General features: G+C 60.4%; 77 protein-coding genes and 1 pseudogene (1 of these 78 running past the window's edge). 37 read left to right on the top strand and 41 right to left on the bottom strand.

What is annotated here, in order from left to right:
• The 4 genes from AC3WMT_RS07405 to gloB all read right to left on the bottom strand — a co-directional run.
• On the bottom strand, positions 1-257 hold the start of the coding sequence (locus AC3WMT_RS07405) for an extracellular solute-binding protein (RefSeq protein ID WP_103303501.1). 1,585 nt of this gene lie to the left of the window's left edge; only the first 257 of its 1,842 coding nucleotides appear in the window; its start codon is at positions 255-257; its stop codon lies beyond the left edge, outside the window.
• Positions 254-2,086 carry an extracellular solute-binding protein gene (locus tag AC3WMT_RS07400; protein WP_103303502.1) on the bottom strand — a complete coding sequence of 611 codons (1,833 nt, stop codon included), beginning with the start codon at positions 2,084-2,086 and terminating at the stop codon, positions 254-256. Before AC3WMT_RS07400 ends, AC3WMT_RS07405 begins: the two co-directional genes overlap by 4 nt.
• A 288-nt stretch (positions 2,087-2,374) precedes the next feature.
• Positions 2,375-3,838, bottom strand: a complete 1,464-nt coding sequence (locus AC3WMT_RS07395) for a transglycosylase SLT domain-containing protein (RefSeq protein ID WP_103303503.1) — start codon at positions 3,836-3,838, stop codon at positions 2,375-2,377.
• Positions 3,839-3,937: 99 nt separating this feature from the next.
• Positions 3,938-4,705, bottom strand: coding sequence for a hydroxyacylglutathione hydrolase (gene gloB, locus AC3WMT_RS07390; RefSeq protein WP_103303576.1), 768 nt, complete (start codon positions 4,703-4,705; stop codon positions 3,938-3,940).
• Positions 4,706-4,771: 66 nt separating this feature from the next.
• Between gloB and AC3WMT_RS07385 the strand changes: the two genes are divergently transcribed.
• Together AC3WMT_RS07385 and rnhA are read left to right on the top strand one after the other, a co-directional pair.
• A complete protein-coding gene (locus AC3WMT_RS07385) occupies positions 4,772-5,530 on the top strand; it encodes a class I SAM-dependent methyltransferase (protein ID WP_103303504.1) in 759 nt (252 codons plus the stop codon).
• Between the two features lie 91 nt (positions 5,531-5,621).
• Positions 5,622-6,092, top strand: a complete 471-nt coding sequence (rnhA, locus tag AC3WMT_RS07380; RefSeq protein ID WP_064390484.1) for a ribonuclease HI — start codon at positions 5,622-5,624, stop codon at positions 6,090-6,092.
• Positions 6,093-6,212: 120 nt separating this feature from the next.
• On the opposite strand, the gene AC3WMT_RS07375 is transcribed toward rnhA, so the two are convergent.
• Positions 6,213-6,518 (bottom strand): DUF2388 domain-containing protein, encoded by a 306-nt coding sequence (locus tag AC3WMT_RS07375; RefSeq protein WP_103303505.1) that lies wholly within the window; start codon positions 6,516-6,518, stop codon positions 6,213-6,215.
• Positions 6,519-6,706: 188 nt separating this feature from the next.
• Between AC3WMT_RS07375 and dnaQ the strand changes: the two genes are divergently transcribed.
• The 3 genes from dnaQ (at position 6,707) to AC3WMT_RS07360 (ending at position 10,596) form a co-directional block, all read left to right on the top strand.
• Complete coding sequence (gene dnaQ / locus AC3WMT_RS07370) at positions 6,707-7,465, top strand: DNA polymerase III subunit epsilon (RefSeq protein ID WP_103303506.1); 759 nt, start codon at positions 6,707-6,709, stop codon at positions 7,463-7,465.
• 246 nt (positions 7,466-7,711) lie between these two features.
• Positions 7,712-9,967 carry an Orn/Lys/Arg family decarboxylase gene (locus tag AC3WMT_RS07365; RefSeq protein ID WP_103303507.1) on the top strand — a complete coding sequence of 752 codons (2,256 nt, stop codon included), beginning with the start codon at positions 7,712-7,714 and terminating at the stop codon, positions 9,965-9,967.
• 14 nt (positions 9,968-9,981) lie between these two features.
• A complete protein-coding gene (locus AC3WMT_RS07360; RefSeq protein WP_103303508.1) occupies positions 9,982-10,596 on the top strand; it encodes a GNAT family N-acetyltransferase in 615 nt (204 codons plus the stop codon).
• Here AC3WMT_RS07360 and AC3WMT_RS07355 read toward each other — a convergent pair.
• Together AC3WMT_RS07355 and AC3WMT_RS07350 are read right to left on the bottom strand one after the other, a co-directional pair.
• The gene (locus AC3WMT_RS07355; RefSeq protein WP_103303509.1) at positions 10,562-11,455 is read right to left on the bottom strand and encodes a LysR family transcriptional regulator; all 894 of its coding nucleotides are present in this window, start codon (positions 11,453-11,455) and stop codon (positions 10,562-10,564) included. The genes AC3WMT_RS07360 and AC3WMT_RS07355 overlap by 35 nt on opposite strands.
• Before the next feature lie 85 nt (positions 11,456-11,540).
• The gene (locus tag AC3WMT_RS07350; protein ID WP_103303510.1) at positions 11,541-11,771 is read right to left on the bottom strand and encodes a hypothetical protein; all 231 of its coding nucleotides are present in this window, start codon (positions 11,769-11,771) and stop codon (positions 11,541-11,543) included.
• Positions 11,772-11,954: 183 nt separating this feature from the next.
• On the opposite strand from AC3WMT_RS07350, the gene AC3WMT_RS07345 reads away from it, so the two are divergent.
• Positions 11,955-12,512: an NADPH-dependent FMN reductase gene (locus tag AC3WMT_RS07345; RefSeq protein ID WP_103303511.1), complete on the top strand. Its 558-nt coding sequence runs from the start codon at positions 11,955-11,957 to the stop codon at positions 12,510-12,512.
• A 156-nt stretch (positions 12,513-12,668) separates the two neighbouring features.
• Entirely contained in the window at positions 12,669-13,952 is a 1,284-nt protein-coding gene (locus tag AC3WMT_RS07340) for an arsenic transporter (protein WP_103303513.1), read from the top strand.
• 545 nt (positions 13,953-14,497) lie between these two features.
• Here AC3WMT_RS07340 and AC3WMT_RS07335 read toward each other — a convergent pair.
• Positions 14,498-15,448 carry a DUF1853 family protein gene (locus AC3WMT_RS07335; protein WP_103303514.1) on the bottom strand — a complete coding sequence of 317 codons (951 nt, stop codon included), beginning with the start codon at positions 15,446-15,448 and terminating at the stop codon, positions 14,498-14,500.
• 115 nt (positions 15,449-15,563) lie between these two features.
• On the opposite strand from AC3WMT_RS07335, the gene AC3WMT_RS07330 reads away from it, so the two are divergent.
• From AC3WMT_RS07330 to pepN, 8 genes are all read left to right on the top strand, one after another.
• Positions 15,564-16,454 carry an NAD(+) kinase gene (locus tag AC3WMT_RS07330; RefSeq protein WP_003224174.1) on the top strand — a complete coding sequence of 297 codons (891 nt, stop codon included), beginning with the start codon at positions 15,564-15,566 and terminating at the stop codon, positions 16,452-16,454.
• Complete coding sequence (locus AC3WMT_RS07325) at positions 16,451-17,425, top strand: metallophosphoesterase (RefSeq protein WP_371919307.1); 975 nt, start codon at positions 16,451-16,453, stop codon at positions 17,423-17,425. Before AC3WMT_RS07330 ends, AC3WMT_RS07325 begins: the two co-directional genes overlap by 4 nt.
• A 57-nt stretch (positions 17,426-17,482) precedes the next feature.
• Positions 17,483-18,832: an ATP-binding protein gene (locus AC3WMT_RS07320; protein ID WP_103303516.1), complete on the top strand. Its 1,350-nt coding sequence runs from the start codon at positions 17,483-17,485 to the stop codon at positions 18,830-18,832.
• Entirely contained in the window at positions 18,832-19,317 is a 486-nt protein-coding gene (locus AC3WMT_RS07315) for a hypothetical protein (protein WP_103303517.1), read from the top strand. The genes AC3WMT_RS07320 and AC3WMT_RS07315 overlap by 1 nt, the downstream gene beginning before the upstream one ends.
• The gene (locus AC3WMT_RS07310) at positions 19,317-20,240 is read left to right on the top strand and encodes a tetratricopeptide repeat protein (RefSeq protein ID WP_103303518.1); all 924 of its coding nucleotides are present in this window, start codon (positions 19,317-19,319) and stop codon (positions 20,238-20,240) included. The genes AC3WMT_RS07315 and AC3WMT_RS07310 overlap by 1 nt, the downstream gene beginning before the upstream one ends.
• 107 nt (positions 20,241-20,347) lie before the next feature.
• Positions 20,348-20,608 (top strand): YeaC family protein, encoded by a 261-nt coding sequence (locus AC3WMT_RS07305; RefSeq protein ID WP_103303519.1) that lies wholly within the window; start codon positions 20,348-20,350, stop codon positions 20,606-20,608.
• Positions 20,605-21,435: a DUF2797 domain-containing protein gene (locus AC3WMT_RS07300; RefSeq protein WP_103303520.1), complete on the top strand. Its 831-nt coding sequence runs from the start codon at positions 20,605-20,607 to the stop codon at positions 21,433-21,435. The genes AC3WMT_RS07305 and AC3WMT_RS07300 overlap by 4 nt, the downstream gene beginning before the upstream one ends.
• A 10-nt stretch (positions 21,436-21,445) precedes the next feature.
• Positions 21,446-24,103, top strand: coding sequence for an aminopeptidase N (gene pepN / locus AC3WMT_RS07295; protein WP_103303521.1), 2,658 nt, complete (start codon positions 21,446-21,448; stop codon positions 24,101-24,103).
• Between the two features lie 121 nt (positions 24,104-24,224).
• On the opposite strand, the gene katG is transcribed toward pepN, so the two are convergent.
• Entirely contained in the window at positions 24,225-26,495 is a 2,271-nt protein-coding gene (katG, locus tag AC3WMT_RS07290) for a catalase/peroxidase HPI (RefSeq protein ID WP_103303522.1), read from the bottom strand.
• A 337-nt stretch (positions 26,496-26,832) separates the two neighbouring features.
• Here katG and AC3WMT_RS07285 point away from each other — a divergent pair, with 337 nt between their 5' ends.
• Positions 26,833-28,869: a TonB-dependent receptor gene (locus tag AC3WMT_RS07285; protein ID WP_103303523.1), complete on the top strand. Its 2,037-nt coding sequence runs from the start codon at positions 26,833-26,835 to the stop codon at positions 28,867-28,869.
• A 71-nt stretch (positions 28,870-28,940) separates the two neighbouring features.
• On the opposite strand, the gene AC3WMT_RS07280 is transcribed toward AC3WMT_RS07285, so the two are convergent.
• Complete coding sequence (locus AC3WMT_RS07280; RefSeq protein ID WP_177431382.1) at positions 28,941-31,172, bottom strand: LTA synthase family protein; 2,232 nt, start codon at positions 31,170-31,172, stop codon at positions 28,941-28,943.
• Positions 31,173-31,552: 380 nt separating this feature from the next.
• Here AC3WMT_RS07280 and AC3WMT_RS07275 point away from each other — a divergent pair, with 380 nt between their 5' ends.
• On the top strand, positions 31,553-32,152 hold the full coding sequence (locus AC3WMT_RS07275; protein ID WP_103303525.1) for a hypothetical protein: 600 nt from the start codon (positions 31,553-31,555) through the stop codon (positions 32,150-32,152).
• 56 nt (positions 32,153-32,208) lie between these two features.
• Positions 32,209-32,718 (top strand): DUF2846 domain-containing protein, encoded by a 510-nt coding sequence (locus AC3WMT_RS07270; RefSeq protein ID WP_103303526.1) that lies wholly within the window; start codon positions 32,209-32,211, stop codon positions 32,716-32,718.
• 59 nt (positions 32,719-32,777) lie between these two features.
• Here the strand turns inward: AC3WMT_RS07270 and AC3WMT_RS07265 are convergent, their stop codons facing one another.
• From AC3WMT_RS07265 to AC3WMT_RS07230, 8 genes are all read right to left on the bottom strand, one after another.
• On the bottom strand, positions 32,778-32,975 hold the full coding sequence (locus AC3WMT_RS07265; RefSeq protein ID WP_103303527.1) for a helix-turn-helix transcriptional regulator: 198 nt from the start codon (positions 32,973-32,975) through the stop codon (positions 32,778-32,780).
• Entirely contained in the window at positions 32,972-33,346 is a 375-nt protein-coding gene (locus AC3WMT_RS07260; protein WP_103303528.1) for a hypothetical protein, read from the bottom strand. The genes AC3WMT_RS07265 and AC3WMT_RS07260 overlap by 4 nt, the downstream gene beginning before the upstream one ends.
• Before the next feature lie 88 nt (positions 33,347-33,434).
• Positions 33,435-33,890: a MarR family winged helix-turn-helix transcriptional regulator gene (locus tag AC3WMT_RS07255; RefSeq protein WP_103303529.1), complete on the bottom strand. Its 456-nt coding sequence runs from the start codon at positions 33,888-33,890 to the stop codon at positions 33,435-33,437.
• 184 nt (positions 33,891-34,074) lie between these two features.
• Complete coding sequence (locus tag AC3WMT_RS07250; RefSeq protein WP_103303530.1) at positions 34,075-34,527, bottom strand: Ohr family peroxiredoxin; 453 nt, start codon at positions 34,525-34,527, stop codon at positions 34,075-34,077.
• Between the two features lie 208 nt (positions 34,528-34,735).
• Positions 34,736-35,215, bottom strand: a complete 480-nt coding sequence (locus AC3WMT_RS07245) for a copper chaperone PCu(A)C (protein ID WP_103303531.1) — start codon at positions 35,213-35,215, stop codon at positions 34,736-34,738.
• Complete coding sequence (locus AC3WMT_RS07240; RefSeq protein WP_090284058.1) at positions 35,215-35,820, bottom strand: SCO family protein; 606 nt, start codon at positions 35,818-35,820, stop codon at positions 35,215-35,217. The genes AC3WMT_RS07245 and AC3WMT_RS07240 overlap by 1 nt, the downstream gene beginning before the upstream one ends.
• A gap of 157 nt (positions 35,821-35,977) precedes the next feature.
• Positions 35,978-37,372 (bottom strand): efflux transporter outer membrane subunit, encoded by a 1,395-nt coding sequence (locus AC3WMT_RS07235; RefSeq protein ID WP_103303532.1) that lies wholly within the window; start codon positions 37,370-37,372, stop codon positions 35,978-35,980.
• Positions 37,373-37,690: 318 nt separating this feature from the next.
• Positions 37,691-38,485 carry a helix-turn-helix transcriptional regulator gene (locus AC3WMT_RS07230; RefSeq protein ID WP_103303533.1) on the bottom strand — a complete coding sequence of 265 codons (795 nt, stop codon included), beginning with the start codon at positions 38,483-38,485 and terminating at the stop codon, positions 37,691-37,693.
• Between the two features lie 487 nt (positions 38,486-38,972).
• On the opposite strand from AC3WMT_RS07230, the gene AC3WMT_RS07225 reads away from it, so the two are divergent.
• From AC3WMT_RS07225 to AC3WMT_RS07205, 5 genes are all read left to right on the top strand, one after another.
• Positions 38,973-45,377: a non-ribosomal peptide synthetase gene (locus tag AC3WMT_RS07225; protein ID WP_103303534.1), complete on the top strand. Its 6,405-nt coding sequence runs from the start codon at positions 38,973-38,975 to the stop codon at positions 45,375-45,377.
• A gap of 204 nt (positions 45,378-45,581) precedes the next feature.
• Positions 45,582-58,637: a non-ribosomal peptide synthetase gene (locus tag AC3WMT_RS07220; protein ID WP_103303535.1), complete on the top strand. Its 13,056-nt coding sequence runs from the start codon at positions 45,582-45,584 to the stop codon at positions 58,635-58,637.
• Positions 58,634-76,483 (top strand): non-ribosomal peptide synthase/polyketide synthase, encoded by a 17,850-nt coding sequence (locus AC3WMT_RS07215; protein ID WP_103303536.1) that lies wholly within the window; start codon positions 58,634-58,636, stop codon positions 76,481-76,483. The genes AC3WMT_RS07220 and AC3WMT_RS07215 overlap by 4 nt, the downstream gene beginning before the upstream one ends.
• Positions 76,484-76,549: 66 nt before the next feature.
• A complete protein-coding gene (gene macA / locus AC3WMT_RS07210; protein WP_103303537.1) occupies positions 76,550-77,698 on the top strand; it encodes a macrolide transporter subunit MacA in 1,149 nt (382 codons plus the stop codon).
• Positions 77,699-77,700: 2 nt separating this feature from the next.
• Positions 77,701-79,659, top strand: a complete 1,959-nt coding sequence (locus AC3WMT_RS07205) for a MacB family efflux pump subunit (RefSeq protein WP_103303538.1) — start codon at positions 77,701-77,703, stop codon at positions 79,657-79,659.
• A gap of 312 nt (positions 79,660-79,971) precedes the next feature.
• Here the strand turns inward: AC3WMT_RS07205 and AC3WMT_RS07200 are convergent, their stop codons facing one another.
• A complete protein-coding gene (locus AC3WMT_RS07200) occupies positions 79,972-80,721 on the bottom strand; it encodes a helix-turn-helix transcriptional regulator (protein ID WP_103303539.1) in 750 nt (249 codons plus the stop codon).
• 326 nt (positions 80,722-81,047) lie between these two features.
• Between AC3WMT_RS07200 and ycaC the strand changes: the two genes are divergently transcribed.
• The gene (ycaC, locus tag AC3WMT_RS07195) at positions 81,048-81,680 is read left to right on the top strand and encodes an isochorismate family cysteine hydrolase YcaC (RefSeq protein WP_103303540.1); all 633 of its coding nucleotides are present in this window, start codon (positions 81,048-81,050) and stop codon (positions 81,678-81,680) included.
• A gap of 92 nt (positions 81,681-81,772) precedes the next feature.
• Here the strand turns inward: ycaC and AC3WMT_RS07190 are convergent, their stop codons facing one another.
• From AC3WMT_RS07190 to AC3WMT_RS07160, 7 genes are all read right to left on the bottom strand, one after another.
• Positions 81,773-82,510: a Fic family protein gene (locus AC3WMT_RS07190; RefSeq protein WP_103303541.1), complete on the bottom strand. Its 738-nt coding sequence runs from the start codon at positions 82,508-82,510 to the stop codon at positions 81,773-81,775.
• On the bottom strand, positions 82,507-82,770 hold the full coding sequence (locus AC3WMT_RS07185; RefSeq protein ID WP_103303542.1) for a hypothetical protein: 264 nt from the start codon (positions 82,768-82,770) through the stop codon (positions 82,507-82,509). The genes AC3WMT_RS07190 and AC3WMT_RS07185 overlap by 4 nt, the downstream gene beginning before the upstream one ends.
• A gap of 72 nt (positions 82,771-82,842) precedes the next feature.
• A complete protein-coding gene (locus tag AC3WMT_RS07180) occupies positions 82,843-84,078 on the bottom strand; it encodes an MFS transporter (protein WP_103303543.1) in 1,236 nt (411 codons plus the stop codon).
• A gap of 7 nt (positions 84,079-84,085) precedes the next feature.
• Positions 84,086-86,998, bottom strand: a complete 2,913-nt coding sequence (locus tag AC3WMT_RS07175; RefSeq protein ID WP_103303577.1) for a PAS domain-containing hybrid sensor histidine kinase/response regulator — start codon at positions 86,996-86,998, stop codon at positions 84,086-84,088.
• Positions 86,999-87,151: 153 nt separating this feature from the next.
• Entirely contained in the window at positions 87,152-88,690 is a 1,539-nt protein-coding gene (locus tag AC3WMT_RS07170) for a cryptochrome/photolyase family protein (protein ID WP_103303544.1), read from the bottom strand.
• A 103-nt stretch (positions 88,691-88,793) separates the two neighbouring features.
• Positions 88,794-89,918 carry an alkene reductase gene (locus AC3WMT_RS07165; protein ID WP_103303545.1) on the bottom strand — a complete coding sequence of 375 codons (1,125 nt, stop codon included), beginning with the start codon at positions 89,916-89,918 and terminating at the stop codon, positions 88,794-88,796.
• Between the two features lie 109 nt (positions 89,919-90,027).
• The gene (locus AC3WMT_RS07160; protein ID WP_103303546.1) at positions 90,028-90,705 is read right to left on the bottom strand and encodes a type 1 glutamine amidotransferase domain-containing protein; all 678 of its coding nucleotides are present in this window, start codon (positions 90,703-90,705) and stop codon (positions 90,028-90,030) included.
• Positions 90,706-90,915: 210 nt separating this feature from the next.
• Here AC3WMT_RS07160 and curR point away from each other — a divergent pair, with 210 nt between their 5' ends.
• Entirely contained in the window at positions 90,916-91,500 is a 585-nt protein-coding gene (curR, locus tag AC3WMT_RS07155; RefSeq protein ID WP_103303547.1) for a TetR family transcriptional repressor CurR, read from the top strand.
• A 55-nt stretch (positions 91,501-91,555) separates the two neighbouring features.
• Here the strand turns inward: curR and AC3WMT_RS07150 are convergent, their stop codons facing one another.
• The 7 genes from AC3WMT_RS07150 to AC3WMT_RS07120 all read right to left on the bottom strand — a co-directional run bounded on the left by AC3WMT_RS07150 (position 91,556) and on the right by AC3WMT_RS07120 (position 98,334).
• A complete protein-coding gene (locus AC3WMT_RS07150; RefSeq protein WP_103303548.1) occupies positions 91,556-94,000 on the bottom strand; it encodes a TonB-dependent siderophore receptor in 2,445 nt (814 codons plus the stop codon).
• 100 nt (positions 94,001-94,100) lie between these two features.
• Positions 94,101-95,069 (bottom strand): FecR family protein, encoded by a 969-nt coding sequence (locus tag AC3WMT_RS07145; RefSeq protein ID WP_103303549.1) that lies wholly within the window; start codon positions 95,067-95,069, stop codon positions 94,101-94,103.
• A complete protein-coding gene (locus tag AC3WMT_RS07140; RefSeq protein WP_103303550.1) occupies positions 95,066-95,572 on the bottom strand; it encodes a sigma-70 family RNA polymerase sigma factor in 507 nt (168 codons plus the stop codon). Before AC3WMT_RS07140 ends, AC3WMT_RS07145 begins: the two co-directional genes overlap by 4 nt.
• Before the next feature lie 96 nt (positions 95,573-95,668).
• Positions 95,669-96,592 carry a LysR family transcriptional regulator gene (locus AC3WMT_RS07135; RefSeq protein WP_103303551.1) on the bottom strand — a complete coding sequence of 308 codons (924 nt, stop codon included), beginning with the start codon at positions 96,590-96,592 and terminating at the stop codon, positions 95,669-95,671.
• A 112-nt stretch (positions 96,593-96,704) separates the two neighbouring features.
• Positions 96,705-97,415 carry an SDR family NAD(P)-dependent oxidoreductase gene (locus tag AC3WMT_RS07130; protein ID WP_103303552.1) on the bottom strand — a complete coding sequence of 237 codons (711 nt, stop codon included), beginning with the start codon at positions 97,413-97,415 and terminating at the stop codon, positions 96,705-96,707.
• A gap of 50 nt (positions 97,416-97,465) precedes the next feature.
• The gene (locus AC3WMT_RS07125; protein ID WP_103303553.1) at positions 97,466-98,122 is read right to left on the bottom strand and encodes a DsbA family oxidoreductase; all 657 of its coding nucleotides are present in this window, start codon (positions 98,120-98,122) and stop codon (positions 97,466-97,468) included.
• On the bottom strand, positions 98,119-98,334 hold the full coding sequence (locus AC3WMT_RS07120) for a tautomerase family protein (RefSeq protein ID WP_103303554.1): 216 nt from the start codon (positions 98,332-98,334) through the stop codon (positions 98,119-98,121). The genes AC3WMT_RS07125 and AC3WMT_RS07120 overlap by 4 nt, the downstream gene beginning before the upstream one ends.
• 240 nt (positions 98,335-98,574) lie before the next feature.
• Between AC3WMT_RS07120 and AC3WMT_RS07115 the strand changes: the two genes are divergently transcribed.
• The 10 genes and pseudogenes from AC3WMT_RS07115 (at position 98,575) to AC3WMT_RS07070 (ending at position 103,792) form a co-directional block, all read left to right on the top strand.
• On the top strand, positions 98,575-99,186 hold the full coding sequence (locus AC3WMT_RS07115) for an ankyrin repeat domain-containing protein (RefSeq protein ID WP_103303555.1): 612 nt from the start codon (positions 98,575-98,577) through the stop codon (positions 99,184-99,186).
• Between the two features lie 139 nt (positions 99,187-99,325).
• A pseudogene (locus tag AC3WMT_RS07110) lies at positions 99,326-99,799 on the top strand (DUF4265 domain-containing protein); the annotation flags it as partial.
• A gap of 426 nt (positions 99,800-100,225) precedes the next feature.
• A complete protein-coding gene (locus AC3WMT_RS07105) occupies positions 100,226-100,612 on the top strand; it encodes an Imm10 family immunity protein (RefSeq protein WP_103303556.1) in 387 nt (128 codons plus the stop codon).
• Between the two features lie 40 nt (positions 100,613-100,652).
• Positions 100,653-101,270 carry a hypothetical protein gene (locus AC3WMT_RS07100; RefSeq protein ID WP_146041231.1) on the top strand — a complete coding sequence of 206 codons (618 nt, stop codon included), beginning with the start codon at positions 100,653-100,655 and terminating at the stop codon, positions 101,268-101,270.
• 55 nt (positions 101,271-101,325) lie between these two features.
• Positions 101,326-101,940, top strand: a complete 615-nt coding sequence (locus tag AC3WMT_RS07095) for an Imm43 family immunity protein (protein WP_103303558.1) — start codon at positions 101,326-101,328, stop codon at positions 101,938-101,940.
• 15 nt (positions 101,941-101,955) lie between these two features.
• Positions 101,956-102,315: an immunity protein Imm33 domain-containing protein gene (locus tag AC3WMT_RS07090; RefSeq protein ID WP_103303559.1), complete on the top strand. Its 360-nt coding sequence runs from the start codon at positions 101,956-101,958 to the stop codon at positions 102,313-102,315.
• Positions 102,316-102,363: 48 nt separating this feature from the next.
• On the top strand, positions 102,364-102,870 hold the full coding sequence (locus tag AC3WMT_RS07085; protein WP_103303560.1) for a DUF4265 domain-containing protein: 507 nt from the start codon (positions 102,364-102,366) through the stop codon (positions 102,868-102,870).
• A 14-nt stretch (positions 102,871-102,884) separates the two neighbouring features.
• On the top strand, positions 102,885-103,316 hold the full coding sequence (locus AC3WMT_RS07080) for a DUF4265 domain-containing protein (protein WP_103303561.1): 432 nt from the start codon (positions 102,885-102,887) through the stop codon (positions 103,314-103,316).
• A gap of 25 nt (positions 103,317-103,341) precedes the next feature.
• The gene (locus AC3WMT_RS07075) at positions 103,342-103,596 is read left to right on the top strand and encodes an Imm32 family immunity protein (protein WP_103303562.1); all 255 of its coding nucleotides are present in this window, start codon (positions 103,342-103,344) and stop codon (positions 103,594-103,596) included.
• A 25-nt stretch (positions 103,597-103,621) separates the two neighbouring features.
• The gene (locus AC3WMT_RS07070; protein WP_158249169.1) at positions 103,622-103,792 is read left to right on the top strand and encodes a hypothetical protein; all 171 of its coding nucleotides are present in this window, start codon (positions 103,622-103,624) and stop codon (positions 103,790-103,792) included.
• A gap of 39 nt (positions 103,793-103,831) precedes the next feature.
• Here the strand turns inward: AC3WMT_RS07070 and AC3WMT_RS07065 are convergent, their stop codons facing one another.
• A complete protein-coding gene (locus AC3WMT_RS07065; RefSeq protein WP_305888150.1) occupies positions 103,832-104,536 on the bottom strand; it encodes a tRNA (adenine(22)-N(1))-methyltransferase in 705 nt (234 codons plus the stop codon).
• Between the two features lie 115 nt (positions 104,537-104,651).
• Positions 104,652-105,701, bottom strand: coding sequence for an NAD(P)-dependent alcohol dehydrogenase (locus AC3WMT_RS07060; protein WP_103303563.1), 1,050 nt, complete (start codon positions 105,699-105,701; stop codon positions 104,652-104,654).
• A 184-nt stretch (positions 105,702-105,885) separates the two neighbouring features.
• Here AC3WMT_RS07060 and AC3WMT_RS07055 point away from each other — a divergent pair, with 184 nt between their 5' ends.
• Positions 105,886-106,818 (top strand): Gfo/Idh/MocA family protein, encoded by a 933-nt coding sequence (locus AC3WMT_RS07055; protein WP_103303564.1) that lies wholly within the window; start codon positions 105,886-105,888, stop codon positions 106,816-106,818.
• Between the two features lie 415 nt (positions 106,819-107,233).
• Here AC3WMT_RS07055 and AC3WMT_RS07050 read toward each other — a convergent pair whose 3' ends face one another.
• From AC3WMT_RS07050 to AC3WMT_RS07030, 5 genes are all read right to left on the bottom strand, one after another.
• Positions 107,234-108,505 carry an NAD(P)/FAD-dependent oxidoreductase gene (locus AC3WMT_RS07050; RefSeq protein WP_103303565.1) on the bottom strand — a complete coding sequence of 424 codons (1,272 nt, stop codon included), beginning with the start codon at positions 108,503-108,505 and terminating at the stop codon, positions 107,234-107,236.
• Positions 108,489-110,081: an aldehyde dehydrogenase (NADP(+)) gene (locus tag AC3WMT_RS07045; RefSeq protein WP_103303566.1), complete on the bottom strand. Its 1,593-nt coding sequence runs from the start codon at positions 110,079-110,081 to the stop codon at positions 108,489-108,491. Before AC3WMT_RS07045 ends, AC3WMT_RS07050 begins: the two co-directional genes overlap by 17 nt.
• A gap of 67 nt (positions 110,082-110,148) precedes the next feature.
• Positions 110,149-111,096 (bottom strand): dihydrodipicolinate synthase family protein, encoded by a 948-nt coding sequence (locus AC3WMT_RS07040; RefSeq protein WP_103303567.1) that lies wholly within the window; start codon positions 111,094-111,096, stop codon positions 110,149-110,151.
• Positions 111,097-111,151: 55 nt separating this feature from the next.
• Positions 111,152-112,078 carry a 4-hydroxyproline epimerase gene (locus AC3WMT_RS07035; protein WP_103303568.1) on the bottom strand — a complete coding sequence of 309 codons (927 nt, stop codon included), beginning with the start codon at positions 112,076-112,078 and terminating at the stop codon, positions 111,152-111,154.
• A 22-nt stretch (positions 112,079-112,100) separates the two neighbouring features.
• Positions 112,101-113,726, bottom strand: a complete 1,626-nt coding sequence (locus AC3WMT_RS07030; protein WP_103303569.1) for an APC family permease — start codon at positions 113,724-113,726, stop codon at positions 112,101-112,103.
• Positions 113,727-113,948: 222 nt separating this feature from the next.
• Between AC3WMT_RS07030 and AC3WMT_RS07025 the strand changes: the two genes are divergently transcribed.
• Positions 113,949-114,719: an AraC family transcriptional regulator gene (locus AC3WMT_RS07025; RefSeq protein WP_103303570.1), complete on the top strand. Its 771-nt coding sequence runs from the start codon at positions 113,949-113,951 to the stop codon at positions 114,717-114,719.
• A gap of 273 nt (positions 114,720-114,992) precedes the next feature.
• Here AC3WMT_RS07025 and AC3WMT_RS07020 read toward each other — a convergent pair.
• Positions 114,993-115,343: DUF6124 family protein (locus AC3WMT_RS07020; RefSeq protein WP_103303579.1), on the bottom strand; the 351-nt coding region annotated here is incomplete at its 5' end.

Raw genomic sequence — 115,343 nt, 5'->3', positions numbered from 1 at the left:
TCGTAGATCTGCCCGATGTCATCGGCCGGCACGCCTTTGCTGATGAACGGGTTGAGGCTATCGAACCCGCCGAAACCGGCCTGACGGAAGACTCCGCCCTTGGGCGCATCGGCGTTCACGTAATCGAATTGCTTGAAATCGGCCGGGTATTTCGGCGGCTCGTTGTACAGGGTCACGGCGTGCTGCGGGGCGGCGAAGGCCAGCCCTGCGAACAACAGACCGCTGGCCTGCACGAGCAGGGCGCGGATGGGGCTCATTGATCTTTCTCCGAAGATTTCAGCCACCACGCGCTCAAGCCCAGGGTATAGGGCGGCGTGGTGACGAAGGCCAACCGGTTGCGGTAGGCCAGACGGTGATAATTGAGGTACCAGTTGGGAATGCTGTAGTGCTGCCAGAGCAGCACGCGATCGAGCGCCTTGCCGGCGGCGACCTGTTCATCGCGGGTTTGCGCGGCGAGCAATTGTTCAAGCAGGTGATCGACCACAGGATTGGCGATGCCCGCGTAATTCTTGCTGCCCTTGACCCCGACCTGGCTGGAGTGGAAGTACTGCCATTGCTCCAGGCCCGGGCTGAGGGTCTGGTTGAGCGTCATCAGGATCATGTCGAAGTCGAACTGATCGAGGCGCTGTTTGTACTGGGCGCGATCCACCGTGCGCAGGCGTGCATCGATGCCGATGCTATTGAGGTTTTCAATGTACGGCTGGAGGATCCGCTCAAGGTTCGGATTGACCAGCAGCAGCTCGAAACTCAACGGCTGGCCGTTGGCGTTTTGCAGGCGCTGACCGTTGAGCTTCCAGCCGGCCTCGGCGAGCAGGGCCAGGGCTTTGCGCATGGTTTCCCGAGGAATGCCGCGACCGTCGGTTTGCGGCAGGGTGAACGGCTCGGTGAACAACTTGGCCGGCAATTGCTCCTTGTACGGCTTGAGCATCAGCCATTCATGCCCGACCGGCAGGCCCGTCGCGGAAAACTCGCTGTTGGGGTAATAGCTGGTGGTGCGCTTGTAGGCGTCGCTGAACAGTGCGCGGTTGGTCCATTCGAAGTCGAACATCAGGCCCAGCGCTTCGCGGGTCTTCACGTCGGAAAACGTTGCGCGGCGGGTGTTCATGAACAGGCCCTGGCTCTGGGTCGGGATCTGATGCGGGATCTGCGCCTTGATCACGTCGCCACGGCGTATCGCCGGGAAGTTGTAGCCGTTGGCCCAGTTCTTGGCCTGATGCTCGATGTAGATATCGAACTCGCCGGCCTTGAAGGCTTCGAAGGCGACGTCGCTGTCACGGTAGAACTCGACCTCCATGCGATCGAAGTTGTACTTGCCGCGATTGACCGGCAAGTCCTTGCCCCAGTAATCCTTGACCCGTTCGAAGATCAACTGCCGACCCGGTGTCACCGAAGTAATGCGATACGGCCCGCTGCCCAGTGGCGGCTCAAAAGTGGTCGCTTTGAAATCGCGGTCTTTCCAGTAATGCTGCGGCAGCACCGGCAACTCACCGAGACGCAGGATCAACAGCGGATTGCCCGAGCGTTTCATCACGAAGCGAATGCGCTGCTTGTTGAGGATGTCCACCCGCAGCACTTCCTGCAGGGCCGTGCGGTACAGCGGATGACCGTCCTTGAGCAGCGTTCGGTAGGAGAAGGCGACGTCGTAGGCGGTGATGGGTGTGCTGTCGTGAAAGCGGGCTTCGGGGCGCAGATTGAAGACGACCCAGCTGCGGTCCTCGCTGTACTCCACCGATTGCGCGATCAAGCCATAACTGGACGCCGGTTCATCACCGGACGGCGAGTATTGGCCGGTGCCGACCATCAGCGGCTCGTTCAGCTCGTTGATGCCGTACTGGAGGAAATTTGGCGTGGTGACCGGGCTGGTGCCCTTGAAAGTGTAAGGGTTTACCGTATCGAAGGTGCCGAACGCCATCACCCGCAACGTACCGCCCTTGGGCGCTTGCGGGTTGACCCAGTCGAAGTGGGTAAATCTGGCCGGGTACTTGAGCGTGCCGAACTGCGCATAACCGTGACTTTCGGTAATCGTCGCGCTTGCGGTTGAGCTCAAGGCCAGGCTGATCAGGAGCAGGAGGAGGGGACGCTTCAAGTCAGATCCGATCCAGGCGGCTTGGGCTTAGTGGGCCGTACAGTAACAGCTTGTCTGGACAGGAAAAAGATCGGGGGTTAATGGCAGGTTAATCGCTGCGCGATGTTGAGCCTATTTACTTGTGGTGAGGGGATTTATCCCCGATGGGGTGCGGAGCAGCCCTTCTTTGCTCTTCAAGAAGCGGGCTGCTGCACAGTCCATCGGGGATAAATCCCCTCGCCACAGGGTTCCGCCTGGCACAAAACAATCGGCAATAAAAAAGCCCCTGAAATTTCAGGGGCTCTTTTATCAACGCGACTGATAAACCGTAAGCATCTGCCCCGGTTTCAACGCCTTGCCCGCACCCGGATTCCAGCGCTTGAGATGTTGCATCTCAACGTTGAAACGCTTGGCGACCACGTACAGCGTGTCGCCGCGTTTGACCTTGTATTGGGTCTGCTGCTGGCTGTCGTCATTGCCTTTGCTTTTGCTGTTGGCCGCAATTACCGTGTTGACCCGGCCGGACTTGCGCGCCGGAGCGCGCTTGGTGGTGTCCTGCATGACGAGGGTCTGGCCGACCTTGAGGTTCTTGCCGGTCAGCTTGTTCCAGCGCTGCAGATCCTTGACTTCAACCTTGTTGGCCTTGGCGATGGAACCGAGGTTGTCGCCACGCTTCACGCGATAGGCGCGCTTGAGCTGCGCCACTTCCGAAGGATCGGCGCCTTCGAACACCGGTTTCAGTGAACGCGGGCTGATCAGCTCTTCCGGACGCATGGTTTGCAGACTGGCCGTCAGCAATTGCGCCTTCGACGTTGGTACCAGCAGATGCTGAGGGCCGTCGATGGTGGTGCGCTGCTTGAACGCCGGATTGAGCTGGAACAGTTCGTCTTCGTCGATGTTGGCAACGGCAGCAACCTTGGACAGGTCCATGCGCTGGTTGATCTCGACGACCTGGAAGTACGGTTCATTGGCGATCGGGTTGAGGTTGACCCCGTAGGCTTCCGGTGCCAGTACCACTTGCGACAGGGCCAGCAGCTTCGGCACGTACGCCTGGGTTTCCGCCGGCAGCGGCAGGTTCCAGTAATCGGTTGGCAGGCCAAGCTTCTCGTTACGTTCGATGGCGCGGCTGACCGTGCCTTCGCCGGCGTTGTACGCCGCCAGGGCCAGCAGCCAGTCGCCGTTGAACATGTCGTGCAGACGGGTCAGGTAATCCATCGCCGCGGTGGTCGAGGCGGTGATATCGCGACGGCCATCATAGAAACGGGTCTGGCGCAGGTTGAAGTAACGCCCGGTGGAAGGAATGAATTGCCACAGGCCCACCGCATCGGCGCGGGAATAGGCCATCGGGTTGTAGGCGCTTTCAATCACTGGCAGCAGGGCCAGTTCCAGCGGCATGTTGCGTTCTTCGAGGCGTTCGACGATGTAGTGGATGTAGAGACTGCCGCGTTCGCCGGCATTCTCGAGGAAAGAGGGATTACTGGCGAACCACAGGCGCTGTTGCTCGATGCGCGGGTTTACGCCCAGGCCTTCCTGCAACTGGAAGCCTTGGCGCATGCGCTCCCAGATGTCCTGGGGAACCTGTGGGCTGGGCTTCTCGCTCAGCCAGATCGGCTTCTGCTTGGCTCGCGCAGCGATATTCGGCGTATGCGTCGCTTCAGTCTGCGGAGCATGGCTGGAACAGCCCGCCAGCGTGGCGGACACAGCCACCGCAATGGCTTGCGCCAGGCGGGTCAATGCGTCTGAATTGACGGACTTACGTATGGATGACGACATTGGCTGGAAGTAAGTTCCGGGCAAAAATGTCGGGCGATTCTAGAAAGCGCACCCCTTGCGGTCAACCATTCAGAATTTTTGTACCAAGCCGTGAGTCACTTAGAACTTATCTTTCCATGCCCGCAGGGCCGCAAAAACCTCACTCGGCGCCCGGTTTTGAGCGCCTGTCCGTTCGTCCACTTTTTGTGTAACTAATGTTTCAGAGGTGCGCAAAAACGGATTTGTGAGCTTTTCCAGGGCAAGGGTCGAGGGCAGGGTCATGACGCCGTTCTGCCGTTGCTGGATGACTTTTTCCAGACGGGCGGCAATGTCCGGGTTACTCGGCTCGACGGCAGCGGCAAACTTGAGATTGCTCAGGGTGTATTCGTGGGTGCAGTAGACCAGCGTATCTTCAGGCAACGCGGCGAGGCGGCTCAGCGAATGATGCATTTGCTCTGGAGTACCCTCGAACAAGCGGCCGCAACCGGCTGCAAACAGAGTGTCACCGCAGAACAGCAGGCCGTGGTGATAATAGGCAATGTGTCCCAAGGTGTGACCGGGCACCGCATAGACATCGAAGTCCCAGCCGAGCACGCTGACGTTGTCGTTATCCTTGAGGGCCACGTCCCGTGCCGGGATGTTTTCGCTGGCCGGGCCGTAAACTTTCGCACCGGTCGCCGCTTTCAAGCGTTCGACGCCACCGACGTGGTCATGGTGATGGTGGGTGATCAGAATGTCGCTCAGTACCCAGCCCGGATGGGCGGCGAGCCAGGCCTGGACGGGCGCGGCATCGCCCGGATCGACCACCGCGCAGCGTTGGCTGCGGTGATCCTGTAACAACCAGATGTAGTTGTCGGTGAACGCGGGCAGGGCACTGATCTGTATCATCGTCGGAATTCGCCAAGCGGAAAACATTGGCGCATCTTAGTAGTTCCTGGCGCGTTGGAGAATGACATGACCGATAAAGCGTTCGCTCAGGCCGATCCCGACTGGCTGGCGTTGATCAGCGCCGCCCGCGAATGGCTGTCGGGCCCGCTCGGGCAGTTTCTGCTCGATGAAGAGCGGCGCATGCTCGAAGACGAGCTGGGCCGGTTCTTTGGTGGTTATCTGGTGCATTACGGGCCATCCGCCGAAACCCCGCCGGCAGCGCCGCAAGTGCAGCGTAATGTGCGCCTCGGTGCGCCGTTGCCCGGTGTCGAAATCGTCTGCGAAGAGCAAGCCTGGCCGCTCAGCGAACATGCTGCCGATGTCGTAGTAATGCAGCACGGTCTGGATTTCTGTCTGTCGCCCCACGGTTTGCTGCGTGAAGCGGCGAGCAGCGTGCGCCCCGGCGGGCATCTGCTGATCATCGGCATCAACCCCTGGAGCACTTGGGGCCTGCGTCACGTATTCGCCCACGATGCCTTGCGTCAGGCCCGTTGCATCTCGCCATCACGGGTCGCCGACTGGCTCAATCTGCTGGGCTTTGCGCTGGAGAAACGCCGCTTCGGGTGCTATCGTCCGCCGCTCGCGTCGCCCAAGTGGCAGGCCCGTCTGGCCGGCTGGGAGCGCAAGGCCGGTGACTGGCAATTGTCGGGTGGCGGCTTCTATTTATTGGTCGCGCGCAAGATCGTGGTCGGGCTGCGGCCGCTGCGTCAGGAACGTCGCGAGCCGATGGGCAAGCTGATTCCGCTGCCAATGGCCAAGGTCAACCGTCGCCGTATCGAACCGTAAACCTTCTTTTATTTGTGGTCGGGTGTGTCCCGGCCCGGGCTATCGTCGATCCGTGATCGGTGAGGCAAACATTTATTCTGGATAGAGTGGCATGAGCGAAAGCGTTGAAAGCGTCGACACCGTAGAACTGTTCACCGATGGCGCCTGCAAGGGCAACCCCGGCCCGGGCGGCTGGGGCGCGTTGCTGGTGTGCAAGGGCGTCGAAAAGGAACTGTGGGGCGGCGAGGCCAACACCACCAACAACCGTATGGAGTTGCTCGGCGCCATCCGTGGCCTCGAAGCGCTCAAGCGCCCGTGCGAAGTGCTGCTGGTGACCGACTCACAGTACGTGATGAAGGGCATCAACGAGTGGATGGCCAACTGGAAAAAGCGCGGCTGGAAAACTGCTGCGAAAGAACCGGTAAAAAATGCTGACCTGTGGAAGGAGCTGGATGAGCAGGTCAATCGCCACAAGGTCACGTGGAAGTGGGTGCGCGGGCACATTGGGCATCACGGTAACGAGCGGGCTGACCAACTCGCCAATCGTGGCGTAGATGAGGTTCGCGGTTACAAGCAGACCTGAGTCGTTCCTGACGTACTGCGGTGCGGCCATTCTCGAGCAAGCCCGCTGCCACAGGGGCTTTGTGCACGACACAGATCCAATGTGGGAGCGAGCCTGATCGCGAAGAACGATAACGCGGACTCACAGAATCAAAATAGCCTCGGCCAGTTGCTGGTCGGTGTACACCGAATCCTTCAGCACCTCGCGAATCCGCAAAAACGCCGCCTCCATCCGCGCCCCGCGAATCTCCCCGCCACTCCCCACAAACGCCGCCGCATCATCTTTCGCCGCCAGCACAATCTTGTCGTCCTTGAACGATCCGCTGGTGCCTTTGCTGGAGCTGAGAATCAGGCTCATGGTGATGTCGGTGCTGATGACGAAACTGGTGGCATGCGCTTGCGCAATCAGCAAACAGCCGCCCAGCAATAAAACCTGTGCAGTCTTCATGACGCGTTCAAATCCGTGGGAAACAAGCCGCGCACGCTAACAAGTCGATTCCCGGCAGACTTTATGAACATTGCTAATGATTGTTAAAAACTGCATGAGCGCCGATCACCTGGCGGTGCGCGACTCACCCTGCCGGCGTGTTAACATCCGCGTTTTTGCACGATTGACCCGTTGAGAGCTGAGCACTGATGGCCACCAGATCCGTTGTACTCGATACCGAAACCACCGGCATGCCGGTGACCGATGGTCACCGGATTATCGAAATCGGCTGTGTCGAACTGATCGGTCGGCGCCTGACGGGCCGGCATTTTCACGTTTATCTGCAACCGGATCGCGAGAGTGATGAAGGCGCCATCGGCGTCCACGGCATCACCAACGAATTCCTGGTCGGCAAGCCACGTTTTGCCGAAGTCGCCGATGAGTTCTTCGAGTTCATCAAGGGCGCACAGCTGATCATCCATAACGCGGCGTTCGACGTTGGCTTCATCAACAACGAATTCGCCTTGATGGGTCAGCACGATCGCGCCGACATCACGCAGCATTGCTCGATCCTCGACACCCTGATGATGGCTCGGGAGCGTCACCCGGGGCAGCGCAACAGCCTCGATGCGTTGTGCAAACGTTATGGCGTCGACAACTCCGGCCGTGAACTGCACGGCGCTTTGCTCGACTCGGAGATTCTCGCCGACGTTTACCTGACCATGACCGGTGGCCAGACCAGCCTGTCGCTGGCCGGCAACGCGTCGGACGGTAATGGTTCGGGCGAGGGCGCGGACAACTCCGCTACCGAGATCCGTCGTTTGCCTGCTGATCGTCGGCCAAGCCGGATCATTCGTGCCACGGAAGAAGAGCTGGCGGCGCATCAGGTGCGCCTGGAAATCATCGCCAAGTCTGCCGGTGGCCCGGCGCTGTGGACTCAGATTGCCGAGGCTGACGCCCAAGCCTGAGAGATCTTCTGTGGCGAGGGAGCTTGCTCCCGCTCGGCTGCGAAGCAGTCGCAAAACCTGTACACCCGTTTTGTCTGAAAGAGTGCGAAGGGGATGCTTCGCGCCCAAGCGGGAGCAAGCGCCCTCGCAACAAAAGCAGTACGCCGGCGCATGAAGCCAAGTGGCCACCCTCGCGCCTTTCGCTGCAACCCTCTACCCTGAGTGCATTGGCGGATCCGAAACCGCCGCCTCAGGACACTGAGCCCCATGTACAAAGATTTGAAGTTTCCGGTGTTGATCGTCCATCGCGATATCAAGGCCGACACGGTCGCCGGTGACCGTATCCGTGGCATCGCCCGGGAGTTGGAGCAGGAAGGTTTCAGTATCGTTTCGGCCACCGATTACGCCGAAGGGCGTCTGGTGGCTTCGACCCATCATGGCCTCGCGTGCATGCTGATTGCCGCCGAGGACGCCAGCACGAATTCTCATCTGTTGCAGAACATGGCCGAACTGATTGGCCTGGCGCGGGTGCGCGCACCGGATCTGCCGATCTTTGCCTTGGGCGAACAGGTCACTCTGGAGAACGCCCCGGCCGATGCCATGGCCGAACTCAATCAACTGCGCGGCATTCTTTATCTGTTCGAAGACACCGTACCGTTCCTCGCCCGGCAAGTGGCGCGGGCGGCGCGCAAGTACCTGGACGGCCTGCTGCCACCGTTTTTCAAAGCGCTGGTGCAGCACACCGCCGATTCCAATTATTCCTGGCACACCCCCGGTCATGGCGGCGGCGTGGCGTATCACAAGAGTCCGGTGGGGCAGGCGTTCCATCAGTTCTTTGGTGAAAACACGCTGCGTTCGGACTTGTCGGTCTCGGTGCCGGAACTGGGTTCGCTGCTCGATCACACCGGCCCGCTTGCTGAAGCTGAGGCAAGGGCGGCGCGCAATTTCGGCGCCGATCACACCTTTTTCGTGATCAATGGCACCTCGACCGCCAACAAGATCGTCTGGCACTCGATGGTTGCGCGCGACGATCTGGTGCTGGTCGATCGCAACTGCCACAAATCGGTGTTGCACGCGATCATCATGACTGGCGCGATCCCGTTGTACCTGTGCCCGGAGCGTAATGAGCTGGGGATCATCGGCCCGATTCCGCTCAGTGAGTTCAGCCGCGAATCAATCCAGGCCAAGATCGATGCCAGCCCGTTGACCAAGGGCCGCGCACCGAAAGTGAAGCTTGCGGTAGTGACCAATTCGACCTACGACGGGCTCTGCTATAACGCCGAGCTGATCAAGCAGCACCTCGGCAACAGTGTCGAGGTGCTGCACTTCGACGAAGCCTGGTACGCCTACGCGGCGTTTCACGAGTTTTTCGCCGGGCGCTACGGCATGGCCACCTCGCGCAGCGAAGACAGTCCGCTGGTGTTCACCACCCATTCCACGCACAAACTGCTCGCCGCGTTCAGTCAGGCGTCGATGATCCATGTGCAGGACGGCGGCGCGCGGCAACTGGATCGGGATCGTTTCAACGAAGCGTTCATGATGCATATCTCGACGTCGCCGCAGTACAGCATCATCGCCTCGCTGGATGTCGCTTCGGCGATGATGGAAGGCCCGGCCGGGCGCTCTCTGTTGCAGGAAACCTTTGACGAAGCCCTGAGTTTTCGCCGTGCGCTGGCCAATCTGCGCCAGCACATCGCGGCCGATGACTGGTGGTTTTCGATCTGGCAGCCGCCGGGAGTCGAAGGCATCGACCGCGTGCAAACCGCAGACTGGCTGCTGCAGCCGGACGCCGAATGGCACGGTTTCGGCGAAGTCAGTGACGATTACGTCTTGCTCGATCCGATCAAGGTCACGTTGGTGATGCCGGGCCTTAATGCCGGCGGCGCGTTAAGCGAGAAGGGCATCCCCGCCGCCGTGGTCAGCAAGTTCCTCTGGGAGCGCGGGCTGGTGGTGGAGAAGACCGGGCTGTATTCGTTTCTGGTGCTGTTCTCCATGGGCATTACCAAAGGTAAATGGAGCACGCTGCTTACCGAGTTGCTGGAATTCAAACGCAGTTACGACGCCAACGTCAGTCTGGCCACATGCCTGCCGTGTGTCGCCCAGGAAGACACCGCGCGCTATCGCGGCACGGGCCTGCGTGATCTGTGCGATCAATTGCACGCCTGCTATCGCAGCAATGCCACCGCCAAACATCTCAAGCGCATGTACACGGTGCTGCCGGAAATCGCCATGAAACCGGCTTACGCCTACGATCATCTGGTGCGCGGTGAAGTCGAGGCGGTGCCGATCGATGAGCTGGAAGGCCGGGTTGCTGCGGTAATGCTGGTGCCGTACCCGCCGGGCATCCCGTTGATCATGCCCGGCGAGCGCTTTACCGAATCGACCCGCTCGATCATTGATTACCTGAAATTTGCCCGCACGTTCGATAGCAGCTTTCCCGGTTTTGTCGCCGATGTGCATGGACTGCAACATGAAGATGAAGGCAATGGACGGCACTACACCGTCGATTGCGTAAAGGAATGAGGACTTTTCCCAGTATGCAACCGGTCATGAATCCGAAATACCCAGGGCTGTCGGTGCGGGTCGCCGATGAAGGTTTTGCGCCTTATATCTGGGGCAGCGACTTCAGTTTTGAAGTCAGCGCTTATGGTGCCGCGGTGATCGGCAAGCCAGTCGAGCAATGGCTGGTGACGCCGATCGTGCCGTACCGCAAGTGCTACGGCATCGATCCCGAGGAATTCAGCAGTTTCCATAAAGCCGCCGACAGCGCGATTTTCATGGCTTACCTCGATGACGAGCCGGTCGGCCATCTGGTGATCAGCACCAACTGGAACGGCTTTGCCCATATCGATGAACTGGCCGTGCACGCGCCGGCACGTCGTCACGGTGTGGCCAAGGCGTTGCTCGATGTCGCACAGTTCTGGAGCCGCAAGAAGAAGTTGCCGGGGATCATGCTGGAAACCCAGAACAATAACCTCGGAGCCTGCCGGTTGTATGAACGGTGTGGCTACGTGATCGGCGGTATTGACCAGTTACGTTATCGCGGCATCGACCCGAATACCGCCGAAGTGGCGCTGTTCTGGTATCGATTGTTCGATAATCCGCTGGAACACGCCGTCAACTCGACAGCATCGCCTCGGCTTGTTCCGTGAGGATCGCCAACAGGGTGTGAATGGCTGCGGGGGTGGGTGCGTGTTTGAAGGTCAGCGCGTAGACACTGATCGGCACGGCCGGTGACAACGGGCACACATCGAGGCCTGCGCTGCGGGCGCCAAGGGCCGTGAATGGGTCGACGATGGCCAGGCCTTCGCCGGCCTCGACCATGCTGCGCATCATCTGGTGGGTTTGCACCCGGGTCTGGATGCTCGGTGCCGGGCGCAGGGCCTGGAGTTTGTTTTCCAGCGCCGGGCTCAGTGGGTCCTGGCCTTCGAGGCCGACCATCGCTTGCCCGGCCAGGTCCTGCAGGGAAATGTATTTCTGCTTCGGTTGCAGCCAGCCGTGGGGCGCGAGCAATTGCAGCTTGCCCTGGGCCAGTGGCTGGCAATTGATGTCGGGATGTTCAGGATCGTGCAGGCTCAGCCCCAGATCGCTCTCGCGCAACAACAGGCTGCGGACGATGTCGCGAGTCGCTGCGCTGATCAGGCTGCAAGGTGCGTCGGGCAAGCGTCGGCGCAGGGCAGCCAGACTTTGCGGGAGCAATTGCTGAGCCAGCGGCGGGGTGCCGATGATGCGGACGGGCGGGGCGAGGTATTGCTTGAGGCTGCCGGCCAGCCGTTGCACCGGCTCCAGCGCCTCATAGACATGAGCGATTTCGATCTGTAGCGCCCGTGCCTCGGGGGTCGCCTGCAAGCGTCCGCGAACGCTGGCGAACAGCATGAACCCCAACTGACTTTCGGCTTCGCGCAAACGCTCTTCGACTTCGGCCACTGGCAATTGCAGCCATTCGGCGGCGGTGCCCAGGTGACCGGTCTGCAAGAGCGCCTGAATCACTTCGATATGACGTAAACGCATGCGTGAAGTCCATGTTCAGCAGGTGGGGTCAGTGGCTGAATCCTACCCCAAGTCTGCGTATATGACTTCAGCTCATAACGCCGGGTTATGAAGCGATGGTTGGCTCAGGTTCGCGAACCAGAGTAATGCCTGACTGAACCAGCAAAAACTCGTTGTCGCTGACCTTGTTGACGCGATCGCCAATGGCCAGTTTGTAAATAGGCTCCGAGCCAGTGGAACCGTCTGCCGACGGGTTGGATTCCTGGAATTCATGCACGGAATAAACGCGGCCTTCCGCATCTCTTGCATGGAACTGACCGACGAGTACTGCTGCCATCTGCTTAGAACCTCTGGAGATAAAACGCTTGATTTGCGGCTTGGTAGACCGTCATCAAGGCCTGTAAGTTTTCCTACAGGAAAAAAATAATCAGCACGCGGGAATTTCCCTTGCCTGCTGGTGGAATCGTCACCGAATCATCTATAACTAGTGGCTCCTCCCACGGACCATCGAGAGTCTTCCATGAGCAATGTCTACAACGTCGCTGTAGTGGTCGGTAGCCTGCGCAAAGCTTCGATCAATCGCAAGGTCGCTCTGGCACTGGCCGAGCTGGCTCCCTCGAACCTCAAGCTTGAGATTGTCGAAATTGGCGATCTGCCACTCTATAACGAAGACATCGACGGCGATTCACCGCCGGCAGCCTACAGCACTTTTCGGCAAAAAGTGGGTTCATCCGACGCGGTGCTGTTTGTAACCCCCGAGTACAATCGTTCCGTGCCTGCACCGTTGAAGAATGCCATCGACGTCGGTTCGCGGCCCTATGGCAAGAGTGTCTGGAGCGGCAAGCCGGGCGCGGTGATCAGTGTTTCGCCGGGTGCCATCGGCGGTTTTGGCGCCAACCAGCATTTGCGCCAGTCGTTTGTGTTTCTCGATGTGCCATGCATGCAGCAGCCTGAAGCGTATCTGGGCGGCGCGGGGTCGGCGTTTGATGAGGCGGGCAAATTGAGCGAGACAGTGAAACCTTTCCTGCAAAAATTCATCGATGCTTATGGGCAATTCGTAGAACACCACAAAAAATAAGCCAAACACGGAACACGATGTAGGAGTGAGCCTGCTCGCGATAGCGGTGTATCAGTCGACTGATTGGTAACTGACAGTCCGCTATCGCGAGCAGGCTCACTCCTACAGTTTTTTGTGTTGGCTTCACTACTCCATTTCAATTTAAGGCTGTTGCGGATGCTTGCTGCGTCACTGATTTTCCTCCTGACCATTACCCTGGTGATCTGGCAACCCAAAGGCCTCGGCGTCGGCTGGAGTGCGACGTTGGGCGCCGTGCTGGCGCTGATTTTCGGCGTGGTGCACCTGAGCGATATTCCGCTGGTGTGGCAAATCATCTGGAATGCCACTGGTACCTTCGTCGCGTTGATCATCATCAGCCTGCTGCTTGACGAGGCCGGTTTTTTTGCCTGGGCCGCGCTGCATGTAGCGCGATGGGGGCGCGGCAGCGGGCGCAAGTTGTTTGCCTTTATGGTGCTGCTCGGGGCATTGGTCTCGGCGCTGTTCGCCAATGACGGCGCGGCGCTGATTCTCACGCCGATTGTTATTTCCATGTTGCTGGCGCTGCGGTTCTCGCCGGCGGCGACGCTGGCGTTTGTCATGGGCGCAGGGTTTATCGCTGATACGGCGAGTCTGCCGCTGGTGGTGTCGAACCTGGTCAACATCGTCTCGGCGGATTTCTTTCATATCGGCTTCAACCGCTACGCGGCAGTGATGGTGCCGGTCAACTTCGTCAGTGTTGCGGCGACGCTGGGCATGCTGCTGTGGTTTTTTCGCCGTGACATTCCGGCTGCTTACGACCCTGAACAGCTCGAACATCCGGAAACCGCCATCCACGACAAAGCCACGTTTTATGCCGGTTGGGCGGTGTTGGCGATTTTGTTGATTGGTTGTTTTGCGCTGGAGCCGCTGGGTATTCCGATCAGTGCGATTTCCGCCGTGTGCGCGGCGTTGCTGCTGGGTATCGCCGCCCGTGGCCACAAGATTTCCACGCGCAAGGTAATGAAAGAGGCGCCGTGGCAGATCGTGATTTTCTCGCTGGGCATGTATCTGGTGGTCTATGGCCTGCGCAATGCCGGGCTGACCGGGTATCTGGCGGGGTGGCTGGATGTTTTTGCCGGGCATGGGGTGTGGGGCGCGGCGCTCGGGACCGGGGTGCTGACGGCGTTGTTGTCGTCGATCATGAACAATTTGCCGACGGTGCTGATCGGGTTGCTGTCGATTGATGCCAGTCAGGCGAGCGGGGTGATCAAGGAGGCGATGATCTATGCCAACGTGATTGGCAGCGATCTGGGGCCGAAGATCACGCCGATTGGCAGTCTGGCGACTCTGCTTTGGCTGCATGTGCTGGAGCGTAAGGGGATCCGGATTGGCTGGGGATATTACTTCAGGGTCGGGATTGTCTTGACGGTGCCGGTGTTGTTGGTGACGTTGGCGGCTTTGGCTTTGCGGTTGTCTTTTTAACGCTTTCGCCTGGCGGCGACTTACTTTGGCAAAAGCCCCAAAGTAAGCAAAGGTCTTTACCCTGACGTCCGGCCCTCGCTGTGGCTCGGGTTCCTTCGCTCCGGGGTTCATCCGGGGCATCGCCTCCGGTTTGCTTCGCTGCACCTCCTCTCGATGTCCTCCCCGGATGAACCCCTCCGCTCAGCCTGCCGACGGGCCTTTTAAGATCAAAAGCGGTACTCGAGCTAACGCTCATTGTGTTGAGTGGTGAAGGTCAAAGGCGGTACTCGAGCTAACGCTCATTGTGTTGAGTGGTGAAGATCAAAGGCAGTACTCGAGCTAACGCTCATTGTGTTGAGTGGTGAAGGTCAAAAGCGGTACTCGAGCTAACGCTCATTGTGTTGAGTGGGGCGGCATGCGCCGCGTTTTGGGTGTGATCATTTCTTTGTGGGAGCTGGCTTGCCAGCGATGGCGGCCTGTTAGCCGACCAATTTCCACCGGATGTACTCGATACCCTAGAGGAGCGAGCCTGCTCGCGAAGAGGCCGGTATTGGCAAAATATTCTTTCAGGCCTGGCCCGGTACGTTCGGCCAGAGATCGGAAACGAGGAATAGCCGCTCTGCCTCTTCCCATTCCCCCTGCGCATTCTCGGTCAGGCGCACCATCAATTGCGCCGGGGCCAGCGGCTCCAGTGCATCCAGCCACATCTGCAAGTGCTCTTGCTCCCAGGCCTGATCCGCCGGGTAGTGCGCCGGCGCGAGCCAGGCGTGGCGGGGCAGGGGTTGCCAGCGGCCGGCCGGGCGCTGGGTCACGAAGGCTGGCCAGTCTTTCTGATGCAGCCAGCTGCCGCGCAGATGCTGTGGATGCGCGCCGCTCGGTGATTCAGCCGTGCCCGGCCATGGATAGAGCAAATACCCGCCCAGCCACAGTTGCGCACTGAATACTTCGATATCCAGCGCCGCCAAGACTTCGCGGCTTTCCAGGCGCGCCGAAATCGGCAGTTGATGCTCGGCCAGATGCGCCAGTTTGCGGTCCAGTCGATCATGGCAGCCCGGGCCCAGCCATTGCGCCGGGTCGCGGCCATCGCCGTTCTGCGGGCCGAGGTAGAGCTTGATCGCCAGTTCCAGGTGATGCACGCCGTCGCGATCACGCAGCAGCATGTCCAGTTCACCGAGTGTGTGGCCCTCGCGGCGGATCGGCAGGTTGGCGGCTATCAGTTCGATCCCCGGCGCGTGCTCTACGGCAAACTGCCACAGCCGCTCGTAATACAGGCCCAGGCGCCGGGTGCGTGCCTGGGACAACCAGTGCAGCAGGCCGTAGCTGTCGCGATCGAGTTGGCGTAGCCATTGTTCCAGTCGCTCGGGATCGCCCACCCAGTCGCTGCCCGCCAGCGGATGACGTTGCGGCCACGGGGTGGTGGCGAGCATCGGCGGGGCGAGGATGGCCCACGCCAGATCGCGCACTTCGGGATGGCGTAATTGGTGGGGTAACGAGAGCAGCTCGGGAAATAGGATCATCTTGCGAGCATAGCCTTAAACACGAGGTCATCCTTGAGGCTGAAAGGATTTTGTCTAACGGCGGCTTTCGCCCATAATCGGGTTTTTCGCGTTTTCGATTGTCCGCAGAGGTCCCATGGAGCAATTTCGTAATATCGGCATCATCGGTCGCCTGGGCAGTTCCCAGGTGCTGGATACCGTCCGCCGACTGAAACGCTTTCTGCTCGATCGTCACCTGCATGTGATCCTCGAAGACACCATCGCCGAAGTCTTGCCGGGCCATGGCCTGCAAACCTCGTCGCGCAAGATGCTCGGTGAAGTCTGCGACATGGTCATCGTCGTCGGCGGTGACGGCAGCCTGCTCGGCGCCGCCCGGGCGCTGGCCAAGCACAATATCCCGGTGCTCGGCATCAACCGTGGCAGCCTCGGCTTTCTCACCGACATTCGCCCGGATGAGCTGGAAGTCGAAGTGGCCAAAGTGCTCGACGGCCACTATCTGGTGGAAAACCGCTTCCTGCTGCAAGCCGAAGTCCGCCGCCATGCCGAGGCCATCGGCCAGGGCGATGCGCTTAACGACGTAGTGCTGCACCCCGGCAAGTCGACCCGAATGATCGAGTTCGAGCTGTACATCGACGGCCAGTTCGTCTGCAGCCAGAAGGCCGACGGCCTGATCGTCGCCACGCCGACCGGTTCCACTGCGTACGCACTGTCTGCCGGCGGGCCGATCATGCATCCCAAGCTCGATGCCATTGTGATCGTGCCGATGTATCCCCATATGTTGTCGAGCAGGCCAATTGTGGTCGATGGCAACAGTGAGCTGAAAATCGTCGTGTCGAAAAACATGCAGATTTACCCGCAGGTCTCCTGCGACGGGCAGAACCACTTCACCTGCGCGCCGGGCGACACCATCACCGTCAGCAAGAAAGCCCAGAAGCTGCGGTTGATTCACCCGCTCGACCACAACTACTACGAAGTCTGCCGGACCAAGCTTGGCTGGGGCAGCAAGCTGGGCGGTGGAGGCGACTGATGCTCGATCCCGCGCGCAGTTATGACTTGATCGGTGACGTGCACGGATGCGCCCTGACCCTCGAACACTTGCTTGACCGACTCGGTTATCACAAGCAGGGCGGGGTCTGGCGACATCCTTCACGCATGGCCGTGTTCGTCGGCGACATCATCGACCGTGGCCCGCGAATTCGCGAGGCGTTGCACATCGTCCACGACATGGTCGAGGCCGGTCAGGCGTTGTGCATCATGGGCAACCACGAATTCAACGCGCTCGGCTGGAGCACTCCGGCGCCACCGGGTAGCGGCAAGCAATTCGTGCGTGAACATACGCCGCGTCATGCGCGTCTGCTCAACGAAACCCTGACCCAGTTCGAAGGCCATCCCGGCGATTGGCATGATTTTCAGCGCTGGTTCTATCAGTTGCCGCTGTTTGTCGATGCCGGGCGTTTTCGTGTGGTGCACGCCTGCTGGGATGCCGGGCTGATCGAGCCGTTGCGCGCGCTGTTCCCGAATGGCTGCATCGACGAGCATTTCCTGCAGTCTTCGGCAGTGCCCGGCAGTTTTGCCTGCACCGTGTTCGATCGTTTGTTGCGCGGCACCGATATGCGCCTGCCCGATGGCCAGACCATGATCAGTGGTGACGGTCTGGTGCGGTCGTTCTTCCGCACCAAGTTCTGGGAAGACGATCCGAAAACCTACGGCGACATCGTGTTCCAGCCCGATGCATTGCCGGAGCCGGTGGCGCAAACCCCGCTGACTTCCACTGAAAAGAATTCGCTGCTGCGCTACGGCGTCGACGAGCCGTTGCTGTTTGTCGGGCACTACTGGCGCAGCGGCAAACCGGCGCCGATCCGCCCGAACCTCGCCTGTCTGGATTACAGCGCCGTGCTCTACGGCAAACTGGTTGCTTATCGCCTGGATCAGGAAACCCGCCTCGATCCGCATAAATTCGTCTGGGTCGATGTCGAGCGGCCGGAGGTGCTGCAATGATCGCGGTCTGCTCATTCTGCTATTTCAATCTGCAACTGGCTGTCACAAGGATTCACCATGGATGACACGACGCTGGATCAACTCGAGGCCGCGCTGCTGGCCTCGCCGGGAAACGTCGCGTTGCTGACGCTGGTGCTCAAGGCCTGCCTTGAGCGCAATGACAGCCAGCGCGGCCTCAAACTGCTTCCCGCCGACCTGCACCAATTGCCGGACGCCGAGGCTTTGAAGCCGATCGCCGCGCAGCTGTACCTGGGCGCCGGGCAGGCTGAAAAAGCCTTGAACCTGGCGAGCGGTGAGGGCGCCCATCTGCAACTGTTGCGCGCACGGGCACTGGCCGACCTTGATCGCCTCAAGGAAGCGTTGGTCGAGTACCGCGCCGCCATCGCTGCCAACCCGGCGTTGGAAGACATGGCGCTGTGGCGCCGCTTGAACGTGTCGGTGGTGGATTTTGCCGCTGGCGAAGGGCGGCCGAAACTGCGGGTGATCTCCAACGACGACACCGATCAGACGGAAGTGCGCCGACTGTTGGTGCCAGACACCGAAACCGTGACGTTCAACGACATCGGTGGCCTGGACGATCTGAAAAAGACCATCCATAAAAAGATCATCCTGCCGTACCAGAAGCCGGGGTTGTTCGAGCGCTTTCGCAAGCGCGTCGGCGGCGGTGTGCTGCTGTACGGGCCGCCTGGCTGCGGCAAAACCTTACTGGCCCGAGCCACCGCCGGCGAGTGTAAGGCGAAGTTTTTCAACGTGGCGATTTCCGACGTGCTGGACATGTACATCGGCGAGTCCGAACGCAAGTTGCACGCCTTGTTCGAGCAGGCGCGGGCGCAGGCACCGGCGGTGATGTTCTTCGATGAAGTCGAGGCGCTGGGCGGCAAACGCTCCAATACCCGCGAGTCGACGTCGTCGAAACTGGTCAGCCAGTTTCTCTCGGAAATGGATGGCTTCACCCATGACAATCATGGCGTGCTGATCCTCGCGGCAACCAACGTGCCGTGGTCGGTGGACTCGGCGTTCCGCCGTCCCGGTCGCTTCGACCGCGTGTTGTTTGTGCCGCCACCGGATCGTGCCGCCCGCGAAAACATGCTGCAACTGATGGTCAAGGGCCGTCCGCTGGCGGCTGATATCGATTTCGCTTTCCTTGCCAAACACACCTCGGGCTTCTCCGGCGCGGACCTCAGCGAGCTGGTGGAAACCGCCGCCGATGAAGCCATCGAGGAGTCGATCAGTGAAGGCGCCGAGCAGCCGATTTGCGACCGCCACTTCAAGCAAGCCTTGAAAGAAGTCCGCGCGACGACGCTGGAATGGCTGACCACCGCCCGCAACTACGCGCGTTATGCCAACGAAGGCAATCAGTACGACGAAGTGCTGGCGTTTCTCGACAAACATGGCAAGGGACGCTGATGGGAACCCAGAATATTTACCGCATTGAAGACGAACCGCGTCCGGGCGGCCTGGCGCGGTTTGCCGTGTCGCCGTTCTGGCCATTGCTGGCGCTGATGATGGGCGGGCTATGGCTGGGTTTGCCGTGGTTCGTGCTCAACTCGGTGGCCGTGGGCAGCCCGACGCGCAAGCGTGAGTGGATCTGGGTTGGCGTCGGTGCCGTGGGCAGCGTGATCCTCGGCCTGGCCTTGATCAGCTTGTTGAACAACGGCTACCTGAGCACTCAGGCACAGATCCAGTACGCCTTGCTGGTCCTGGTGGTGTGGAAACTGAGCATCGGTTACGTGCTGTACACCCTGCAGAACTCGACCATCGAGCTGTATCAATATTATGGCGGCGTGCTCAATCGCTTCGCGCCGCTGGTCGCGCTCGCAGGCGCCTTCCTGCTCAAAGGAATCGTGGTCACTCTGGTGCCGGCGACCCTTTGGTATCTGGTGGTGAGCTGATGAATACCTCTTATCTGCTGCAAGTGGCTTATCAGCGGTTGCAGTCCGGCCACAACGACGGCGCCATCGACAGCCTGCGACAGTTGCTGGCCGATGACCCGGAATGTGCCGAAGCCCACGCCTTGCTGGCGCTGTGTCTGCTCAACATGCGTCGTCTGCATGCCGGGCGCCACGAAGCCTCGATGGCGTTGGCGATGGACCCGGCGTTGCCGTTGGCGCATTACGCCGCCGCGCATATCGACATGGCTGCGCGGCAATTCAAGAGTGCCGAACAGCACCTGTTGCAGTTGCTCGACATGGAGCCGACGGAGCCGCGTTACTACCGCAGTCTCGCGGATCTGTTCCAACTGACCGGGCGCCTTGCGCAGAGTCAGGCGCTGCTGGAAAAGGCGCTGGAGCTGGGCCCCGACGATCCGGCCAATCTGGTGGCGATGGCCGAATATCATCAGGCCTGTGGCCATTGGCAGCAGGCCGAAAGTTTTGCCCGACAGGCACTCCAGGCCGATCCCGGGCATGCCGGGGCCGTGGTGGTACTGGGTCGTTTGCTGCTGCGTCAGGGCGATATCAACGGTGCACGCGAACACGCGATCTGGGCCCTGCAGGAAAACGCCAGCAATGTCTCGGCGCTGAGCCTGCTGACCGCCGTGAAGGCGCGCAGCAATGTGTTCATGGGGCTCTGGTGGCGGTTCAACAGCTGGATGAACGACCGCAGTACGACCGGCGCCATCATTCTGTTGCTGGCGATGTTTGTGGTGTATCGCGTTACCGTGATCACCCTCACCGCACAGGGCTACCCCGGTGCCGCCGAGGTGATCGACTGGGTTTGGCTGGCGTTTGCTCTTTATACCTTCACGGCTCCGCAGATTTTCCGGCGTGCGCTGGAGAAAGAACTGACCCAGGTAAAACTTTCAAGGGAGTTCTAGGACGCCGGGCATTGCGCCCGGCGATCCGCTCGCTGACCTGATGCCCGGCAGTGTCTTGCCGCTTCAGCGCCGTTAAACTAGCGACATTCATTGGAGAGTGTTCAAACATGTCGTCTTTTGCCCAAATGATCAAAAACATCACCCCGGACATCTACGAGAGCCTGAAACTGGCCGTGGAAATCGGCAAGTGGTCGGACGGTGGCAAGCTCACCGCCGAGCAGCGTGAACTGTCGTTGCAGGCGATGATCGCCTGGGAAATCCAGAACCTGCCTGAAGATCAGCGCACCGGTTACATGGGCCCGCAAGAATGTGCGTCGAAGTCGATCGAAGTGCCGAACATCCTGTTCAAATCGGATGCCATCCATTGATCGAGATTGGCCGCGGTGCAATCAGCAAAATGTCGGCGCGCCTGGACGGGCCGAATGTGCAATACGCGTTTCGTCTGGATGACGTCGAGGTGCCGGTCAACCCATTGATCGGCACCACGGTGCGTCTGGAGTACCTGGGGGCGATTCACTGCACCCATTGCGGGCGCAAGACCAAAACCAGTTTCAGCCAGGGTTACTGCTACCCGTGCATGACCAAACTGGCCCAGTGCGACCTGTGCATCATGAGCCCGGAGCGCTGCCACTACGACGCCGGCACCTGCCGCGATCCGCTGTGGGGCGAGCAGTTCTGCATGACCGATCACGTTGTGTACCTGGCCAATTCGTCAGGGATCAAGGTCGGCATCACGCGTGCTACCCAGTTGCCGACCCGTTGGCTCGATCAGGGTGCGAGTCAGGCCTTGCCGATCATGCGTGTATCGACGCGTCAGCAGTCGGGCTTCGTTGAAGACTTGTTCCGCAGTCAGGTGGCCGACAAGACCAACTGGCGTGCACTGCTCAAGGGCGATGCGGTGGCGGTGGATCTGGCACAGGTGCGCGATCAGTTGTTCGAAAGCTGCGCCGAAGGCCTGCAAGGCTTGCAAGAGCGATTCGGCCTACAAGCGATTCAGACGATTGCCGATGTAGAACCTCTCGAAATCCGCTATCCGGTCGAGCAATACCCGGCCAAAATCGTCAGCTTCAACCTGGACAAGAACCCGATTGCCGAAGGCACGCTGCTGGGGATCAAGGGTCAGTACCTGATCTTCGACACCGGCGTGATCAATATTCGTAAGTACACGGCTTATCAGCTCGCCGTGCATCAATAAGGACTCCAGCATGCGCACCGAACAACCGAAGATGATTTACCTGAAGGACTATCAGGCGCCCGAGTACCTGATCGATGAAACACACCTGACCTTCGAGTTGTTCGAGGACCACAGCCTGGTCCACGCGCAACTGGTGATGCGCCGCAACCCGGCACGTGGCGCCGGCCTGCCGCCGCTGGTGCTCGACGGCCAGCAAGTGGAACTGCTCTCGGTGACCCTCGCCGATAAGGAACTGGCTGACGGCGACTATCAGTTGTCCGAGAACCATCTGACCCTGCAACCGACCAGCGAAACCTTTACGGTCGACACCAGCGTCAGGATCCACCCGGAAACCAACACCGCGCTGGAAGGCCTGTACAAGTCCGGCACGATGTTCTGCACCCAGTGCGAGGCCGAAGGCTTCCGCAAGATCACCTATTACCTCGACCGCCCGGACGTGATGAGCAAGTTCACCACCACCGTGGTCGCCGAACAGCACAGCTATCCGGTGCTGCTCTCCAACGGCAACCCGATTGCTTCAGGCCCGGGTGAAGACGGCCGGCACTGGGCAACGTGGGAAGACCCGTTCATGAAACCGGCGTACCTGTTCGCGCTGGTGGCCGGTGATTTGTGGTGCGTTGAAGACACCTTCACCACCATGACCGAGCGCACGGTCGCGCTACGCATCTACGTCGAGCCGGAAAACATCGACAAGTGCCAGCACGCGATGAACAGCCTGAAGAAGTCGATGCGCTGGGACGAAGAGGTCTACGGTCGCGAGTACGATCTGGACATCTTCATGATCGTCGCCGTCAACGACTTCAACATGGGCGCGATGGAGAACAAGGGCCTCAATATCTTCAACTCCAGCGCCGTGCTGGCCCGCGCCGAAACCGCCACCGACGCCGCGCATCAGCGGGTCGAGGCGATCGTCGCCCACGAATATTTCCACAACTGGTCGGGCAACCGCGTGACCTGCCGCGACTGGTTCCAGCTGTCGCTCAAGGAAGGCTTCACCGTGTTCCGCGATTCCGGCTTCTCTGCCGACATGAACTCGGCCACGGTCAAGCGCATTCAGGACGTCGCCTACCTGCGTACCCACCAGTTCGCCGAAGATGCAGGTCCCATGGCCCACGCCGTGCGCCCGGACAGCTTCATCGAAATTTCCAACTTCTACACCCTGACCGTGTACGAAAAGGGTTCGGAAGTGGTCGGCATGATCCACACCTTGCTCGGCGCCGAAGGCTTCCGTAAAGGCAGCGATCTGTACTTCGAACGCCATGACGGTCAAGCCGTGACCTGCGACGACTTCATCAAGGCCATGGAAGATGCCAACGGTGTCGACCTGACCCAGTTCAAGCGCTGGTACAGCCAGGCCGGCACACCGCGTCTGGCAGTGAGCGAGTCTTACGACGCTGCGGCGAAAACCTACAGCCTGACCTTCCGCCAGAGCTGCCCGGAGACCCCGGACAAGGTTGAAAAACTGCCGTTCGTGATCCCGGTCGAACTGGGCCTGCTCGACAGTAAAGGCAACGAAATTGCCCTGCGTCTGACTGGCGAAGCCGCTGCCCAAGGCACCACGCGCGTGATATCGGTGACTGAAGCCGAGCAGACCTTCACCTTCGTCGACATCGCCGAACAGCCGCTGCCATCGTTGCTGCGCGGTTTCTCGGCGCCGGTGAAACTGAGCTTCCCGTACAACCGCGATCAGTTGATGTTCCTGATGCAGCACGACAGCGACGGTTTCAACCGCTGGGATGCCGGTCAGCAACTGTCGGTGCAGGTGCTGCAAGAGCTGATCGCCCAGCAGCAGAAGGGCGAGAGCCTGGTGCTCGATCCACGGCTGGTGTCGGCGCTGCGTACGGTTCTGTCGGACGAGTCGCTGGATCAGGCGATGGTTGCCGAGATGCTTTCGCTGCCGGGCGAGGCGTACCTCACCGAAATCAGCGAAGTGGCGGACGTCGACGCCATCCATATCGCTCGCGAGTTCGCCCGCAAGCAACTGGCGGACAATCTGTTCGAAGCGCTGTGGCTGCGTTATCAGGCCAACCGCGACCTGTCGAAGCAGACGCCGTACGTAGCCGAGGCCGAGCACTTCGCCCGTCGCGCGTTGCAGAACATTGCGCTGTCGTACCTGATGCTCAGCGGCAAGCCGCAAGTGCTGGCAGCGGCGCTGGAGCAATTCGAAACGGCCGACAACATGACCGAGCGCCTGACGGCGCTGGCGGTGTTGGTCAACTCGCCGTTCGAAGAGCAGAAAGCATTGGCGCTGGCGAGTTTCGCCGAGCACTTCAAGGACAACCCGCTGGTCATGGATCAATGGTTCAGCGTGCAGGCCGGCAGCACCTTGCCCGGCGGTCTGGAGCGCGTGAAAGCGTTGATGCAGCACCCGGCGTTCAACATCAAGAACCCGAACAAGGTGCGTGCGCTGGTCGGTGCATTTGCCGGGCAGAACCTGATCAACTTCCACGCGGCGGATGGTTCCGGTTATCGCTTCCTCGCGGATCTGGTGATCGAGCTGAACGGCTTCAACCCGCAGATCGCTTCGCGCCAATTGGCGCCGCTGACTCGCTGGCGCAAATATGATGGTGCGCGGCAGGCGTTGATGAAGGGTGAGCTGGAGCGGATTCTGGCTTCGGGGCAGCTGTCGAGTGATGTGTATGAGGTCGTCAGCAAGAGCCTGGCCTAAGGTGTTTTAACACCAAGCCCTGTGGGAGCTGGCTTGCCAGCGATAGCGGTCTATCAGTCAACAGTGATGTTGAATCTGCTGCCGTCATCGCGGGCAAGCCCGCTCCCACAGTTATTTTGCGTTACTTCAAATCAAATCGATCCAGGTTGGTCACTTTCGTCCAGGCCGCCACGAAGTCCTTGACGAACTGCTCCTTGGCATCCGAACTGGCATACACCTCGGCCAGCGCCCTTAATTGCGCATTGGAACCGAACACCAGATCAACCCGCGTCGCCGTCCACTTCACGCTACCGGTTTTACGGTCGCGGCCTTCAAACTCATCGGCATCCCTTGAAGTCGGCTTCCACTCCACGCCCATATCCAGCAGGTTGGTGAAGAAGTCGTTGGTCAACGCTTCGGTTTGCGAGGTGAACACACCATGACGGGTTCCCCCGACATTGGTATTCAACACGCGCAAGCCACCCAGCAGCACGGTCATCTCCGGCGCGGAGAGGGTCAGTAGTTGCGCCTTGTCGATCAACAGCGCCTCCGCTGAAACCCGGTATTTGCCCTTGCTGTAATTGCGGAAACCATCGGCAATCGGTTCCAGAAAACCAAACGAATCAACATCGGTTTGCTCCTGCGAGGCATCCGCACGCCCCGGCGTAAACGGCACCGTCACCGAGTGACCGGCGTTTTGCGCCGCTTTCTCTATCCCGGCATTGCCCGCCAGCACAATCAGATCCGCCAGCGAGACTTTCTTGCCGGAGGCGCCGCTATTGAACTCGCCCTGAATGCCTTCAAGGGTTTGCAGCACTTTGGCCAGTTGTTCGGGCTGGTTGGCTTGCCAGAATTTCTGCGGTGCCAGACGTAACCGGCCACCGTTGGCGCCGCCACGTTTGTCCGACCCACGGAAAGTTGAAACGGCGGCCCAAGTGGTTGAAACCAATTGCGACACCGAAAGCCCCGAGGCAAGGATTTTGCTTTTCAGCGCGGCAGCGTCGCTCTCGTCGATCAGTGGATGAGTGACCTCTGGAATCGGGTCCTGCCACAGCAGTTCTTCGTTAGGCAGTTCCGGGCCGAGGTAGCGGGACAGCGGGCCCATGTCGCGGTGGATCAGTTTGTACCAGGCGCGGGCGAAGGCGTCGGCCAGTTGATCGGGATTGGCCAGAAAGCGCCGGGAGATCTGCTCGTAGGCCGGGTCAAAACGCAGCGCCAGGTCAGACGTGAGCATGGTCGGGTCAATGCGTTTGTTCGGATCGTGAGCGTGAGGAATCGTCCCTGCACCGGCGCCGTTCTTCGGTTTCCACTGATGCGCCCCCGCCGGGCTTTTGGTCAGTTCCCACTCGAAGCCGAACAGGTTTTCCAGATAGTTGTTGCTCCATTGGGTTGGTGTGGTGGTCCAGGTCACTTCGAGGCCGCTGGTGATGGTGTCTGCGCCCTTGCCGGTGCCGAAGGCGTTTCTCCAGCCCAGGCCTTGCTCTTCAAGCCCGGCGGCTTCCGGCTCTGCGCCGACGTTATCGGCAGGGCCCGCGCCGTGAGTCTTGCCGAAGGCGTGACCGCCGGCAATCAGCGCTACGGTTTCCTCATCATTCATGGCCATGCGGCCGAAGGTTTCGCGGATATCGCGGGCCGAGGCTACCGGGTCCGGGTTGCCTTCGGGACCTTCCGGGTTCACGTAAATCAGGCCCATCTGCACAGCGGCGAGCGGGTTTTCCAGATTGCGCTCGCCCTGATCGGTGCGGCTTTCTTCTTTGCCATGCAAATCCGGTTCAGCCACCAGCGTACCGTCGCCGGGCTCCTGCATGGCGGACTTGTCTTTGCCGTAACGGCTGTCGCCGCCCAGCCATTCGTGTTCCGAACCCCAGTACACGTCTTCGTCCGGTTCCCAGACGTCGGGACGACCGCCAGAGAAACCGAAAGTCTTGAAGCCCATCGATTCCAGCGCGACGTTACCGGTGAGCACAATCAGGTCAGCCCAGGAAATATTGCGGCCATATTTCTGCTTGATCGGCCACAGCAGACGGCGGGCCTTGTCGAGGCTGACGTTGTCCGGCCAACTGTTGAGCGGGGCGAAACGTTGCTGTCCGGACCCCGCGCCACCACGGCCATCGGCCGTGCGATAGGTGCCGGCACTGTGCCAGGCCATGCGGATGAAGAGCGGGCCGTAGTGCCCGAAGTCGGCCGGCCACCAGTCCTGGGAGTCGGTCATCAGCGCGCGCAGGTCTTGTTTCAGCGCCTGAAAATCCAGGCTCTTGAAAGCTTTGGCGTAGTCGAAGTCCTTGCCCAACGGATCGGACTTGGGCGAGTGCTGACTCAGGATTTTCAGGTTGAGTTGATTCGGCCACCAGTCACGGTTCGTCGTACCACCACCGGCGGCGTGGTTGAACGGGCATTTCGATTCGTTAGCCATGTTCGGGTCCTTATCAGGTCTGCTACGGCCGGCTCGTGCCGACTTCGGACTAGTAAGGCTAGACCCGACTGGATGAGTCAGCTAATAGCCCGACTATTGGGGGCTGATAGGCGCAGTCTTTCAGGATTTTTTCGCGACTGGCGCCTATGCCTTAGGCGTTTCCTCAGAAGTTGAAATCCGCGTCCTTGAGCGTTTGGTGACACGCAAAAAGTCAAAATCGTAATGACAGGATGAAATGTTATTGTATAACATGAAATTCGTTTCATTCTGTTTCTGCCAGTGTCGTGTGCAAGACGCTGGCAGCGATGCTCACTTTTCTGCTCACGGAAGTTCTGAAATGCCTGCCCGTTCCCAGCCCCTGCAACGACGACTGACTCCCTTGGCCGCCGCGCTGCTGCTCGCTTCACCGGTATTCGCTGCTGACGCCCTCGAATTGCAACCGCAAGTGATTACCGGCAATCCCTTGGGCAGCCAGATGCTGGCCTCACCGGCGACAGTGCTCAGTGGCGATGACCTCACGCTGGCACAGAAGGGCAGCCTCGGTGAAACCCTGAACAAACAGCCCGGCGTGTCATCGTCGTATTTCGGCCCGGGGGCCAGTCGTCCGATCATTCGTGGTCAGGACGGTGACCGGATTCGCATCCTGCGCAACGGTGTCGGCGCGCTGGATGCTTCGTCGTTGTCTTACGATCACGCTGTGCCGCTGGACCCGGTCAACGTTGAACGCATTGAAATCATCCGTGGCCCGGCGGCGTTGCTTTACGGAGGCAGCGCCATCGGCGGGGTGGTCAACACCTTCGATAATCGCATTCCCACCGAAGCCATCGACGGTATCCATGGCGCTGGCGAGCTGCGTTATGGCGGCGCCGATACCACCCGCAGCAGCGCCGGCAAACTCGAGGCGGGTAACGGTGAGTTCGCCCTGCACCTGGACGCCAGTGCTCGGGAGTTCAATGATCTGAAAATTCCCGGTTACGCGAAAACCGGCGCTGAGCGCGCCAACGATGATGGTGATTCACGCAAGCATCGTCTGGCCAATAGTGACGGTCGTCAGGACGGCGGTGCAGTCGGCGGTTCGTACACCTGGGATGACGGCTATGCTGGCCTTTCGTACAGCAATTACGACTCCAATTACGGCTCGCCCGCCGAAGACGACGTGCGCATCCGCATGGAGCAGGAGCATTACGCCTTTGCCTCGCAGATACGCAATCTCGACGGGCCGTTCAGTTCAATCAAATTCGATGCCGGCTACACCGATTATCAACATCGGGAAATTGAGGGCGGTGAGGTCGGCACGACGTTCAAGAACAAGGGTTACGAGGCGCGGGTCGAGGCCCGGCATCAGCCGCTGGGGCCAGTCGAAGGGGTGATCGGCGCACAGGTCAGCCGCAACGAGTTTTCGGCTTTGGGTGAAGAAGCGTTTGTGCCGCAGACCGATACGAATGCCGGTGCACTGTTCATTCTTGAGGAGCTGCAAGCCACCGAGCGACTGTTGTTCACGCTCGGTGGACGGCTTGAGCACACTACGGTTGACCCGGATGCCAAGGGCAACGAGCGTTTCGCCAATGCCGACCGTTCGAGCAGTTTCACCGCCGGCAGCCTGTCGTCCGGTGCGGTGTACACGCTGACGCCGGTTTGGTCGGTTGCCGCCACCGTCGGTTATACCGAGCGTGCGCCGACGTTTTACGAGTTGTACGCCAACGGTGCGCATGTCGCGACCGGCACTTATGAAGTCGGCGACGCCGGGCTGTCGAAAGAGAAAGCCGTCTCCAGCGACCTCGCTCTGCGTTTCGACAACGGCACGCACAAGGGCAGTGTCGGTGTGTTCTACAGCCACTTTTCCAACTACATCGGCTTGCTCGGTACGGGCCGAACGCTGAATGAAGAAAGCGAGGAGGATAGCGGCGGCATTCCTGAATACGCTTACTCGGGTGTGCGTGCGCGCTTCAGTGGCATCGAAGCTCAGGATCGCTGGAGTCTTGGCGAGACTGCCTACGGCAAGTTTGCCCTGGAGTTGTCCGGTGATTACACCCGCGCGAAGAACCTGAATAACGGCGAGGATTTGCCGCGCATCGCGCCGCTACGCTTGAACAGTGGTTTGCTATGGGAGCTGGATCGTTGGCAGGCGCGGATCGACCTTGAACACGCCAGTTCGCAGCATCGTGTGCCGGCCAATGACAGCAGCACGGATGGCTACACCACGCTGGGTGCCAATGTCGGTTATCACTTTGACGTCGGTCAGAGCAAATGGCTGGCTTTCGTCGATGCCGATAACCTGACCAACCAAACCGTGCGCTACGCCAGTTCGATCCTTCGCGACGTTGCGCCGGCACAAGGACGGAGCATTCAGGTGGGATTGCGCACCACGTTCTAAATCACTCCCCCCCATGCAGGAATTTGGTCGTTCCCGCGCCGAGCGTGGGAACAATCAAGAGGGGCGGGTAATCAGGTGGACTGTGCGGCTTCGTCTTCCGGCACGTCGTCGAGCGTGTCTTCCTGGCCTGGCAATTCCGTGATCACGCTGAAATCCGTGACCTCGACGGCTCCGAGGCCATAACCCAGCAGATGGAACGAAAAGGCTTTGCGCGGTAGCGGGTTTTCGAAGCTGAAATCCATCTCCAGCGGCTGATCGGCGGTGGCGATCATTTCCGCCGGCAAGCCCAGTTGCACGTCCTGTTCGAATTCCTTGGCCTTGAGTTGAATGAACGCCGCTTGCTGCGGATCCACCGAGCGCACGGTCAGGCGTACGCGGGTGTGCGAGCCCTTGGGCATTTCCAGGTATTGCGCGCCGATCAGGTTGTCGGCCCAATCGTCGATGATCTGCGCTTGCAACGGGATGATGTTGTTGCTGCCGAACTGATAACGATGATTGAGCGGGGTGCGCAGCAGCGACAGGTCGAGTGCCGTGGCGCGGGCTGCGATCTGGCGAGCGCGCTGACCGCTGTAGGTGCCTTTGAACGTGGCGCTCTCGGCGATAAAACCGGTGCTTTCGTAATAGCGGCAGCGGCGCGGCATGTCACATTCGGAAAAAATTCCCTTGCCGTCGTGATAGCGCAGTTTGCCGTTGGTGAAGGACATGATCTCGCGCCCGGAATCGTAGTCGCGAAACAGTGAGCGACCGCTCAGCGCGGTAGGCACCGGCAGGTCGAAGTAGTCGAGGATCGACGTGCTCAGATCGACATGGCCATACACCCCGGCATTGAGTCGCGGCAGTTGCTCATGTTCAGGTGCCAATGTCAGGTTGAAACCCCAGGAAGAGGCCAGACGCACGCCGTCGATGCCGTGGGATTCATCCGAGGTGATCACCACGAGGGTGTCTTTCAATACACCCTGGCGCTCAAGTCCGCTGAGGAATTGATCCAGTGCATCGTCCAGATAACCCACAGCCGCCTGCTTCGGCGTGTCATAGCGCTGCAGATAATCTTCCGGCGCGGAGTAGGGCTGATGGGTGCCCACCGTCAACAATGTCAGCATCCACGGTTGCTTTTGCTTTTTCAGTTGACCGACATAATCCAGGGCACCTTCAAAGAAGGCCTTGTCGTCCTTGCCCCACGGGAATTCCAGATAGTTGCTGTTGGTGAACCACTCCAGGCCATGAGTCGCATCGAAACCGATGTGCGGCATGATTTTGTCTTTGGCCATGAAGCGCAGGCCGGCGCCCTGCAGATAGTGGGTGCTGAAGCCGTGTTCGCGCAATTGCGCCGGCAGACAGGCCTGATTGCGCTCCTTCTGGGTGAGCATTTCCACGCCTTTGGGCGTGCCGTTGTTCAGTTTGTCGTAATCACCGCAGAGCATGGCGTACAGACCGCGAATGGTCTGGTGTGTATGCAGGACGTAGTCCGGGGTGTTCATGCCGCGCTCGGCCCAACGGCTGAGTCTGGGCATCAGGTCTTCCTGATAATGGCTGCCGATGGCCTCGCGATTGGCGCGGATGTAGGCACCGGGAATGCCTTCCAGGGCGATGACCAAAACGTTGCGCGCCTGACCTGGCGCAGTCAGCAGCTTGTGACCATCGAGATCGACGTCGGTAAGGCCGGCCATGGATGGCGCGACTTCTTCGACATCACCGTCCAGCCATTCCTCGGCCTGAATCTGCACATCGGCGACCTGAGTGGCCAGCAATTGATGGGGCAGGTTGTACGCTCGCCACGGATCTTCCTCGCTCGGCCACAAATTCTGTGCGCCCCAGTGCGCGGCGAACAGCGCCAGCGGCGCCGCCCACAATGCGCGAGGCAGGGCCGGGCGGGCGATGCCGCGTCCGGCAAACTGGGTTAGCAACCAGACCAGCAGCGCCAGCAACAACGTGACGCCCACACCTGGATGCGCCAGCCCACCGCCGGTGGAGTTTTCGACAAATTGCGGATCGAACAGGTAATGCAGATCGGCCGGGCTCGGCAGTCGGCCGACGGCGCTGACCAGTTCCGCCGTCGCCACTGCCAACAGGCCCCAGAACAACAGCACCGGCAATGCCAGCCACCACGCACGGCGATGCAGCAGAATGACCAGCGAGCTGCCGATGGCCAGATCCGACAGATAACCCAACGGTGTCGACCAACCGAGTGCTGCACGCAGGCACACCGGCACGATCAACAGCAGAAAAATCAGGGAATAGAGGCGGGCACGCGGATGTCGCAAGCCGTTCAAGAAAGCACTCACAAAAAAAGACCTTCCAGTCATTAAACCGTCAAAAAAGTGTGCGCGATGATACCAAGGGAGAGCTGTCTGATCGCCTTTTTAAACACACGGGTGATCTGTTGTCAGACGGCCCTGGAACCGGGGAAAAGGTGCTGGAGCCTTGACAGGCGTTCGTGTCAGACGATCAGGCCATAGGCGGCAGGCGAATCGGTGCAGGCGCTTTATTGTTTCAGACTGTTTATCTGGCCGTTGAAGCCGGGTAATCCCGCCAACAAAGGTTGGAACGGGTGTACGGCCGAGGCAATGGCACGCGCGCCGCTCAAGAATGCCGCTCACCGGGCGATACCAGTGATCTACACGTGCGCCGCAAACCATCGATACGGCGCACGGCATGAATCAGTTGTCAGACTCGGAAATCAAAAATGCTACGGAAAGTTTTCACCTCATTCGCTCATTGGGGCGCTATCACTCTGTGTCTCACCGTATTGAATGGATGCTCGACTGCGCGCTATGACGGTACCCGGCCACCGGATCCGGCCAAGGCGCTGATTGTGGGTTCGATTACCGAAGGTTATCTGACGCAACCGCATGGGCTGACGGTCGAAATCAGACAATTGAACGAGCCGAACGCGTCGATCACGTTGCAGACGCTGTATAGCGAAGACGATCAGCCTTCCGCCAATCTGCTCGGGCACTTGTTCATGTACGAAGTGCCACCAGGGCGTTATCAGTTCACCGACTGGCGCTACCAGTATTACCTGGGTAATGCGCTCGCACGCCCGACTCCGGTGGTATTTGAGGTGAAGGCCGGTCAGACACTGTACATCGGCGACCTTTACGCCAATGCCCTGACGTTCTGCCTGTCCAACGTCGATAACGCTGAGAAAACGGTTGAAGGCCTCAAACGCAAGTATGCAGTTCTGCAAAACCGCACGATTTACAACCTGACCGCTGAAAGCGCTTTCAAACCCTGGCCAACTTCTGACGCCAAAGACTCGGGCAAAGGACTTTGCATGTTCTGATGCATGCGTTCGCTCTTGCTGTCCTGCCACCGCTTTTCGCTCAAGGAAAAACATTGATGAGCCGCACCATACTGCTCTGGGCCAGCCTGATCCTGCTCGGCGGATGTAACACCGGACCCGACTTGAAGGGCCAGCCATTCTTCAGTGCCGTGGAACAAGCGCAGCCGGATCAGGCAACGCTGTATTTCTATCGCACGGCCGCGTCGGTCGGGTACTTTGTGACGCCCACGATCAAGGTCAATGGAAAAGACGTCGGGGTTTTACCGTCGGGCGGGTATTTCAAAACGAGCCTGCCGGCCGGGCGCTACAGCATTGAGTCGACGTCGCCGCCTTTTGTCAGCAGCAGCGTCAACAAGCGTTTCGACCTGAACGTCGAGAACGGCAAAACCTACTTCATTGCCGATCAGACCAGCTCGCAAGCCTTCAGTGATGAACAGACGCTGGGTGAGTTGAACGACGCCTACTACTCGGGGGCGCATTTCTTTTTCCGTTATGCGCTAGTGCCGGAGGAGGAAGCGTTGCGTTCGATCAAATGGTGTCAGCAGGTGCCGGTGGCCGTCAGGTAACCTTTTCAGCCGTGGTACCGAGTGGCGATGATTGGTCAAATCTCGCCACGCGGTTCACGTCAGTTCAGCCCATCATCAAAGATGCTTTCAATCGGCATCTCGAACGCCCGGGCGATCTGAAACGCCAGCGGCAGGCTCGGATCGTAGCGTTCGTTTTCAATCGCATTGATTGTCTGGCGTGACACGTTAAGCCGTTCAGCCAGGTCGACCTGTGACCATTTGCGTTCGGCGCGCAGTTCCTTCAGGCGATTTTTCATTGGTAGCGGCGTCGGGCGATTTGCAGGCCGAGGATCCACATCAAGCCCATCACTGGCCAGACGCATGTCCACGGAATATGCGGGGCACCGACGTTTTCCAGGAAACCGTAGCTGAAGGTCAGCAGGGCCGAGGCGGCGAAGGCGAAACCCAGCGCTTCGAACTGGATGCGCAGGTGCATTTCGTCCATGCGCCGCATGTTGCGCACGATCGCCCAGCACATCAATCCGGCCGGAATCATCGGCGTCACCGCGACGGCTGAGCGCAGAACAATGTTGGCCTCCATCAGATACTGCGAGGCGATCAGCGATGCAGTCAGCACCAGCATGTAAAGGATCAGGGCTGCGCCCAATTCGAGGTAATAGCGGTTCATGCTGCACTTCCTTTGTAAAAGACCCTTTACATAGTCGCTGATGATTTTTCTGATGTAAAGCCTGCTTTCCATAAATTCTGCAGACTGTTTAATCGTCGGCATTCATCGACTTGATCAGGTTGTTGCGCAATTTGACGATCGATTGCTGCATCTGGGTGAACTCGTCCACGGTCAGTCCGGTCGCTTCAAACAGACTGCTGCCTGAGGAGACGTTGCGCAGATCCTTGCCGCTCTGGGTCAGGCTGATGCGCACCTGACGCTCGTCTGCCGGATCGCGCTGACGTTGCAGGTAGCCCATGGCTTCGAGTTTTTTCAGGATCGGCGTGAGCGTGTTGGATTCCAGGAACAGCTTCTCGCCAAGGCTGCCGACGGTCTGGTCGTCTTGCTCCCAGAGTGCGACAACGGTGATGTACTGGGTATAGGTGAGGCCGAGTTTTTCGAGGATCGGTTTGTAGGCTTTGCCAAACGCCAGGTTGGTCGAGTAAACGGCAAAGCACAGGAAGTCGCTGAGTTTGAGATCGGTGGGGGCCTGGGTGTTTTTCATGTTCATCCTCGTGGTCTGTTGAACCGTTGAAACGTATGCGGCGAACTATACGTCGGATGCGATTGTATCGGGAGTGTTGGGTGTCACCATCGACCCAATCGGTTCGCCCTGTACAACAGAGCGAACCGATTGCTTATTTATCCTATGCGCTTATATCGCATGCGATATATATATTTGGATAAAATCACGCGGTGATGACAGTCAACGCCACATCAATGTTGCCGCGCGTGGCTTTTGAGTAGGGGCAGATCTGGTCGGCGGTGTGCGCGAGGTTTTTCGCGATGTCTTCGGCAATGCCCGGTACGCGCAGGGTCAGGCGAGCCTGAAGGAAGTAGGCCGGGCCGGTCTGGCCAAGGTCGACCTCGATGTCCACCGACATGTCGGCAGGCAACACCACATTGAGGTCGTTGGCGACCAGCCCGACCGCAGCGGTGTAGCAGGCGGACCAGGCACCGGCAAACAGTTGCTCGGCGGTGGGATGAGGCAGGGCGTTGGCAAACACATGAGCCGGTTTTGCGCTGCCCGGCGAGGACAATTGAATGTCGAGGTTGCCGTTGTGACCACGGGAGGTGAGGCCGGCGCTGGCAGCTGTGGTGTGGGTTTTTCCGGTGGCGAGTACTTTTTCGATCTTGCTCATGGGATTAATCCTCAAAGACATAATAGTTGGTTTATTATCGTATGCGGTTAAATCGCATGCGATTGAATAATAATCCTCCTGACGCGGATTTCTGTCAACCCGCCCTGGCGGCCTTATGCGACGGGCGGTAAATGATGTCTCGCGCAAAAAAAAACGGGGCGGCCTGATCAGTGATCAGGCCGCCCCGTGGGTACTGCAGTCAGTCAGATCAATGCATTTTGCTGTGATCGTGACCTTCCATGTTGGTCAGTGAACGCACGGCGGCCTTCACTTCAACGGTTTCTTTCTCGCCCTTGGCGTTTTCCACGGTCAGGGTCAGCGGCACGCTTTCGCCTTCTTTCAGTTGACCGGTCAGGCCCATCAGCATCACGTGGTAACCGTTCGGGTCAAGCTTGACGGCTTTGCCGGCCGGCAGTTCGACGAACTTCACCGGGCCCATGCTCATGACGTCGTTCTTCATGGTCATTTCGTGGATCTGCACGTCTTTGGCCACCGGGGTCGCGACGCTGAGCAGCTTGCTGTCGCTGTCGGCGGTGAGGGTCATGAACGCGCCGCTGGCGGACTGGGTTGGTACGGTGGCACGAACCCAGGCATCGTCGACCTTGGTTTGCGCGGACGCCTGGAACGCCAGGCCCAGCAGCGAGAGACCCAATACCGCGTGTTTGATCGAGTTCAGAACAGGTTGCATCAGCAAACCTCCATAACAGTAAGCAAATCTTCCGTGCATTGTTCTGCCGAAAGCGAGGTGGACAGACCCAGGCGCAAGCCGCCGTTGGAGTCGTAAACGTAACTGGTGGCGGTGTGCGAGATGGTGTACGTGTCGCCGGCGGGGACTTTCTCGTAGAACACGTCGAATTCCTTGGCCGTGGCCTGGGTTTCCTCAAGCGTGCCGTACAGCGCAACGAAGGTCGGATCGAAGGCTTTCATGTAGGCGTCGAGGATTTCAGGCGTGTCGCGTTCGGGATCGAGGGTGATGAAAATCACCTGCAAGCGATCGCCATCGGCGCCCATCAGCTTCTTGATTTTCGCCGCGCGGGCCAGAGTGGTCGGGCAGACGGCCGGGCACTGGGTGAAGCCGAAGAACACCATCGGCATCATGCCGCGAAAGCTCGACAGCGTCATGGTTTCGCCATCGGTGTTCTTCAGTTTGAAGGTGCGCCCCATTATCTTGTTACTCAGATCCTTGCCGTACTTGTACGACAGTTGGCCACGGGTGTCGCAACCGGCGAGCAGGCCGAGCCCGAGTACGCCCATTCCCGCAAGCACCTTGCGGCGAGTCAACAAAGCCGTCATCTAATACCGCCTTTTGCAGCCCGTCAGTCGACAGGACTGGCGGGGGGGTTAACCGTAAAAGCGGCGCATGATACCAAACTGAACCGGCGAGTCGGTTTTTGATCGGCTGACAGGGTGTCGCAGGGCGACAAAAGGTGTAAGAAAAAGTGACGGGTGCTTACTGAACTTTCGCCTCCGTTGCCCGCCAACCGCCGCCCAGCGCGGTGTACAGATTCACTTCGGCGACCAGTTGCGCGAGGCGGTCGGTGATCAGCCCTTGCTGCGAACTGAACAGTGAACGCTGGGCATCGAGAAACACCAGACTGCTGTCGACGCCATTCTGATAACGGTGTTGCGCCAGGTTGTAATAGTCCTGAGTGGCTTGCACCAGATCGCGCTGCGCCTGTAATTGCTGCTGATACGTGCTGCGTGCCGCCAGCCCGTCAGCGACTTCCTGAAACGCCGTTTGAATCGATTTCTCGTATTCGGCCACGGCCACGTCTTTCTGCAATTTCGAATAATCAAGGCTGGCGCGCAGGCTGCCGGCATTGAAAATCGGCAGGCTGATCTGCGGCTGAAACGTCCATGCCCCGGAGCCGGCGCCGAACAAACCCGAGAGGTCGCGGCTGGACGTACCGGCGTTGGCGGTCAGACTGACGCTGGGGAAAAACGCCGCTCGCGCCGCGCCGATGTTGGCGTTGGCCGCTTTGAGTTTGTATTCGGCCTGGAGAATGTCCGGGCGCCGTTGCAGCAGATCCGATGGCAGACCGGCCGGCAGTTGCTGCACCAGATCGCTGGCCAGCGGACGTGCAGGCAAGGACTCCGGCACTGGCGCGCCGACCAGCAGCGTCAGGCTGTTCAAATCCTGCGCGACCTGACGTTGATAACGCGCCAGATTCGCCCGAGAGGTATCAACGCTGGTTTTCGCTTGCGCCTGCTCCAGCGCCGACGACTTGCCGGCCTCACGGTTGCGCGTGGTCAGGTGCAGGCTCTGCTCATCGGCGGCGAGGGTCTCGCGGGTCAGGGCCAGCAGTTCCTGATCGGCGCGCCAGGTCAGGTAGGCATTGGCGACGTTGGCCACCAGGCTCAGTTGTGCACTGCGCCGCGCCTCTTCGGTGGACAGCCAGGTTTGCAAGGCCTGTTCACTGAGGCTGCGCACGCGGCCAAAAAAATCCAGCTCATAGGCGCTGATACCGAGGTTGACCGAGTAGGTCGAGTTGATCATGGCTTTGCTGCGGGTCACGCTCGGCGGCATGCGTTGCCGCGATTCGCTGGCGTTGGCCGACACCGCCGGCAGTAGGTCGGCGCGCTGAATGCGGTACTGCGCCTGGAAGGCTTCGACGTTCAACGCCGCTACACGCAGGTCGCGGTTATTGATCAGGGCGCTTTCGATCAACTGTTGCAGGGCCGGGTCGTTGAACAGCGTGCGCCAGTCTTCGTCAGTGGTTGCCGCCTGCGGACCTTGCGGGTATTGCGCGGCACTTGGTGAGGCGGGGCGTTGATAGTCGGGAATCAGTGAGCAACCAGCCATCAGCAAGGCCATGGACAGCAAGGAAATTCGCAGGGTGGACATCGAACAGCCTCATGCGCGGAAAATGAAGGATTGAAAGCAGACGAGCATTTTGTGGTGAGGGGATTTATCTGTGGTGAGGGGATTTATCCCCGATGGCCTGCGCAGCAGGCCGCTTCTTTGAGATCAAAAGGGGGGCGCTTCGCGCCCCATCGGGGATAAATCCCCTCGCCACAGGTAAATTCCCAGATCACAGGTAAATCCCCAGATCACAGGTAAATCCCCAGATCACAGGTAAATCCCCAGATCACAGATAACTCCCGAAACACAGAAAGATCTCTCTCCACGGTGTTAACAGGTCAGGAAACTCAACGGTTCAGATCACGCCCCGGCCATCCATTTCGCCAGACCATGCCGGCCACTGACACCCAATTTGGCCGTAGCGCGTTTAAGGTAGGTCTCGATCGAACTGTTCTTGACCCGCAGCTTTTCCGCCATGTGCGGCACCGTGCCGCCGGTCAGCAAACCCAGGCAGACTTCTTTTTCGCGTGCCGACAGCACAACGCCGCTCAACATCAGGCGCTCATCGAACACCAGCGCAAGGGGGGCGTGATCCAGATCGATCGAGGGCAGGCGCGGTTGTCTGGCGATGGTTTGCCGACTGATCTGCGCATGTCGCTCGATCAGAGGCAGCAGGGTGTCGGACAGACTCTTGAGGAATGACAGCTCCGGCAGGGAAAACACCCGTTGAGTGTGCGGACGGTAAAACGAGATGACGCAACGGCGGTTGGACGTGCGTGACACCAGATTGCATTGGTGGACGCTGTGTTGCGGGTGGCAGGGCAGAAGCGAGGCTTTCAATTGGATCAACAGTGAATCATTCATCTCGATCATTTTCTGCAACAACGGGTGATCGTCCGGGCTCTCCAGGGGATCCGGCGGCGGGAAGGTTCGTGCCGGACCGGCACTGCCCAGCGGCTTGATCTCGACCACGCTGGCCTGACGCTCATCAAGCGTCCACTCGGTCAGATCGACCCGATTGACCGGCACCAGAGTGTCGACCAACTGGAGCATGTTCGTGGCGAAGTGATCATCGCCCGTGCTTGCAATCAGTTCCCCCAATTGCCAGTAGAAGTGCGGGTTTTCCACATTGCGAATACTGCCGGTCAGATTCATATCCTTGTCATCCCTGGTACAGAGCCATCACTGAATCGTCTGCCGTCTATGTAAAAGCCGCCCACGCAGTCATTTCTCCTTGAACATGATCTGGAGCGGGATTTAAGCCTATGGATTTGTCCTACGTCTGTAGGGGAATCCGGGGACACAAAGTGCCAGCATTTCTGATTGTTGGCGCCGGGGTTCTGACGGGGTTGATTGCTGGAAAGTCGTTCACCGTGACCATCCAGTCACTGCAAGGGCCCGGAAAATCGGCAGATCGTGTTCCTCGATTGCTGATGCTGGGGCAAATGGCAGCATTGGCATGTGGTTCTTTTCCTACAAACTTTTCAGTATTTTCTCTCCGAAAACTTAGACAGGACCTATGCGAAAAAGCCGATAAGCACTGTCGGGCGCGCCGGGGAGCGATGGTTGTCCGGGTTTCGGGTGTCATGTCGGCGCCGGGGCCGATGCTTGAATACGGGCAAAATCTCATGAGAAGGATCTTATGCCGCCCATTTCTGCCTCTGCGGCGGACACCTCGTCCGTTGCGCCCGCGACCTTTCCCCTGACCGCCGCACAGCTGGACATCTGGCTTGATCAATTGAGCCGGGGTGACTCGCCGCTGTACAACATCGGTGGCTACATGGAGTTGACCGGCCCGCTGGATCCTGCGCGGATGCAGGCGGCGCTCAGCCATCTGGTGAGCCTGCACGACGCGATGCGAATCGAGTTGTTGCCGGGTGCCGGCGCGGACGGACTGCCACGGCAACGTTTTGCGCCATCGATGCCGGGGCCGCTGATGACGTGGGATGTCTCTGGCCAGTCAGATCCAAAAGCGGCGGCGCGAGCGCTGATTCAGGAACGGATCGACCAGACGTTCTCGCTGGACGGCGGGCCGTTGTACCGTTTTTTGCTGATCCGGCTCGATGACGATCTGCACTGGTTCTCCATTCTGGCTCACCACCTGATCGTCGACGGCTGGGGCTTCGCCGAGATGATCAAATCGTTGGCCGCCATCTATAACGCACTGGCCGCCGATCAGAAGGTACCTGACACCGCGCTGTCCTACGTCGATTTCATCGAGGACGATGCGCGTTATTACCAGTCACCCCGATACGCGCAGGATCGCGCGTACTGGCTGGACAAATACCGCCTCCTGCCCGAACCCCTGCTGGTGCCGCGTTATCAGGAGCGCTTTGTCGGGCATGCGCCGTCCAGTCAGGTCGTGGCGCGGACGTTCCCCGCCGTGCTGCATGAGCGCATGAAACAGCTCGGTCAGGGACTTGGCGCTTCGGCGTTTCACGTGCTGCTGGCGGCGCTTCATGTGTATTTCAGCCGTACCGCACAGCGTGACGAATGGGTGTTGGGGATGCCGATTCTCAACCGGTCCGGCGCTCGATTCAAATCGACCGTCGGCTTGTTCACCCAGGTCAGTGCGGTGCGCATGGGGTTTGGTCGCGACCTCACATTCGCCGACTTGATCAGGGCGATTCGCGATGAGCTGAAAGAAAACTTTCGTCATCAGCGGTTTCCCCTGAGCGAGATGAACCGCGCCTTGGGCTTGCTGCGCGAGGATCGCGCGCAACTGTTTGAGCTGACGGTTTCTTACGAACTGGATGATCAAGAACATATTTACGGCCAGGCACGGGGTCACGTGGTCAAGGTTTCCAATCATCAGGAGGCTGCGCCGCTGGCTATTTATTTGCGCAGTAACCGCTTCGACGAACAGGCCTGGTTGCACATTGCCTACTCCCCGATGTATTTCGAGGAAGGTGAAGTCGAAGCGTTTGCCGAGCGGCTGTTGTCGGTACTGGAGCAAGGGCTGGAAAACCCGCAACTGCCCGTGACCGAATTCGGCCTGCTCTCGCCGACGGAAACCGCGCTGCTGCAGCAATGGAACGACACTCGCGTGGTTTATCCGCAAGGATTGACCATCGTCCAGCGTTTCGAGGCCCGAGCGGCGCAACAGCCTGAGGCAGTGGCGGCGGTTGGAGAAGGACAACCACTGACGTATGCCGAGTTGAATCGTCAGGCCAATGCATTGGCACATCGCCTGCTCGGGCTCGGCGTGCAGCCGGATGACCGCGTGGCGCTGGTGGCCCGCCGTGGACTCGACAGCCTGGTCGGATTGCTGGCGACTCTCAAGGCTGGAGCCGGTTATGTGCCGATCGATCCGGCGCACCCCGCCGAGCGTTTGAACTATCTGCTCAATGACAGCGCACCGGTTGTCGTCCTGACGCAAAGCGCTTTGCGCGCATGCCTGCCGAAACTGGATGTGCCAGTGATCGATCTGAATCTGCGCAACTGGCCGGCCGACAACCTTGCCAACCCGCGAGTGCCCGGCCTGACCCCGGCGAACCTCGCCTACGTAATCTATACCTCCGGTTCTACCGGCCTGCCCAAAGGGGTGATGGTCGAGCACGGGACACTGGGCAATCTGGTCGACTGGCATTGTGACGCCTTCGGGCTGCGCGCCGGTCAGCACACCTCAAGCCTCGCCGGTTTCGGTTTCGATGCCATGGCGTGGGAGGTCTGGCCGGCGTTGTGCGTGGGCGCGACCCTGCATCTGGCGCCCGCCACTGGCAGCAACGAAGACATCGCCGCGCTGCTCGACTGGTGGCGCGCGCAGCCGCTGGACGTCAGTTTTTTACCAACGCCGATCGCCGAGTATGCCTTTGGCAAACAACTCGACCACCCGACCCTGCGTACGCTGCTGATTGGCGGTGATCGCTTGCGCCAGTTCAACCGACAGCAGTCCTTCGAAGTGATCAACAACTATGGGCCGACCGAAGCCACAGTGGTTGCGACCTCGGGGCGGATCGACGCCGGCCAGGCGCTGCACATTGGCAAGCCCGTGAGTAACAGCACGGTGTACTTGCTCGATGATCAACAACGGCCAGTGCCGATGGGGATTACCGGCGAGTTGTATGTCGGCGGCGCCGGTGTTGCCCGGGGCTACCTGAATCAACCGGAACTGACCGCCGAGCGCTTTCTGCGCGACCCGTTCAGCAGCGAACCGCAGGCGCGTATGTATCGCACCGGCGACCTCGCACGCTGGCGTGCCGACGGTAACCTCGACTACCTGGGACGCAATGACGATCAGGTGAAGATTCGCGGTGTGCGCATCGAACTCGGCGAGATCGAAACTGCGCTCGGCAGCCATGCCGCCGTGCAGGAAGCGGTGGTGCAGGTGCGCGACGGGCAACTGTTGGCGTGGTTCATCGAGCATGAGCCGCTCGACATCAACGCCTTGCACGCCCACCTGAAAACCCGTCTGACCAGCGCCATGCTGCCGAGCGCTTATGTGCGCCTGACGGCGTGGCCGATGACTGCCAACGGCAAGCTTGATCGCAAGGGATTACCGGCGCCGTGTCAGGACGACCTGATCAGACGCGAATATGAAGCACCGACAGGCGAAGTCGAAGTGTTGTTGGCGCAGTTATGGGCCGAGGTGTTGCAGGTTGAACGGGTAGGGCGCCACGACCATTTCTTCGAACTGGGCGGGCATTCGCTGCTGGCGGTGGGTATGGCCGAACGTATGCGCCAACACGGTTTGAGCGTCGATGTGCGGCAACTGTTCGCTCAGCCCACACTAGCGGCATTGGCTGCCGCCGCAGGACGCAGCCAGGAGAGCTACGTGCCGCCCAGCCGTATCGTTGCGGATTGCGAACTCATCACGCCGGACATGCTGAGCCTGGTGCAACTGGATCAAGCCAGTATCGATCAAGTCACCCTGACGGTTCCGGGCGGAGCGGCAAACGTGCAGGACATCTATCCGCTGGCGCCTTTGCAGCAAGGCCTGTTGTATCACCACATCACCGCTGAGGGCCGCGATCCGTATCAGCAGCACGCCGTGTTGTCCTTCGCCAGCCGCGCGCAACTGGAGGCATTTGCCAGCGCTCTGCAAAAGGTTATCGAACGTCACGATATCCTGCGCACCAGCCTGGTCTGGGAAGGCATCGAACCCGCGGTGCAGGTCGTCTGGCGTCAAGCGAAACTGGTTATCGAAACCGTCGTACTGGAGCCCTGCGCCGGTGATATCGCACAACAGTTGCGCGAAGCCTTCAGCCCGCTGCAACGGCCACTGAATATCCGCCAGGCACCGATGCTGGCGCTGGCAGCAGCCGAAGACAAACCTGACCGGCGCTGGCTCGGCCTGCTGCGCTTTCATCATCTGATCAACGATGCCACTTCGACCGCAGTATTGATGCACGAAATCCAGATGCATCTGCTCGGGCGCGAACATGAATTGCCGCTGTCGGTCCCGTATCGCAACTACGTCGCACAGGTTGGTTTGAAGGATCGGCAAGCGGAGCATGAGAGGTTTTTCCGCGAGCAACTGAGCGATGTCGATGAACCTACGCTGGCTTTTGCCCTGAGCGACCGTCAAGTCGACTCCAGTGGACACGACGATGCCAGGCAACCCCTCGCTGCCAGCCTCGCGCAGCGCCTGCGCGATCAGGCGCGCCAATCGGGCGTCAGTCCGGCGAGCCTGTTCCATCTGGCCTGGGCCCAGGTGGTCGGGGCGTGTGCCGGGCGTGAGGACGTGGTATTCGGCACGGTGTTGTTGGGACGACTGCAGGCCGGTAACGGTGCCGACCGTGCGCTGGGCATGTTCATCAATACCTTGCCATTGCGCCTGAGGTTGGCAGGAGCCAGCGTCAGCAGGGCATTGGCCCAGACTCACGAACGCCTTGCCGCGTTGCTGGCCCACGAACAGGCACCGCTTGCACTGGCGCAGCGTTGCAGTGCGATAGCGTCCGGTACGCCGCTGTTCAACAGTCTGCTCAACTATCGACATACCGACGCGGCTCCATTGCTGAGCGCTGTGCCGGGAATCGAGTTGTTGAGCAGCGTCGAAATCGTCAGCTATCCATTGATGCTGTCTGTAGATGACGACGCCACGGGTTTTCATCTTGCCGCCAAAGCGCCGCGCCTGATCGGCGCGCAACGTGTATTGGATTATCTGCTCACAGCGCTCGAAGCGCTGATCAATGCGTTGGAACACACGCCGCAATTGTTGCTGAGCAACGTATCGGTTCTGCCACCAGCCGAGCGCGAGAAATTGTTGGTCGAGTTCAACGCCACCGAGGTCGCTTGCCCGCTGGAGCAGCCGCTTCAGACGTTGTTTGAACAACAGGTTCGCCGCAAACCGGATGCCATCGCGCTGCAATCCGAGCAAGGAGATCTGACTTACGCCGAGCTCAATGCACGCGCCAACCGACTGGCGCATCATCTGCGCGAACGAGGCGTGCAGCCGGATACGCGCGTGGCGATCTGTGTCGAGCGCGGACTAGATCTGGTGGTCGGTCTGCTCGCCATTCTCAAGGCTGGCGGGGCGTATGTGCCGCTTGACCCGGACTATCCGCTGGAACGCCTGCGCTACATGTTGCAGGACAGCGCGCCGGTCGCCGTGCTGGTGCATGCCACTACCCGTGAGCTGCTCGGTGAGCACGATGTGCCGCTGATTGATCTCGAACGTGGCAGTTGGCAGTACAACCCCGAGAATAACGTGCAGGTACCGGGCCTGAGTGCCTCAAATCTTGCTTACATGATCTACACCTCCGGCTCCACCGGCCTGCCCAAAGGTGTGATGATCGAGCACCGCAGCGCCTGCAACATGGTGCACTGGGGCTCGCAGATCAGTCTGCCTACCGAGCACGGTGCGCTGCTGCAAAAAGCGCCGTTCAGCTTCGACAGCTCGGTGTGGGAGATCTTCTGGCCACTGTGTTCCGGCCTGCGTCTGGTGCTGGCACGACCTGACGGCAACCGCGATTCGGCGTATGTGGTGCAGACCATTCGCGAGCATCAGGTCAGCGTGGTCAAGTTCGTTCCGGCGTTGCTCCAGCAGTTCATCGAGCAGGACGATGTTGACCAGTGCACCAGCCTCACCGATGTGCTCAATGGTGGCGGCGAACTCAGCGCGGCGCTGGTTCGCCAAGTGCGTCAGCGCCTGCCGTGGGTGCGTTTGCACAACGTCTACGGCCCAACCGAAACCACAGTCGACAGCACCGGCTGGACGCTTGAACCGCAAATGTCGGTGCCGGACCACGTCGTGCCGATCGGCAAGGCACTGAGCAACACTCGCCTGTACGTCCTCGATGCCCACGATCAGCCAGTGCCGCAGGGCGTCGCCGGTCAGTTGCACATCGGTGGCGTGGGCGTGGCGCGCGGGTATCACGGACTGCCCGAGATGCAGGCCGAGCGCTTCATCGACAGCCCGTTTGTGCCGGGTGATCGGCTGTACTGCACCGGCGATCTGGTGCGCTACAACAACGACGGCGACCTGGAATTCCTCGGCCGCAACGATTTCCAGGTCAAGTTGCGTGGCTTGCGTCTGGAACCGGGTGAAATCGAAGCTCGGTTGATCGAGCATCCGGCCGTACGCGAAGCGGTGGTGATGGTGCGCGACGAGCGCCTGGTCGCCTGGTACACCGTGCGTGCCGGCGTTGCTGCGCCAGGTCTGGAGGCGCTGCGCGCCCATGTGCTGGAGCGCTTGCCGGAGTACATGGTGCCGGGGGCTTTTGTGTTGCTTGACGCTCTGCCGCTGACGCCCAACGACAAGATCGACCGCAAGGCCTTGCCTGAACCGGGAGCAGAGGCGGTGTTCAATCGCCCGTATCAGCCACCCGAAGGTGAAGTCGAAGCGGCGTTGGCGCAGATCTGGGCCGAGGTGCTCAACGTCCATCAGGTCGGGCGTCACGACAACTTCTTCGAGTTGGGCGGGCATTCGTTGCTGGCGGTCAGCCTGGTTGCGCGCATGCGCCAGACCGGGTTGCACACCGACGCGCGAGCGCTGTTCAGTCAGCCGACGCTGGCGGCACTGGCGGCCAACACCCGCAGCCAGGCACAGCACCTGGAAATCCCGCAGACCACCATCCCGAGCCTCAACCGCAAACGCCGGCTCTGACAATCCAGCCTATCAGCGCTGCCGCAGCCTGCGGCAGCGCCTGCCGGGGGATGCAAAGAATCGCGGCTCATGGGGAGGTGGATTGTCCCTGCTTCCCATGTCAGCTCGCCAAGCCTTGATGTTTTAGTTTTTCCAGGCTGCGCGCAACTCGCACGGACTCGCGGCTGCGCGCTCCTTTTTCTCGTATTTACAGCAGGTTATCCCATGCATTTCAGCGAACTGATGGCTGTTATTTCGACCCATGCGATCCGCCTTCAACAGGAAGATGAAGACCTGGTCATTCTGGGCAGCGACGACGCGTTGGACGACGCGTTGTGGGACAGCCTCGCCGAACACAAGTCGCAGTTGCTGGAGCTGGTCGCCAGCCATGGCGGCGACTGGTTGAGCCCGGCCTTTCGCATCACCCCGGACATGTTGCCGCTGGTGCAGCTGAATCAACCGACCATCGACCGCATCGTTGGCGATGTGCCGGGTGGCGCCGCCAATCTGCAAGATATCTACCCGCTGGCGCCGTTGCAGGCGGGCATGCTTTACCTGCATTTGTCCGCTGCGGCAGGTGACCCTTATGTCTCGCAGGCGCGGTTCGCCTTTGACAACCGCGAACGTCTGGATGCCTTCGCGCAAGCGCTGCAATGGATGGTCGAGCGCCACGACATTTTGCGTACCTCGTTCATCTGGGAGCGGCTCGACGAACCCTTGCAAGTGGTGCAACGCCATGCGCCGCTGTTCTGCGAGGAAATCGAACTCAACGCCGACGGTGACGTACTGACGCAGTTGCTGGAACGCCATGATCCACGGTTTTTCCGTCTCGATGTGCAGCAGGCACCGTTGCTGCGTCTGGTGTATGCCGCCGATCCGGACAATGATCGTGTGGTTGCGTTGTTGCTGTTTCACCACTTGATCATGGATCACGTTGCCCTCGACGTGGTGCGCCGCGAAACCCGGGCATTCCTCCTCGAACACGCGGAGCAGGTCGGCCCGGCCGTGCCGTATCGCGATCACCTGGCCAAGGCACTTCTGGGCCTGAACGAGCAGGCGCAGACCGCGTTCTTCCGCGAGATGCTCGCCGACATCGATGCGCCGACGTTGCCCTGCGGTTTGCAGGACGTGCAGGGCGACGGCCAGGCTATCGAAGAGTCTTCGCTGCTGCTCGACAGTTCATTGAGCCGGCAACTGCGCACCCAGGCCAGGCAACTCGGCGTCAGCGTCGCGAGCCTGTTGCATCTGGCGATGGCGCGGGTGCTCGGTCAGCTGTCCGGACGTACGGCTGTGGTGTTTGGTACGGTGCTGCTGGGACGCATGGAGGTGGGCGAGGGTGGCGAACAGGCGTTGGGGATGTTCATCAACACCTTGCCGCTGCGGGTGGATGTCGGTCAGGAAGGTGCGCGCGCCGCCGTGTTGGCGACGCATCGACGCCTGACCGCGCTGCTCGCGCACGAGCAGGCCTCGCTGGCGCTGGCTCAGCGTTGCAGCGCTGTCGCGGTGCCGACGCCGCTGTTCAGTGCGATCCTCAACTACCGCCACAGCAGCGCCGAAGAAGTCGTCGAGGTCAACGAACTGGCGCCCGGCGTGCAGATTTTGGGCGCCCGAGAGCGCACCAACTATCCGTTGACCGTCAACATCGATGACCTCGGCGAAGACCTGCGTATAACCGCGCTCGCCGATGTCGCTCTCGGTGCAGAACGCATCGCCCGCTACCTGAACACCGCGCTGCACAGTTTGATCCAGGCCCTGCAAGCGACGCCGAATGCGCCGGTGCACGGCCTCGACATCCTGCCGGCCGACGAACGCGAGTACCTCCTGCACGGTGTCAATTCGCCGTTGCCACGCTTCCCCGACACGCCGCTGATTCACCAGCAGTTCGAAGCCCATGCGCAGGCGCGGCCCGACGCTGCGGCACTGCTTTTTGAGGGCCGCACCGTCAGCTATGGCGAGCTCAATCGCCGCGCCAATCAGGTCGCGCATCAGCTGTTGGCGCGCGGCATTCGCCCCGATGACCGGGTGGCAATCTGCGTCGAACGCGGGCCACAGATGATCATCGGCCTGCTCGGCGTGCTCAAGGCTGGCGCCGGTTATGTGCCGATCGATCCGGCGTATCCGCTGGAGCGCATCGCTTACACCCTCGAAGACAGTGCCCCGGTGGCGCTGCTGATACAGGCGCAAACCGTTGATCGAGTCGGCGCACCTGACATGCCGATCATCGACCTCGACGGCGAGCAGCTGCAGGCTGAACTCACCAGTAATCCACAGATTGCCGAGCTGACCCCGAGCCATCTCGCCTATGTGATTTACACCTCCGGCTCCACCGGTCTGCCGAAAGGCGTGATGGTCGAGCATCGCAACGTGGTGCGGCTGTTCTCGGCGACCCATGACTGGTTCAACTTCAATCCGCAGGATGTCTGGGCATTGTTCCATTCCTTCGCGTTCGATTTCTCCGTGTGGGAAATCTGGGGCGCGTTGGCATTTGGCGGGCAATTGTTGTTGGTGCCGCAGGCAGTCAGTCGCTCGCCGGACGACTGCTACGCGTTGCTCTGCCGCAGCGGCGTGACCGTGCTCAACCAGACCCCGAGTGCATTCCGCCAGTTGATCGCCGCACAGGGCCGCAGCCCGTTGCAGCACTCGCTGCGCGAAGTGATTTTCGGCGGCGAAGCCCTGGAACCTGGCCTGCTCAAGCCGTGGTATGCGCGGGTCGGCAATGCCGGCACGCGCCTGGTGAACATGTATGGCATCACCGAAACCACGGTGCACGTAACCTATCGCCCACTGGCGGCAGCGGATGCGCAACTGGTCGGCCGCAGCCCGATTGGCGTCGGCATTCCCGACTTGCAGCTGTACGTGCTGGACACGCAGCGCGAGCCGGTGCCGGCGGGCGTTGTCGGTGAGTTGTACGTGGGCGGTGCCGGGGTGGCCCGGGGTTACCTCAATCGCGAGGCACTGACCGCCGAACGCTTTATCGCCGACCCGTTCAGTGGCCGTGCCGAAGCGCGTCTGTACAAGACTGGCGACCTCGCCCGGTGGACGGCCGACGGCAACCTCGAATACCTCGGGCGCAATGACGATCAAGTGAAGATTCGTGGTTTCCGGATCGAACTCGGCGAAATCGAAGCACGCCTGGCCGCGTGCGACGGTGTGCGCGAAGCCGTGGTCATCGCTCGTGAAGACAGCCCCGGCGACCAGCGTCTGGTGGCGTACTGGCTGGCAGCCGAAGGTGCTGAACCGAGTGCCGCGCAACTGCGTGAACAGCTGCTGGTCTCGCTGGCCGAGTACATGGTGCCGAGCGCTTTCGTGCGCCTCGATGCCTATCCGTTGACCACCAATGGCAAGCTCGACCGCAAGGCGCTGCCGCAGCCCGACAGCGACGCATTTGCCCGCCGCGGTTTTGAAGCGCCGGTGGGTGCCGTGGAAACGCTTATTGCCGATATCTGGCAGACCTTGCTCGGAGTCGAGCAGGTCGGCCGCCATGACAACTTCTTCGAACTGGGCGGCCATTCACTGCTGGCGGTGAAACTGATCGAGCGCATGCGCCAACACGAATTGCATTGCGACGTGCGCGTGCTGTTCGGCCAGCCAAGTGTGGCAGCACTGGCGGCAACGTTGGGCGCAGCGCAAGCCATCGTGGTGCCGGACAATCTGATCGAGCCCGGCTGCGCGCGCATCACTCCGGACATGCTGCCGCTGGCTGCGCTGGATCAGGCAGGCATCGATCGTGTCATCGCCACGGTGCCCGGTGGTATCGGCAACGTGCAGGATATTTATGGCCTGGCACCGTTGCAGGCGGGGATTCTTTATCACCATCTGGCCACCCATGCCGGTGACCCGTATGTGTTGCAGGCGCAATTTGCCTTCGACGGTTTGCCGCAGATCAAAGCCTTCGTCCGCGCTATGAACGCGGTGATCGCCCGTCACGACATCCTGCGCACCAGCGTAGTCTGGGAAGGTCTTGAAGAACCGGTGCAAGTGGTCTGGCGCCAGGCACCGCTGGCGCTGGAGCGAGTCGATGCCGATCTTCTGGAAGGCGATGTGCTGGAGCAGATGCAGGCACGGTTCGACCCGCGACACTATCGACTGGATCTCAATCGCGCTCCGCTGATGCGTTTCGCCTACACCGAAGATGTGGCGCACCAGCGCTGGGTTGCCATCCTGCTGTTTCATCACATCGTGCTGGACCACACCGCATTGGAAATGCTGGTGGCCGAAATGGATGAGGCCATGCGCGAGCAATCGAGCGATCTGCCAGCCCCGGTGCAATACCGCCACTACGTAGCGCAGGCGCGGCTTGGCACGGATGCCGAGGCTCACGAAGCATTCTTCCGCGACATGCTCGGTGACATCGACGAACCGACCGTGGCCTTCGGCTTGCAGGACGTGCACGGCGATGGCAGCACGATTGTCGACACAGAGCTGGTGCTCGATGCCGGCGTTGCCCAGCGTCTGCGGGAACAGGCGCGCCAGCTCGGCATCAGTGTGGCGAGTCTGGTGCATCAGGCGTGGGGCCAGGTTCTGGCGCAAATGTCGGGCCGTGATGATGTGGTGTTCGGCACGGTGCTGCTGGGGCGGATGCAGGGCGGCGCGGGTGCTGACCGTGCGCTGGGCATGTTCATCAACACCTTGCCGGTGCGCGTCAGCGTGGGGGCGACCACGGTGCAAGAGGGCGTGCGTGCCACGCACGAACGTCTGGCGCAACTGCTCGGACATGAGCAGGCCTCCCTGGCACAGGCCCAACGTTGCAGCGGCGTGCCCGGGTCGCTGCCGCTGTTCAGCACGCTGCTGAATTTCCGACACAGTGCGCCGCAAACCGCCGCAGTGGCGTGGGACGGTATTCAGATTCTCAGTTCCCGTGAGCGCAGCAACTACCCGTTGGTGATCAACGTCGATGACCTTGGCGAAGGTTTTCGTCTGGGTGTGCAGGCGTTGCCACAAGTGGATGGCGTGCGGGTCTGCGATTACCTGCAAACCGCGTTGCACAATCTGGTCACGGCGCTGGAGTTGCACCCGACCACGCCGTTACAGCAGGTGTCGATCCTGTCGCCGAGTGAGCGCCAACGGGTGCTGGTCGGCTTCAATATCACCGGCCGTGACTATCCGCGTGAGCACACCGTGCAACGCTTGTTCGAAGCACAAGCGGCGCTGCGTCCGCAGGCACTGGCGGCGGTGCAAGGCCGGCAGCAGTTGAGTTATGAAGAGCTGAATCGGCGCGCCAATCGTCTGGCCCACCACCTGATCGGCTTCGGCGTGCAACCGGGGCACAGTGTGGCGACGTTGCTTGAGCGCTCGCTGGATCTGCTGGTGTGCATCCTCGCGATCAACAAGTGCGCCGCGGTGTACGTGCCGCTGGACATCAACGCCCCGGCCGAGCGTCAGAGCTTCATGGTCCAGGACAGCCGTGCGGTGCTGTTGCTGACCCAGAGCGATGCATCAGTCGAGTACTCGGTGCGACGTCTGGATCTCGACACGCTGATGCTGGAGGAATATCCCGCGCATAATCCGAATCTGCCGCAGTCGGCAGAATCGCTGGCCTACATCATGTACACCTCAGGTTCGACCGGCGCGCCGAAAGGCGTACTGGTGCCGCATCGGGCCGTCACGCGGCTGGTGATCAACAATGGCTACGCCGATTTCAATGGCGGCGACCGCGTAGCGTTCGCTTCGAACCCGGCATTCGACGCCAGTACGCTGGAAGTCTGGGCGCCGCTGCTTAACGGCGGCGCGGTCGTGGTGATCGGGCAGGACGATGTGCTGTCTCGCGAGAGCTTCCTCAACGTGCTGCTGACGCAGGCCGTCAACGTGCTGTGGTTGACTGCCGGCCTGTTCCATCAATACGCCGATGACTTGATGCCGGTGTTCCGCCGCTTGCGCTACCTGCTGGTGGGTGGCGATGTGCTGGATCCTGCGGTGATCGCCCGCGTGCTGCGTGATGGCGCACCGCAGCATTTGCTCAACGGTTATGGCCCGACCGAAGCCACGACATTCACCACCACCCATGAAATCCGCGCTGTCGAAACCGGCAGCATTGCCATCGGCCGGCCGATCGGCAACGCCCGCTGCTATGTGCTTGATGCCCGTCAACAGCCGCTACCGGTGGGGGCCGTCGGTGAGCTGTTCATCGGCGGTGCCGGGGTGGCGAAGGGGTATCTGAATCAGCCGCAACTGAGCGAAGAGAAATTTCTTGCCGACCCGTTTGCCGACGCGCCGGATGCGCGGATGTATCGCACCGGTGACCTGGTCTGCTGGCTTGCCGACGGCACGTTGCAGTACCTGGGGCGCAATGATCAGCAAGTGAAAATTCGCGGCTATCGCATCGAACTGGGGGAGATCGAAACCCGCCTGAGCGCCTGTGCCGGGGTCCGCGATGCCGTGGTGCTGCTGCGCGAAGACGTGCCGGGCGATAAACGTCTGGTGGCGTGGTTCACCGCGCAGGACACTGCTCACGTGCCTGCGATCAGCGAGTTGCACGGGCAATTGCAAGGGCAGTTGCCCGACTACATGTTGCCCGCGGCCTATGTGCGACTGGACGTATGGCCACTGACGGCCAACGGCAAACTGGATCGCAAGGCATTGCCGGCACCCGATCAGGATGCCGTGCTCAGCCGGGAATTCGCAGCACCGCAAGGGGAAGTGGAAGTCGCGTTGGCGCAGATCTGGGCCGACCTGCTCAAGGTCGAGCGCATCGGTCGGTATGACCACTTCTTTGAACTGGGCGGGCATTCGTTGCTGGCGGTGAGCCTGATCGAGCGCATGCGTCAGCTCGGCCTCAGTGCCGATGTGCGCGTGCTGTTCAACCAGCCGACCCTCGCTGCATTGGCGGCGGCGGTGGGCAGCGGTCGCGAGATAGAGGTACCGGCCAACTTGATCCCGGCCGGATGCACGCACATCACTGCGGACATGCTGACCCTGACTGAACTCGATCAAGCCAGTATCGAGCGCATCGTCGCCACGGTGCCGGGCGGCGCGGCCAACGTGCAGGATATTTATCCGCTGGCGCCGTTGCAGGAAGGCATCCTCTATCACCACCTCAGCGCCGAACAGGGCGATCCGTACCTGCTGCAATCGCGTCTGGCATTCGACAGCCTCGAGCGTTTGCACCACTTCGCTGATGCTTTGCAGCAGGTCATCGTGCGTCACGACATTCTGCGCACCAGCGTGGTCTGGGAAGGCCTGCCGAGCGCTCACCAGGTGGTGTGGCGTCAGGCGCAACTGGTGGTGCGAGCGGTGCCGCTGGACCCGGCGCACGGCGATATTCTCGAACAGTTGCACCAGCGCTTCGACGCCCGACATCACCGCATCGATCTGACCCAGGCACCGTTGCTGCGCATCGTTTATGCCGAGGACCCGGCGCAGCAACGAGTAGTGGCGATTGTGCTGTTCCAGCACTTGATCCTCGATCACACCGCGATGGACGTGGTCGGTCAGGAAATGCGCGCGATCATGTTCAATCAGGCGCACACCCTGACAACGCCAATGCCGTATCGCAACTACGTGGCGCAGGCGCGTCTGGGTGCTGACGAGCAAGCGCACGAGGTGTTTTTCCGCGAAATGCTCGGCGCTATCGATGAACCGACGTTGCCGTTCGGCTTGCAGGATGTGCAGGGCGATGGCAGCGATATCGAAGAAGCCCTGCAAGCGGTCGATGCCGGTCTGAACGTGCGGTTGCGCGAGCAGGCCAGACAGTTGGGCGTCAGTCCGGCGAGCCTGATGCACCTGGCTTGGGCGCAGGTGCTGGGCGTGGTTTCGAATCGCCGTGATGTGGTGTTCGGCACCGTGTTGATGGGGCGTATGCAGGGCGGCGAGGGCGCGGATCGAACACTGGGCGTGTTTATCAACACCTTGCCTTTGCGCGTGGATGTCAGCGAAGGCGTGCGCGCTGGCGTCAAGCGCACCCACGCCCGGCTGACTGCGCTGCTGGGCCATGAACATGCATCACTGGCGCTGGCCCAGCGTTGCAGCGCGGTGTCCGCTTCGACGCCGTTGTTCAGCGCTTTGCTCAATTACCGCCACAGTGCCGCAGATTCCCAGGCACAAGAGGGGCAAGGAATCTGGGAAGGCGTGCGCCACCTGGGCGGTGAAGAGCGCAGCAATTACCCGCTGACCCTCAGCGTTGATGATCTCGGCGAGGGCTTTGCCCTGACGGTGCTGGCGGTCAGGCAGATCGGCGCGCCACGGATTTGCAGCTACATGCACACCGCGCTCGAACATCTGGTGACAGCGCTCGAGCAGGCGCCGCAACGTCCGCTGAACCGTTTACCGATTCTCTCGGTCGCGGAATACGAGCACCTGCTGGTCGGCTTCAACCAGCATTCAGCGGCGTATCCGCGTGGCGCGACGATCCATCGGTTGGTGGAGGCTCAGGCCGAGCAGCGGCCAGATGCTCTGGCAGTGGTCCAGGGCGCGCAGCAGTTAACCTACGCTCAGCTCAATCAGCGCGCCAATCGCCTGGCCCATCACTTGCTCGGCCTCGGCGTGCAGCCCGATGACCGCATCGCCGTGTGCCTGCGCCGCAGCCCGGACATGCTCGTGGCGTTGCTGGCGATCCTCAAGGCTGGCGCCGGTTACGTGCCGGTCGATCCGGCGTACCCGGCGCAGCGCATTGCCTATCTGTTGCAGGACAGCGATCCCGTGGCGGTGCTCGCACAGGCTTCGACCCGCGATCTGCTGGGGCGGATGCCGGTGATCGATCTGGACAACCCCACCTGGCAACACCTGTCCGAAGCCAATCCGCAACTGCCGACCCTGACGCCGGCGCATCTGGCCTATGTGATCTACACCTCCGGCTCAACCGGTGAGCCGAAAGGTGTAATGGTCGAGCACTCGACCTTGGAAAACCTTGTGCACTGGCACTGCGAGGCTTTCGATCTACAGGCCGGCAGCCACACCGCGAGTGTCGCTGGATTCGGTTTCGACGCGATGGCCTGGGAAATCTGGCCGGCGCTGTGTGTGGGCGCGACCCTGCACCTGCCGCCGCAGTCGATCAGCAACGAACACCTCGATGACTTGCTCGACTGGTGGCGCGCGCAGCCGTTGCAGGTGAGTTTCCTGCCGACGCCGGTGGCCGAATATGCCTTCAGTCGCGACCTCGGTCACCCGACTTTGCGCACGCTGTTGATCGGTGGCGACAAGTTGCGGCAATTCCCTCGCAATCAGACCTTCGCGGTGATCAACAACTATGGCCCGACCGAGGCGACGGTGGTCGCCACGTCTGGCGCGGTCGAGGCCGGGCAGACGCTGCATATCGGTCGGCCGATGGCCAACGCCAAGGTGTATCTGCTCGACGAGCAACAGCGGCCGGTGCCGGTCGGCGTTGCGGGTGAATTGTTCGTTGGCGGTGCCGGTGTGGCACGCGGTTATCTGAACCGGCCCGAGCTGAGTGCCGAACGCTTCCTCGAAGACCCGTTCAGCGACGAACCGCAGGCGCGCATGTACCGCACCGGCGACCTCGCACGCTGGCTGGGCGACGGCACTATCGAATACCTGGGGCGCAACGACGATCAGGTGAAACTGCGCGGTGTGCGCATCGAACTGGGCGAAATCGAAGCGGCGCTGAGCCGCCACGATGCGGTGCAGAATTGCGTGGTGTTGGTGCGTGACGGGCAACTTCTGGCGTGGTTCACCGGGCAGGTGAGCGTCGAGATCGAGGATTTGCGCAGTCATCTGCAAGCGCAGTTGCCGCCAGCGCTGGTGCCGGCAGCCTATGTGCGACTGGACAGCCTGCCGCTGACCGCCAACGGCAAACTTGATCGCAAAGCCTTGCCCGAGCCGGACCAAAGCGCTTGGCTCAGCCGCGAGTACGAAGCGCCGCAGGGCGCAGTCGAAACGACGTTGGCGCAGATTTGGTCTGACGTGCTGCAGGTCGAACAGGTCGGCCGTCACGACAATTTCTTCGAACTGGGCGGGCATTCATTGCTGGCGGTGACGCTGATCGAGCGCATGCGTCAGGCCGATCTGCGCACCGACGTGCGCGTCCTGTTCAGCCAGCCAACCCTGGCTGCGCTGGCCGCTGCGGTGGGCAGTGGCCGCGTGGTCGAAGTGCCGGCCAATCTGATTCCGGCCGATTGCACCCACATCACCCCGGACATGTTGCCGCTGGTGCAACTGGATCAGGCCAGCATCGAGCGCATCGTCGCCACGGTGCCGGGCGGCGCGGCGAATGTGCAGGACATTTATCCGTTGGCGCCATTGCAGGAAGGCATTCTTTATCACTACATCACCGCTGAACGCGGCGATCCGTACCTGCTGCAATCGCGTCTGGCGTTCGACTGCCTTGAACGGCTGCAAGCCTATGCCGACGCATTGCGTCAGGTCATGGCGCGCCACGACATCCTGCGCACCGGGGTGGTCTGGGAAGGGTTGACCGCGCCCGTGCAAGTGGTCTGGCGCGCAACTGAACTGCCGGTGCAGGAAATCGCGCTCGACCCGGCGGCGGGCGATGTGTTGTTGCAGTTGAATGAGCGTTTCGACGCGCGGCAGTTCCGTCTGGATATCAGCCAGGCGCCATTGACGCGTCTGGTGTATGCACAGGATCCGGTCAACGATCGGGTGGTGGCGATGCTGCTGTTCCATCACATCGTCATGGATCACACCGCGCTGGAAGTCGTGCAACAGGAAATGCTCGCGATTCTCTTGGGGCACGGCGAAGCGCCAATGCCGGCGGTGCCTTACCGCAACTATGTGGCCCAGACACGGCTGGGCATCAACCAGCAGGAACACGAAGCGTTTTTCCGCGAGATGCTGGGCGCCATCGACGAGCCGACGCTGCCATTCGGCATGCTCGATGTGCGGGGCGACGGCAATGACATTGAAGAAGTCCGCCAAAGCGTGCCCGAGGCATTGGCCATGCGCCTGCGCAGTCAGGCGCGGCAGTTGGGCGTGAGCGTTGCCAGCCTGTTCCATCTTGCATGGGCACAGGTGCTGGCGGCGACCTCGGGTCAGGAACGCGTGGTGTTTGGCACCGTGCTGCTGGGGCGGATGCAGGGTGGTAGCGGTGCTGATCGCGGCCTGGGGATGTTCATCAATACCTTGCCGATACGCGTGGATCTGGGTCAAACGCCAGTGCGTGCCGGTGTCAGGGCGACGCATGCGCAACTGACTGCATTGCTCGGCCACGAACATGCACCACTGGCGCTGGCCCAGCGTTGCAGTGGCGTGACCGGGTCATCGCCATTGTTCAGCGCCATGCTCAACTATCGCCACAGCGTCAGCGAGCAACAGCAGCAAGCCGCTCGCCTGAGCTGGCAAGGCATCGACAGCCTCTCCAGCGAAGAACGCACCAACTATCCGCTGAGTCTCAACGTCGATGACCTCGGTCAGGGCTTTTACCTCACGGTCATGACCCCTTCGAACATCGGCGCAACGCGGGTTTGCGGTTACATGCAGCGGGCCTTGTCGAGCCTGGCCGAAGCGTTGGAGCAATCACCGCAGGCGCCGCTGAACCATCTGCCGGTGTTGCCAGAGGCAGAGCGGCAGAAATTGCTGTGCGAATTCAACGTTACCGAAGTCGATTACGATCTTGAGCAAACGCTCCATGGTCTGTTCGAGGCGCAGGTACAACGTTCGCCACAGGCGCCGGCCGTGGCGACGGCAGCGCAACAGCTGAGCTATGCCGAACTGAACGCCCGGGCCAATCAACTGGCGCGACACCTGCGAGGCCTGGGCGTGCAGGCGGATTCGCGGGTGGCGATTTGCGTCGAACGCAGCCTCGATATGGTGGTCGGCCTGCTGGCCATTCTCAAGGCAGGCGGCGGCTATGTGCCGCTGGATCCGGCGTATCCGTTGGAACGTCTGGCCTACATGCTGCACGACAGCGCGCCAGTTGCGGTGCTGGTGCAGGGTTCGACTCGTGCGTTGCTGGGCGAGGTTGATGTGCCGATGATCGATCTCGATCAACCGCACTGGCAAGCGCAACCGATGGACAATCTGCCCGGCGCTGGATCGACCCCACAGCACACCGCGTATGTGATCTACACCTCCGGCTCGACCGGCCAGCCGAAAGGCGTGGTCAACGAGCACGCCGGGGTGGTCAACCGCTTGTTGTGGATGCAGGACGCTTACCCACTGACGGCGGCGGACACGGTGTTGCAGAAAACCCCGTTCAGTTTCGACGTGTCGGTGTGGGAGTTTTTCTGGCCGTTGATGACCGGTGCGCGCCTGGTCATGGCTCAGCCTGGCGGGCACAAGGACCCGCAATACCTCGCAAAAGTGATTGAGGCCGAGAACATCACCACGCTGCACTTTGTGCCGTCGATGCTCGACGTGTTCCTTGCCAACAGTGACACCGAACGCAGCAGGGGGCTGCGGCGGGTGATGTGCAGCGGTGAGGCGTTGCCGGGCAGTCTGGTGCGACGTTTCAAACTGCAATTGCCGGGCAGCGAGCTGCACAACCTGTACGGCCCGACCGAAGCGGCCGTCGACGTGACCGCGTGGAACTGCGCCGGGCCAATCGAGCAGACACCGGACAACACGCCCATCGGCAAACCGATTGCCAACACCCTTATGTACATCCTCGACGCCCAGCAACAACCGGTGCCGCAAGGCGTGATCGGCGAGTTGTACATCGGTGGCGTGCAGGTCGCCCGTGGCTACCTCAATCGCCCGCAACTGAATGCCGAACGCTTCCTCGACGATCCGTTCCGGCCCGACGGCCGGATGTACCGCACTGGTGATGTCGCCCGCTATCTGCCCGACGGCAACATCGAGTACCTGGGACGTAACGACGATCAGGTGAAAATCCGCGGCCTGCGTATCGAACTGGGTGAGATTCAGGCGCGCATGACCGCGATCGCCGGCGTGCAGGAAGCCGCGGTGCTGGCCCGTGAAGAGGTCCCGGGGGACAAGCGTCTGGTCGCGTATTACACCGGCGAACGTCTGGAAGTCGACGTGTTGCGCGGGCATCTGCTGGAGCATTTGCCCGATTACATGGTGCCTGCGGTGTTCGTGCATCTGCACGCGTTGCCGCTGAGCCCCAACGGCAAACTCGACCGCAAGGCCTTGCCGGCACCGGATCAGAGCGCGCTGAAAACCCGTGAATACGAAGCGCCGGTCGGTGAAGTCGAAATCATCCTCGCTCGTCTCTGGGCCGAGTTGCTCAACGTCGAGCGGGTAGGGCGGCACGACCATTTCTTTGAGCTGGGTGGTCACTCATTACTGGCGGTCAGCCTCATCGGCCGGTTACGTCAGGAAGGCATGGAAGCCGATGTCAGGGCGCTGTTCGAACAGCCGACCCTGGCCGGCTACGCCGCAATTACGGAAAGAATGGAGATCGTCCTGTGAATGTGATCGAACTGTTGGCAACCCTGAAAAGCAAAGACATTCAGTTGGCGGTCAGCGACGACCAGTTGCGCGTAAACGGCAACAAGCAGGCCTTGAGCGATCCGGCATTGCTGGCAGCGCTACGTGAGCACAAACCGGCGCTGATCGAACTGATCAAGGCCGGGCAATATTCGGCCACCAAGGCTGGCCAGATCGACGTGCCGGCCAACGGTATTGTCCCCGGCACCACGCGCATCACGCCGCAAATGCTGACCCTCACCGAAGTTGATCAAGCGACTATTGACCGCTTGATCGCTGACGTCCCCGGCGGCGCCGCCAATGTGCAGGATATCTATCCGCTGGCGCCGTTGCAGGAAGGCATTCTTTACCACCATGCGAGCAACGAGCAGGGCGATCCGTACGTCATGCAGTCGTACTTTGCGTTCAGCAATCGCCAGCGGTTACAGGCTTTTGCTCAGGCCTTGCAAACGGTGATCGATCGCCACGACATCCTGCGCACGGCAGTGCATTGGGAGGGGCTGGATACGCCGCTGCAAGTGGTCTGGCGCCAGGTGCAACTGCCCGTGGAAGAAGTGCAGCTCGACCACGACGGCGATGCCTTGCAACAACTTCACGAGCGTTTTGATGCGCGACATTTCCGTCTCGACGTTACTCGGGCACCGCTGATGCGTCTGGCGTACGCCTGGGATGAGGCCGGTCAACGGGTCGTGGCGACGTTGCTGTTCCATCACATGGCGCTGGATCACTCGGCGCTCGACGTGGTGCGGCACGAACTGCAAGTCTGTCTCACCGGCCAGCATGAATTGCTGGGGCGGCCAGTGCCGTTTCGCAATTACGTCGCGCAGGCACGGTTGGGCATCACAGAGGCCGAACATGAGGCGTTTTTCCGCGACATGCTTGGCGATATAACCGAGCCGACGCTGCCGTACGGCTTGCACGATGTGCAGGGCGACGGACTCGGCATCGCCGAACTGAGCCTGCCGATCAACCCGTTGCTGGGGCAGCGTTTGCGGGTGCAGGCGCGGCAGCTCGGCGTGAGTGTCGCGAGCCTGTTCCATCTCGGCTGGGCGCAGGTGCTGGCGGTGCTGACCGGCAAACCCAATGTGGTTTTCGGCACGGTGTTGATGGGGCGTATGCAAGGCGCCGAAGCCACCGAGCGCGCGCTGGGGATTTTCATCAATACCTTGCCGCTGCGGATCGATGTCGATGCGCAGGGCGTGCGTGCTGCGGTCGAAGCGACGCACAAACGCCTGACCACGTTGATGCGTCACGAACACGCGCCGCTGGCGTTGGCACAACGTTGCAGCGGTGTGGTCGCGCCCACGCCGTTGTTCAGTGCCTTGCTCAATTACCGCCACAGCCACACGGCGGCGACTGCCAGTGCCGAGACCCTCGCTGCGTGGGAAGGCATCAGCACCCTCAGCTCCGAAGAACGCACCAATTACCCGCTGACCCTGAGCGTCGATGATTTCGCTGATGCCTTCAGCCTGACTTTGCTGGCCACCACTGAGGTTGACCCGCAGCGTATCTGCGAGTACCTGCACTGCGCACTGGAAGGTCTGGTGCTGGCGCTGGAGCAAGCGCCGGACACTGCGCTCAACCAGCTGCCGATTCTGCCGGCGGCCGAGCGCGAACAAGTCTTGCTGGCGTTCAATGCCACCCACGCCGACTACCCGGCAACGCTGACCATCGCGCAACGTTTCGAGGCGCAAGTGGTGCAGCGGCCGGAAGCCGTGGCGGCGGTCTTTCTCGATAAGCCATTGAGTTATGCCGAGCTCAACCGGCAGGCCAATGCGCTGGCGTATCACTTGATCGAACTCGGGGTGAAACCCGATGATCGTGTCGCCATCGTCGCCCGGCGCGGCCTCGATACGCTGGTCGGGCTGCTGGCAATTCTCAAGGCGGGCGCCGGTTACGTGCCGATTGACCCGGCGCATCCGGCAGATCGTCTGCACTACTTGCTGAGTGACAGCGCCCCGGTTGTGATCCTCACCCAGAGCACTTTGCACCAGCGCTTGCCGGCGCTGAATGTGCCGGTGATCGACCTCGATCAGCGCGCCTGGCCGCTGGGCGTGACCGCTGATCCGCAGGTGCCGGGCCTGACCAGCGCGCACCTGGCGTACGTGATCTACACCTCCGGGTCCACCGGCTTGCCGAAAGGCGTGATGGTCGAACACCGCGCGCTGTCGAATCTGGTCGACTGGCATTGCACAGCGTTTGATCTGTGCGCCGGTCGCCACACGTCGAGCCTTGCCGGGTTCGGTTTCGACGCGATGGCGTGGGAAGTCTGGCCGGCGTTGTGTGCCGGCGCGACCCTGCATCTGGCACCGACTCACGAAGGCAGCGAAGACATCGATGCGCTGCTCGACTGGTGGCATGCGCAGCCGCTGGACGTGAGTTTCCTGCCGACGCCAGTGGCCGAATATGCCTTCAGCCAGAACCTTGAACACCCGACCTTGCGCACGTTGCTGATCGGTGGCGACCGCTTGCGGCAGTTCAGCCGCAACCAGCAATTCGACGTGATCAACAACTATGGCCCGACCGAAGCCACGGTGGTCGCCACCTCTGGCCGGATCGAGGCGGGTGATGCGCTGCACATCGGCAAACCGGTCGCCAATGCCACGGTGTATCTGCTCGATGAACAACAACGTCCGGTGCCGATTGGCGTTATGGGCGAGTTGTATGTCGGTGGTGCGGGTGTTGCGCGTGGCTATCTGAATCGTGCCGATCTGACGGCCGAGCGCTTCCTCGACGATCCATTCAGCAGCGCCGCAAATGCGCGCATGTATCGCACCGGGGACCTAGCCCGTTGGCGCGCCGACGGCACGATTGATTACCTGGGACGCAATGACGATCAGGTGAAAATCCGTGGCGTGCGCATCGAACTTGGCGAAATCGAGACCCGCCTCAACCAGTTGCCCGGCATCCAGGAAGCGGTGCTGCTGGCTCGCGAAGACGAGCCCGGCCAGCCGCGCCTGGTCGCCTATTTCACCGAGCAGGCGCAGGTCGAGCCGCTGGCCGTGGCCGAGTTGCGCGCGCACCTGTTGACGCAGTTGCCGGATTACATGGTGCCGGTGGCCTTCGTCAAACTCGACGCGTTGCCACTGACGGCCAATGGCAAGGTCGACCGCAAGGCACTGCCCAAGCCTGATCGTGCGGCGCTGTTCACCCGCGAATACGAGGCGCCACACAATGAGCTGGAAACCGCACTGGCACAGATCTGGGCACAAGTGCTACAGGTTGAGCGAGTCGGGCGTCAGGATCACTTTTTCGAACTCGGCGGCCATTCATTGCTGGCGATGCGCATGGTTTCCCAGGTTCGCCAACGCCTCGGGGTAGAACTGGCGCTGGGCGATCTGTTCGCCAACGCTGAACTGGCGGCGGTCGCCGCAGCGGTGGCGCGAGCCGGGCGCAGCACGCAACCGGAGATTGTGCCGGTGGCCCGTGACGGTGCTTTGCCGCTGTCGTTCGCCCAGCAACGTTTATGGTTTCTGGCGCAAATGGAAGGCGCCAACACCGCGTACAACATTCCCATCGGCCTGCGCCTGCGTGGCCAGCTGAACGAAGAGGCGCTGCAACAGGCGCTGGGTCGCATCGTCGCCCGCCACGAAACCCTGCGCAGCCGTTTCGCTCAGTTCAATGACGAACCACAGGTATTGATTGCCCCGGTCGACAGCGGTTTGCTGCTGCGCGTCGAAGATCTGCGGCAACACCCGCAACCTGAGAAAACCTTGTTGGCGCTGATTCAGGGCGAAGCTTCCGGGCCTTTCGATTTGCAGGACGACCCGCTGATTCGCGGGCGGCTGGTGCGTCTGGCCGATGATCACCATGTGCTGCTGCTGACCGTGCACCACATCATCTCCGATGGCTGGTCGATGGGGATTTTGACCCGTGAACTGATGGCGTTGTATCAGGCGTTCAGCCATGGCCAACCGGATCCGTTGCCGCCGCTGGCGCTGCAATACACCGATTACGCGGTGTGGCAGCGCCGCTGGCTCAGCGGTGAGGTGTTGCAGCGCCAGAGCGAATACTGGCAACAGACGCTAGCCGGCGCGCCGGCGCTGTTGATGCTGCCGACCGATCGACCCCGTCCGGCAGAACAGGATTTCGCCGGCAGCACCGTCGATGTGCTGCTCGACGAGCGTTTGAGTGCCGGCCTCAAAGCCCTGTCCCAGCGGCACGGCGTGACGATGTACATGCTGATGATCAGCGCATGGGCGAGCCTGCTGAGTCGTTTGTCCGGGCAGTCGGAAGTGGTCATCGGCTCGCCTGTCGCCAACCGTAACCGCGTCGAGATCGAGGGCTTGATCGGCATGTTCGTCAACACCCTCGCGCTGCGCATCGATACCTCCGGTGAGTTGAGCAGCGAGGCGTTGCTGGCGCGAGTCAAGGCGCAGACACTGGCGGCGCAGGCGCATCAGGATCTGCCGTTCGAGCAAGTGGTGGAAATCACCAAACCGCTGCGCAGCATGGCGCACAGCCCGTTGTTCCAGGTGATGTTCAGTTGGGAAAGCGACCACGGCACTGGCCTGAGCCTGGGTGATCTGACGCTGGAAAGCGTCGCCGAGCCGAGCCATTTTGCCAAATTCGATCTGTCGTTGACCCTGGCGGAGGCTGCGGACGGCATTCGCGGTTCGCTGGAATATGCCATTGCCTTGTTCGATGAGGTGACGATCCAGCGATATGTCGGTTATTTCCAGCGCTTGTTGCAAGCGATGGTCAGCAACGATCAAGCGGTGCTGGCGCAGGTCGAGTTGTTGGCGGACGAAGAGCGCCGGCATTTGCTGGTTGATCTGAACTCGACCGCCATCGAGCATGAACTTGAGCAGACTGTCCATGGCCGCTTCGAGGCGCAGGTCTTGCGCACGCCAGAGGCTGACGCCGTGGTGTGCGCTGAGTTGCGTTTGAGTTATGCCGAGTTGAACCGCCGCGCCAACCAGCTTGCGCATCATCTGCGCGAGTGCGGTGTGGGCAGCGATTCGCGGGTGGCGATCTGCGTCGAGCGCGGACCGCAATTGCTGGTCGGTTTGCTGGCCATTCTCAAGGCCGGCGGCGCTTATGTGCCGCTAGATCCGGGTTATCCCGCCGAGCGTCTGGCCTACATGCTCGAGGACAGCGCGCCGGTAGCCGTGCTGGTGCATTCGGCGACGCGTACGCTGATCGGCGAATCTGCGGCGGTGCTGATCGATTTCGACCAATGCACCTGGCACAACCTGCCGCAGAGCAATCCGCAGGTGCCAGACCTGAGCGCTGCGAATCTGGCGTATGTGATTTACACCTCAGGCTCCACCGGCACCCCGAAAGGCGTGATGGTCGAGCACCGCAACCTGAGCAATCTGCTGCACTGGAGCGCCAGCCTGTGTCCGCTTTCAACCGGCGCCGCGCTGTTGCAGAAAACCCCATTCAGCTTCGACGCTTCGGTTTGGGAGCTGTTCTGGCCGTTGACCACGGGCATGAGTCTGGTCCTCGCCAGCCCCGACGGGCACCGCGACCCGGCGGCGCTGGTGCAGCTCATTCGCGAGCAACAGGTCAATGTCGTTCAGTTTGTGCCGGCGCTGTTGCAGCAGTTCCTCGAAGTCGAGGATGTCGGCGAATGCAGCAGCCTGACCGATCTGTTCTGTGGTGGCGGCGAGTTGACCGCCGCGTTGGTGCGCAGCGTGCGCGTGCGCCTGCCGCACGTTCGCCTGCATAACGTCTATGGCCCGACCGAGGCCACCGTCGACAGCACCGTGTGGACGCTGGAGCCGAATACGCCGGTACCGGAAGCCGCGCCACCAATCGGCAAACCGCTGTGCAATACCCGCGTGTACATCCTTGATGCTTACCAGCAACCGGTGCCCTTCGGTGTCGTCGGTGAGATGTATCTCGGTGGTGTGCAGGTGGCGCGGGGTTATCTGAATCGGCCCGAGCTGACAGGCGAACGCTTCCTCAACGACCCGTTCAGCGAGCAAGCGGACGCGCGCATGTACCGCACTGGCGACGTCGCGCGATATCTCGCCGACGGCAATATCGAATACCTGGGGCGCAATGACGATCAGGTCAAGATCCGTGGTTTGCGCATCGAACTCGGCGAGATTCAGGCGCATCTGGCGCAGGTCGACGGCGTGCGCGAAGCCGCCGTGCTGGCCCGTGAAGACGTCCCGGGCGATCAGCGGCTGGTGGCGTACTACAGCGGCGAGCCCTTGCAGATCGAGCAGTTGCGCAGCGAATTGCTCACGCATCTGCCGGACTACATGGTGCCCGCTGTGTTCGTGCATCTGGAAGCCTTGCCGCTGAGCCCCAACGGCAAACTGGACCGCAAAGCCTTGCCGGTACCGGACCAGACGGCGCTGCTGAAGCGCGAGTACGAAGCCCCGGTCGGTGAAGTCGAAACAGTGATTGCCGGGCTCTGGGCCGAGCTGTTGAAGGTCGAGCGGGTAGGGCGCCACGACCACTTCTTTGAACTGGGCGGGCATTCGTTGATGGCGGTTAATCTGGTCGCACGCATGCGCCGGGCCGGCCTGTCGGCGGATATTCGCGTGCTGTTCGGCCAGCCTACCCTGGCGGCGCTGGCCGCAGCCGCGGGCGGAGAACCTGAAGCGGCTGTCCCGGCCAATCTCATTCCGCCGGACTGCACGCACATCACTCCTGAGTTGCTGCCGCTGATCGCGCTGGATCAGGCGACCATCGACAGAATCGTGGCGAGCGTCCCCGGTGGTGCCCTGAATGTTCAGGATATCTATCCGCTGGCACCGTTGCAGACCGGGATTCTGTTCCATCATCTGGCGGCGGCTCAGGGCGATCCGTATGTTCTGCAAGCGCAGTTTGCCTTCGCCGATGAGCAGCGTTTGCAGGCATTTGTCGCGGCGCTGCAACGGGTGATCGAACGCCATGACATTCTGCGCACATCGCTGTTCTGGGAAGGCCTGGAACAGCCGGTGCAAGTGGTCTGGCGTCAGGCTTCGCTGAGCTGTGAGGCGCAGGAACTTGACGCTGATTCGGCTGACGCGCTGAGTCAATTGCGCGCGCGCTTCACCGTCGATCAATACCGCATGCCCGTCACCGAAGCACCGCTGATGCGCGTGGTGCACAGCCGCGATGCAGGTAACCAGCGCGTGGTCGCGTTGCTGCTGTTCCATCATCTGGTGATGGATCACGTCGCGCTTGAAGTGCTGCAACACGAGATGCAGGCGTTTCTGCTGGGTCAGCCACAGCATCTGAGCGAGCCGGTGCCGTACCGCAATTACGTGGCGCACACCCGTTCCGGGTTGAGCGAGCAGGATCACCAGGACTTCTTCCGCGAAATGCTCGGCAATATCGATGAACCGACCTTGCCGTACGGCCAGCACTTGGCGGACGACGGACCTGCGCAAGAGGCACAACTGACGCTGCAAAGCACACTCAGCCACAGCGTGCGTCAGCAGGCACGGCGCCTGGGTGTCAGCGCGGCCAGCCTGATGCACCTCGCCTGGGCGCAGGTGCTGGGGCAACTGTCCGGCCGCGAAGCCGTGGTGTTCGGCACGGTTTTACTCGGCCGATTGCAGGGCGGTGAAGGTTCAGAGCGAGCGCTCGGGGTGTTCATCAACACCCTGCCGCTGTGCATCGAACTGAACGGACACAGCGTCAAAGGCGCCGCACTGGCGACCCATAAACGCCTGAGTCAGTTATTGGCCCATGAGCATGCGCAATTGGCGCAGGTACAACAATGCAGCGCGATGCCGTCGGGTACGCCGCTGTTCAGCGCATTGCTCAATTATCGTCACAGCGCACCGCTCGGGCCGATCTCCACCGAGGCGCAAGCAGCATGGCAGGGGATGCAGTTGCTTGAGGCCGAGGAGCACACCAACTATCGCCTGACCCTCAGCGTGGATGACCTCGGCGAGGATTTCAGCCTCAAGGTCTTGGCCGCTGCCGGCATCGATGCGCAGCGGATCTGCGGATACATGCAAAATGCTTTGGGTGCATTGCTCGATACGCTGGAACACACGCCGCACGTGGGTTTTGATCGCTTGTCAGTGGTGCCTGCCGCAGAGCGGCATCAGTTATTGGTCGAGCTTAATGCAACGGCACGTGAATACCCGCAATCGCTGACAGTGCACGGTCTGTTCGAGCGCCAAGCCGTAGCGCACGCACAAGCTGTGGCAGCGGTGCATGGTGAGCAATCGTTGAGTTACTTTGAGTTGAACACCCGGGCCAACCAGTTGGCCCATCACCTGATCGCGCAAGGCGTGCAACCGGGCAGCCATGTGGCAATCCTGCTGCCGCGTTCGCTGGACCTGCTGATCGCGCAACTGGCGATTGCCAAGTGCGCGGCGGCCTACGTGCCGCTGGACATCAATGCGCCAAGCGAACGTCAGGCATTCATGGTTGAAGACTGCCAGGCAGTGGCGCTGTTGACCCTGAGCCGCGAAGTGATCGACTACGCCGCGCCGCGCATCGATCTCGACAGGCTGACACTCAGCGGGCAACCGACGCACAACCCGAACCTGGTGCAATCCTCGGAATCGCTGGCGTACATCATGTACACCTCCGGCTCCACCGGTACGCCGAAAGGCGTGATGGTGCCGCACCGTGGCATCGGCCGCTTGGTGATCAACAACGGTTACGCCGATTTCAATCCGCAGGATCGCGTGGTGTTCGCCTCGAACCCGGCGTTCGACGCCAGCACCATGGACATCTGGGGGCCGCTGTTGAACGGCGGGCGAGTGGTGGTCATCGATCATCAGACCCTGCTTGATCCGAATGCTTTCGGCCGAGAACTGAGCAGATCCGGGGCGACGATCCTGTTCGTCACCACGGCGCTGTTCAACCAGTACGTGCAACTGATTCCGCAGGCGCTCAAAGGCCTGCGCATTCTGTTGTGCGGCGGTGAGCGCGGCGATCCGGCAGCGTTCCGCCGGCTGCTGGCCGAGGCGCCAGCGTTACGCATCGTGCATTGCTACGGCCCGACCGAAACCACCACTTACGCGACAACGTTTGCCGTGCATGACGTCGCGGAAAACGCCGAAAGCGTGCCGATTGGCGGTCCGATTTCCAATACTCAGGTGTACGTGCTCGACGCCCATCAGCAACCGGTACCCATGGGCGTGACCGGAGAGTTGTACATCGGCGGGCAAGGGGTGGCGCTGGGCTATTTGAATCGGCCGGAGCTGACCGCCGAGAAATTCCTTCATGACCCGTTCAGCGACAGACCCGGCGCGCTGCTGTATCGCACCGGCGACCTCGTACGCTGGCTGGCGCCGGGGCAACTCGATTGCATCGGGCGCAATGACGATCAGGTGAAAATCCGTGGTTTCCGCATCGAGCTGGGCGAAATCGAAAACCGTCTGTTGAACTGCCCGGGCATCAAGGAAGCGGTGGTGCTGGCGCGCCGCGATGGCCAGGAGAACGCACGACTGGTGGCGTATTACACGGTGACTGGCGACAGTCTCGACAGCGCGGATCTGCACGCTCAGTTGCAAGTACTGCTGCCGGAATACATGGTGCCGACGGCGTGGGTGCAACTCGATGTGCTGCCGCTGAACAACAACGGCAAGGTTGATCGTAAAGCCTTACCCAAGCCTGATGATGCTGCGTTACTTATCCGTGAGTACACGGCGCCGCAGGGCGAGTTGGAAAGCGTTCTGGCGCAAATCTGGATTGAAGTGCTACAGGTCGAGCAGGTCGGCCGTCACGATCACTTCTTTGAATTGGGCGGCCATTCGTTGCTGGCGATGCGCATGGTCTCGCTGGTACGTCAGCGCCTCGGTGTCGAGCTTGCGCTGAGCGATCTGTTTGCCGATGCGCAATTGCACGCCGTGGCCGCGACGCTGAGTCGCGCCGGACGCAGCACGCTGCCGGAAATACTCCCGGCGCCGCGTGATCAAGCGTTGCCCCTGTCTTTCGCCCAACAACGCCTGTGGTTTTTGGCGCAGATGCAGGGTGGCAACTCGGCGTACAACATCCCCATCGGCCTGCGTCTGCGCGGCCGTCTCGACGCCGATGCGCTGCAATGGGCGTTGACGCGGATCGTTGCTCGTCACGAAACCTTGCGCAGCCGTTTCGTCAGCATCGACGACACCGCGCAGGTGTCGATTGCGCCGGTCGGCAGCGATTTGCTGCTGCGCGTTGAAGACCTGCGCCAACACCCGCAAGCCGAGCCTGCCTTGCAGACATTGATGACGCAGGAGGCCTCGGCCGCATTCGATCTGCAAACCGATGCACTGATTCGCGGACGGCTGGTGCGTCTGGCCGACGATCACCATGTGCTGTTGTTGACCGTGCATCACATCGTCGCCGACGGTTGGTCAATGGGCGTGCTGACTCGCGAGCTGATGGCGCTGTATCAAGCGTTCAGCCATGGCGAGGCAGATCCGTTGCCGCCGCTGGCTTTGCAATACGGCGACTATGCCGTGTGGCAACGGCGCTGGCTCAGTGGCGAGGTACTGCAGCGGCAAAGCGATTACTGGCAGCAGACCCTCGCCGGTGCGCCCGCGCTGTTGACCCTGCCGACCGATCGGCCGCGCCCGGCGCAACAGGATTACACCGGCGGCAACGTCGAAGTGTTGTTGGACGCGCGCTTGAGTGCAGCGCTCAAGGCCTTGAGCCAGCGTCATGGGGTGACCTTGTTCATGACCATGACCGGCGCCTGGGCGCTGTTGATGAGTCGTCTGTCCGGGCAGTCCGATGTGGTGATCGGCTCACCGGTGGCCAACCGTACCCGTGCCGAGATCGAAGGGTTGATCGGCATGTTCGTCAACACCCTCGCGTTGCGTATCGACACCTCGGGCGAACCGAACGTCGAAGCGCTGTTGGCGCAGGTCAAGGCGCGAACGCTTGAGGCTCAGGGGCATCAGGACCTGCCATTCGAGCAGGTGGTGGAAATTGTCCGGCCGGTGCGCAGTCTGGCACACAGCCCGTTGTTCCAGACCACGTTGAGTTGGGACAGCAGCGTCGGGCCGCGTCTGGTCCTCGGCGATCTGTCGCTGGAAGGTGTGGCCGGGATGGACGATGTCGCCAAATTCGACCTGACCCTGACGCTGGGGGAGGTCAACGGGGTGATTCGTGGTTCGCTGAACTACGCCACGGCGTTGTTCGACGAATCGACGATCCAGCGCTATGTCGACTATTTCCAGCGGCTGCTGGAAGCGATGGTCGGCGCTGATCACACCGTACTGGAACAGGTGCCGCTGCTGGCGCCGGATGAGCGTCAACGCCTGTTGACGGATTTCAACGCCACGGCGCGTGAATATCCGCAGACGCTGACCGTGCACGGGATTTTCCAGCAGCAGGTCGCGGCGCATCCGAAAGCTGTCGCAGCGGTGCATGGTGCGCACTCGCTGAGCTACTTTGAACTGAACGCGCAGGCCAATCGCCTGGCCCATCATCTGATCGGCCAAGGCGTGCAACCGGGCGATCATGTGGCGATCCTGTTGCCACGCTCGCTGGAATTGCTGGTCGCGCAACTGGCGATTGCCAAGTGCGCGGCAGCCTACGTGCCGCTGGACATCAACGCGCCGAGCGAGCGTCAGGCGTTCATGGTCGAGGATTGTCGGGCGGTGGCATTGCTGACGCTGAGCAGCGAAGGCATCGACTACCCGGCGTCGCGTATCGACCTGGACAGGCTGAAGCTCAGCGGGCAGCCGACGCATAACCCGAACCTGTTGCAGTCATCTGAATCGCTGGCGTACATCATGTACACCTCCGGCTCCACCGGTACGCCGAAAGGCGTGATGGTGCCGCACCGTGGCATCGGCCGCTTGGTGATCAACAACGGTTATGCCGATTTCAATCCGCAGGACCGCGTTGTGTTCGCCTCGAACCCGGCGTTCGATGCCAGCACCATGGACATCTGGGGGCCGTTGCTCAACGGCGGGCGAGTGGTGGTCATCGATCATCAAACCTTGCTTGATCCGAATGCTTTCGGCCGAGAACTGAGCAGCTCCGGGGCGACGATCCTGTTCCTCACCACCGCGCTGTTCAACCAGTACGTGCAACTGATCCCGCAGGCGCTCAAAGGCTTGCGCATTCTGTTGTGCGGCGGTGAGCGCGGCGATCCGACCGCGTTCCGCCGAATGCTGGCCGAGGCGCCAGCGTTGCGCATCTTGAATTGCTACGGCCCGACCGAAACCACCACTTTCGCCACGAGCTTCGAAGTCGGTGAAGTGGCCGAAAATGCTGAAAGCGTGCCGATTGGCGGGCCGATCGCCAACACTCAGGTGTACGTGCTCGACGCTCATCAGCAACCTGTGCCGATGGGCGTGACCGGCGAGCTGTGCATTGGCGGGCAGGGTGTGGCGCTGGGTTACTTGAACCGGCCGGAGCTGACTGCGGAAAAATTCCTCCGTGATCCTTTCAGCGACACGCCCGGCGCACTGTTGTATCGCACCGGCGACCTCGCGCGCTGGATAGCGCCGGGGCAACTCGATTGCCTCGGGCGCAATGACGATCAGGTGAAAATCCGTGGTTTCCGCATCGAGCTGGGCGAAATCGAAAACCGCCTGCTGAACTGCCCGGGCATCAAGGAAGCGGTGGTGCTGGCGCGCCGCGATGGCCAGGAAACCACGCGTCTGGTGGCGTACTACACCGCTCACGACGAGGCGCTGGACAGTGCCGATCTGCACGCGCAGTTGCAGGCGCGCCTGCCGGAATACATGGTGCCGACGGCGTGGGTGCGGCTCGACGTATTGCCGCTGAACAACAATGGCAAGGTCGACCGCAAGGCGCTGCCGGCACCGACGCAGGAGGCGATGCTCAGTCGAATCTACGAGGCCCCGGCCAATCCACTGGAAGCAAGCCTCGCCGCCGTCTGGTCCGAGGTGTTGCAGGTCGGGCAGGTCGGCCGGCACGACAACTTTTTCGAACTCGGCGGTCATTCGCTGTTGGCGATGCGCATGTTGTCCCAGGTGCGTCAGCAAATGGGTGTGGAACTGGCGTTGGCCGATCTGTTCGCCAACCCGCAACTGGCCGCCGTCGCCGAAGTCCTCAGTCGTGCCGGCCGCAGCACGCTGCCGGATATTGTGCCGGCACCACGTGATCAAGCGCTGCCGCTATCGTTTGCCCAGCAACGTCTGTGGTTCCTCGCACAGATGGGCGGTGGCAACTCGGCGTACAACATACCGGTGGGTCTGCGTCTGCGCGGGCGCCTCGATGAAGACGCCTTGCAACGGGCGCTGGCGCGAATCGTCGCCCGCCATGAAACCCTGCGCAGCCGCTTCACCCCGCACAACGATCAGGCACAAGTGCTGATCCTGCCGGTCGACACCGGTCTGTTGCTGCAAGTCGCAGATTTGCGTGCGCATCCGCAAGCCGACGAGGCGTTGCAGCAACTGAGCGAAGCCGAAGCGTGCGCGCCTTTCAACCTGGAGCATGATCCACTGGTGCGCGGCCGACTGGTGCGTCTGGCCGACGATCACCACGTGCTGTTGCTGACCATGCACCACATCATCTCCGACGGCTGGTCGATGGGCGTGCTGACTCGCGAGCTGATGGCGCTGTATCAGGCGTTCAGCCGTGGTGAAGCCGATCCGCTGCCACCGCTGGCTCTGCAATACACCGACTACGCGGTGTGGCAGCGCCGCTGGCTCAGCGGTGAAGTGTTGCAGCGTCAGTGTGATTACTGGCAACAGAACCTCGCCGGCGCTCCGGCTTTGTTGAGCCTGCCGACCGACCGTCCGCGTCCGGCGCAGCAGGATTACAGCGGCGGCAGTGTCGAAGTACAGCTGGACGAGCAAACCAGCGCCGGCCTCAAGGCGCTGTGCCAGCGACGCGCCGTCACGCCATACATGGTGATCATGAGCACATGGGCGATATTGCTCGCGCGCTTGTCCGGCCAGTCCGACGTGGTGATCGGCTCGCCGGTGGCCAACCGTACCCGCGCAGAGATCGAAGGTTTGATCGGCATGTTCGTCAACACCCTGGCACTACGCATCGACACGTCCGGCGAGCTGAGCGGTGAGGCGCTGCTGGCGCGGGTCAAGGCGCAGACCCTGCAAGCCCAGGCGCATCAGGATTTGCCGTTCGAACAAGTGGTGGAAATCACCAGACCGGTCCGCAGCCTGTCCCACAGCGCGTTGTTCCAGACCCTGTTGAGCTGGAACAACAACGACGGCCCAAGCCTGACCCTCGGCGACATGACGCTCGAAGGCGTCGCCAGCCCAAGCCACTTTGTCAAATTCGACCTGTCGTTGACCCTCGGCGACTATCCGGGCGGGATTCGCGGTGCGCTGAACTACGCCACGGCGCTGTTCGACGAGGCGACGATCCAGCGCTTTGTCGGGTACTTCCAGCGACTGCTGGCGGCGCTGGTCAGCGATGATCAAACGGTACTGGAACACCTGCCGTTGCCGGCGCCGGAGGAGCTTCAGCGATTGCTGGTCGAGTACAACGCGACCGAAGCCGATTGTCCGCTGGAGCAGCCGCTTCAGGCGTTGTTCGAAGCGCAGGTTCGACGTAAACCGGGCGCCGTTGCCGTGCAATCCGAGCAAGGCTCCCTGACTTATCAAGCGCTCAATGCGCGCGCCAACCGACTGGCTCATCATCTGCGCGAAATCGGTGTACGGCCGGACACGCGCGTGGCGATCTGCGTCGAGCGCGGGCCGGATCTGGTGGTCGGTCTGCTCGCCATTCTCAAGGCGGGCGGGGCCTATGTACCGCTGGATCCGGGTTATCCGGCCGAGCGTCTGGCCTACATGCTCAAGGACAGCGCACCGGTAGCGGTGCTGGTGCAATCGGCTACCCGCTCGTTGTTGGCAACGTCTGCGGTCGCGCTGATCGACCTTGATCGCAGCACCTGGCAGCACCAGGCCGAACACGATCCGCAGGTGCCAGGCCTGAGTGCGTCCAGCCTTGCCTACATGATCTACACCTCCGGCTCCACCGGCCTGCCGAAAGGCGTGATGATCGAGCACCGCAGCGCCTGCAACATGGTGCATTGGGGTTCGCAGATCAGTCCGCCCACCGAGCACGGTGCGCTGCTGCAAAAGGCGCCGTTCAGCTTCGACAGCTCGGTGTGGGAGATCTTCTGGCCACTGTGTTCCGGCCTGCGTCTGGTGCTGGCACGACCTGACGGCAACCGCGACTCGGCTTATGTAGTGCAGGCGATTCGCGAGCATCAGGTCAGCGTGGTCAAGTTCGTTCCGGCGTTGCTCCAGCATTTCATCGAGCAGGACGATGTTGACCAGTGCACCAGCCTCACCGATGTGCTCAATGGTGGCGGCGAACTCAGCGCGGCGCTGGCCCGTCAGGTGCGTCAGCGCATGCCGTGGGTGCGTTTGCACAACGTCTACGGGCCGACCGAAACCACCGTCGACAGCAGCGGCTGGACGCTGGAGCCGGGTAGTCCGGTGCCGGACAGCGTGGTGCCGATCGGCAAGGGACTGAGCAACACGCGCCTGTATGTCCTCGATGCCCACGATCAGCCAGTGCCGCTGGGCGTCAGTGGTCAGTTGCACATCGGTGGCGTGGGCGTGGCGCGCGGCTATCACGGACTGCCCGAGATGCAGGCCGAGCGCTTCATCGACAGCCCGTTTGTGCCGGGTGACCGGCTGTACCGCACCGGCGATCTGGTGCGCTACAACAACGACGGCGACCTCGAATTCCTCGGCCGCAACGACTTCCAGATCAAGCTGCGTGGCTTGCGCCTGGAACCGGGTGAAATCGAAGCTCGGCTGATCGAGCACCCGGCGATCCACCAAGCAGTGGTCATGGTGCGCGACGAGCGCCTGGTCGCCTGGTACACCGTGCGTGCCGGCGTTGCCGCGCCAGATCTGGAAGTGTTGCGCGCCCATATGCTGGAGCGATTGCCGGAGTACATGGTGCCCGGGGCTTACGTGCTGCTCGACGCTCTGCCGCTGACGCCCAATGACAAGGTTGATCGCAAGGCGCTGCCTGAACCGGGGGTGGATGCGCTCATCACCCGTCCGTACGTGGCGCCGCAAGGCGAAGTCGAAACGGCATTGGCGCGAATCTGGGCGCAAGTGCTTGGCGTTGAGCAGGTCGGGCGTCACGACAACTTCTTCGAGTTGGGCGGGCACTCGCTGTTGGCGGTGCGTCTGGTCAATCTGATGCAGCGAGCAGGCTTGCCAGTGTCGCTGGCGCAGTTGTTCCAGCACCCGAGCGTCGAATCCGCCGCTGCGCTGCTGAATCAGCGCCGCGACGTTGCCGGACAGCCCGAAGGACTGGTCGTGGTGCGCGCCGGGGATCACGGTACGCCGCTGTTTCTGATGCACGAGTTCAGCGGTCGCGAGGTGTATTTTCCGGCACTGGCCATGCACATCGGCGGAGAATTCCCGATTTACGGTTTGCCCGGTGTGCCACTCGGCGAGCCGCAACTGCGCACGATCGAGTGCATGGCCCGGCGTCTGGTCGGGATCATCCGTTCGGTACAGCCGCACGGGCCATATCGTCTGGCGGGATGGTCATTCGGCGGGGTGTTGGCCCTTGAAGTTGCCCAGCAATTGCTTGGCCTTGATGAGCCGGTTGCGTTCATCGGCATGCTCGACAGCTACGCGCCCAACCCACTGGCTCAGAACAAGGCGATGTGGAGCGGTGAAGGGCTGGACAAGCGCCAGTTGCTGGGCCATTGCCGGGGGTGTTCGATGATGCTCGGTGCAGAGGGGCAAACGGCGCTGGCGCGTGTGCAGGCGCTGGAGGCTGAAGTCGGGCAACTGGATTTCAATGAGCTGTTCCAGCGTTGCCTGGCGCAGCAACTGACGGATCCGGAACTGGCGACCGTCAGCACCGCCGATGCCAGACACTACTTTGAGCGCGAAGCCGCGCATCGACTGGCATTGGCGCATTACCGGGTCAGCCCGGCCAGCCAGACAATCCATCTGTTCCGCGCGCAGGAATTGATGGACGGGCAATCGGTGCCGAGTCCGACGCGCGGATGGGAGGAACGTTTTGCCAGCGCAATGCTGCGTTGTATCGATATCCCTGGCGATCACCGCACGATGATGAAAAACCCGCACATCCAGGCCCTCGGACAAGCCATCAGCCAGGCGCTGGAAGCTGCCGTGGCGCCGGAACCTGCGCTGTATCAGCCACTGCTGACCATTCAGACCGGGCACGTCGGGCATGCGCCGATCTTTTGTGTGCCGGGGGCGGGGGACAGCGTGACCGGGTTCATTCACCTGACCGAAGCGCTCGGTCCGGAATGGCCGATCATCGGCCTGCAACCGCGAGGTCTGGATGGCAGCAGTGTTCCGCACAGTCAGGTGGAGGCGGCTGCCGCGTTTTATTTGCAGGCGATCGAGCAGGTTTATCCGCAGGGGCCCGTGCACCTGATCGGCCACTCGTTCGGCGGTTGGGTGGCGCACGCCATGGCGGCGCAGTTGCAGGCTGCCGGGCGTGCAGTGGCGTCGCTGACGTTGATCGACAGTGAGGCGCCCGGCGGCGACGGCACGGCTGGTAAACCGTATACGGCGACGGCTGCGCTGGAGCGTCTGATCGAAACGCTGCAATTGTCCAGCGGCAAGTCCCTGGGGATTGACCCGCTGACCTTTGCCAATGCCGATGACACGACGCAGATGCGTCTTCTGCATGCCGGCATGGTGAGCGCCGGGGTGCTTTCGGAAAAGGCTGCGGCAGACGCCATGCACGGCCCGGTGCGGACCTTCGCCACGGCGTTGCGCACGGTCTATCAACCGACACTCGCCTACCACGGGCCGGTCAGGCTGGTGCTGGTCGACGACCCGACGCTGGACGCCTGGGGCAATCAGCGCGAGCAGGCCGCGATCCTGGAAGGCTGGCAGCGTCAGGTCAACGATCTGGCGGTGTGGTACGGGCCGGGCAACCACTTCACGATTCTCAAGGCGCCCAACGTCTTCAGTCTCGCGGCGTGGTGGCATGACGGCCTGTCGGTGCCGGTCAACGAAACGCTGTCCTGAATGTTGTTTCTCTACCCGAGCCCGGCCGCTGGCCGGGCTCACTCCTGAACGGACTTGTGGTCATTTATGGAAAAGTCGAAGTTGCGCAAAGTCGGTATGGGATTGGCGTTGGCCGCGGTGGCCGGATTGGTGTTCTACACGGTGCAGGCGCCGGCCGAGGCGCCGCAGTACCTGACTGCCACGGTCGAACGCAGTGATATCGAAAACGCGGTGCTCGCCACCGGGTTGCTCGAAGGCATCAAGCAAGTGGACGTCGGTGCGCAAGTCTCCGGCCAGTTGAAGTCGCTCAAGGTCAAGGTCGGCGACAAAGTGAAAAAGGGCCAGTGGCTGGCGGAAATCGATCCGCTGGTGTTGCAGAACACCCTGCGTCAGGCCCAGGTCGATGAGGAAAACCTGCAAGCGCAAAAGCGTGCCACACAGGCCCAGCTCAAGCAGACCAAAGCAATTTACGAACGCTATAAAAACCTGCAGGAAGACGCCTCGATCTCTCGCCAGGATTTCGAAACCGCCCAGTCGGATTACGAAGTGCAGCAGGCCAATCTGTTGTCGCTGGACGCGCAGATCAAGAGTGCGCACATCCAGATCGATACCGCCAAGGTCAACCTGGCGTACACGCGGATCGTCGCGCCAATTGATGGCGACGTGGTCGGTATCGTCACCCAGGAAGGGCAGACCGTGATCGCTAACCAGTTGGCGCCGATCCTGCTGAAACTGGCGGATCTGGACACCATGACGGTGAAGGCCCAAGTCTCCGAGGCCGATGTGATTCACATCGCCCCGGGGCAGGAGGTGTACTTCACCATTCTCGGCGAGGACAAGCGCTATTACGGCAAGCTGCGCGGCACCGAACCGGCACCGCAGAACTTTCTGGAAACGCCGCCCGCCGGTACGCCCAAGCAAAACTCGGCGGTGTTCTATAACGCGCTGTTCGAAGTGCCCAACCCTGATCACCGCCTGCGCATTTCGATGACTGCGCAGGTGCGCATCGTCCTCGACACCGCCAAGTCAGTGCTGACCGTACCGGTGGCTGCGCTTGGCCCGCGCAATGCCGATGGCAGTTTTCCGGTGCGGGTGCTGGACGCCAAGGGCCATGCGCAGTCGCGCAACGTGCAGACCGGGATCAACAATAACGTCAAGGTGCAGGTCAATGAGGGGCTGGCCGAGGGTGATCGTGTGGTGATTGGTGATCCAGTGACCAACGTGGCGGGGGCTTGAACATGACGCAACCGCTGCTCCAACTCACGGGCATCACCCGCAGTTTCACCGCCGGTGACCGCGAATTTCTCGCGCTGAAAAATATCAACCTGACGATCAATGCCGGGGAAATGGTGGCGATCATCGGCGCCTCGGGCTCGGGTAAATCAACGTTGATGAACCTGCTAGGTTGTCTCGATTACGCCACTGCCGGCAGCTACAAGATCAACGGCCAGGAAACCCGCGATCTGGATAATCAGGCGCTGGCGGAACTGCGCCGCGATTACTTCGGCTTCATCTTCCAGCGTTACCATTTGCTGCCGCACCTGAGCGCCATGCACAACGTCGAAATGCCAGCGATCTACGCGGGTATTCCACAGCTGCAACGCCATGCCCGAGCCCGTGAGCTGTTGGCGCGATTGGGCTTGCAGGAGCACTTGAGCCACCGGCCGAGCCAACTGTCGGGCGGGCAGCAACAGCGGGTGAGTATCGCCCGCGCCTTGATGAACGGCGGCGAAGTGATTCTCGCCGATGAACCGACCGGCGCGCTCGACACCGCCAGCGGCAAAGAGGTGATGCGCATCCTGCTGGAACTGCACGCGGCCGGACACACGGTGATTCTGGTGACCCACGACCCGAAAGTCGCGGCCAACGCCGAGCGCATCATCGAGGTCAGTGACGGTGCAATCCTCAGTGACCGCAGCAACGTGCGTGACACCACGCAACTGCCGGACGAAGACGCGGTGGCCCCCAAGGCCACCGCCTCACGGCGTCTGGTCGCCAGCCTCGGCCTGTTCAAAGAGGCGTTCAGCATGGCCTGGGTCGCGCTGATCTCGCACCGCATGCGCACGTTGCTGACCATGCTCGGTATCGTCATCGGCATCACGTCGGTGGTGTCGATCTCGGCGGTGGGTGAGGGCGCCAAGCGCTACGTGCTCAAGGACATCGCGGCCATCGGCAGCAATACCATCGATATTTATCCCGGCAGCAGCTACGGCGACAAGCGCGCCGCCGCCATCGAAACCCTGTTGCCCGCCGACGTCACGGCGCTGAATCAGTTGTATTACGTCGACAGTGCCACGCCGATGATCGGCCGCAGTCTGTTGCTGCGCTATCGCAATATCGATCTGGACGCACAGGTCAATGGCGTCAGTCACCAGTACTTCCAGGTACGCGGCATCAAAATGGCCGAGGGCATCCCGTTCAGCGAGAACGATGCGCGGCGCCAGGCGCAAGTGGTAGTAATCGACCACAACACCCGTCAGCGCTTGTTCGGTGGCGGCGTCGACCCGTTGGGGCAGGTGATCCTGATCGGCAATCTGCCGTGCACGGTGATCGGCGTGGCGGCGGAGAACAAAAATCTCTTCGCTTCGGGCAAGACCCTCAACGTCTGGGTGCCTTATGAAACCGCCGCCGGGCGGGTGTTGGGCCAACGTTATCTGGACAGCATCAGCGTGCGCATGAAGGACGGTCAGCCAAGCAAAGTGGTCGAAGAACATGTCACGCAGTTGTTGCTGCAACGCCATGGCATCAAGGATTTCTTCACCAACAACCTCGACAGCGTTTTGCAGACAGTGCAGAAAACCAGCCGCTCGCTGGCGTTGCTGCTGTCGTTGATCGCGGTGATTTCGTTGGTGGTGGGGGGGATCGGGGTGATGAACATCATGCTGGTGTCGGTTACCGAGCGGACGCGCGAGATCGGCATTCGCATGGCGGTCGGTGCCCGGCAATCGGACATTCGCCAGCAGTTTCTGGTAGAGGCGGTGATGGTTTGTCTTTTGGGCGGGGCGATCGGGATTACGCTGTCCTACGCCATCGGCCACCTGTTTTCGGTGTTTATCAAAGAGTGGGAAATGGTTTTCTCGCTGACGTCGGTGCTGACGGCGGTGGTCTGCTCGACGCTGATCGGCATCGTATTTGGCTTCGTGCCGGCAAGAAATGCCTCGCGACTTGATCCGATCGAGGCGTTGGCCCGGGATTGAAAACGGCCATCACCCTAACCCTCTCCCGGAGGGAGAGGGGACTGACCGAGTCGTACTTGCGAGCTACACCGACCTGAACCACCGAGTCGAACTCGGTTTTGAAAGCCGCGAAGATCGGCTCCCTTTCCCCCTCGCGCCTTGGGGTAGAGGGGACTGACCGAGTCGTACTTGCGAGCTTCACCGACCTGAACCACCGAGTCGAACTCGGGTTTGCAAGCCGCGAAGATCGGCTCCCTTTCCCCCTCGCCCCCTTGGGGGAGAGGGCTGGGGTGAGGGGGATGGATCTGAAGTCGTACGCAATAAACGGGATGGTCAGGCAGCGCTTGAAGCGGAGGTTTCCATTGGCGAATACATCCAGCGCATCAGCGAATGACGGCCGCTGATACCGAGCTTGATGGCTGCACGTTTGAGATAGCTTTCCACCGTGTTGACCTTCAACTGCAACTGCTCGGCCAGTTCCGGCGCGGTGCGGCCGGCGAGCAGGCCGACACACACTTCGGTTTCGCGATTCGACAGGCTCAGCCCCAATTGCTGCAAGCGCTCGGTAAAACGCCCTCGCAGGGTTTCCAGCCCCGAGCCTTCGGCGGCCTCGCAGGGGCGCGCGGCGTCAATGCTGGCAGGCTGCAGTGCGTTGATGTGTTTTTCCACCATCGGCAACAGGACTGGGGAAATGTCTTGCAATAGGCTGCGTTCCTGCGCGGAAAAGCGCTGGGACTGACCGTTGCGGTACACCGAAATCACATAACGGTAACCGTCCTTACGGCGGGTCAGATGCAATTGCGAGGCGTCTGCGCACGCCGAAGACTCAGGTGGCGACACAGCGTCGGGCGTCGCAGTACTGTGTTCGGAGAATACCGTTTCGGCCAGCAGAGCCGGATCTTTCATCGGTTCGGATTCACTGCGGCTCGCGGTGCGCCCCACGGGTTCGACGCGCATCTGGCGAATGTGCGTGGCATCCACCGCCAGTTGGGTGCGGATGAGGTCATGCAGCATGCGCGGGAAATGCCGGCTGCCGGTACTCGCAATGACTTTGCCGATGTGGGGGAACAGGTATGAATTCATATACGTCATCCATGAATTTGCGGGTTTACAAACGTCCCGGCAGCGTCGTCTACGATCTCCTTGAACGCACAATTGCTGCAGGAATTGGATCCTATCCTAGTACAACGTTTGAGTGACGGCTGAATGAAGGGGTTATTTGTTAATAACCGCATGGCTTCTCCCTCTTGCGAAGTCCTGCGCCGAAAACACCGTGACGTCTGAGCGATTGTCCTTTCTGAGTTGACGGTGAAACGCTTTTCAGCTGATTTATCCCGTTTCAGTGTGTCAGTAATCTGTGCCCATCTTGAACGCAACAAGAACTCACACAACTGAAAAGGAATGCACAGATGAACACTCCAACCTACAACCGCCTCAACAAAGACGACGCCGTAGTGCTGCTGGTCGATCACCAGACCGGTCTGATTTCGCTGGTGCAGGACTTCTCGCCGAACGAGTTCAAAAACAACGTGCTGGCGCTGGCCGATCTGGCGAAGTTCTTCGACCTGCCGACCATCCTCACCACCAGTTTCGAACAAGGCCCGAATGGCCCGCTGGTGCCGGAACTGAAAGAGATGTTCCCGGACGCGCCATACATCGCTCGCCCTGGCCAGATCAACGCCTGGGACAACGAAGACTTCGTCAAGGCGATCAAAGCCACCGGTCGCAAGCAGATCATCATCGCCGGTGTGGTGACGGACGTCTGCGTCGCGTTCCCGACATTGTCGGCGCTGGCCGAAGGCTTTGATGTGTTCGTGGTGACCGATGCCTCCGGCACCTTCAACACCACCGTGCAACAGGCTGCATGGAGTCGCATGACCCAGGCTGGCGCACAGATGATGAACTGGTTCTCGGTGGCGTGTGAGCTGCACCGCGACTGGCGCAACGACATTGAAGGGCTGGGTAATCTGCTGTCGCAGCGGATTCCTAACTACCGCAATCTGATGAACAGCTACTCGGCGCTGACGGCTTTGCAAAAATAAACCGGCGTTGCTAATTGAAGAGCCTGCTCTGACCAGCAGGCTCTTACTTTTTTCTGATGTTTGTAAACCGAGTCAAAACGCAGAGATGATCATCATTTCAGAGGTATTGTCCGATACGATTTATAGAGCCGCTGAACCTCAGGATCATCCAGACTCTCGTACGTGATGCCTTCCTTGTCCAGACCGTCCAGCCCTTTGATACCGCCAATCATTTGCGGCCATTCTTCACGACTGGAGATGTCGCTGATAAACGGTGCCAGATAACCATCCAGATGGCCTTGAAAAGGATCTCGAATTTCGTCACTGAGCGCCCGTAAATAATTATCCTTGCTCGTCTCCGACCAATTGATGGCGAATCTGGTCCGAAAGCACAGTTCCATGTAAACGAGCAGAATGGTGCGACCATTCCCATCCAGAAAAGGATGAGCAGAAGCCAGCTGACCCATTACCTCGCCAGGTCGGGCACGGAAACGTTTTTTGTTGGCTGCGAGTTCAAGGGCGTATTCGACGGACCTTCTGATCAGGTCCGGGCGCTCGAATATTGTGTGATGCGGATCATCCTTCGAACCTTTGAAAACCGCCAAGTGGGGGACTAGCTCGTACCTGTCTTTGCCCGCCCAAGGGTAAAATCCGGAGAACAGGATTTCATGTGTTTTCAGGACCGTTGTGTAGTCGATCGGCTTTTTCTTGGCGAGATAGGCAAGAGCGTCGTCGATACTGGCTTCGAATGAGAGGTGCTCCGCCTCTTTTACTTCGACAGGGTCTTGGAGTTTGAGTGTGTTTTGAAGATAACCTTCAGTCTCGAAATCGCCGAAGGGGTCAAAAGTCATGCGCTGAGTTGCTTTTTGCAACGTCTTTTTTCCTGCAGATAACGTCCTTGCAGGGCCATGATTTCTGTTTTGCTAAGAATGCCCTTCCTTTTGAGGTTCACGAGTAATTGCTCAATACCGTCCAGTTCCACGACATCACCAGCCAGGCGCGTGATGGTGACCGCCATGCAGCTCAGGCTGTCACGGTCGGCGGTAACCTTGTGTTCCTGTGCGAGCTGGCGAACTTCATTCGCAACGCTGTCTGTGGTTGATTCAGGCATTTGGAATCCCTCGTATTCTCTATCGGAGCATAGCACGGTGTCGTTTCGACAGTCACAGGAGCGAGCCCTCGACTAGCCATGTCTGGACGCGAGCCCGAGAGTCGGCGCCCCACGCAACGTCTCCGGAACCCCCACCCAAAGCAACACAACGGCCACCGCCGCAATCCCCGCCAACGTCAGAAACGCAGCGCTATAACCGGCGCCTTGCACGACAAACCCGGCCAGCCCGTTACTCAGTGCCGCACCGAGACCAAACACGGTGGTCAGTGCGCCCAGGCTGATATTGAAATGACCGGTGCCTTGTGTGAGGTCTTTCACCATGATCGGGAACAACGCGCCGAACAGACCCGCGCCGACGCCATCGAGCATTTGCACCGCGACCAGCCAATAGGGATCGTCAGATAACGTGTAGAGCACGCCGCGCAGAGGCAGGATCAGAAAACCCGCCAGCAGCAGGGGTTTGCGTCCCCACTCATCGGCTTTGGCACCGACCAGCAGCGCAGCCGGAACCATGACCAGTTGCGCCGCGACGATGCACGCGGACGTCAGTGGCGTGGCCATTTGCAGATTGGTTTGCGCGAGTTTCTGGCTCACCAGCGGCAGCATCGCGGCATTGGCCAGGTGAAACAGTGCGCAGCAAATGGCAAACAACAAAAGTGGCCGGTTGCTGAGCAGCACAGACAAACCGGAGGGTTGATGCTTGTCCGCAGTGGGGTCGAGGCCGCGGGCCAGGTCGTGGTCGATGGCATCTGCGCTGACGAAGTGGATGGCGATCACGCTGGCGAGTGCCATGGCTGCCATCAAGTAAAACACCGCAACGGGGCCGAACAGATAGGCGAACAGTCCGGCGAGCAAGGCCGCGCAGGCGTTGCCGGCATGGTTGAAGGTTTCATTGCGCCCGGTGCGCCGGGTGAACGCTCGCGGGCCGGTCATGCCCAGGGTGATCGCGGAAATGGCCGGGGCGAAGATTGAGGCCGCCGCTGCGCTCAAGGCTTGAGTCAATGCCACCAGAGTGAAGGACGTGACGAAGGGCAGCACCAGGCAACTGCCGGTCACCAGCAGTGCCGCGACGGCTATCAGCGCGCGTTTGCTGCGGCTGCTGTCGACCAGTGCGCCGGCCGGTGTCTGGGTGATCAGCGCGGCGATGCCGGCAAGGGTCATGACCACGCCGATACTGGCCGGGTCCCAGTGATGCACCGCCAACAGGTAAATTGCCAGGTACGGCCCGAGCCCGTCGCGCACGTCGGCGAGGAAAAAATTGAGGCTGTCCAGTGACAGGTTATTGCGGCGATCCAGTTGATTGCTCACAGCAGCCTCACTCGAAATTGGCAGACAGCAGATGGCTGACCCGTGCCACCAGGGTGTCGACGGCAAATGGCTTGGTCAGGACTTGCATCCCCGGTCCGAGTTGGCCGCTGCCGATCACGGCATTTTCGGCGTAACCGGTGATGAACAGGGTTTTCAGTTTCGGGCGGATTTCCCGGCCCGCTTCGGCCATTTGCCGGCCGTTCATGCCACCGGGCAAACCGACATCGGTGATGAGCAGGTCGATGTGGACACGCGATCGCAACGTTTCAAGGCCTTCGACACTGTCGGCGGCTTCCAGCACGGTGTAGCCGAGCTCGCTGAACACATCCTTGAGCAACATGCGCACTGTCGGCTCGTCGTCGACGATCAATATGGTCTCACCGGCCTTGGCCACCGGCGTACTGGTGCTGTGGGTGGCATCGTGGTTTTGCTGTGCCTCACCGCGATAACGCGGCAAGTAAATGCACATCGTCGTGCCTTGCCCGACTTGCGAGTGCACGCGCACCTGACCGCCGGATTGCTTGGTGAACCCGTAGATCATCGACAGCCCCAGGCCGGTGCCCTGGCCGAGCGGTTTGGTGGTGAAAAACGGGTCGAAAGCCTTGGCGATGACTTCGGCGCTCATGCCGGTGCCAGTGTCGGTGACGCAGAGGCACAGGTACTCGCCTTCAGGCATATCGAGGGTGCGGGCAGATTCGAGCGCAATGGATCGATTGGAAGTTTCAACGGTGATGCGCCCGCCATCTGGCATCGCGTCGCGGGCGTTGATGCACAGATTGAGCAGGGCGTTTTCCAGCTGACTGGCGTCAACCAGCGCCGGCCACAGATCGGGTGCCGCCAGCGTCTGCAAGCGAATGCTCGGGCCGACGGTGCGTTGGATCAACTCGGTCATCCCGACAATCAGTGTGTTGACGTCGGTCGGACGCGGATCGAGCGTCTGCCGTCGGGAGAAGGCCAGGAGTCGATGGGTCAGGGCGGCGGCACGGCGGGTCGCGCCTTGAGCAGTGGCCATGTACTTGTCGACGTCTTTCAGGCGACCCTGCGCGATGCGTTTTTCCATCAGCTCCAGTGCGGCCGAAATGCCGGCCAGCAGGTTGTTGAAGTCATGGGCCAGGCCGCCGGTCAGTTGGCCGACCGCTTCCATCTTCTGCGACTGTCGCAGTTTTTCTTCGGCTTGCATGAGATCGGCGGTGCGCGCCAACACACGTTGTTCGAGGGTGTCGTTGAGCGCGCGCAAGGCTGCGTTGGCACGGTCACGTTCGGCCTCGACATTGCGCCGGTCTTCGACATCGATGAGTACGCCGGGGAAGCGCAACGGGGTACCGTCGTCGGCGCATTCGACGCGGCCGTTGGCTTCGATCCAGTTGTATTTCCCATCGGCGCCGCGCACTCGGTACTGATGCGAGTAGGCGCCGCCACGGGCTATTGCCGCCGTGATCGCGCCAGTGAGTCCAGCCTGATCGTCGGGGTGTACGGTCATCACCACTTGTTCCAGGCTCAAGCCTTCGCGACCCAGCGCCGGGTCGAGGTTGAACACCCGGGCAAAGCCTTCGTCCACGGCGAAGCGATTACTCGGCAGGTCCCAGTGCCAAGTACCGATAATGGCGCCGGCGGCGAGGGCAAGTTGCACGCGCTCGACGTTTTCCCGGGCGACGGCTTCGCTGATCCGCAGTCGCTCTTCGGCGTCGCGGCGTGCGGTGACGTCGCTGAAAAAGATAGCAATCTGACGATCTGCCGGGTCACCGACGCGCACCGCCCGCACGTCGAACCAGCGCTCGAAGGTGTTGGCGTAGTTCTCGAAGTTCGCCGGTTCACCGGTCTTGGCAACGTGCCCGTAAGTCTCGAACCAGAACTTCTCCAGATTCGGCGCAAACTCGGTCACCCATTTGCCGCGCAGGTTGACGCCGCACTGACGCTCAAATGCCGGGTTGGCCTCGACGAAAAAGTAATCCACCGGGCGGTCGTCGGCGTCGAATTTGACTTTGACGATGGCGAAGGCCGCTTCGATGGTTTCCAGAATGGTGCTGAAGCGTTCCTCGCTCAGGCGCAGTGCGGTTTCGGCACTGCGCGAGCGGGTCAGGTCGAGCATTGCGCCGATCATGCGTTCGGCCTGGCCGTCGGCGTTGCGGATCACGTGACCGCGGTCGAGCACCTCGGCGTAGGAACCGTCCTCGCAACGGAAGCGATACTCGGCGCTCCAGGTCGAACCTTTTCCGTCAATCGTTGAGCGGATCGAGGTCCTGACGCTATCGCGATCCTGTGGGTGGATCTGCGCGAAGCGCCAATCGATGCTCGGGTCAATGGCGGCCGGCGGGAACCCGTAAGCCTGTTGCAGCGCTTCGTTCCAGACAATCTGTCCGCTTTGCAAATCCCAGTCCCAGACCGCATCGCGGGTCGCCTTGACCGCCAGGCGATAGCGCTCTTGAGTGTCGAAGAGCGCACGGCCGGCCAGATGTTCGCCGGTGCGGTCACGCAGGATTTTCACGAAACCCAGATGTGTTTGATCGTTAGCGTAAAGCGGCATCAGTTCGCCTGACGCCCAGAACAATTGGCCATCCTTGCGCAGGTGCCAACGTTCATCGGAGGCGCGTCCCTCCAGCAGCGCGCGCTGCATTTCCAGCGCTATACGGCCAGCGGCACGATCCGCCGGCGTGAAAAAGCGCTCGGCGCTGTGGCCGAGCATTTCCTCGGCCGTCCAGCCCATGACATTGACGGCGCCTGAGTTCCATTCGGTGATGGTGCCCTGCGGGTCGGTAACGACCATGGCGAAATCGATCGCGCACTCGAAGATCGCTCGCTGGCGTGCCTCGCTGCTGGCCAGCGCCGCTCGGCTGGCGGAGAGTTGCGTAGCCAGATCGTGCGGAACACAGGCGTCTGGCGAAGGCAATGCGGCACTTTCGAGCGCCTGGCGCAGGCGCAGAACCTCAGCTTCAAGCGCCTCACGAGTAAGATCTTTCAGGGTTTCCACCACTCATGCCTTATTGATTTTTGTGGCAAACGAACACTACGGGTCACTCATTGACACGGCGCCTCATGCTTAAGTTGCAGCCGTGAAGCGCGGCGCAGCCTGATCTCAAAACGACTGCCCGTTATCCAGCCTGTCGAGCAGCCCCTGGCCCCGTTGCCAAAGGGCCTGTTGCTTGTCCGCGGGCATGCGGTCGAGGTTTTTGTAGAGCATGCCCATGCGTTGATTGCTGCGCAGCACATCGCCGTGGCGCATGAGGAAATGCCAGTACAGCGCATTGAACGGGCAGGCGTTATCCGTGGTGCTTTCGCTGACCTTGTAGACGCAATCGCGACAGTAATCGGACATCCGCTTGATGTACTGACCGCTGGCGCAGTAGGGCTTGGAACCGAGATAACCGGCGTCGGCATGCATAACCATGCCCAACGTGTTCGGCAGCTCGACCCAGTCGAAGGCGTCCATGTAAATGGCCAGATACCACTCGCAGATCTGCTTCGGCGCGATGCCGGTCAGCAAAGCGAAGTTGCCGGTGACCATCAGTCGCTGAATGTGGTGGGCATAGGCGTGTTTCAGGCTTTGACCGATCGCCTGGCGCATGCAGTTCATCTGCGTGTCGCCGGTCCAGTAGAACTCCGGCAAGGGTCTTTGGTTACCGAATGCATTGCCTTCGGCGTAGTCGGGCATCTTCAGCCAATACACACCCCGCACGTATTCCCGCCAGCCGATCAATTGCCGAATGAAGCCTTCGGCGGCATTCAGGGCGACGCTGCCCGACCAATAGGCGGCCTCTACGTCACTGCACAACTGGCGCAGATCGAGCAGCCCGATGTTCAGCGCAGCACTGATCCGTGCATGGAACAGAAACGGTTCGTCGCTGGCCATGGCGTCCTGGTAATCGCCGAAACCGGCCAGACCGAAATCCACGAAGTATTCCCAGAGGGCTTGGGCATCGGCGTGTGTCACCGGGTAATTGAAATCCTCCACGGAACCGTAGTGGCTGGCGAAACGCTCTTTCACCAGCGCGATCACTTCAACGGTGATGGAGTCTGCGCAGAAGTTGAGCGGGTAGGGCGGCTTGACGCCTTTGGGCAGTGACTTGCGGTTGTCGGCATCGAAATTCCATGCGCCGCCCACCGGGCTGCCGTCGCCGTTGAGCAACAGGCGACTCTTGCGCCGCATCTCGCGGTAGAAGAACTCCATGCGCAGCTGTTTTTTGCCGGCAGCCCAATCTGCGAACTCGCCGCGTGAGCAGAGAAAGCGGCTGTCACTGTGCCAATGGATCGCCAGACCACACTCGCGCAGCGATTGCTCCAGACGCCAGTCGCCGGTTTCGCTCAGGTGCACTTCGTCTGGCTGTAAAAGCGCGTGCCAGCGCTGCAACTCGCTTGGCACGGCGCCGGTATTTTCAGGGTCGTCGAGGCGGGCGTACTGCACCCGAAAACCCTGGCTGCGCAACGTTTCGGCAAAGTGCCGCATGGCGCTGAACACCAGCACGATTTTTTGCGGGTGATGAGGCACGTGGCTGGCTTCCTCCATCACCTCGACCAGCAGAACGGTATCGCGTTCGCGATCCAGCCCCTGCAACGAGGCGAGATCGAAAGATAACTGGTCACCGAGGACCAGGCACAGCCGGTGGGTTGCTTTCATTCGAACGGATTCAGCTTGATGAGAGGCAAAGGAGAAGCCAGTGGTTTAGGAACCTTTGTTCAGATAGTTGTACGGAATTGTGTTTTTGTATAGGTTTTTTTGATCAGCCGGGATACGTCGGGTAATCGACGTAACCTTCGGCGTTGCCGCCGTAAACCGTGGCCGGGTTGAGGGCATTCAGCGGCCAGTCGTTGGCGATTCGCGCGGGCAGATCCGGGTTGGCCATGAACGGTCGACCGAAGGCCACCAGGTCGGCGAGGCCGGAGTCGAGTAATCGCGCCCCGGATTCGGCGTTGTAGCGCCCGGCGTAGATGATCGCGCCGCTGAAGGTTTCGCGTACTGCTTGGCGGAAGGTTTGCGGCATGGCGGGCGCATCGTCCCAATCGGCTTCGGCGATAGACAGATAAGCAATGCCGACCGCTTCGAGGATTTTGATCGCTTCGATATAGGTGGTGTGTGGATCTTCTTCGACCATGCCCAGATACGTGCGCGCCTCATCGGTGGTGGTGAACAACGGCGCGAAACGCACGCCGACTTTTTCCTTGCCGATGCACTCGGCCACGCCCGCGACCACTTCGCGGAGAAAACGCAGGCGGTTTTGTAACGAACCACCGTACTGATCGGTGCGCAGATTGCTGTGGGCGGAGATGAACTGGTTGACCAGGTAGCCGTTGGCGCAGTGCAGTTCGATGCCGTCGAAGCCGGCGTCCATCGCATTGCGCGCGGCCTGAATATAAAGCTGGACCAGTTCCTGAACCTCGTCGGTGCTCAGCGCTCGCGGTGCCGATGGCGGCACCAGTTCGCCTTTGCCGGGCGCGGTTTCGATGAACACGCTGACCCGACCGGTGGCGACGGCGGACGCCGAAACCGGCGCTGCGCCACCCGGTTGCAAGGCGCTGTGGGACACGCGGCCGACGTGCCAGAGTTGGGCAAAGATGACGCCGTCGACTGCATGCACGGCGTCGGTGACTTTGCGCCATCCGGCAATTTGCTCCGGTGTGTAAATGCCGGGTGTCCAGGCGTAACCCTGGCCACGCGGTTCGATCTGCGTGCCCTCGGTCACCAGCAAACCGGCGCCGGCGCGCTGCTGGTAATACTCGGCCATCAGTTCATTGGCGATGTTCCCCGGTTGGGTGCTGCGCTGGCGGGTGAGTGGTGGCAGGACAATACGGTTTTTCAGGGTGTGAAGGCCGAGTTTCGCGGGAGTGAAATAAAGGCTGTTGTTCATGGGGAACCTTGTGGAGGGGCTTATTAGACCAGTCGTCTATTGAGCGGATGAAAAAAAAACGCCGTGCGGCACGCGCACGGCGTTCGGATGGCTTTTTACGGCGCCGGCGTCAGCCGAGCATCTTCAACAGTTTCTCGGCCACAGCGGCGGAACTGGCCGGGTTCTGGCCGGTGACCAGTTGGCCATCGGCGACCACATGCACCTGCCAGTCAGCGACTTTGGAGTAGCGTCCGCCGAGGCGCTGAAACTCGTCTTCGATCAGGAACGGCACAACGTCCGTCAGGCCGACCGCTGCCTCTTCCGAGTTGGTGAAACCGGTGACTTCGCGATGCTGGATCAACGGATTTCCTTGAGCATTCACAACGTGACGCAGCACGCCCGGCGCATGGCAGACGAAACCGTGTGGCTTGTTGCTGCGGTCGAAGGCTTCGATCAGGGCGATCGACTGCTGGTCTTCGGCCAGATCCCACAGCGGGCCGTGGCCACCTGGATAGAACACGGCATCGAAATCATCTGCGCTCACCTCGGCCAGGCGCCCGGTGTTGGCCAGCGCCTGTTGGGCTGCCGGGTCTTGGCGGAAGCGGTCGGTCTCGGCGGTCTGCGCGTCGGGCTCGTCACTTTTCGGATCGAGCGGTGGCTGGCCGCCGGCTGGCGAGACCAGGGTGACGTCGGCACCGGCGTCCTTGAAGGCGTAGTAGGGGGCGGCGAACTCTTCCAGCCAGAAGCCGGTTTTCTTGCCGGTGTTACCGAGTTGATCGTGCGAAGTCAGAACCATCAAGATTTTCATAGAGCACCCTGGGGTTGATCGAGTGGCGTCGCTGCACAACGGATTTGCACAGCGGCGACACCGGAAGATTGCATGTCGGAGCGCAGCATAGTTTCCAATTAGACCAGTCGTCTAGTAATTTTTTAGCCGAAGCTTTTTCAGTGACAGGTGTGGCAAACTTCCGTTCCTCTGAAATAAACGACTGGTCTATTGCCTGGTATTTTGTGCCCCATGAAAGCGACCTACGACGATACCCGCCAACATTTGCTCGACACCGGCCACCGGATGATGGCCGAGAAGGGCTTCACCAGTGTCGGCCTCAATGAAATCCTGCAAACCGCCGGCGTGCCCAAGGGCTCGTTCTATCACTACTTCAAATCCAAGGAGCTCTACGGCCAGGCCCTGCTCGCGGATTACTTTGTCGGTTATCTCGCGGACATGGAGCGGCGCCTGACATTGCCAGGGCTGAACGCTTATGAACGGCTGATGGATTACTGGCAGGGCTGGCAGGATCGCTGCACCCTCGAAGGGCATGGTGATGAGTGTCTGGTGGTGAAGCTCAGTGCCGAAGTCGCCGACCTGTCCGAGTCGATGCGCCTCACGTTGCGTGATGGTGCCGAACAAGTGGTGGCGCGCATTACCCTGTGCATCGAGCAGGGCCAGGCGGAAAAAAGCCTGCCGGCCGCAGATGCCCGGCACTTGGCGGAAACCCTGTATCAGCTCTGGCTGGGGGCGAGTCTGCTGAACAAGCTGCAACGTACCGGGCAATCGTTGGATACGTCGATGGCGACCACCCGGCAACTTTTGGCTGTTTGATGTTCAGGTTGATCCGCCGGCAGCGAGTCCCGCGGATCGACGCTAAACCGATGACTCAGAACTCCGGTGTGTACTTCACGCTGAACATCACGTTGCGCGGGTCGCCGAAGTTGTTGTTGCCGTTGAGCTGGTTGTAGGCAGCGGTGTAGTAGCGCTTGTCGAACAGGTTGTTGGCGTTCACCGCCAGGTCGATTTCCTTGCTCAACTGGTAGCCGAGACGGGCGCTCCACACGGTGTAACCGGCGACGTCATAGGTGTGTTCATAACCCAGCGTGTGGCTTTGGGTGGTGAAACCCAGACCGGTGCTGACCCGCTCCCAATCGCCGCTGAACTGGTAGTCGCCCCAGACTCGCAGCATGTGTTTCGGCGTCCAGGTGCTGAAGACTTTGCCTTCATTGTCCGGGTCATCGAGGTATTTGGTGGTGTTGTAGGTGTAACCGGCGAACAGTTGCAGATTGTTCAGGACTTCGCCGCTGATCTCGGCTTCGATGCCCTGACTGCGGACTTTGCCGGCGGCGTTGGAGCAATACCAACCGTCGCAGATCATGCCCGACGCGAGGTCGTTGACGGCACGGTTTTCCTGGTCATAGCGAAACAGCGCCAGGGAGGTGTTGACCCGGTCGTCCAGCAATTCACCCTTGAGCCCGACCTCATAGTTGCTGCCAACCACCGGTTTGAGCGTCTGGCCACTGGCGTCGCGGTTGGTTTGCGGCTCGAACACATCGGTGTAGCTGGCATACACCGCCCATTCGCGGCTCAGGTCGTAAATGATGCCAGCGTAGGGTGTGACCACACCGGTTTCCTTCGCGGTGCTGTCCGGAAGGGGCGTAACGACGTCGCTGAAGGCGACTTGGGTCGCAGACTGGTAGTTGTAGTCATACCAACTCACCCGCGAGCCAAGCACCAAAGTCAGTGGTTCGATCGGTTTGACGCGCCAGCTGCCATACAGGCCTTTTTGGCGGATATCGTATTTACTCGGCGTGGCGCGGCCGCCCGGCGTATTGAGCAAACCTTCGTAGCTGATTTCGGGACGGTCGTGGTCGATGTCGAAGATCGTGTCGGTGGTGTTGTTGTTGAAGGTTCGGGCGAATTTATCGTCGGACGTGTACTTGGCGTAGTTACCGCCCAGCATCACTTCGTGCTCCATCGATAGGGCTTCGAAGTGGCCGCTGAGGTTCATGTCCAGGCCGAGTTTGGTCGCGTCGAAGTCCGTGACGAAGTCGGCGTATTGAATACCGCTGCCATCGGGCTTGATCCCGTCGCCGCTGGTTTGCAGACGCTGGCTTTTGCCTTTGTTGGTTTCACTCATGCGCACGGCGCCGACCTTGAACGCCCAATCATCATTGAAGCGGTGTTCCAGATCGGTATAAAGCGTGGTGACGTCGATGTCCAAATGGTTCCATCGAGCGCCACCGTAGGTTGAGCGCGGCACATTCAGCGGCTTGCCGTCGGAGTAGCGTGGCAGGCCGCGAATCATTGGTCGTGACTCGCCCTCGGAGTTACTGACCGCCACGCCCCATGTGGTGTCGTCGCTCAGGTCGAAGTCCAGTGCACCGTACAGCGAGTGAGTCTTGCTCCATTCGTAATCGACGAACGACTGACTCTGGTCTTCATCGGCGACGAAGCGCCCGCGCACCGTGCCCGTCGAGTTCAGCGGCCCACCGGCATCCAGTTGCAAACCGTAGTGATCCCAAGAGCCGGCCTTGCCGGTGATGGTCACGGTCGGGGCATTCTGGCCGCGTTTGCGCACCAGGTTGACCGCGCCGCCGGGGCTGCCGGCGCCTTGCAGCAGGCCGGATGCGCCACGGAGAATCTCCAGACGATCGAAGAAAATCAGGTCTTGGGTCGCCCAGTTGCCCAGGGCGTAGGAGTTACGCGTGATCGGCACGCCGTCGTACTGCCAGTCGTCGATCTGAAAACCGCGCGAGGTGAGAATCATGCCTTTGCCCACGCCCTGAACGCCGACCAGGCCGGTGGTCTTGTTGGCCGCGTCCTTGAGATCGGTAAGGCCCTGATCGTCCATTTGCTTGCGGGTCATCACGGTGACCGACTGCGGAATTTCCTTGAGGGTGTGCGTGCCTTTGCCGATGGTCACGGCCTTTGCTGCGTAGGAGCCCGAGCCCTCGGTGGTGGCGCCGTAGCTGCGTTCGACGATGTTGGTGGCACCCAATTGCAGCGCTGCGCTGCTGTCGGTGGCGGGCTCGACGCTGAAGTTGCCTTGCCCGGTCACGCGTAGCTGCAAACCGCTGCCCGCCAGCGCCTTTTGCAGCGCTTGTTCAGCCGGCATCTGGCCAATCACCGCTGGCGCGCGTTTGCCCTGCACCAGGGCCGGCTCCAGCGAAATGATTTGCCCGCTCTGCCCGGCAATCGCATTGAGCGTGCTGGCGAGAGGGCCGGCCGGCAGGTTGAAACTCAGGTCTTGCGCCAGCGCTGAACTCGCCAGAGTTGCCAGGGCAACGGCAACGGCGACGGGAAGGGTACGGGGCCACGTGTTGAGCACAACATTCTCCTGTTTGTTTTGAAGTGTCAGGAGATAGGAGGGATGAGAAATGAAAACCGGACACAAACAAGAACGGTTTTCAAAAAAAACTTTTCGTCCCTCACTGTTTGCTGATCAATGTCAGCCAGGGACTGTAACGATTCACGCGAATAGGCAGGGTTTCGGCCAGGGCGCCGAGGGTGCGCTCGGGATCGTCCAGCGGGAACACGCCTTGCACGCGCAGACCGCGAACCTCGGGAGCCACGCGCACGAAACCACGATGGTAAGGACGCAGCGCTTCGACCACTTGCTCCAGCGACTCGTCCAGCACATTCAAACGCCCGCTCAGCCAGTCGGCGCGTCGACGCTCATCGCCGCTGGTCAGCGTAATGTCGCGCGAGGAGAGCAGCGCTGCCTGGCCTTCCTTGACGACTTGCGTGGTGCCATCGAACAAACGGGCTTGCACGGAATGCTGCAGCACCACGAGGCGGCTGGCGTCCTGTTCCTGAATGACCAGAAAACGCGTGCCCAGCGCACGCATTTCGCCTTCGGCGGTTCGTACTATCAGCGGGCGACGCGGGTCGGGCGCGACATCAATCACCAGTTCGCCGTGGCGCAGAATGACCACCCGTTGCTGCTCATCGAAGCGCAGATCCACCGCGCTGTCAGCGTTCAGGCTGAGGCGGCTGCCATCGGCCAGATTAAACGTCTGTCGTTGACCGCGCCCGGTGTGCAGATCAGCCAGAAGCGTTTCACCCAGGCGGGTTTTGCTGCCAAGCAACAGACTGCCACCGAGCAGACCGAGGCCGGCGATCATGCGCAAGGCATCGCGGCGCGAGGCCTGTGGCTGCAACAGAACCTGACGCGCCTCACTCGCCTGGCCGGGCAGGCGTCGATCCAGTGTGCGCACCGTGTTGAACGATCCGCCCAAGCGTTCCTGCAAATTGTCCCAGGCCTGGCTGTGTGCACGGTCCATCGCCAGCCAGGCGTTGAAACGCTGTTGCAGTGCAGCATCCGGCGTGCCGGCGCGAAGCTTGACCATCCAGTCGATGGCTTGCTCGCTGATCGGGTCCAGGCGTGTTTTGCTCATGGCGCCATGTCGCACAGGTAGCACTGGCGCAAGGCCTGTTTCATGTAACGGCTCACCGTGCGCTCCGACAGCCCCAGCTTCTGCGCAATCGCCACGTAGCTCAGCCCGTCCAGTTGGCTGTAGAGGAATGTGGCCTTGACGATCAACGGCAAGCCATCGAGGGCGCGGTCGATGGCCACCAGCGCTTCGATCAATTGCAGTTGTTCTTCAGGGGAGGGCGCCAATGCTTCTGGCAGCGCCGAGAGGCGCTCAAGGTAAGCCAGCTCAAGCTTGCGTCGGCGGTGACGGTCGAAGATCAACCGGCGCGCGATGGTCGATAGATAGGCCCGTGGCTGCTCGATGCTGTCGGGGTCCACTCGCGCCACCAACAACTGGCAAAAGGTATCGGCGGCGGTGTCCTCGGCATCCGCGTGGTTACGCACCTGCCGATTGATGTGTTGCAGCAGCCAACGATGATGATCGCTGAAAAAGAATCCCAGCTTGCTGGACGGAAGAGAGTGCACTGGTGAGCTTTCCAGATGTTAGTGAGAATCTCTCTCAATACTACCTGCGTGGCCAGAGCCAGTGCAATCGGTCTGTCGTGTCGGCTGTGTTTGCCGCTAAAGCGCCGCCCATTGATCGCGGTATTGCAGGAGGAAATCGACGAAGGCGCGCACGTGTTGCGGCACATAGCGACCGTGCGGGTAGAGCAAGGTGTAAGGCCTTGAGCGACCGCTGTAGGGCTGAAGCACCTCGACGAGGCGACCCTCCGCCAGTTCCTGTTCAACAATGAATTTGTAGGTCTGGAACACTCCCGCGCCATGCTTTGCCAGCGTTACGCCGCCGAGAACATCGTCTGAGCAGGAGTAACCACCGTCGGAAAACACCTCACGATCCTTGCCATTTTCCTGAAACAGCCAGGAGATCCGCCGCCCGCTGCTGGGCAGTTCGAACTGGATGCACTCGTGCTGAGCCAGATCTTCCAGGGTCTGCGGCACGCCCGCTTTGTGCAGATAGTCGGGCGACGCCACCACCACCAGTTTCGCGTCTTCCAGCAGGCGGGCAATCAGGGTCGAGTCCGGTTGAGCGCGGACGCGGATCGCCAGATCGTAGCCCTCCGCGACGAAGTCGATATTGCGATTGCCCAAGTGAATATCCACCGTGACTTGCGGGTAGAGCGCTCGAAAGGCTGGCAGCAGCGGCAGAATGCGGTGATGCCCGTAAGTGGTCGGCAGGCTGATGCGCAAGCGTCCTGACGCGGTCGTCTGCGCGCCCATGACTTCTTGTTGCGCCTCGACCAGTTGGGTCAGCGCCTGGCTGCACTGGACGAAAAAATTTCGGCCAGCCTCGGTCAACCGAATGCTGCGTGTGGTTCTGGCGAACAGCCGGGAACCCAGGCGTTGCTCCAGCCGCAGAATCGATCGGCTCACCGCTGCTGGTGTCACCCCGGCCAGCTGTGCGGCGGCGGTGAAGCTACCGGCCTCGGCGGCGAGGCAAAACAGTTCGATACTGCCCAATTGCAAGTCATCAAAGTGGCGTTTCATAAGGGAGGGCACCGAGTCTCAACAGACATTTCATCCCGGTGTTTACTACATGAAACGGCGCCGCCGGTATACACCGACGGCGCCGTTTTCTTGTTGCAGGGACAACAGGGAATCAATGCCCCGCGCTCTGACCGCCATCGACGTGCAGAATCTCACCGGTGACGAAATTCGCGCTGTCCAGATAGAGGATCGCCTGCACGATGTCGTCAATCTCACCCATATGGCCAACCGGGTGCAGGCTGCCGAGCGCTGCGTGAGTCTCCACACCATGCATCGGCGTCTTGATGATGCCCGGCGACACGGCGTTGACCCGAATGCCGCGCTTGGCGTACTCGATAGCCAGCGATTTGGTTGCCGCGTTGATGCCGCCCTTGGTCAGCGAGGCCAGCACCGAAGGTACGCCGTCGATGGCATGATCCACCAGGCTGGTGGTCACGCTGACGATGTGGCCGCTGCTGTGCTTCTCCATCTCGGTAATCGCCAGTTGCGAGATGTGGAAGAAGCCGCTCATGTTGGTGGCCACAACCTGGGCGTAATCTGCCTGGCTGTACTCGGTGAATGGCTTCGCGACAAAGATCCCCGCGTTGTTGACCAGCGTGTCGATCCGCCCGAAGCGAGCGACGGCTTCGCGGATGACGCGCTCGGCAGTGGCAGGATCAGCGATGTCGCCAGCCACGGTCAGAATGTCCGGGTCGGTAGAAGGCTGGATTGAACGGGAGGTCGCGACCACTTGATAGCCGCGCTCACGAAAGCCTTTGACCAGACCTGCGCCAATACCTTGAGAGGCGCCGGTAACCACTACCACTTTGTTGGACGTGCTCATGATGAATCCTCATGTAATCGAAATGAATTGAGTGAACGGATTTTCAACGGTCAGACGTGAGCGCCAACCTGCGCCGCCTGACGTAATGCTTGCCGGTAATCAGCGACCGATTGCGATCCGGACAGGATGTGTCGGTCATTGATAACCATCGCCGGTACCGACTGGATGCCGCGCTGCTGATAGAACGCTTCGAGTTCGCGGACTTCACGACTGAACTCTGCAGAGGCCAGTACGGCTTCTGCACGCTCACTGTCGAGCCCCGCGTCCTTGGCCAGATTCACCAGCGTTTTGCGGTCATCCGGGTTTTTTCCATCGGTGAAGTAAGCCCGCAACAAGAGCTTTTTCAGTGCGCGCTGGCGCCCTTGTGTCGAGGCCCAAAACAGCAAGCGATGGGCATCGAACGTGTTGTAAAAATGACTGCGCTTTTCCAGGTCGAAGTGAAAGCCAATCTCCTCGCCGCGTTGAATGATCATCGCGTTGCGCTGCGCCACTTGCTCAGCGCTGCGACCGTACTTGCGCATCATGTGCTCGATAGCGTGTTCGCCAGCCGCCGGCATCTCCGGATTAAGTTCGAACGGCTTGTAGGTCAGTTCAACCTCGACTTCACCCGCCAGACTTTCGATCGCTTGCTCAAGTGCGGTAACGCCGAGCGCGCACCATGGGCAGACGACATCCGAGACAACATCGATTTTCACCACGCGACTCATGATGAGGCGTCCGACAACTGTTTGCGGTACTCCGTGGTCGTCATGCCGGCGTAACCCCAGTTATCCGTGTCGACTTCCTCGATGACGATGTGCGTCAGTTTGGGATCCTTGTGGAGCACCCGTTCCATCGTTTCCGTGATCTCCTTGATCACCTGGGCTTTCTGCTCCCGAGTGACGCCGTCACGGGTGATGCGTACGCTGATGAAAGGCATTTGAGTATCTCCAGTGGTCAGCCTGTCGGATTGATGGGCTGCTGTTGGAGAGAACTTTAGGAAGTTGCAGGAGGTTGATAAATGGGGTTTCAGGTACATCATTTGTGATGTGGTGTATCAAGTGCCCGCACAGGGTCGGCCTTCGGACCCTCTTCGGCGATAAAACGACGGGGACGGGTTAAGTTAAGTCTGCCTAGACGAGGGACGCTGCCATAACATCGCGGTCTTACGGAGCAATCGATGATCGATGAAGAACAGCTAGTGGATCTTTATGAAGCCGGCGACGCGCTGGCTGGCGGAGATAGCAGTGCAATGCAACGTTTGCTTCCGCACATAAAAAACCGCGAGTCGTACAGCGACATCCCGGTGTTGTTCTACGTCGCTGAAAACGTGGAAACACTCGATTTTCTTGCGGAAAATGGCGTGGATTTTTTTCAGAAAAACAGTCTGAGCGGTGGCAGCCTGCTGCATCGCTCGGCGCTGGAAAGTGATGATTCTGTCTTCGCATGGGTACTCGACTGGTACAAAACCCACAACTTGATCGACGTCACTGATGACGCCGGCGTTACGCCGTTGTCGGCGCTTTTGAAACTCGGTCCGATAGAGCGTGCAGGTAGATTGATTGACTCTGGCGCAAGTGTTGATTCAGTGGCAGACAACGGTCTGACCCCTGCGCGACAAGCCGTTTTCCATATGGGCGAAGAGCCGCAGGCCATTGGAGGTCTGCAGATACTTCTAGCCCATGGATTGACCGTGGGTGCGGACGAGGCCGTCTATCTGGCGGATGCCGCGCGAAGCATTGACCGGCCCGTTCTTGCCCAGTGGGTTGAAGACAATCTGCAAGCTCGATGATGTTCTTGTTCACCCCAGAATTTACGGCGACCAAGGAGCCTTGCAAACGTCAAGGTGGATGCAGAGGTCGCATCGTGTAACCTTGGCGCCGGGATAGAGAGGGATGTCATTTATGGAACAAGGAGCGGTGTCACCCCTTATGGACGACAAGCAATCACCTGTGCTGATCCAGGTCTACATGGCCGACGATGGTGGCGCTGTCCGTGAGGAACTGCTCGCGCGTCAGATTGATCAGCACACCTACGAATTACTCTCTTCACCTGGCCTGGCGCAAAACCTGGCGAGGGGGGATATCGTCTCGATCAAGGATAGAAATGCACCTGCCGAGGTGCTGAAGCGAGGCGGTAATTTCTGTATTCAAATCTACGCCGATTACATTTCCCCGGACGCGATCACTGCGCTTGCAGATGATGTTGTCCGCGAGTTGGATGGAACACTGGACGGCGTCTGCGAGGGAAGTTTGTCGCTGGCTGTTCCTGCGAAAAATGGCATGGAAAGAATCAACGGGTTTTTTGACAGGTTCCGTGAGCAAACCGGGATTCAGTGGTATTACGCCAACATCTATAAAAACCTCGACGACGATAGTGACGAGACGCTGTTGTACTGGTGGCTGTTGCCGACCCCTGCACAAGCTCATGTGAAGGCTAAGTCGTTTGTTGACGCTATTGATCGGCGTGATACTGCAGCGCTCAAGCGGGATTTCGCAATATCGGACGCTGTGGCGGATGAAATCTACGCGTCAATCGATGAGTATTTTGGTCCCGGCACAACAATATCCATAGCCCCTGAAGAGACAGCCTTCGATACAAACGGGCGAGACCGACCTTTCATCGATGCTTATGAAACCAATAGCAAGACGTTAGGCATGGAATGCATCCTTTGGGCTAATGGCGCTCCCAGCGAGGCGATTCTCCATCTTGAGATTTCACAACGAGAGGGGGAGTTAGTGGTGTATTACAAATACATCGGGTCTTGATCCAAACCATCATTATTTTCTCCGTACACTCTTAGACGTAGTCCGCTCCCAAAACGGAAAAACATGGATATTAAATTCTCCGCAATATACTTCGATGCCTCCTCAGAAGATGAAGTTTTGACTGTCGCGCTGTCTGACAACGCCCATGAACCTGAGGACTTTCTGATTCTTCAGCGAGCGACGGAGGTTGATGAGCAAGATGTGGAACTGGGTCAAGACACTTACCATGTTGAAATCGGCAATCCTGGATTGGCAGGCTATGGTGGTGTTGACGAAGTTTTTATCGCGAATGATCGTTTGACCTTTGTTTTTTCAGATGCTGTTGCCTGGTGTAAGTCTATAAAAACACTTGAAGTGCGACTGTCGTCTCAAGCTGAAATTACAGGTGATCTCGCCGATTTGCTTGGAGCGGTGTTTGCAGGGCAATCAACCAGAATTTCGAGGTCATGATGTCCTGGACGTATTCTGACCAGGTTGATTGGGGGCTTTAATGAGTTATTACGTGCTTTCGCAATTGGAGGACGTTGGCTGTCCCGTCGGGATTTTGCATGGCGACCTTTTTGACAAATTTTATCCAGACACAAAAGATGTGAAATTCGGTTTTTTTCCATGGTATGCAGAAAAGGCAAAGGCCGGCCCGCGCACGCCTTTTCCGCAGGGGATGGTTCTTATTTCCAGGGATGAATACTACGATTTTGATATCAGAAGTATTTCGCGTTTTTTCTACGTGGTCAGTGATGCGTTTCTGGCGGTCTGTCGCAAGACGAACGTCAATATTATCGACAGCGTCAGGATTGAAGTGCTGTCAGAGGCTGGGAAGCGTATTTCAGAAAAAAATTATAATGCCGTGTTGTTTGATGAGCTGGACGTTCGAACGAACTGCGATCCGGCATCAACATTTGTCGAAGAAAACGGCCGGCCGGTCAGGTTCAAAAAGCTGGTACTTCCACCTGAGTGGGGGCTGGATCTGTTCAAGTACCGCAGACTGATTTCCGGTAGCGATAGTCTGGTCTGTTCCCAGGCGTTCAAGGAGTTGGCAGAAAGCTTTAAAGGCATTGGGTTTACCCCATTGGACGAGGTTCTATGGTCTGGGATAAGGCGAATTTAAGAAGGTTTCTGGTGATATCTTTTTAATAGTCAGGTCAGGATGGATACGGGGCGATATGGAATACTACGTGCTCTCTCAAAAGGAAGAGTCTGGCTGTCCGCGTGGCTTATTGAACGCGAATTTATACGATAAGTTCTATCCCGATGCGGAAGGCGTGCAATTTGGCTTCTTTCCTTGGTATGCGGAGAAAATAAACTACACATTTCATACCCCGTATCCGGAAGGAATGGTGCTGATATCGAAGGATCGGTTCTATGATTTCGATATCCGCAGTGTTTCGCGTTTTTATATAGTCAGTGACGATTTTTTGTCAGTGTGCGCGGAGCTTGATGTCGCAATCGCGGATCGCGTGGTAATCGATGTGGTATCAACCAAGGGAGAGCCTGTATCCGTCAAAAGCTACAATGCGGTCCTTTTTGAAGAGCTTGATGCCCGCTCTGATACAGGGTTGGGCTCGACATTTGTTGAAGAAGATGGATTGATTTTCAGATTCAAAAAGTTAGTGTTGCCTGAGGTATTCAAGCATGACTTGTTCAAGTTCAAAGGAATGATTTCCGGTAGTAATACGTTGATTTGTTCCAGCGCTTTCAAAGCACGGGCGGCGGGGCTTAAAGGCGTTGAGTTCATACCGTTGGAAGGCGTGCTCTGGTCGGCTGTCAAGCCAATTTGAAATAGGGACCTAATGATGCAAAAAGCTGATTGTGCAATTCCTGACGCATCGCAACAGCAGGTGTGTGCCAGGTATGGGCTGACGCCACACCCTCCCGAGGAGGTGGTTGCCATTGCATTGAATACTCTCCACAAGTCGCCGATTTACGGATCGAGAGTCCAATTGCCTGAGGGGGGCACGGTCAGTTGGTTCATTCACTGCGGTGAACACTCGCCAGCCAGCGGCTTCTATCAAACGCTGCACACCAGCCATTTGGTTGATGAATTACCGCAAGTGCTGAAGTATCTTTTTCTGCCCGCAGGTTCCAGGTTCATTATCGACAGAGAAGGTTACGAAGACGTTTGGATGGTGGGAGTGGAATCCTCTTCGGACTGAAATGTCGAGCGTCTTGACGCCAGTGAAAGCTTTCCTTTGAGCACGGATATGACTGATATTTTTCACAAGATTATTTTCAAGTTAACGCCTGACGAAGATGATTACCCTCCCTTTTCGGTTGAATCGGTATGGGGCATCTACCGAGGGAAGGACGTTTACGAAATAGACAACACACCTTATTACGTTCATGGCGTCAGTAAAGGTGATCGTGTGCAAGTACAACTGGATGGCGAGGAGCGGATAGCTGCCCGTGTGGTGAGTCAAGGCGGGCACTCGACAATCAGGGTTTTCGCGAGTGATCCGGGCGAGAAAGCAAAGATAATCACCCGGTTGCAAGAATATGGTGCGTTCTGTTTATCAACTCGCGGTCTATCGTTGTTTGCTGTGGATATTCCCGCAAGCTGTGATTTTTCCATGATCGACAGTTATCTGTCGTCGATTGCTGATGGCGAAAATATCGCCTATGAAGACGCGTGTCTGCAGCACTACCCGATAGAGCCATCTCGCGTACTGGAGTGCTCGTCGTTGGCTTCCATACCCTGCCTGTTACATTGAACATAAGGATGTAAATGGAGAAGGTATTTTTCAAGTTATTGGTCGAAGATGACTATCCACCGGTTTCAAGCGAGAGCCTGTGGGCTGAGAGATTGGACTCGGGCTCATTTATCGTGAAGAACATTCCGTTTTACACACGGGAAGTTTGTCTTGATGACGAGATTTCGGTAAGCCCCGTGGTGAACGCTGAGTACCAATTTGAGAAAGTCATAAAAAATACCGGCAACAGTACCCTTCGTATCATTTTTTTCGAGGCGGGTGAGCCATGGATTTCTAGTGTTTTGGAAGATCTGGTTGCTAGAGGCTGCGCATGGGAAGGTATGAGCAAAAAGTTCTTCTCCATCAACGTTCCTGCCGACGTTTCCCTTGACGATGTGCTGAGTGTATTGGCCGAGAAAGAAGCAAAGGGATGGCTGGATTATGAGTCTGGAATGCTTCGCCAATAAAAACTCCTTTTGAGCCTTATCAACGATGAAGAAATTCAACACGTTCACCGTACACGGAACCGCCGTTGGCAGTGAGAACAGCATCCGCCTTGATGAAATTTCGATCCTTGCTGACCCCGAAACCATCAGGGCGCTTGGCGCTTTTCTAATCCGCGCCGCCGATGAGATGGCAGTTGAGGGCGTGGAGCATGTACATCTTCAAGACCTCGTAGAGAACTTCAGTCATGAAGACCACGTAGACGTGATTGTCCTTAACGGCGATCTCATAAAAAGCGCCTAGGTCCAGACGTTGCAGTGAGTAAGGTATGCGCGTCGATGACGTTTTTATTTCCACCATTGAATGCGACTTTCAGAATAGTGACCGCTTCGCCACGCTGGCGGCAAAAATGGTCACGCATACTTTTGAATATTTCAGTCTGCAAGCCATGAAGGGTGCTCAGAAACAGGGAAGAGCCCGAGTGCATTCAATCGCTTGATATCGACCTTGGCGCGAACGCACTGAGCAGTGCCTGCCTCTATCCGGCACAAGCCAACATTTCGGCGATCCATTGAACTTGCCGGGCAACGTCTTGCACCTTTGCCTCGGGCAAAGCCTGTTGCGCTCGAGCGAACTGGGCCAGTGTCTTCTGCTTTTCATGCAGCCGGCGTTGCCACTTGATCAGGAATTGCGGACTGCGGACCTGCATTTGCAGCGGGCCGAAGTACAGCTCTTGATCGGTGTAGACCACTGACTCTGCACGTTCAGCGACGATGATTTCGTAGTCGAAACGGTTTTCCTGCAACAGTTCCTCGTGGAGGATGCGGTAGCCATTGTCCACCAGCCATTGGCGCAGTGGCTGCTCACCGCCATTGGGTTGCAGGATCAGGCGCTCCTCGCCGCTCAAACGCGATTTGCCGCCGTCGAGAATGTCGCGGATCGTCTCGCCGCCCATGCCGCAGATACTGACGGCGGTGATCCTGTCGCCAGGCTCGATCGCCGCCAGACCATTGGCCAGACGCACGGTGATGCGTTGCTGCAGATCGTTGTCGCGCACCGTGCGTTGGGCCGAATGAAAGGGCGTCAACGCCACCTCACCGGCCACGGCCGCTGCAATCACCCCGCGACGCATCAGCGCCACCGGCAGATAGCCGTGATCCGAGCCGATATCGGCCAGCCTTGCGCCGGTCGGCACATGCGCTGCCACGCGCTCCAGGCGCATGGACAAAGTCTGTTCGTTCAACGGCAACCCCTGTTCATTACAAGTTTGCGGCAGCAATGACCGCAAAAGGGGGGCGACTTTGTCGAGCAACGCGGTGCCTGTCAAATTCCGGCGACAGGGATCACGGCGCGAACCTTCAGTCGACCAGTGTCGCGTTATCGATCACGAAGCGATATTTCACGTCGCCCTTGAGCATGCGCTCGTAGGATTCGTTGATCTGATCAGCACGGATCAGTTCGATGTCGGAGACGATGCCGTGTTCGGCACAGAAATCCAGCATCTCCTGGGTTTCCGGGATCCCGCCGATCATCGAGCCGGCAATGGTGCGGCGTTTCATGATCAGGTTGAATACGTTCGGCGAGGGATGCGGCGAGGCGGGTGCACCGACCAATGTCAACGCACCATCGCGCTTGAGCAGCACGAGAAACGCATCGAGATCGTGCGGAGCCGCGACGGTGTTGAGGATGAAATCAAAGCTCTTGGCATGCGCCGCCATCTCTTCGGCATTGCGTGACACGACAACCTCATCGGCGCCCAGTTGTTTTGCCGCTTCGCGTTTCGATTCGGACGTGGTGAACGCCACGACATGCGCGCCCATGGCATGGGCCAGTTTGATCCCCATGTGACCGAGGCCACCGATGCCGACCACGCCGACTTTCTTGCCCGGCCCGGCATGCCACTGACGCAGCGGCGAGTAGGTGGTGATCCCGGCGCAGAGCAGTGGCGCGACGGCCGCCAGTTGCGCCTCGGGATGGCGGATGCGCAGCACGTAACGTTCATGCACGACGATGTTTTGCGAGTAGCCGCCGAGTGTCCAGCCGGGGGCGTCTGGCGTCGGGAAGTTGTAGGTGCCGATCATGCCGTCGCAGTAGTTTTCCAGCCCGGTTTCGCAGTCATCGCAGTGTTTGCAGCTGTCGACGATGCAGCCGACGCCGACCAGATCACCGACTTTGAAATCCGCGACATGCGCGCCAACGGCTGAGACGCGCCCGACAATTTCATGGCCCGGCACGCAGGGGAATTGTGTGCCGGCCCATTCCGCACGCACCTGATGCAAGTCTGAATGGCAGATGCCACAGAAAGCGATATCGATCTGCACGTCATGGGCGGTCGGCGCGCGGCGGTTGATCTGCATCGGCTCAAGGGGTTTGTCGCCAGCGTGGGCACCGTAGGCTTGTACGAGCATGGGAGCGTCCTCAATGGGGTTATCGAACGCACATTTTTGCCCTTTTGCCCGACATTGAAGTAGTGCATTCCTGTGCAATGCTTGCCTGATCCTGCGAGGCGTTGTGACGTTGCGCAGACAGACGATCGCAGTGTTTGCAGGTAATCTGCCGGTTCGCTGACTAAAACAAAAACAGGAGCCATTGATGCAACCGATCCGTCTCGGTCTGGTGGGCTACGGCAAGATTGCCCAGGATCAACATGTCCCGGCGATTCTCGCCAATCCCGCATTCCAGTTGCTGTCTGTCGCCACGCAAGGCAAGCCCTGCGCCGGTGTCGAGAATTTCCAGTCGCTGAGCGAATTGCTCGCAAACGGCCCGCAGGTCGACGCGATCGCCTTCTGCACGCCGCCGCAAGGACGATTTGCGTTGGTGCAGGAAGCGCTGGCCGCCGGCAAACATGTGCTGGTGGAAAAGCCGCCCTGCGCAACGTTGGGTGAGGCAATGGCATTGGTCAGTCTGGCCGAGCAGCACGGCGTCAGTGCGTTATTCGCCTGGCACTCGCGCTATGCGCCCGGCATTGCCGCCGCCCGCGACTGGCTCGCCACCCGTACCCTGCAAAGCGTGCACATCGACTGGAAGGAAGACGTGCGCAAGTGGCATCCCGGCCAGACCTGGATCTGGCAACCGGGCGGTCTGGGCGTTTTCGATCCGGGCATCAACGCCTTGTCGATCGTCACGCACCTGCTGGCACTGCCGTTGTTTGTCGAGTCCGCTGAACTGCGCGTACCCGACAACTGCCAGTCACCGATTGCCGCTTCGATCAAAATGTCTGACGCACGCCACCTCGAGGTGCGCGCCGAATTCGACTTCGACCATGGTCATGACGAACTCTGGAGCATCGAAATTCGCTGCGCCGAAGGTGTGTTGCGACTGGATAACGGTGGGGCGCTGTTGAGTATCGATGGAGCGCGCCAGACGGTTTCGGAAGAGGGCGAGTACGCGGCGGTGTATCGGCATTTTCAGCAGTTGATTGGCGACAAGGCCAGTGATCTGGATCTGCAGCCGTTGCGGTTGGTGGCGGACAGTTTCTTTGTCGGGAGTCGGGTGTTGGTCGAGGCGTTTTACGACGCCATTTGAGATCTGACGCCGTCTCATTGTGGTTGTCCCCTTAGCCAAAGTTCAGCAAAAACCTGTGGGAGCTGGCTTGCAGCGATGGCGGTGGGTCATTCAACAACGATGTTGGCTGGCCCGACGCTTTCGCGGGCAAGCCCGCTCCCACAGTGATTGTGGCTGTACCCTTCGCCCAAGTTCACCGCGAGAACCTGTGGGAGCTGGCTTGCCAGCGATGGCGGAGGGTCATTCAACAACGATGTTGTCTGGCCAGACGCTTTCGCGGGCAAGCCCGCTCCCACAGTGATTGTGGCTTTACCCTTCGCCCAAGTTCACCGCGAGAACCTGTGGGAGCTGGCTTGCCAGCGATGGCGGAGTGTCATTCAACAACGATTTGTCTGGCCAGACGATTTCGCGAGCAGGCTCGCTCCCACGATTTTGCTTAGAAACGGTCAAGCGCGTAAGGGTCGATTGCCGGCAAATCCCCCATTCGTTTTTCTACCTCCGGCAACACCATCCGCGCAACCATCTCCGCCGTCACCGCCGCCTGCGTCAGCCCCAGATGCTGATGCCCAAACGCAAGCAACACCTTGCCCCCGCACGCTTGATCAATCACCGGCAACGAATCCGGTAGCGATGGCCGAAACCCCATCCATGGCGTCGCCGCCTCAGCGCTCAGATCCTTGCGGAACAACCCCTGAGTCAACCGATGCAACTGCCACGCGCGTTCCATGCTCGGTGGCCGCTCCAGCCCGGCGAACTCGACCGTGCCCGCCAGGCGCAAGCCTTCAGACATCGGCGTCATGATGAACTTGCGCTCCAGCGAGGTGACCGGGAAGGGCAGGCGGTTATGTTCCTGCGGCAACATCAAGTGATAACCGCGCTCGGTGTCCAACGGGACTTTCTTGCCGGTGAGTGCGGTGGTGAGTTTTGCCGAGTGCGCTCCGCAGGCGATCAAGACGCGGCTCGCGGTCAAACCACCGGTTCCGGTGATCAGCGAAACACCGTGCTCCCGCACATAGCCGCCCTGAACCTGTTGCCTCACAAAACTCACGCCGCTGGCCTTGGCTGCTTCGACCAACTCGCAGACCACGCGATATGGATCGAGAAAATGGCCGGTGCGCGGAAAGAACAAACCGCCCTGAATCTGATCGCTAAATTGCGCTGCGGATTCCCGTACCGCGCCAGCCGGCCAGAAATCGACCGGCACTTGCTGCTGGCGCAAGCGAACCTGGAGCGCATCGATGGCCTGCCGCGATTCCGGGCGCTCGAAGACCAGCAACGATCCATCGACCTTGAGCAGGTCAGGACGTTGAATATCCCCCAGCAAACGATGCCAGGCATCCAGACTGCTTTCATTCAGCGCCCGCAAACCCGCCACGGTTTTCTGAAAGGGCTCCGCCCGCAGGTTCAGCAACAGCCGCGTAAACCAGGGCAGGGCGCGGGGCATGTATCTCCAGTCCAGGCGCAGCGGGCCCATCGGGTCCATCAGCATTGCCGGCAAGCGCTTGAGAATCGACAGGTCAGCAATCGGAAACACCTGCTCGGTCGCCAGATGCCCGGCATTGCCGAACGATGCGCCGTGCCCCGGTTCCTGCTGATCGATGACCACCACACGCTGGCCCTGACGGGCAAGACGCAGTGCGCAGGCGACGCCGATGATGCCGGCGCCGACCACGGCGATGTCGTGCGAGACGTTATTCGGGCTGTTCATGCGCTTCCCTTTGCCCATCGAGCAGGCGACGCAATTGCAGGGGATTGGCCTGTTTCAGTGCCGAGGGCAACAAGCTGTCGGGGAAATCCTGATAGCAGACCGGACGCAAGAATCGGTGGATCGCTGCTGTGCCAACAGATGTCGACCGCGCGTCGGATGTGGCCGGGAACGGCCCGCCATGTACCATCGCATCAGACACTTCGACACCGGTGGGCCAACCGTTGACCAGCAACCGACCGGCCTTGCGTTCCAGCGCTGGCAGCAGCGCGCGGGCCTGCTCGAGGTCTTCGTCGTCCAGGTGCAATGTGGCAGTCAGTTGGCCTTCCAGATGTTCGATCACTTGACGAATCTCATCGTCATCGCTGCATTGCACAATCAACGACGCCGCGCCAAACACTTCGGCCTGGAGGTTCTGATCGGCGAGAAAATCGCTGGCTTGGGTGACGAACAGGTGGGCCTGGCACTGATTGGGTTGCGTGCTCATCTGACCCACACCCGAAATTTGCGCATGGGGGTTCTCGGCCAAGGCATTCACGCCAGCCTCATAGGCATTGAAGATGCCCGGCGTCAGCATCGTCTGCGCGGGGCTTTGTTGGAGCCGTTCGGCAGTGGCGGCGACAAATTTGTCCAGCGCGGGCCCCTTATGCGCAATCACCAGACCAGGATTGGTACAGAACTGCCCGGCACCCACAGTCAGTGAAGTGACGAAGCCCTGCGCCAATGCTTGCACGCGATTGCGTAATGCCGCGGGAAACAGCAACACCGGATTGATCGAACTCATTTCCGCATACACCGGAATCGGCTCGGGCCTTGCCTGTGCCGCTTGGCACAGCGCCAGCCCGCCGCTGCGAGAACCGGTAAAACCCACGGCTTTGATGCGTGGATCGGTGACCAGCGCGATACCCAATTCGTGACCGGAACCGTACAACAACGAAAACACCCCCTCCGGCAGACCGCAGGCTTGCACCGCTCGCGCCACTGCGCGGCCGACCAGTTCACTGGTGCCGGGATGCGCGCCATGGGCCTTGACGATCACCGGGCACCCGGCCGCCAGCGCCGACGCCGTGTCGCCACCCGCCACCGAGAACGCCAAGGGGAAATTGCTCGCGCCAAACACCGCCACCGGCCCCAACGGCACTTGGCGTTGACGCAGGTCCGAGCGCGGCATCGGCTGCCGCTGCGGTTGCGCTGTATCAACGCGCACATCCAGCCATTCACCAGCCCGTATTGTGCGAGCGAACAGTCGCAGTTGCTGACACGTGCGGCCTCGTTCGCCGAGCAAACGGGCGCTCGGCAGGCCGGTTTCGGCCATGGCACGGTCAATCAGCTCATCGCCAAGGGCTTCGATTTCCACGGCAATGCGTTGCAGAAATTCAGATCGGGCATCCAGCGTCGTTTCGCGATAGCGGTCCAGCGCTGCCCAGGCCAGCGCGCAGGCCCGCTCGACATGTTCGGCCGAACCGCCGGCATAGGCCGGCTCCAGCGTCATCCCCGTGGCCGGGTTGATCCCCCGAACGGCTTCGCGATTGCCCGCAACAGTGTGCTGTCCGATCAGCATGTGGCCCGTCAGAGTCATGGTTTATTCCTGATGAGAAAAGATTGCCCGCCGCTACAGTCGGCGGGCACGAAAACGCAGCGAGGGATCAGGCGAAGTTCTGCTCCGCCGACCAGTTCTCGTACCAGTGACGGAACAGCGCGTACTGGTTCTCTGCATAGCGGCGTTGTGAGTCGCTCAACGCATCGGTTTCATTGAAATGCAGGGTGTATTCCTTGTCCCCGTTGAGCACCATCAGGTGCTTGTAATACAGCACCAGGTCGCAGCCTTCGTCGAACGACGACAGCACCGCCAGCGCCGATTCCAGTTCCCGCGCCTGACGCCGTGCCTTGGCATCGCCCTTGGCCGCTTGCTTGCTCAGGGCCACCAGTTGCAACACTTCGCGAGGCAGGGCGTTACCGATCCCGGTGATCGCACCGGTGGCGTTGCAGTTGACGAAACCGTGCACCACTTGCGTGTCGACGCCGACCATCAGGGTCACGTCGTCATCCTTGGAGGTGATGTTTTCGGCGGCGTAACGCAGGTCGGCACCGCCACCAAACTCCTTGAAGCCGATCATGTTCGGGTACTCGCGGCGCAGCTCGAAGAACAGATCGGCGCGGGTGGCGAAGCCGTAGTAAGGGCTGTTGTAGATCACCGCCGGCAACTCGGGCGCGGCCTGGAGGATCGCGGCGAAGTGGGCTTTTTGCGCGGCGGCCGAAGCACCACGGGACAGCACGCGGGGAATAACCATCAAACCCTGCGCGCCGACTTTCGCCGCGTGGGCCGCATGGGAAACCGCTTCGCGGGTGTTCACCGCACCGGTCCCGACAATCGTCGCAATCCCCGCCGCCACCAGCCGCGCCACGCCTTCCTGACGCTCGGCTTCGGTGAGCAACGGCCAGTCGCCCATGGACCCGCAATACACCACGGCGCTCATGCCGATATCGATCAGCTCGCGACCCTTGGCCACCAACGCGTCGAAGTCCGGTTTGCGCTGGGCGGTGCACGGGGTCATCAGGGCTGGCATGCAGCCGGTGAAGATGTTGTCGCTCATTGTTTTAACTCCTTGGCACATCGTTTAAATAAGGGTGGAAAGTCGGCGCGGCAGCTCAGATGCCCCACGCGAACGGATCTGTTTCATCGATCAGCAATGTGCTGTCGGCGGTCATGAAGGCGCGGCCAGTGATGTAGGGGCGGATGCGTTCACCTTCCCATTCGAAGCGGCCTTCGAACTGGCTGCCGGTGATGCTTGCCTGTACCCAGCGCGCGCCGGGCTGCAGCTTGTCGTCGGCCGCAAGGCAGGCGAGTTTGGCGCTGGTGCCGGTGCCACATGGCGAGCGGTCGTAGGCTTTGCCGGGGCACATGACGAAGTTGCGGCTGTCGGCGTTGGTGTCGTCAGCGAACAGTTCGATGTGGTCGACGACCGCACCGTCCTCACCGTATATGCCTTGATCTTCGAGGGCCTTGAGCATCGCCCAGGTGTACGCCGTGAGGTGCTCGACGTTGTCCATCGTCAGGGTCTGGCCATGCTCGGACACAAGGAAAAACCAGTTGCCGCCATAAGCGATATCGCCGAACACCCGGCCGAATCCCGGCACATCCACCGGTACCTGTTTGCGGTAGCGATAAGACGCCACGTTGCCCAGCGTCACGGTGCTGTCTTCATGCAGCGTCGCGCTGACCGGGCCGACCGGTGTGTCGATCTTGTGCACGCCTGGGGCGATCTGGCCCAAGTGCTGTAACGAATTGATCAGGCCGATGGTGCCGTGGCCGCACATGCCGAGGTAACCGGCGTTGTTGAAGAAAATCACCCCGCACGTGGCGTCAGCCGACACCGGCTCGCAGTACAGCGCGCCGACCAGCACGTCGTTGCCGCGTGGTTCCAGCAGGCAGGCGCGACGCCATGCATCATGCTGATCGCGCAGGGCATCGCGCTTTTCAGCCATGGTGCTGCCGGGCAGATCGGGAAAACCCTTCATCACCAGACGCGTGGGTTCGCCGCCGGTATGGGAATCGATGACGTGTACTCGTTTCATGGACGTCTCTCGTTTGAAGATTTCAGTAAGCGCCGGCAGGGCGCGCGTTCACGGTGGAGGCGGGGGCGGCGACTTCGCTTTCTTCATCGTCATCCTCAAGGCGCAGCAGATGTGCCGGTACGCCGGTCGCGGCGCCCCAGTAATAGATGCCCGTCGCACAAGCAGCGACGACGAGGGTGTCGAACGGGTGGGCGAGGATGCCGAGGCCGCCGAAGGTGCCGAGTTTCGACAGCACGATCGTCACCGCGTAGAAGGCGATCAGCCAGGCCGAGGAGCGCACTTGGCGAGCCAGATTCAGGTGCGCAGTCGGCACAAAACGACCGCACAGCAGGTAGACGACAAACATCAGGATTTGCAGGCCGAGCAGCCACGACACGGTGCTCCAGCCCGACCAGTAGACGATCAGTGCAGCGATGATGAACGACACCGGTCCGAGCACGCCCATGCACTTGACCCGGAACGGCCGCGGCATGTCCGGCGCATTACGGCGCAACGCAGCCACCGACACTGGCGCCACGGCGTAGCTCAACACCAGTGCGGCGGAAACCACGTTGATCAACGCTTCCCACGACGGGAAGGGCAGGGTCCAGAACACCGACAGCGCAAACGTCAGCCACAGCGCCGGACGCGGGATGCCGGACTTCTCATCGATGTGGGTGAACACCTTGAAGAATGTGCCGGTCTGCGCCCAGCCATAGATCACCCGAGGCGTGGCGTTCATGTAGATGTTGCCGCAGCCGCTCGGTGAGATCACCGCGTCGGCGACCACCAGATACGCCAACCAACCCACACCGAGCGCCAGTGCGATGTCGCGATACGGCAGGGCAAATTCCTTGCTCACACCGGCCCAGCCGTTGGCGAGCATTTCGGTCGGGATGCCACCGAGAAAAGCCATTTGCAGCAGCACATAAATCAGGGTCGAGAGCAGCACCGAGAGGATCAGCGCGATGGGAATCGTGCGCTGCGGATTCTTCACTTCGCTGGCCACCGAGATGATCGGCGTCAGGCCCAGATACGCGAAGATGATCCCGCCCGCCGAGACCGCCATCTCCACACCCGACAAGCCGAACGGCGCGAAGCCCTGGACGTGGAAGTTTTCCGGTTTGAAGAACGTGAACAGCACACCGATCACCAGCAACGGCACGATGAACTTGAAAATGCTCACCAGATTATTGGCTTTGGCGAAGGTCTTCACGCTGCGGTAGTTGAGCACGAAGAACAGGCAGAGCAGGCCGAACTGCACCAGCCAGCCGAGCAGTGTCGGATCACCGGTGCCGGTCTTGGTCAGCCCGGGAAACCACGCCGCGGCGTATTGGCGCGAGGCAACCACTTCGATCGCCACCAGACTGGAAAACGCGATCAGGGTGATGAAGCCCATCAGGTAACCGAGCAACGGCCCGTGGGAGTAAACCGGATAGCGCACCACGCCGCCGGCACGTGGCAGCGCGGCGCCCAGTTCGCAGTAGACGATGCCCAGTAGCAACACGGCGAAACCGCCCAGCAACCAGGAAAATATCCCCGCCGGCCCGGCGATGGCGGACACGTGACTGGCCGCGAACAACCAGCCGGAGCCGAAGATCGCCCCGAGCCCGATAAACGTGAGATCGATCAGTGAAAGCTGTTTTTTGAACTTGCCTTGGCCTGACATGGCATCGCCTTCTTGTGAGTTATTGGATAGGCAGTTGTGTCACTCGGACGGCCAGACTTTGAACTCATCGGCAGCGTGGCGATTGATGTTTTGCGGTGGGATCAATGACGAATTCAGCACAATTGCGCCGACGGGTCGCGGCGCTCGACAGGGCCGTGGTGTTGCTGCAATCTGCACGCGAACGGCGCATGGGCTATCCACGAACAGGGGAGAGAATCCTTGATGCAGAACGCGTTTTCGATTCTTTGCCAGGGTGGCGACGGCAACCGTCCGCAGACCCTCGAAGAGCTGGTGGCCAGCGCTGCGCTGCTGTTGCCGATGCTCGATGTGATCCCCAACGCGGTGATTTTCATCAAGGATGTGCAGGCCCGGTATGTCCTGGCCAACCGCACACTGGTGCAGCGTTGCGGCTTGAAAGACTTGCGCCCGCTGCTCGGCAAAACCAGCGCGCAGGTGTTCCCGGCGCAACTGGGGCCGGGCTACACCGAGCAGGATCGCAAAGTGCTGGAGGAGGGGTTTGTGCTGGAGGATCAGCTCGAACTGCATCTTTATGGCAGTCGCGAACCCGGTTGGTGCCTGACCCACAAACAACCGCTGTACAACCGCGACGGGCAGATCATCGGTTTGGCTGGTATCTCCGTGGATGTGCAGTCAGCCAGCGAAACCCATCCGGCCTTCCAGCGACTGGCGGCGGTCGACGAACACATTCGCAACCATTTCAACCGCCGCGTCACGCTGGGCGAACTGACGCGCATCGCCGGTATTTCCGTCGCGCAACTGGAGCGTTACTGCAAACGTGTGTTCCACCTGACGCCCCGGCAAATGATCCAGAAAGTCCGCCTGGAACATGCCCATCGGCTACTGCACACAGACCTGCCGATCACCGACGTTGCGCTGCAATGCGGCTACACCGACCACAGCGCCTTCACCCGCCAGTTCAAGGCCTCGACCGGGTTTACACCTCGGCAGTATCGTCAGGCTACATCCCTGTAGGTGCTGCCGAAGGCTGCTCCACAGATGTCATTGTGCTGAGGGTATTTAGCGAAACGTCGCACCGCCTCAAAACCCACGAACTCAATCCTGCAGAAATACAGTGTACCTGTGGCGAGGGAGCTTGCTCCCGCTGGGCTGCGAAGCAGCCCCAAAACCTGAGAATTCATTCCTTCAAAAATACCGCGTACTCAGGGTTTACGACTGCTGCGCAGCCGAGAGGGACCGTGCGACGATTCGACAAGCTCCCTCGCCACAGGTGTTCTGTGCTGGGGCTTAGTCCGGCAACTGCAAATTATCCAGCACCCGATTCACCGCCAGCTCCCCAAGCATGATCAGTTGCGCAATCCCCAGCAGCGTCCTGCGCTGCGACGCTGGCAAGAGGTGGGCGAAGTCACTGGCAATGGTTCTTGCTGAAGCAAGGGTCTCGAAGGCATCTGCCAGCATCTCCTCGTTTTTGAAGTCGGCGGTAACGGCGTACATCCTGCGGGTTCTGCGGGGAGGTGGCGTTGACCCGGGCGGGCAGAGGTAGTGATCGAGGGCGCGGTCGGCGGCTTCGTTGAGCTTTTTCGAATCGAGGGATTCGTAGGGGGAGGTGGGGGCGGTTCCGGGTGGGTTGGGCGTTGG

It is taken from the genome of Pseudomonas sp. FW305-7 (genome assembly GCF_058786735.1).
This window is presented reverse-complemented; position numbering and strand designations above follow the sequence as displayed.

What these genes read in the sequence shown, in the direction of transcription:
- AC3WMT_RS07395 (WP_103303503.1), bottom strand. Translation starts at nt 3,838, where the DNA reads ATGTCGTCATCCATACGTAAGTCCGTCAATTCAGACGCATTGACCCGC.
- gloB (WP_103303576.1), bottom strand. Translation starts at nt 4,705, where the DNA reads ATGATACAGATCAGTGCCCTGCCCGCGTTCACCGACAACTACATCTGG.
- AC3WMT_RS07385 (WP_103303504.1), top strand. Translation starts at nt 4,772, where the DNA reads ATGACCGATAAAGCGTTCGCTCAGGCCGATCCCGACTGGCTGGCGTTG.
- rnhA (WP_064390484.1), top strand. Translation starts at nt 5,622, where the DNA reads ATGAGCGAAAGCGTTGAAAGCGTCGACACCGTAGAACTGTTCACCGAT.
- AC3WMT_RS07375 (WP_103303505.1), bottom strand. Translation starts at nt 6,518, where the DNA reads ATGAAGACTGCACAGGTTTTATTGCTGGGCGGCTGTTTGCTGATTGCG.
- dnaQ (WP_103303506.1), top strand. Translation starts at nt 6,707, where the DNA reads ATGGCCACCAGATCCGTTGTACTCGATACCGAAACCACCGGCATGCCG.
- AC3WMT_RS07365 (WP_103303507.1), top strand. Translation starts at nt 7,712, where the DNA reads ATGTACAAAGATTTGAAGTTTCCGGTGTTGATCGTCCATCGCGATATC.
- AC3WMT_RS07360 (WP_103303508.1), top strand. Translation starts at nt 9,982, where the DNA reads ATGCAACCGGTCATGAATCCGAAATACCCAGGGCTGTCGGTGCGGGTC.
- AC3WMT_RS07355 (WP_103303509.1), bottom strand. Translation starts at nt 11,455, where the DNA reads ATGCGTTTACGTCATATCGAAGTGATTCAGGCGCTCTTGCAGACCGGT.
- AC3WMT_RS07350 (WP_103303510.1), bottom strand. Translation starts at nt 11,771, where the DNA reads ATGGCAGCAGTACTCGTCGGTCAGTTCCATGCAAGAGATGCGGAAGGC.
- AC3WMT_RS07345 (WP_103303511.1), top strand. Translation starts at nt 11,955, where the DNA reads ATGAGCAATGTCTACAACGTCGCTGTAGTGGTCGGTAGCCTGCGCAAA.
- AC3WMT_RS07340 (WP_103303513.1), top strand. Translation starts at nt 12,669, where the DNA reads ATGCTTGCTGCGTCACTGATTTTCCTCCTGACCATTACCCTGGTGATC.
- AC3WMT_RS07335 (WP_103303514.1), bottom strand. Translation starts at nt 15,448, where the DNA reads ATGATCCTATTTCCCGAGCTGCTCTCGTTACCCCACCAATTACGCCAT.
- AC3WMT_RS07330 (WP_003224174.1), top strand. Translation starts at nt 15,564, where the DNA reads ATGGAGCAATTTCGTAATATCGGCATCATCGGTCGCCTGGGCAGTTCC.
- AC3WMT_RS07320 (WP_103303516.1), top strand. Translation starts at nt 17,483, where the DNA reads ATGGATGACACGACGCTGGATCAACTCGAGGCCGCGCTGCTGGCCTCG.
- AC3WMT_RS07315 (WP_103303517.1), top strand. Translation starts at nt 18,832, where the DNA reads ATGGGAACCCAGAATATTTACCGCATTGAAGACGAACCGCGTCCGGGC.
- AC3WMT_RS07310 (WP_103303518.1), top strand. Translation starts at nt 19,317, where the DNA reads ATGAATACCTCTTATCTGCTGCAAGTGGCTTATCAGCGGTTGCAGTCC.
- AC3WMT_RS07305 (WP_103303519.1), top strand. Translation starts at nt 20,348, where the DNA reads ATGTCGTCTTTTGCCCAAATGATCAAAAACATCACCCCGGACATCTAC.
- pepN (WP_103303521.1), top strand. Translation starts at nt 21,446, where the DNA reads ATGCGCACCGAACAACCGAAGATGATTTACCTGAAGGACTATCAGGCG.
- katG (WP_103303522.1), bottom strand. Translation starts at nt 26,495, where the DNA reads ATGGCTAACGAATCGAAATGCCCGTTCAACCACGCCGCCGGTGGTGGT.
- AC3WMT_RS07285 (WP_103303523.1), top strand. Translation starts at nt 26,833, where the DNA reads ATGCCTGCCCGTTCCCAGCCCCTGCAACGACGACTGACTCCCTTGGCC.
- AC3WMT_RS07280 (WP_177431382.1), bottom strand. Translation starts at nt 31,172, where the DNA reads ATGACTGGAAGGTCTTTTTTTGTGAGTGCTTTCTTGAACGGCTTGCGA.
- AC3WMT_RS07275 (WP_103303525.1), top strand. Translation starts at nt 31,553, where the DNA reads ATGCTACGGAAAGTTTTCACCTCATTCGCTCATTGGGGCGCTATCACT.
- AC3WMT_RS07270 (WP_103303526.1), top strand. Translation starts at nt 32,209, where the DNA reads ATGAGCCGCACCATACTGCTCTGGGCCAGCCTGATCCTGCTCGGCGGA.
- AC3WMT_RS07265 (WP_103303527.1), bottom strand. Translation starts at nt 32,975, where the DNA reads ATGAAAAATCGCCTGAAGGAACTGCGCGCCGAACGCAAATGGTCACAG.
- AC3WMT_RS07260 (WP_103303528.1), bottom strand. Translation starts at nt 33,346, where the DNA reads ATGAACCGCTATTACCTCGAATTGGGCGCAGCCCTGATCCTTTACATG.
- AC3WMT_RS07255 (WP_103303529.1), bottom strand. Translation starts at nt 33,890, where the DNA reads ATGAAAAACACCCAGGCCCCCACCGATCTCAAACTCAGCGACTTCCTG.
- AC3WMT_RS07250 (WP_103303530.1), bottom strand. Translation starts at nt 34,527, where the DNA reads ATGAGCAAGATCGAAAAAGTACTCGCCACCGGAAAAACCCACACCACA.
- AC3WMT_RS07245 (WP_103303531.1), bottom strand. Translation starts at nt 35,215, where the DNA reads ATGCAACCTGTTCTGAACTCGATCAAACACGCGGTATTGGGTCTCTCG.
- AC3WMT_RS07240 (WP_090284058.1), bottom strand. Translation starts at nt 35,820, where the DNA reads ATGACGGCTTTGTTGACTCGCCGCAAGGTGCTTGCGGGAATGGGCGTA.
- AC3WMT_RS07235 (WP_103303532.1), bottom strand. Translation starts at nt 37,372, where the DNA reads ATGTCCACCCTGCGAATTTCCTTGCTGTCCATGGCCTTGCTGATGGCT.
- AC3WMT_RS07230 (WP_103303533.1), bottom strand. Translation starts at nt 38,485, where the DNA reads ATGAATCTGACCGGCAGTATTCGCAATGTGGAAAACCCGCACTTCTAC.
- AC3WMT_RS07225 (WP_103303534.1), top strand. Translation starts at nt 38,973, where the DNA reads ATGCCGCCCATTTCTGCCTCTGCGGCGGACACCTCGTCCGTTGCGCCC.
- AC3WMT_RS07220 (WP_103303535.1), top strand. Translation starts at nt 45,582, where the DNA reads ATGCATTTCAGCGAACTGATGGCTGTTATTTCGACCCATGCGATCCGC.
- macA (WP_103303537.1), top strand. Translation starts at nt 76,550, where the DNA reads ATGGAAAAGTCGAAGTTGCGCAAAGTCGGTATGGGATTGGCGTTGGCC.
- AC3WMT_RS07205 (WP_103303538.1), top strand. Translation starts at nt 77,701, where the DNA reads ATGACGCAACCGCTGCTCCAACTCACGGGCATCACCCGCAGTTTCACC.
- AC3WMT_RS07200 (WP_103303539.1), bottom strand. Translation starts at nt 80,721, where the DNA reads ATGAATTCATACCTGTTCCCCCACATCGGCAAAGTCATTGCGAGTACC.
- ycaC (WP_103303540.1), top strand. Translation starts at nt 81,048, where the DNA reads ATGAACACTCCAACCTACAACCGCCTCAACAAAGACGACGCCGTAGTG.
- AC3WMT_RS07190 (WP_103303541.1), bottom strand. Translation starts at nt 82,510, where the DNA reads ATGACTTTTGACCCCTTCGGCGATTTCGAGACTGAAGGTTATCTTCAA.
- AC3WMT_RS07185 (WP_103303542.1), bottom strand. Translation starts at nt 82,770, where the DNA reads ATGCCTGAATCAACCACAGACAGCGTTGCGAATGAAGTTCGCCAGCTC.
- AC3WMT_RS07170 (WP_103303544.1), bottom strand. Translation starts at nt 88,690, where the DNA reads ATGAAAGCAACCCACCGGCTGTGCCTGGTCCTCGGTGACCAGTTATCT.
- AC3WMT_RS07165 (WP_103303545.1), bottom strand. Translation starts at nt 89,918, where the DNA reads ATGAACAACAGCCTTTATTTCACTCCCGCGAAACTCGGCCTTCACACC.
- AC3WMT_RS07160 (WP_103303546.1), bottom strand. Translation starts at nt 90,705, where the DNA reads ATGAAAATCTTGATGGTTCTGACTTCGCACGATCAACTCGGTAACACC.
- curR (WP_103303547.1), top strand. Translation starts at nt 90,916, where the DNA reads ATGAAAGCGACCTACGACGATACCCGCCAACATTTGCTCGACACCGGC.
- AC3WMT_RS07145 (WP_103303549.1), bottom strand. Translation starts at nt 95,069, where the DNA reads ATGAGCAAAACACGCCTGGACCCGATCAGCGAGCAAGCCATCGACTGG.
- AC3WMT_RS07135 (WP_103303551.1), bottom strand. Translation starts at nt 96,592, where the DNA reads ATGAAACGCCACTTTGATGACTTGCAATTGGGCAGTATCGAACTGTTT.
- AC3WMT_RS07130 (WP_103303552.1), bottom strand. Translation starts at nt 97,415, where the DNA reads ATGAGCACGTCCAACAAAGTGGTAGTGGTTACCGGCGCCTCTCAAGGT.
- AC3WMT_RS07125 (WP_103303553.1), bottom strand. Translation starts at nt 98,122, where the DNA reads ATGAGTCGCGTGGTGAAAATCGATGTTGTCTCGGATGTCGTCTGCCCA.
- AC3WMT_RS07120 (WP_103303554.1), bottom strand. Translation starts at nt 98,334, where the DNA reads ATGCCTTTCATCAGCGTACGCATCACCCGTGACGGCGTCACTCGGGAG.
- AC3WMT_RS07115 (WP_103303555.1), top strand. Translation starts at nt 98,575, where the DNA reads ATGATCGATGAAGAACAGCTAGTGGATCTTTATGAAGCCGGCGACGCG.
- AC3WMT_RS07105 (WP_103303556.1), top strand. Translation starts at nt 100,226, where the DNA reads ATGGATATTAAATTCTCCGCAATATACTTCGATGCCTCCTCAGAAGAT.
- AC3WMT_RS07100 (WP_146041231.1), top strand. Translation starts at nt 100,653, where the DNA reads ATGAGTTATTACGTGCTTTCGCAATTGGAGGACGTTGGCTGTCCCGTC.
- AC3WMT_RS07095 (WP_103303558.1), top strand. Translation starts at nt 101,326, where the DNA reads ATGGAATACTACGTGCTCTCTCAAAAGGAAGAGTCTGGCTGTCCGCGT.
- AC3WMT_RS07090 (WP_103303559.1), top strand. Translation starts at nt 101,956, where the DNA reads ATGCAAAAAGCTGATTGTGCAATTCCTGACGCATCGCAACAGCAGGTG.
- AC3WMT_RS07085 (WP_103303560.1), top strand. Translation starts at nt 102,364, where the DNA reads ATGACTGATATTTTTCACAAGATTATTTTCAAGTTAACGCCTGACGAA.
- AC3WMT_RS07080 (WP_103303561.1), top strand. Translation starts at nt 102,885, where the DNA reads ATGGAGAAGGTATTTTTCAAGTTATTGGTCGAAGATGACTATCCACCG.
- AC3WMT_RS07075 (WP_103303562.1), top strand. Translation starts at nt 103,342, where the DNA reads ATGAAGAAATTCAACACGTTCACCGTACACGGAACCGCCGTTGGCAGT.
- AC3WMT_RS07070 (WP_158249169.1), top strand. Translation starts at nt 103,622, where the DNA reads ATGCGCGTCGATGACGTTTTTATTTCCACCATTGAATGCGACTTTCAG.
- AC3WMT_RS07060 (WP_103303563.1), bottom strand. Translation starts at nt 105,701, where the DNA reads ATGCTCGTACAAGCCTACGGTGCCCACGCTGGCGACAAACCCCTTGAG.
- AC3WMT_RS07055 (WP_103303564.1), top strand. Translation starts at nt 105,886, where the DNA reads ATGCAACCGATCCGTCTCGGTCTGGTGGGCTACGGCAAGATTGCCCAG.
- AC3WMT_RS07050 (WP_103303565.1), bottom strand. Translation starts at nt 108,505, where the DNA reads ATGAACAGCCCGAATAACGTCTCGCACGACATCGCCGTGGTCGGCGCC.
- AC3WMT_RS07045 (WP_103303566.1), bottom strand. Translation starts at nt 110,081, where the DNA reads ATGACTCTGACGGGCCACATGCTGATCGGACAGCACACTGTTGCGGGC.
- AC3WMT_RS07040 (WP_103303567.1), bottom strand. Translation starts at nt 111,096, where the DNA reads ATGAGCGACAACATCTTCACCGGCTGCATGCCAGCCCTGATGACCCCG.
- AC3WMT_RS07035 (WP_103303568.1), bottom strand. Translation starts at nt 112,078, where the DNA reads ATGAAACGAGTACACGTCATCGATTCCCATACCGGCGGCGAACCCACG.
- AC3WMT_RS07030 (WP_103303569.1), bottom strand. Translation starts at nt 113,726, where the DNA reads ATGTCAGGCCAAGGCAAGTTCAAAAAACAGCTTTCACTGATCGATCTC.
- AC3WMT_RS07025 (WP_103303570.1), top strand. Translation starts at nt 113,949, where the DNA reads ATGCAGAACGCGTTTTCGATTCTTTGCCAGGGTGGCGACGGCAACCGT.